76 protein-coding genes are annotated in these 84,073 nt (G+C 51.7%); 48 read left to right on the top strand and 28 right to left on the bottom strand.

What is annotated here, in order from left to right:
- The first annotated feature begins 317 nt into the window (after positions 1–317).
- From EA58_RS17865 to EA58_RS17855, 3 genes are all read left to right on the top strand, one after another.
- Positions 318–638, top strand: coding sequence for a hypothetical protein (locus EA58_RS17865; RefSeq protein WP_036756022.1), 321 nt, complete (start codon positions 318–320; stop codon positions 636–638).
- Between the two features lie 133 nt (positions 639–771).
- Entirely contained in the window at positions 772–1,974 is a 1,203-nt protein-coding gene (locus tag EA58_RS17860; protein WP_036756020.1) for an MFS transporter, read from the top strand.
- Between the two features lie 84 nt (positions 1,975–2,058).
- Positions 2,059–2,385 (top strand): DUF2799 domain-containing protein, encoded by a 327-nt coding sequence (locus tag EA58_RS17855; RefSeq protein ID WP_036756018.1) that lies wholly within the window; start codon positions 2,059–2,061, stop codon positions 2,383–2,385.
- A gap of 77 nt (positions 2,386–2,462) precedes the next feature.
- Here EA58_RS17855 and dapD read toward each other — a convergent pair whose 3' ends face one another.
- Positions 2,463–3,494: a 2,3,4,5-tetrahydropyridine-2,6-dicarboxylate N-succinyltransferase gene (gene dapD, locus EA58_RS17850; RefSeq protein WP_036756016.1), complete on the bottom strand. Its 1,032-nt coding sequence runs from the start codon at positions 3,492–3,494 to the stop codon at positions 2,463–2,465.
- Positions 3,495–3,753: 259 nt separating this feature from the next.
- The gene (locus tag EA58_RS17845) at positions 3,754–4,056 is read right to left on the bottom strand and encodes a YebG family protein (RefSeq protein WP_036756014.1); all 303 of its coding nucleotides are present in this window, start codon (positions 4,054–4,056) and stop codon (positions 3,754–3,756) included.
- Positions 4,057–4,146: 90 nt separating this feature from the next.
- Here EA58_RS17845 and EA58_RS17840 point away from each other — a divergent pair, with 90 nt between their 5' ends.
- Positions 4,147–4,836, top strand: a complete 690-nt coding sequence (locus tag EA58_RS17840) for a DNA-3-methyladenine glycosylase I (protein WP_036756012.1) — start codon at positions 4,147–4,149, stop codon at positions 4,834–4,836.
- On the opposite strand, the gene EA58_RS17835 is transcribed toward EA58_RS17840, so the two are convergent.
- A complete protein-coding gene (locus EA58_RS17835; protein WP_051642185.1) occupies positions 4,783–5,721 on the bottom strand; it encodes a LysR substrate-binding domain-containing protein in 939 nt (312 codons plus the stop codon). The two genes, EA58_RS17840 and EA58_RS17835, sit on opposite strands and share 54 nt — an antisense overlap.
- A gap of 145 nt (positions 5,722–5,866) precedes the next feature.
- On the opposite strand from EA58_RS17835, the gene EA58_RS17830 reads away from it, so the two are divergent.
- The 4 genes from EA58_RS17830 (at position 5,867) to recD (ending at position 16,525) form a co-directional block, all read left to right on the top strand.
- Positions 5,867–6,838 (top strand): TDT family transporter, encoded by a 972-nt coding sequence (locus EA58_RS17830; RefSeq protein WP_036756010.1) that lies wholly within the window; start codon positions 5,867–5,869, stop codon positions 6,836–6,838.
- 105 nt (positions 6,839–6,943) lie between these two features.
- On the top strand, positions 6,944–10,399 hold the full coding sequence (recC, locus tag EA58_RS17825) for an exodeoxyribonuclease V subunit gamma (protein ID WP_036756009.1): 3,456 nt from the start codon (positions 6,944–6,946) through the stop codon (positions 10,397–10,399).
- A 334-nt stretch (positions 10,400–10,733) separates the two neighbouring features.
- Positions 10,734–14,384 (top strand): exodeoxyribonuclease V subunit beta, encoded by a 3,651-nt coding sequence (gene recB / locus EA58_RS17820; RefSeq protein WP_036756053.1) that lies wholly within the window; start codon positions 10,734–10,736, stop codon positions 14,382–14,384.
- Positions 14,385–14,425: 41 nt separating this feature from the next.
- The gene (gene recD / locus EA58_RS17815) at positions 14,426–16,525 is read left to right on the top strand and encodes an exodeoxyribonuclease V subunit alpha (protein ID WP_036756050.1); all 2,100 of its coding nucleotides are present in this window, start codon (positions 14,426–14,428) and stop codon (positions 16,523–16,525) included.
- A 36-nt stretch (positions 16,526–16,561) separates the two neighbouring features.
- On the opposite strand, the gene argA is transcribed toward recD, so the two are convergent.
- A complete protein-coding gene (gene argA / locus EA58_RS17810) occupies positions 16,562–17,887 on the bottom strand; it encodes an amino-acid N-acetyltransferase (protein ID WP_036756007.1) in 1,326 nt (441 codons plus the stop codon).
- A gap of 221 nt (positions 17,888–18,108) precedes the next feature.
- Here argA and EA58_RS17805 point away from each other — a divergent pair, with 221 nt between their 5' ends.
- The gene (locus EA58_RS17805; protein WP_235199644.1) at positions 18,109–18,507 is read left to right on the top strand and encodes a DUF2850 domain-containing protein; all 399 of its coding nucleotides are present in this window, start codon (positions 18,109–18,111) and stop codon (positions 18,505–18,507) included.
- A 109-nt stretch (positions 18,508–18,616) separates the two neighbouring features.
- Here EA58_RS17805 and EA58_RS17800 read toward each other — a convergent pair whose 3' ends face one another.
- Positions 18,617–18,844 carry a hypothetical protein gene (locus tag EA58_RS17800; protein ID WP_036756005.1) on the bottom strand — a complete coding sequence of 76 codons (228 nt, stop codon included), beginning with the start codon at positions 18,842–18,844 and terminating at the stop codon, positions 18,617–18,619.
- Between the two features lie 333 nt (positions 18,845–19,177).
- Between EA58_RS17800 and mltA the strand changes: the two genes are divergently transcribed.
- Both mltA and tcdA read left to right on the top strand, forming a co-directional pair.
- The gene (gene mltA / locus EA58_RS17795; protein WP_081819738.1) at positions 19,178–20,374 is read left to right on the top strand and encodes a murein transglycosylase A; all 1,197 of its coding nucleotides are present in this window, start codon (positions 19,178–19,180) and stop codon (positions 20,372–20,374) included.
- 52 nt (positions 20,375–20,426) lie between these two features.
- Positions 20,427–21,239 (top strand): tRNA cyclic N6-threonylcarbamoyladenosine(37) synthase TcdA, encoded by an 813-nt coding sequence (gene tcdA, locus EA58_RS17790; RefSeq protein ID WP_036756002.1) that lies wholly within the window; start codon positions 20,427–20,429, stop codon positions 21,237–21,239.
- A gap of 11 nt (positions 21,240–21,250) precedes the next feature.
- Here the strand turns inward: tcdA and csdE are convergent, their stop codons facing one another.
- Positions 21,251–21,688: a cysteine desulfurase sulfur acceptor subunit CsdE gene (csdE, locus tag EA58_RS17785; RefSeq protein ID WP_036756000.1), complete on the bottom strand. Its 438-nt coding sequence runs from the start codon at positions 21,686–21,688 to the stop codon at positions 21,251–21,253.
- A gap of 15 nt (positions 21,689–21,703) precedes the next feature.
- Positions 21,704–22,921: a cysteine desulfurase CsdA gene (csdA, locus tag EA58_RS17780; protein ID WP_036755997.1), complete on the bottom strand. Its 1,218-nt coding sequence runs from the start codon at positions 22,919–22,921 to the stop codon at positions 21,704–21,706.
- A gap of 398 nt (positions 22,922–23,319) precedes the next feature.
- Here csdA and EA58_RS17775 point away from each other — a divergent pair, with 398 nt between their 5' ends.
- The 4 genes from EA58_RS17775 to rlmM all read left to right on the top strand — a co-directional run bounded on the left by EA58_RS17775 (position 23,320) and on the right by rlmM (position 26,582).
- On the top strand, positions 23,320–24,261 hold the full coding sequence (locus EA58_RS17775) for a transcriptional regulator GcvA (RefSeq protein ID WP_036755996.1): 942 nt from the start codon (positions 23,320–23,322) through the stop codon (positions 24,259–24,261).
- Positions 24,262–24,427: 166 nt separating this feature from the next.
- Positions 24,428–25,096: an alpha/beta fold hydrolase gene (locus EA58_RS17770; RefSeq protein WP_036755995.1), complete on the top strand. Its 669-nt coding sequence runs from the start codon at positions 24,428–24,430 to the stop codon at positions 25,094–25,096.
- A 19-nt stretch (positions 25,097–25,115) separates the two neighbouring features.
- Complete coding sequence (locus EA58_RS17765; RefSeq protein WP_036755993.1) at positions 25,116–25,490, top strand: DUF423 domain-containing protein; 375 nt, start codon at positions 25,116–25,118, stop codon at positions 25,488–25,490.
- Positions 25,491–25,499: 9 nt separating this feature from the next.
- A complete protein-coding gene (gene rlmM, locus EA58_RS17760; protein ID WP_036756042.1) occupies positions 25,500–26,582 on the top strand; it encodes a 23S rRNA (cytidine(2498)-2'-O)-methyltransferase RlmM in 1,083 nt (360 codons plus the stop codon).
- A gap of 25 nt (positions 26,583–26,607) precedes the next feature.
- Here the strand turns inward: rlmM and xni are convergent, their stop codons facing one another.
- The 5 genes from xni to queF form a co-directional block, all read right to left on the bottom strand.
- Positions 26,608–27,381 (bottom strand): flap endonuclease Xni, encoded by a 774-nt coding sequence (xni, locus tag EA58_RS17755; RefSeq protein ID WP_036755990.1) that lies wholly within the window; start codon positions 27,379–27,381, stop codon positions 26,608–26,610.
- Positions 27,382–27,437: 56 nt separating this feature from the next.
- On the bottom strand, positions 27,438–28,811 hold the full coding sequence (ppnN, locus tag EA58_RS17750; RefSeq protein WP_036755987.1) for a nucleotide 5'-monophosphate nucleosidase PpnN: 1,374 nt from the start codon (positions 28,809–28,811) through the stop codon (positions 27,438–27,440).
- A 278-nt stretch (positions 28,812–29,089) separates the two neighbouring features.
- Entirely contained in the window at positions 29,090–30,646 is a 1,557-nt protein-coding gene (locus EA58_RS17745) for a GGDEF domain-containing protein (RefSeq protein WP_036755985.1), read from the bottom strand.
- Positions 30,647–30,859: 213 nt separating this feature from the next.
- Entirely contained in the window at positions 30,860–33,124 is a 2,265-nt protein-coding gene (locus EA58_RS17740) for a tetratricopeptide repeat-containing diguanylate cyclase (protein WP_036755982.1), read from the bottom strand.
- 108 nt (positions 33,125–33,232) lie between these two features.
- Positions 33,233–34,078 (bottom strand): NADPH-dependent 7-cyano-7-deazaguanine reductase QueF, encoded by an 846-nt coding sequence (gene queF / locus EA58_RS17735; protein WP_036755979.1) that lies wholly within the window; start codon positions 34,076–34,078, stop codon positions 33,233–33,235.
- Between the two features lie 67 nt (positions 34,079–34,145).
- On the opposite strand from queF, the gene syd reads away from it, so the two are divergent.
- Complete coding sequence (syd, locus tag EA58_RS17730; protein WP_036755976.1) at positions 34,146–34,700, top strand: SecY-interacting protein; 555 nt, start codon at positions 34,146–34,148, stop codon at positions 34,698–34,700.
- 3 nt (positions 34,701–34,703) lie between these two features.
- A complete protein-coding gene (locus EA58_RS17725; protein ID WP_036755973.1) occupies positions 34,704–35,474 on the top strand; it encodes a Zn-ribbon-containing protein in 771 nt (256 codons plus the stop codon).
- Positions 35,475–35,532: 58 nt separating this feature from the next.
- Here the strand turns inward: EA58_RS17725 and EA58_RS17720 are convergent, their stop codons facing one another.
- The 4 genes from EA58_RS17720 to EA58_RS17700 form a co-directional block, all read right to left on the bottom strand.
- On the bottom strand, positions 35,533–35,823 hold the full coding sequence (locus EA58_RS17720) for a hypothetical protein (protein WP_200872201.1): 291 nt from the start codon (positions 35,821–35,823) through the stop codon (positions 35,533–35,535).
- Positions 35,824–35,851: 28 nt separating this feature from the next.
- Positions 35,852–36,082: a DUF2789 domain-containing protein gene (locus EA58_RS17715; protein WP_036755970.1), complete on the bottom strand. Its 231-nt coding sequence runs from the start codon at positions 36,080–36,082 to the stop codon at positions 35,852–35,854.
- A gap of 1,411 nt (positions 36,083–37,493) precedes the next feature.
- Positions 37,494–37,796, bottom strand: a complete 303-nt coding sequence (locus EA58_RS17705) for a DUF3301 domain-containing protein (RefSeq protein ID WP_036755964.1) — start codon at positions 37,794–37,796, stop codon at positions 37,494–37,496.
- A gap of 35 nt (positions 37,797–37,831) precedes the next feature.
- Positions 37,832–38,878 carry a DUF3549 family protein gene (locus EA58_RS17700; protein ID WP_081819734.1) on the bottom strand — a complete coding sequence of 349 codons (1,047 nt, stop codon included), beginning with the start codon at positions 38,876–38,878 and terminating at the stop codon, positions 37,832–37,834.
- Positions 38,879–39,010: 132 nt separating this feature from the next.
- Between EA58_RS17700 and EA58_RS17695 the strand changes: the two genes are divergently transcribed.
- The 3 genes from EA58_RS17695 to EA58_RS17685 all read left to right on the top strand — a co-directional run bounded on the left by EA58_RS17695 (position 39,011) and on the right by EA58_RS17685 (position 40,717).
- Complete coding sequence (locus EA58_RS17695) at positions 39,011–39,337, top strand: YqcC family protein (RefSeq protein WP_036755960.1); 327 nt, start codon at positions 39,011–39,013, stop codon at positions 39,335–39,337.
- 44 nt (positions 39,338–39,381) lie between these two features.
- A complete protein-coding gene (truC, locus tag EA58_RS17690; RefSeq protein ID WP_081819735.1) occupies positions 39,382–40,185 on the top strand; it encodes a tRNA pseudouridine(65) synthase TruC in 804 nt (267 codons plus the stop codon).
- A gap of 76 nt (positions 40,186–40,261) precedes the next feature.
- Complete coding sequence (locus tag EA58_RS17685; protein WP_036755958.1) at positions 40,262–40,717, top strand: flavodoxin; 456 nt, start codon at positions 40,262–40,264, stop codon at positions 40,715–40,717.
- A gap of 47 nt (positions 40,718–40,764) precedes the next feature.
- Here the strand turns inward: EA58_RS17685 and EA58_RS17680 are convergent, their stop codons facing one another.
- From EA58_RS17680 to map, 3 genes are all read right to left on the bottom strand, one after another.
- Positions 40,765–41,145, bottom strand: a complete 381-nt coding sequence (locus EA58_RS17680; RefSeq protein ID WP_036755954.1) for a DUF3461 family protein — start codon at positions 41,143–41,145, stop codon at positions 40,765–40,767.
- Between the two features lie 204 nt (positions 41,146–41,349).
- A complete protein-coding gene (gene glnD / locus EA58_RS17675; RefSeq protein WP_036755951.1) occupies positions 41,350–43,974 on the bottom strand; it encodes a bifunctional uridylyltransferase/uridylyl-removing protein GlnD in 2,625 nt (874 codons plus the stop codon).
- Positions 43,975–44,089: 115 nt separating this feature from the next.
- Complete coding sequence (gene map / locus EA58_RS17670) at positions 44,090–44,887, bottom strand: type I methionyl aminopeptidase (protein ID WP_036755948.1); 798 nt, start codon at positions 44,885–44,887, stop codon at positions 44,090–44,092.
- A gap of 336 nt (positions 44,888–45,223) precedes the next feature.
- On the opposite strand from map, the gene rpsB reads away from it, so the two are divergent.
- The 20 genes from rpsB (at position 45,224) to EA58_RS17570 (ending at position 68,205) form a co-directional block, all read left to right on the top strand.
- Positions 45,224–45,952: a 30S ribosomal protein S2 gene (gene rpsB / locus EA58_RS17665; RefSeq protein WP_036755946.1), complete on the top strand. Its 729-nt coding sequence runs from the start codon at positions 45,224–45,226 to the stop codon at positions 45,950–45,952.
- A gap of 114 nt (positions 45,953–46,066) precedes the next feature.
- A complete protein-coding gene (tsf, locus tag EA58_RS17660; RefSeq protein WP_036755942.1) occupies positions 46,067–46,912 on the top strand; it encodes a translation elongation factor Ts in 846 nt (281 codons plus the stop codon).
- Between the two features lie 92 nt (positions 46,913–47,004).
- On the top strand, positions 47,005–47,736 hold the full coding sequence (gene pyrH, locus EA58_RS17655) for a UMP kinase (protein ID WP_036755939.1): 732 nt from the start codon (positions 47,005–47,007) through the stop codon (positions 47,734–47,736).
- A 68-nt stretch (positions 47,737–47,804) separates the two neighbouring features.
- Positions 47,805–48,362: a ribosome recycling factor gene (gene frr, locus EA58_RS17650; RefSeq protein ID WP_036755937.1), complete on the top strand. Its 558-nt coding sequence runs from the start codon at positions 47,805–47,807 to the stop codon at positions 48,360–48,362.
- A gap of 87 nt (positions 48,363–48,449) precedes the next feature.
- A complete protein-coding gene (locus tag EA58_RS17645) occupies positions 48,450–49,217 on the top strand; it encodes an isoprenyl transferase (protein WP_036755934.1) in 768 nt (255 codons plus the stop codon).
- Positions 49,218–49,353: 136 nt separating this feature from the next.
- Positions 49,354–50,202: a phosphatidate cytidylyltransferase gene (locus EA58_RS17640; protein ID WP_036755931.1), complete on the top strand. Its 849-nt coding sequence runs from the start codon at positions 49,354–49,356 to the stop codon at positions 50,200–50,202.
- Between the two features lie 124 nt (positions 50,203–50,326).
- Entirely contained in the window at positions 50,327–51,523 is a 1,197-nt protein-coding gene (gene ispC / locus EA58_RS17635) for a 1-deoxy-D-xylulose-5-phosphate reductoisomerase (protein WP_036755928.1), read from the top strand.
- Positions 51,520–52,875, top strand: a complete 1,356-nt coding sequence (gene rseP / locus EA58_RS17630; protein WP_036755925.1) for a sigma E protease regulator RseP — start codon at positions 51,520–51,522, stop codon at positions 52,873–52,875. Before ispC ends, rseP begins: the two co-directional genes overlap by 4 nt.
- Positions 52,876–52,911: 36 nt before the next feature.
- Entirely contained in the window at positions 52,912–55,329 is a 2,418-nt protein-coding gene (gene bamA / locus EA58_RS17625) for an outer membrane protein assembly factor BamA (RefSeq protein WP_036755921.1), read from the top strand.
- A gap of 19 nt (positions 55,330–55,348) precedes the next feature.
- Positions 55,349–55,858, top strand: a complete 510-nt coding sequence (locus EA58_RS17620) for an OmpH family outer membrane protein (RefSeq protein ID WP_036755918.1) — start codon at positions 55,349–55,351, stop codon at positions 55,856–55,858.
- Positions 55,859–56,072: 214 nt separating this feature from the next.
- Entirely contained in the window at positions 56,073–57,101 is a 1,029-nt protein-coding gene (lpxD, locus tag EA58_RS17615) for a UDP-3-O-(3-hydroxymyristoyl)glucosamine N-acyltransferase (protein ID WP_036755915.1), read from the top strand.
- A 107-nt stretch (positions 57,102–57,208) separates the two neighbouring features.
- Positions 57,209–57,664: a 3-hydroxyacyl-ACP dehydratase FabZ gene (gene fabZ, locus EA58_RS17610; protein WP_036755912.1), complete on the top strand. Its 456-nt coding sequence runs from the start codon at positions 57,209–57,211 to the stop codon at positions 57,662–57,664.
- Positions 57,661–58,449: an acyl-ACP--UDP-N-acetylglucosamine O-acyltransferase gene (lpxA, locus tag EA58_RS17605; protein WP_036755909.1), complete on the top strand. Its 789-nt coding sequence runs from the start codon at positions 57,661–57,663 to the stop codon at positions 58,447–58,449. Before fabZ ends, lpxA begins: the two co-directional genes overlap by 4 nt.
- Before the next feature lies 1 nt (position 58,450).
- Positions 58,451–59,590, top strand: coding sequence for a lipid-A-disaccharide synthase (lpxB, locus tag EA58_RS17600; protein ID WP_036755906.1), 1,140 nt, complete (start codon positions 58,451–58,453; stop codon positions 59,588–59,590).
- A gap of 49 nt (positions 59,591–59,639) precedes the next feature.
- Positions 59,640–60,245, top strand: coding sequence for a ribonuclease HII (gene rnhB / locus EA58_RS17595; protein WP_036755903.1), 606 nt, complete (start codon positions 59,640–59,642; stop codon positions 60,243–60,245).
- Between the two features lie 85 nt (positions 60,246–60,330).
- Positions 60,331–63,810 carry a DNA polymerase III subunit alpha gene (gene dnaE, locus EA58_RS17590; protein ID WP_036755900.1) on the top strand — a complete coding sequence of 1,160 codons (3,480 nt, stop codon included), beginning with the start codon at positions 60,331–60,333 and terminating at the stop codon, positions 63,808–63,810.
- A gap of 57 nt (positions 63,811–63,867) precedes the next feature.
- Positions 63,868–64,827 (top strand): acetyl-CoA carboxylase carboxyl transferase subunit alpha, encoded by a 960-nt coding sequence (accA, locus tag EA58_RS17585; RefSeq protein WP_036755898.1) that lies wholly within the window; start codon positions 63,868–63,870, stop codon positions 64,825–64,827.
- A gap of 153 nt (positions 64,828–64,980) precedes the next feature.
- Entirely contained in the window at positions 64,981–66,309 is a 1,329-nt protein-coding gene (tilS, locus tag EA58_RS17580; protein ID WP_036755896.1) for a tRNA lysidine(34) synthetase TilS, read from the top strand.
- 69 nt (positions 66,310–66,378) lie between these two features.
- Positions 66,379–66,690, top strand: a complete 312-nt coding sequence (locus EA58_RS17575; RefSeq protein ID WP_036755894.1) for a c-type cytochrome — start codon at positions 66,379–66,381, stop codon at positions 66,688–66,690.
- Positions 66,691–66,855: 165 nt separating this feature from the next.
- Positions 66,856–68,205: a sodium-dependent transporter gene (locus EA58_RS17570; RefSeq protein WP_036755892.1), complete on the top strand. Its 1,350-nt coding sequence runs from the start codon at positions 66,856–66,858 to the stop codon at positions 68,203–68,205.
- A 77-nt stretch (positions 68,206–68,282) separates the two neighbouring features.
- Here the strand turns inward: EA58_RS17570 and EA58_RS17565 are convergent, their stop codons facing one another.
- From EA58_RS17565 to tsaA, 6 genes are all read right to left on the bottom strand, one after another.
- Complete coding sequence (locus EA58_RS17565) at positions 68,283–68,471, bottom strand: DUF4250 domain-containing protein (protein ID WP_036755890.1); 189 nt, start codon at positions 68,469–68,471, stop codon at positions 68,283–68,285.
- Positions 68,471–68,677, bottom strand: coding sequence for a YaeP family protein (locus EA58_RS17560; protein WP_036755887.1), 207 nt, complete (start codon positions 68,675–68,677; stop codon positions 68,471–68,473). The genes EA58_RS17565 and EA58_RS17560 overlap by 1 nt, the downstream gene beginning before the upstream one ends.
- A gap of 71 nt (positions 68,678–68,748) precedes the next feature.
- Positions 68,749–69,603 carry a GGDEF domain-containing protein gene (locus EA58_RS17555; protein ID WP_036755885.1) on the bottom strand — a complete coding sequence of 285 codons (855 nt, stop codon included), beginning with the start codon at positions 69,601–69,603 and terminating at the stop codon, positions 68,749–68,751.
- Positions 69,604–69,696: 93 nt separating this feature from the next.
- A complete protein-coding gene (locus EA58_RS17550; protein ID WP_036755883.1) occupies positions 69,697–70,821 on the bottom strand; it encodes a patatin-like phospholipase family protein in 1,125 nt (374 codons plus the stop codon).
- Positions 70,822–70,978: 157 nt separating this feature from the next.
- On the bottom strand, positions 70,979–72,694 hold the full coding sequence (locus EA58_RS17545) for a proline--tRNA ligase (protein ID WP_036755878.1): 1,716 nt from the start codon (positions 72,692–72,694) through the stop codon (positions 70,979–70,981).
- A gap of 141 nt (positions 72,695–72,835) precedes the next feature.
- A complete protein-coding gene (tsaA, locus tag EA58_RS17540; protein WP_036756031.1) occupies positions 72,836–73,540 on the bottom strand; it encodes a tRNA (N6-threonylcarbamoyladenosine(37)-N6)-methyltransferase TrmO in 705 nt (234 codons plus the stop codon).
- Between the two features lie 134 nt (positions 73,541–73,674).
- On the opposite strand from tsaA, the gene EA58_RS17535 reads away from it, so the two are divergent.
- Both EA58_RS17535 and ykgO read left to right on the top strand, forming a co-directional pair.
- Positions 73,675–73,926 carry a type B 50S ribosomal protein L31 gene (locus EA58_RS17535; protein WP_036755875.1) on the top strand — a complete coding sequence of 84 codons (252 nt, stop codon included), beginning with the start codon at positions 73,675–73,677 and terminating at the stop codon, positions 73,924–73,926.
- Between the two features lie 9 nt (positions 73,927–73,935).
- Positions 73,936–74,079, top strand: a complete 144-nt coding sequence (gene ykgO, locus EA58_RS17530) for a type B 50S ribosomal protein L36 (protein ID WP_036755872.1) — start codon at positions 73,936–73,938, stop codon at positions 74,077–74,079.
- A 65-nt stretch (positions 74,080–74,144) separates the two neighbouring features.
- Here ykgO and EA58_RS17525 read toward each other — a convergent pair whose 3' ends face one another.
- From EA58_RS17525 to metN, 3 genes are all read right to left on the bottom strand, one after another.
- On the bottom strand, positions 74,145–74,960 hold the full coding sequence (locus EA58_RS17525; RefSeq protein WP_036755863.1) for a MetQ/NlpA family lipoprotein: 816 nt from the start codon (positions 74,958–74,960) through the stop codon (positions 74,145–74,147).
- A gap of 121 nt (positions 74,961–75,081) precedes the next feature.
- Complete coding sequence (locus EA58_RS17520) at positions 75,082–75,768, bottom strand: methionine ABC transporter permease (protein ID WP_036755861.1); 687 nt, start codon at positions 75,766–75,768, stop codon at positions 75,082–75,084.
- The gene (gene metN / locus EA58_RS17515; protein WP_036755859.1) at positions 75,758–76,792 is read right to left on the bottom strand and encodes a methionine ABC transporter ATP-binding protein MetN; all 1,035 of its coding nucleotides are present in this window, start codon (positions 76,790–76,792) and stop codon (positions 75,758–75,760) included. Before metN ends, EA58_RS17520 begins: the two co-directional genes overlap by 11 nt.
- Before the next feature lie 351 nt (positions 76,793–77,143).
- On the opposite strand from metN, the gene gmhB reads away from it, so the two are divergent.
- From gmhB to EA58_RS17485, 6 genes are all read left to right on the top strand, one after another.
- The gene (gene gmhB / locus EA58_RS17510; protein ID WP_036755858.1) at positions 77,144–77,701 is read left to right on the top strand and encodes a D-glycero-beta-D-manno-heptose 1,7-bisphosphate 7-phosphatase; all 558 of its coding nucleotides are present in this window, start codon (positions 77,144–77,146) and stop codon (positions 77,699–77,701) included.
- A gap of 502 nt (positions 77,702–78,203) precedes the next feature.
- Positions 78,204–79,229 (top strand): ABC transporter permease subunit, encoded by a 1,026-nt coding sequence (locus EA58_RS17505; RefSeq protein WP_036755856.1) that lies wholly within the window; start codon positions 78,204–78,206, stop codon positions 79,227–79,229.
- A 2-nt stretch (positions 79,230–79,231) separates the two neighbouring features.
- A complete protein-coding gene (locus tag EA58_RS17500) occupies positions 79,232–80,275 on the top strand; it encodes an ABC transporter permease (protein WP_036755853.1) in 1,044 nt (347 codons plus the stop codon).
- Between the two features lie 28 nt (positions 80,276–80,303).
- Positions 80,304–82,136, top strand: a complete 1,833-nt coding sequence (locus tag EA58_RS17495) for an extracellular solute-binding protein (RefSeq protein WP_036755852.1) — start codon at positions 80,304–80,306, stop codon at positions 82,134–82,136.
- Positions 82,137–82,157: 21 nt separating this feature from the next.
- On the top strand, positions 82,158–83,024 hold the full coding sequence (locus tag EA58_RS17490) for an ABC transporter ATP-binding protein (RefSeq protein WP_152548101.1): 867 nt from the start codon (positions 82,158–82,160) through the stop codon (positions 83,022–83,024).
- Between the two features lie 39 nt (positions 83,025–83,063).
- Entirely contained in the window at positions 83,064–83,912 is an 849-nt protein-coding gene (locus EA58_RS17485; RefSeq protein WP_081819732.1) for an ABC transporter ATP-binding protein, read from the top strand.
- Positions 83,913–84,073 lie beyond the last annotated feature (161 nt).

The following is an 84,073-nucleotide window of genomic DNA, read 5'->3' as shown; positions in this document are numbered from 1 at the left end:
GACTGGGGCTTTTTTACATTACGGGGTTTGAAATCCGCCCTGCGACCGGACGAGTCCCGGTTGTGTGCGACTCTATCCGTCCACCATTTCTTCAAGAAACCGAGTCAGTCATGGCTGGATTTTGTGTTATCCGGGGGGATATCTGCTACGGATCGAAAGCTTGAGGTTTCTACCGTTCTAAAATTCAGAACCTGAACTTCAACCTGAAACGGTGTTTTCTTACCTGGTTACAATTTCGTGGTGTTTGACCTTGTCTTGTGTTCCGGGCTGTGAGAGGTTTAGCGTCACTTTTTCTGAAATGGTAAAAACAAAACACCATGAGTTTTTTCTACGAGCGGAAAGAAGCCGCAGATGCAGTGACCATTACACTGAAACCGCATTCTCTGTACCTGATGCTGGGGATGCTGGCTGTTTGGCTGGGGAATGATTTGATTTTAAAGTCAGCGCCAATGGCACAAATCGTCATGCCAATCTTTATTGTGTTTATGGTGATTCGATTTTTTGCTTTGGTGCGTATCCAGCGTGAAGTGCTGATAGCAATGAAGCAAGGGCGAGTGGAAACCCAGGGGAGCAAGTTTTCTTTTAAGAACCCCTTCTGTTACAGAATTAACAAAGCGCAGGACTCTGCTGCTTCCTAAGTTTCAATCGAGTAGCCGCGTGGATAAGCGGCTATTCTTTCCTACCAGGACAGAGCTTCTGTAGCCGATGGTGGCTTATTCCCTGCGTGATAACAGGCATAATGATTGTGTTGTTATCGACGATGAGAAACCTATGCCAGCGTTCAATTGGAAACCTCTGTTATTTGCCTGTTTGATTGTCAGTATTGGCCAGTTGGGTCTTGGCCTAGTGTTTCCTTTGCTTCCCTGGATTGGGAATGATCTGGCGTTGACTTCAGATCAGACACAATTGCTCATCGCTGTCTATTTGTTGGGTTTTGGGCCTTCGCAGCTGATTTATGGGCCATTATCGGATGTGCTTGGCCGCCGATTGGTCTTACTGGCTGGTGTATTACTCGCACTATTCGGTGTCGCCGTTGTAATTTTTTTGGCTGACTCGTTCAATGGACTGCTAGCTGGCCGCTTTATTCAAGGATGTGGGGCAGGCAGTGTCTCCGTGCTGGCCAGAGCGATGATCCGTGATAGTTACCAGAAACAGAATCTTGCGAAGGCACTGACTTGGCTGGCGATTGTAGCCGCTTTCACACCGATCATGGCACCTGTGATTGGCGGGATGGTCAATCATTACCTGGGCTGGTTGTCAGCATTCTTCCTGTTATTTGGTTATATCACACTGATCTGGATACTGCTCTTGGTCAGTTTCCGGGAAACATTAAATAGCGCAAGACAGCCACCGTCAGTGAAGCGGTTAGTTGTCAGTTACGTTTCTTTATTTCGTGAACGTCATTTCATCACCTTTGCCGGGATTGGCTGGATCAACTTTGCCGTGGTGATACTGGCAATCTCAATGATGCCTTATATCATGCAGGTTCAGATCGGCATGACTTCGGAACAATACGCCATCTGGGCGATGATTCCTGCTTGTGGTTTTCTTTGTGGCGGTTTGCTGTGTCAGCGTTTACGTCCTTATTTAGGCACGGCACGCATGTTACAGCTGGCACCATTGATGCAGATATTGTCAGCAGCAGTCTATATTTTTGCACCGTTGGATCCGCTCTGGATGTCACTGGCACATTTTCTGCTGGCAGTGACCAATGGTATCGCCTTTCCTTGTGCCCAGTCGATGTTATTGACTCCCTATAGTGACAAATCCGGCACTGTCTCTGCTTTATCGGGGGCTTGCCAAATGATGGTGGCTTCACTGGTCAGTCACGTCTTACTCCAACTGGGAATGAGTCAGTCCTGGTATCTTGGAACCGTGCTATTGGGGGCCTCTTTTTTGGGCATCGTGCTTGTGAATCTGGGCATTCGAAGTGAGTCCGGCCGGCAGGCTTCCGCTGAACTCAGCCAGCCCTAATGGTCATTCTTAATACATGGCCGCCAAATCACAGAGAATCTTCCATACTTAAGACACAGATTTGCAGTTGGCTGAGGAGGTTGTATGCGTCAGCTCATCTGTATGATGGCTGCTTTGATGATCGCCGCGTGTGTCAGTCAGTATGAATCAGAACTGTCCCAACACGGTGAATGGCAGGAACTGGGGGCGTATCATGGCGAATATGGCTATCAGGAATGGGATAAGAAGCGCCTGGATCGCTTAGGCGTGTTGTCAGAATCGGACTATGAAAAATATCGCGCCGGTTATCTGCAAGGCCGATATGAATATTGTACCGGTAAGAAAACAGTGACGACGGCGATCAATCCGGCGTATCCCGATGAGTGTAAGCAGGACGCCAGTCAGTTTGGTCTGGCGGAGCGCGGTTACTGACAGAACCGGAAAGCCGATAAAAAGAAAGGCTGCCATGAGCAGCCTTTTTGATGATTCCCGAAAAGACGCTTCAGCAATCAGTTATTGCTGTGTAGCTCGCTGTTCAGTTCAACCGCAGTCTTGTTGGTCAGACACTCAATGGTGCCCGTTACTGAGTTCCGGCGGAACAGCAGATCAGATTTTCCTGCCAGATCACGTGCTTTCACGGTTTCGACGACATTGCCGCTTGAATCCAGCATCGTGACTTTCGTGCCGGCGGTCACATACAGACCTGATTCGATTGTACAGCGGTCGCCCAGCGGGAAGCCCAGACCTGCGTTTGCACCCAGCAGGCTGTTTTCACCGATAGAAATGACCACTTTACCGCCGCCACTCAGGGTACCCATAATCGAAGCACCGCCACCGATATCTGAGCCGTTGCTAACCACAACACCGGCAGAAATACGGCCTTCGACCATGCTGACACCGGTTGTTCCGGCATTGAAGTTAATGAAACCTTCGTGCATGACCGTGGTGCCTTCACCCACGTGCGCGCCCAGGCGAACACGGGAAGTATCCGCAATACGAACACCGGCAGGCACGATGTAATCGACCATTTTCGGGAATTTGTCGATACAGTCGACACTCAGAACTTGGCCATTCAGACGGGCTTCCATCTGACGCTCTGCCAGCTCAGGCAGATCGATAGGTCCCTGATTGGTCCAGGCAATATTGTGCAGCAGACCAAAAATGCCATCCAGTACCAGACCGTGCGGTTGAACCAGACGGTGAGAAATCAGCTGGAGTTTCAGGAAGCCTTCGGCAACGGAAGTCGGTGCTTCGTCAGTTGCCAGAATCACCAGTACCAGCGGCTGGCTCGATTGCGCTGCTTTTTCAGCAAAACCGGCACTGGCTTGTTCACTGTGAGCTGCAAATGCACCTGCCAGTTCAGCCGCCTGCGCCGGTGTGACTTCAATGGCCTGATTCCCATTTTTGTAATCAGCGATTTGCGCGATGGTATCAACCAGAGCCTGAGCTGGGTTCAGCAGTGGTGTCGGGAAGAAGGCTTCAATGATTTTGCCGTCGCGGTTTTTGGTCGCGGTACCCAGGGCTAAAGAAAATGTGGCCATGGTGAAATGGTCTCCATATCAAAGGGGAAAAGACTGTCAACAGCAGGCAGTCTGTTTGATGATTAAAAATTTCAGATATCCCATCATAAAGAGACTGAACCGGATATTGAAGGGGAAATCTGTCATTCATAGAAAAATGACTGAGAAATGCTGAAAACCTAGGGTTATCCTCATAGAAAGTCAGTCTTTTTGCATAAAAATTTGGCACAAAAAAACCTCCTTCAGGAGGTTTTTCAACTGCGTTTCAGCAGGATGACGATCAGGCCGCTTCGCTTTCTGCGTCGTCTTCTACCGCTTCAGGCTTGGCAGGCTTTTTCTTCGCAGCAGGTTTGGCTTTTTTAGCTCCCAGTGCGACCAGAACTTTCTCGCGTTCCTGAGCCAGGAACAGCGCCAGTTCTTCCTGTTTGGCTTCGTCTTCAAGCAGTTTACTTTCACTCAGAACCGCAAACAGCTCGTCAGCCATATCCAACATTTTATCGTAGGCATCAGCTTCAGATTTAGAGGTAAAAGTCATCTTCTCTTCTCCGTTGCGCTCTACTACATATTTGACGATAACAGCCATGGTCACCCTCTCCCGATATTGATTAACTGGTTTTTTATACAGTAGGATAGAGCCAGAGTCCAGTTCTGATTCCGGAGAGAAGGAGTTCTTGTGAGCGTGAGAGAAAAATTTGATCAAATTTATGCCCGTGCCGTTGACCGTAAAGGGGGTGAGTCGGCATTGGAAAGTCTGCTGAGTCACCCGCTGACCCCGGCAGAACTCAAAGCGATTCCGGACGATCGCTGGCTGGCTGCGTTGACACAGAAAGTATTTCAGTCCGGCATGAGCTGGAAAGTCGTTCGTCAGAAATGGGACGGCTTCGAATCGGTATTCTTCGGGTTTGATATTGAGAAGCTGTTGCTGGTGCCGAATGAGATGTGGGAGCGTAAAGCAACGGATCCGGCCATTATTCGTCATCTCGGAAAAGTCATGACGATCCCTGAGAACACCTACATGATCCACCGGGCAGCCAAAGAACACGGTTCTTTTTCGGCCATGGTCGCGGACTGGCCGTCGGAGGATATCATTGGACTGTGGAAATATCTGAAAACCAAAGGTAAACGTCTTGGCGGGAATACCGGCCCTTATACATTGCGGGTGATGGGAAAAGATACTTTTATTCTCAGTCAGGATGTCGAAGCCTACCTGCGAAATACCGGGGTTATTGACGGTGGCCGGGACACCCAGCGCTCGTTGACTGCTGCACAGGCAGCATTTGATGCCTGGCAGCAGGAATCAGGACGGCCTTTATGTCAGATCAGTCAGATCATTGCTTTCAGTGGCGGGGATAACCGGGTCTGAGCCCGGTTGCCAGCGCTGACAGAAGTCTATAAATGCGGCGAGCAGCGGGCTGTTGTATTTGTCTTGGTGATACAGCAGCCAGTACTGCCGCTCTTTGGGCAGCCTGAAAGGTAGCTCGGCAACCCGATTTTCCTGAACTGCGTGGCAGACGGCGCGCCGGGAGAGGCAGGTGATGCCTAATCCTGCGGCAACGCTGTTGATGATGGACTCAGTGGTATTTAATTCGAACGCCAGTCGCCAGTCTGTGACTTCCGGTGCAATCTGGTTGAGGAAGTAATCGCGTGTCCCGGAACCGGATTCTCTCAACACCCACTCGGTCTGTGTCAGATCGGTAAAAGTCAGTGTCTTGTGTTGCCGCAGCGGATGGGCCGGATGGCAGATTATCACCATCTCATCTTTCAGCCAGGGCTGACTGATCAGTGCCGGTTGATTGACCTGACCTTCCACCAGCCCGATATCCAGTTCAAAGTCGCGTAGTTTCTGGCAGATGCTGGCGGTGTTGCCAATCAGCAGTGATTGATCCTGATGACCGGTCTGTGTTCGGAAATCCCGTAACAGGAATGGGGTTAGCTGGTTACCGACCGTATCACTGGAGCCGATCGCCAGATGTCCGGTCAGCGGACCGTCTTGTTCAAACAACTGCTCAATACTATGGGTGCGATGCAGTAATTCATCGGCAAGTGGCAACAGGCGCTTGCCGTGATAGTTCAACGTCAGCCGGTTGTGGTACCGGTCAAAGAGGGACTGACCCAGTTGTTTCTCCAGTTCCGCAAGCGCCATGCTGACGGCGGGTTTGGTCAGGTAAAGACGTTCAGCCGCAGCCGTGATAGTTTTCTCCTGCGCGACGGCAACAAAGACCCGGAGCTGCTTCAGGGCAATATTCATGGCGGACCATTTCTTGAAGTGACTTGAATAAGTTCAGTTAAATTTAACCTATCTTTCAATTTATTCAATTATTCTAAACCTATGCATCTCAGTACACTGTCTCTATCGATAAAAAGAAAAATAACTGAACAGAGAGAGTAAGCTGATGCGCCGACACTGGAAACACCGAATTGCAGCCATGCCGACCCCTATGGCTGGTCTGGCACTGGCGATTGCCAGCCTCGGCTGGTGCTGGGAGAATGCGCTGCCTTTTCATGGTCTGGCGCAACTGGGCAGTGCCGCGATCGCTGCCCTGATGCTGCTGGGACTGGCGGTTAAATTTGCACTGCATCCGCAATTGCTCTGGCAGGATCTGAAACACCCGGTGGTCGGGAGTGTCGTGCCAACATTTTCTATGGCGGTGATGGTTGTGTCTCATGCACTCGGCCCGTTTGCACCGTCGTTCGGACAGGGACTCTGGCTGGGGGCAGTGGTGATGCACCTGATCTTTCTGGCCTGTTTTGTGTATCACCGTTTTTCCGGTTTTTCGCTGCATCACATGGTGCCCAGCTGGTTTGTACCGCCGGTTGGCATCATTGTGGCCGATGTGACTTTCCCGGGCGGCATGATGGGGCCGCTTGCGCATGGTTTACTGGTCTTTGGTCTGAGTGCCTATGCCCTGATGTTGCCGGTGATGCTGTATCGGCTGATTTTGGGTCATGAAGTGCCGGATGCCGCCAAACCGACCATTGCGATTCTGGCGGCCCCAGCCAGTCTGTCTCTGGCCGGATATCTGACGATGGCGACTCAGCCTTCGGTGCTGATGGTCGCTTTGCTGGCGAGCATTGGTCTGCTGATGACGCTGGTGATTTACCTGGCTTTCTTTCGTTTGTTGCGTCTGCCGTTCAGCCCGGCGTATGCCGCCTTTACGTTCCCGATGGTGATTGGGGCTACAGCACTGTATAAAACTGCGCACTGGATGAGCACTCAGCCGCTGCTGTCAGCTTATACGGAGCAGGTACACATGCTGGCACTGGCTGAGCTTTTTATCGCCACTGTGGTGGTGGGGTATGTGATTGTGCGTTATCTGACGTTTTATTGTACCGCCCGCCGACCACTGAGCCGTCCGGCGATGTAACGGATGAAACCGAAAGGGCGGTGGCTGTCACAGCTGCCGCTGTTTACACCCTGCAAGCCTTGGTAGACAATCGTGATCATTCTTGTCTGATAGCGAGCCTGATGCGTGTTTACTGTCTACCATTCCAACCAACTGGACCTGCTGAAATCGCTGCTGGTTGAGCTGGTCCGCCGTGACCCGCTCTCTGATCCTTTTATTCCTGAGCAGATTCTGGTGCAAAGCCCGGGTATGTCGCAGTGGCTCAAACTGGAGCTGGCGCAGTCGTTGGGTGTCGCGGCGAACATTGCTTTTCCGCTGCCGGCGACCTTTATCTGGGATATGTTCACCAAAGTGCTGCCGGATGTGCCGGCGCGCAGCGCATTCAATAAAGAAGCCATGACCTGGTCGCTGATGAAGGTGCTGCCGGGATTGCTGGAACAACCGGAATTTTCGCCGCTGAAGCGTTATCTCGCCGACGATGACGATCAGCAGCGCCGCTATCAGCTATCGGCCAAAATTGCCGATATTTTTGACCAGTATCTGGTGTACCGCCCGGAATGGATTCAGGCTTGGGAATGCGGCGTGATCGATCCGGAACTCACTGCGGAACATCCCTGGCAGCCAATGCTCTGGCAGGCGCTGTACGCGCATATTTTGTCGCAGGGGCAGTCGAAGTATCACCGGGCTAATCTTTACGAAGATTTTATTGAATCCCTGAATCATGCGGCGCAGTCCGGGACCCCTTTGCCGGACACGCTGCCCAAGCGGTTGTTTGTGTTTGGTATTTCAGCTTTGCCACCGCGCTATATGGATGCTCTGGCCGCGCTGGGTCAGCACATTGATGTGCATCTGATGTTCACCAACCCATGTCGTCATTACTGGGGCGATGTCCGTGACCGCAAATATCTGGCACGCCTTGCAGCCAGGCAGCGCCAGCAGGTGATCTGGCGCGATGAACACAGTGAATCTGTGGGAGATGTGAGTGTGCTGAAAGGCTCGCTGGAACAGAATCTGGTGGACGAAACCCATCAGGAAGCCGCGGTCGGCAACACGCTGCTGGCCTCACTGGGGAAACTGGGGCGCGATAACCTGTACCTGATGTCTGAACTGGAAGCCTTTGAAGTCGATGCCTTTGTGGATATCCCGGCTGACAGCCTGCTGCATGCGATTCAGTCTGATATTCTGCTGCTCGAAGACCGGGTGAATGATCAACTACTGGCCGACAGTCAGCACAAGATGCCGATGAGTGCCGAGGATCGTTCACTGTCTGTTCATGTCTGCCACTCGCCGATGCGGGAGGTGGAAGTGCTGCACGACAATTTGCTGGCGATGCTGGATGCCAACCCTGAACTCTCACCGCGCGACATCGTGGTCATGGTCGCGGATATCAATGCTTACAGCCCTTACGTTCAGGCGGTTTTTGGCAATGCACCGGCAGAGCGATATCTGCCTTTTTCGATTTCAGACCGCAGCGCCGATCAGGAAAATCCGGTGTTGCTGGCGTTCCTGCGACTGCTGGATCTGCCAAACAGCCGCTGCCATGCCTCAGAACTGACGGAAATGCTGGAAGTGCCGGCGATCATGCGCCGATATGGCCTGGATGCGGAACGCTTTCTTCAGGTGAAAGGCTGGATTGAAGAAGCGGGCATTCGCTGGGGGCTGGATGGCGACACCGCTCGTGAGTTCGCACTCCCGGATCAGAAACAGAATACCTGGCTGTTTGGTTTGCAGCGCATGCTACTGGGTTATGCCATGCCACAGCAGGCCGGACTCTATCAGGGAATGCTGGCCTACGATGAAGTGCAGGGCATGGAGGCAGAACTGGCCGGACAGCTCAGTGTTTTTGTCGAGCAACTGATTCATTATCGGAAGGTGCTGAATCAGCCCCACTCAGCCAGCGGCTGGTTTGCGGTACTGAACCAGTTACTGGACGATTTTTTTGTCGTGGATACGGAAGGGGAGCTGGTGCTTCGGCTGATCCGCGAGAAATTGCAACAACTGGAACAGCAGCTCAAAGATGCCGGTTACGGCGACAGCCTGAGTCCGGCCATCATGCGTGACTACCTCAATGACAAACTCAGTGGTGAACGGATCAGTCAGCGCTTTCTGGCCGGACAGATCAACTTTTGTACTCTGATGCCGATGCGTTCCATTCCGTTTCAGGTGGTCTGCCTGCTGGGGATGAACGATGGCGTTTATCCGCGCACGATTGCTCCGGAAGGCTTTGATCTCATGGTTGGCCGCCAGCGTGCGGGTGACCGGTCTCGCCGTGATGACGACAGATATCTGTTCCTCGAAGCCATGCTCTCGGCCCAGCAGCAGCTGTATATCAGTTACGTCGGTCGGTCGATTCAGGATAACAGTGAGCAAATGCCGTCGGTCCTGCTGAGTGAATTACTGGAATACTGCCAGCAGGGATTCTGTCTGGCCGGCGATGAAGCCCTGCCGCCGGACGATTCAGCGGCCCGGTTACTGCAGCAGCTTATCCGTCACCATCCGCTGACGCCTTTCAGCCCGCAGGCATTTTGGGGAACAACGCCAAGTTATGCGGCGGAGTGGCTTTCGGCTGCCCGTCGGGAATCGGTTGCTCAGGAGGATTTTCTGGATCAGCCACTGGCACCGGTTGCGCTGGAGGCGCTGGCGGAGTCATCCGGCACGTCTGCGGTGATGGAGCTGGCGGAACTACAGCGTTTCTGGCGTTTACCGGCTCAGTATTTTTTCAACCGTCGGCTGAAGGTGTACTTTCAGGCAGCCGAAGGTGCCATGGCGGATGATGAGCCCTTCGCGCTGGATGGTTTACAGAGTTACCGGCTGCGCGAAAACCTGCTGATGACACTGCTGGAAGCCAAAGAGCAATCGAAGGATTTGTCTGAGGCACTGGCACAGTTTCAGGCCCGGCAGCAGGCTGCGGGCAGTCTGCCGATAGCAGCCTTTGGTGAACTGACGCTGGCGCAGGAAAAGCAGCAGATTCTGCCCTTGGCTGAGCAGGTCTCAGCCCTGCTGGCCACCCGAATGGAAGACCCGGAAATTGACCTGTCGCTTGAATCATCAGCAGGGAATCTTCGCTTGCAGGGGTGGTTGCGGCACTGTACCGCAGAAGGGTTACTTCATTTCCGGCCGGGCAAAATCCGGGCTCAGGATATACTTCAGGCCTGGATGGAACATCTGGCACTGGCGGTTCAGGGAGCCCCGGTGGCCACTCATCTGCTCGGCATTGAGACTCATCTTCGGATCAAACCCGTTGATGCGGAATATGCCCGTAAGCAGCTGACGGTGTTGATCGACGGCTATCTGGCAGGCCAGTCAGCCCCGCTGCCTTACTTTCCGCGCACGGTGCTGTCAGGGCTGGAAGCGCTTCAGGATAAAAGCGGCAACTGGCTGACGGATGAGGACAGCCTGGCGAAAGCGCAGAAAAAAATGGCGGCCGCGTTCAGCGACAGTTATTTGTTCCGCGGTGAGGGCAGCAATGTTTATATTGCACGTGTCTGGCCGGAATGGCAGGACGATCTGGCGGCTGACGTGATGACATGGGGTGAGCAAGTGCTCAAACCTGTGTTATTGCATCTGGAAGCGGTTGATTAGGGAAGAAGAGCGAGGTGGCCGCCGGCAAAATCATTATGAGGTGTAGGGTGTTCACCGGTCGGCCACAAGGTCCAGAGGTAGACCAAATTTCGTGGCTGCGATACTACAGAAAGCCGGTGGGTGAAAATGTGAAACACTTCTCATAGTGATAGAAACATCAGAATGAAATACGGTAAAAAGTGCTGAACCCGTGAGTGATCACAAAAATATTTGTAAAAAAGAAAGTTTCCCATTTTTTATGCTGCCTGAGTCGAACAGAGTCAAACATGATGCGTCACGGAGATAAGGTGGTGCCACGGCATGCGGGCAGATAATGACAAACCAGGTTGATGAGATGACAGCGACCACAGCAACGGATAATTCAGCGATCAGGCCACAGCCGCTGGACGCAATGACGTTCCCCCTGCATGGAGCCCGGCTGATAGAAGCCTCAGCGGGCACGGGAAAAACCTTCACCATTGCCAGCCTGTATTTGCGTTTACTGTTAGGGCACGGCGAAGCAGGGGCGGCTTTTCCGCACCCGTTGACAGTGGATCAGATCCTGGTGGTGACATTCACGGAAGCGGCAACCGCAGAACTGAGGGATCGGATCCGTCGTCGGATTCATGATGCCCGGATCGCCTTCAGCCGTGGAAGCAGTGAAGATCCGATCCTGGCGAGTCTGCTGGCTGATCTGCCGGATCATGCCCGATCGGCAACCTTGTTGTTGCAGGCAGAACGACAAATAGACGAAGCTGCGATTTTTACCATTCACGGTTTTTGTCAGCGGATGCTGACTCAGAATGCATTTGAATCCGGCAGCTTGTTTACCAATGAATTCATCACGGAAGAAAGTCAGCTCAGGGCGCAGGTCGCCGCCGATTACTGGCGACGTTATTTCTATCCGTTGTCTCGTGAGCTGGCTGGTGAAATCCGTCGATGCTGGCCAGCGCCGGAGATGCTGCTGCAAGCGATTAATCCTTTCTTGTCGGGCGCACCGGTTACGTTGAAAGCGCCGCCGTTCACTGGTGATCTGGCCCAGTTGCACCAGCAGAACCTGCAACGGATAGAAGCGGTCAAGCAGGGCTGGCGTGAGCATGCGGCCGACTTTTTAACGCTGATCAGCGACTCTGGCGTCAATAAGCGCAGCTATACCAAAACCAGTTTGCCCAAAGCGCTGGATGAAGTCGGCCAATGGGCCACTCTGCCGACCACAGATTACAGTTTGCCGAATGCTCTGGAAAAGTTTGATCAGGCGGTGCTGGCAGAGAAAACGACCAAAGGTACGGTGCCGGAGCATCCGGTATTTGCCGCGATCCATGATTTGCTGGCGAACCCGCCCAGCGTGCGGGAGCCGATTCTGGCGCACGCGATCCGGGCTTGCCGGGAACTGCTGGCCGAGGCAAAGCAGCGGAAGGGCTGGTTTTCTTTTGATGATCTGTTAACGCAACTGGCGGCTGCTTTACAGATGGATCGTGACAGCGGAAATGGCGCACTCGCTGCCCGGATCCGTCATCTGTACCCAGTGGCGATGATTGATGAATTTCAGGATACGGATCCGCTCCAGTATCAGATCTTCAGTACGGTTTATCTGCCGGAAGAGTTTGCCGGGGGAGAGTCATCGGCTGACGTATCCGGCCTTTTGATGATCGGCGATCCCAAGCAGGCGATTTATGCTTTCCGGGGGGCGGATATTTTCACTTATATCCGCGCCCGCCGGCAGGTCAGCGCCCATTATACGCTGGGCACCAACTGGCGCTCGACGGCCAGTATGGTGGCAGCAGCCAACCGGGTCTTTGAACTGCCGGACAGCCCGTTTATCTACGATAGCGATATTCAATTTCTGCCCGTTCAGCCCAGCCCGAAAGCGGCCGGACGGCATTGGTTGCTGAACGGCGAACGTCAGCAGGCGCTGTGTTTCTGGCAGATGGACGCCGAGGCGCCGGTCACGAATGGTGATTATCAAACCGTGATGGCGGAAGCCACGGCTGCGCAGATCCAGACGATCCTGACACAGTCTGAACTGGGACAGGCGGCCTTGGTCAACGGTGACGAGCAACATCCGGTGGTGGCCGGTGATATCGCGGTGCTGGTTCGTACCGGCTCAGAGGCGGCTCTGGTCCGTCAGGCGCTGGCCGGGCAGGGGATTGCCAGTGTCTATCTGTCAAATCGTGACAGTGTGTTTGCCTGTCAGGAAGCGGCTGATCTGCTGCGTTTGCTGGTGGCTGTTCAGTATCCGGAACAGGAAACCACGCTGCGAGCAGCACTGGCGACCCCTTTGTTTGCACTCAGTGCCTTTCAGCTGGACCGGCTCAATAATGAGGAAGATGAGTGGGAGCGCTGGATCGCTGAGTTCCGCGATTATCGCAGTTTGTGGCAGCGCCGCGGTGTTCTGCCGATGATCCGTCAGGTCCTGACCCGGCGTCAGATCGCCGAGCGGTTACTGGGAGAAAACGGTGGAGAGCGTCGGCTGACGGATGTGCTCCATCTGGGCGAGTTGTTGCAGCAGGCAAGTCAGACGCTGGACAGCGATCAGGCACTGATTCGCTGGCTGGCGGAGCATATAGAATCGCCGAACGGTAACAGCGACGAGCAGCAATTACGTCTGGAATCTGATCGTAATCTGGTTCAAATCGTGACCATCCATAAATCGAAGGGACTGGAATACGATCTGGTCTTTTTGCCCTTTGTCTGTCGCTATCGCAGTACCGAAACCGCGCTTTATCATGACCAGGACTCCCAGCAGGCAGTCCTGGATGTCCGGGGTGAAGATGCCAGTCTGGCGCTGGCCGAGCAGGAGCGTCTGGCTGAAGATCTGCGTCTGATTTATGTGGCCCTGACCCGCGCCGTATATGGCTGTTATGTCGGTATGGCCCCATTACGTAACGGACGCAGTACCAAAGAGCCAACCGGTTTGCATCTGTCGGCGATTGGCTATCTGGTTCAGAACGGTCAGCCGGGCGGGCTGGCTGAATTGTCTGCGGCACTGGAGACGCTGGCAAAAAGTGAGGATATCTGTATCACGGCACCGCCATCTTTACCGGATCATCTCTGGCAGCCCGCGCCAGTGGAGCAACCTGTGCCGAAAGCGGCCAGCTTCAGCGGTGCTGTCGGCCATCCGTGGTGGATTACCAGTTATTCGTCACTGGTCAAACAGGGGCATGCCACACTGGATGCCACCAGTGAACTGCCCGGCTTTGATACGGATTCATCTCAGGACAGTCTGCTTGAAACCGCAGAAGCTGAGGTGGATATGGCAGCGCCGGAACGATCAATTTTTACGTTTCCGAAAGGTGCGCGTCCGGGCACCTTCCTCCACAGCCTGTTCGAGCAGATTGAGTTCACCGAGGCGCACGACAGCGAAGCGACCACGATCATCATTCGTGAGCTGTTGCGTCAGGAAAACTATGATTCTGACTGGCTGCCGGTGTTGCAACAACTGCTTGAACAGGTGCTTCACTGTACGCTGGATGGTGAGTCGCTGGTGCTCGGGCAATTGTCTCCGCAGCAGCGGTTGGTCGAAATGGAGTTTATGCTGCCGATCCATCTGCTGTCCTCTGCATTGCTGAATAAAGCACTGGCCCGTCATGATGCCTTGTCAGCAACCGCAGGTGAGCTGGGATTTGCCACCGTCAGCGGTATGCTGAAAGGGTTTATCGATCTGGTGTTTGAGCATCAGGGGAAATATTACGTGCTGGACTGGAAATCGAACTGGCTGGGAGACAGCCATGAAGCGTATCGCGGTGAAGCGCTGATCGCGGCGATGAAAGAGCACCGATATGACTTGCAGTATCAGCTGTATGCGCTGGCCCTGCATCGTTTTCTCAAGAGCCGCAAAGCGGATTATGACTATCATCAGCATTTCGGCGGTGTGTACTATCTATTTTTGCGTGGTGTCCGTCGTGAGGATAACAGCGGTATTTTCCATGCCCGGCCAAGCCTTGACTTACTGACTGAACTTGAACACCTGATCGATGGCCAGATGAACCCGGGAGACATCGCCTGATGACGACATCAACTCATACTATGCCAGTCGGGCAATCGGACATGATTGAACCGCTGGACGCGCTGGCGCGTCTGGGCATCCTTCGCTCTCTCGATACACAGTTTGCCAAATTTGTCTGCGATTCGGTCACCGGGCAGGATGATGCGCCGCGCCGGGATTTGCTGGCGCTGGCAGCCGTCTGGGTGAGCCAGGAGCTGGGTCGGGGCCACGTCTGTCTGCCGCTGTCATTTCAGCAGAGTCAGCCGCTGGGGCTACCGAAAGAGATTGCAGACTCTCTGATGGCCTTACTGCCGGATGCATGGCGGTTGCCTGCCGGCTGGCCTGCGATTCTGAGTGGCTCGGCGGCGGTCTCGGATGGCTCACGACCGACACCGCTGGTGCTTTGTGACGATCGCCTGTATCTGCATCGTTACTGGCAGGATGAACAGACGGTTGCCCGTCGCCTGCTGGCTGCGGCTCACCCTGCACAGTCGGAGCAGGCTGTGTTGCAGGCAGGGATGCTGGATACCCTGTTTGCCCGCAACTATCTCTATTTGTTTGATGCACTGTCGGCGCTGCGAAAAGCTGGCGGCGACAGTGCTGAACGTCGCCGTTCAGCGGTTTGCGATCTGCTGGATGTGGTGACGCCGGACGCACTGAACTGGCCGGAGATTGACGTTGTACTGGCACAGGCACAGCGCTTTTCCGACCTGACACCGCTGGACACTCTGATCCCGGTCTCGGCTTGTCTGAACTGGCAGAAGGTCGCGGCGGCGACCGCGCTGAGTCGGCCCTTTGCTGTGATTTCCGGTGGGCCCGGAACCGGGAAAACGACCACGGTGGCAAAACTGCTGGCGGCGCTCGTGATGCAAAACCAGCCTTTAGCGGCGTCTGTCGATGCAAGCAAGGTACCTCATATCGTACTGGTTGCCCCCACTGGCAAGGCTGCGGCCCGGCTGACTGAGTCGATTGGTCAAGCGGTCCAGTCGCTGCCGGTTTCTCCGGCACTCCAGGCTGCCATTCCAACGCAGGCCAGTACACTGCACCGGCTACTGGGGGCGATTCCGGGGCGGGCTGCTTTCCGTCATCATGCCGGAAACCCGTTGCACGCAGATGTCCTGGTGGTTGATGAAGCTTCTATGGTTGATTTGCCCATGATGGCGCGTCTGCTGGAAGCACTGCCGATACATACCAAACTGATTCTGCTGGGGGATAAAGACCAACTGGCTTCGGTAGAAGCCGGAGCGGTGCTGGGAGACATCTGTGCGTTCGCCCGTCAGGGCTACAGTGTGCCGCAGGCCAAACAGTTGAGTGAGATGACCGGCTTTGTGTTGCCCGCCGGACAATCAGCCTCACCCAGTCCGATTGCCGATTGCCTGTGTGTGCTGCAAAAGAGTTACCGTTTCCATGCGCTCTCGGGGATCGGTCAGCTTGCAAGTGCGATCAACAGTGGTCAGCCGGATCGGCTGGCTGCGGTTTGGCAGCAAGGGTACAGTGATATCCGGCAATACCCGCTTGAGGCTGAGTACTACCAGCAGCTGATTCAGGCAATGTCGAACTTTTACAGCCACTATCTGAAAGCCATTGCGGCGGGCAAATCGCCTGCTGAGGTACTGCGGTGTTTTGCCAGTGTCCGGCTGTTGTGTGCACTTCGGGAAGGCGATTTTGGCGTGAAGGGGCTCAATAGCCGGATTGAACGTCAGCTGGCGAAGGAGAAGCGGATCTCACCAGGGGATGAAACCTGGTATGTTGGCCGGCCGGTGATGATCACCCGCAATGATCATGGTCTCGGTTTGTACAACGGTGATATTGGCATTGCAATGCCGGATCCGGACGGGCGGACGGATAGCCGTGGGCGACCGGCGCTGCGGGTGTACTTTGACATGCCGGACGGCAGTATCCGCAGTTTTCTGCCCAGCCGCCTGCCGGAGCATGAGCTGGTATACGCCATGACCATTCATAAATCTCAGGGTTCGGAATTTGCCGATACCCTGATGATTCTGCCGCCGGAATTCAGTCTGATCCTGACCCGGGAACTGGTGTATACGGGCGTGACGCGGGCCAAGGAGCGACTGTATCTGTATGCCAGGCCTGAAGTGCTGCAACGCAGTATCCAGCGTTGTATTCAGCGGGCCAGTGGTCTGGAAGCCAACCTCAGCTGAGCAATTAGATTCTTTCAGTCAGCAGGCGGGCGGGATTTATAACGCCAGCGTCAGGATTTTTGAGCGGCGTTGCAGGTTATAAAGGGCCTGCTTTGCCATTGGCAGATCGGACACATCAATTTCCACGAAACCCTGCTCCCGGAACCAGTGCAGACTGCGGGTGGTCAGGACAAAGAGCTGCTTGAGCCCTTGCGTTCGAGCCTGATGGCGGATACGACTGAGCAGCAGGGCCCCCCGGTCACCATCCCGGTAATCCGGATGAACTGCCACACAGGCCATTTCGCCCATCTGTTCTTCCATGAAGGAATAAAGGGCGGCGCAGCCGATGATCAGACCGTCGCGTTCAATCACAGTGAATTGTTTGATTTCCTGCTCCAGCTGTTCACGGGAACGGCGAACCAGAATGCCTTCCTGCTCCAGCGGCCGGATCAGGGCCAGAATGCCGCCGATATCATCAATGTGGGCGCCGCGTACTTTTTCCGCACTGGCCATAACAATTTGCGTGCCGATCCCGTCGAAAGAGAAGAGTTCCTGAATCAGCGCGCCGTCATCTTTGTAGCTAATGAGGTGACTGCGGGGGACACCTGCCCGGCAGGCGGTCATCGCCCCGCGCAGGAAGCGGGCGGTTCCGGAATCGGATTCTTTCAGCTCGGTCAGTCGTTGCAGGGCTGCTTCTGCTTCTGCCGGCAGCATTTCTGAGACGATCTCGTCATGTTCATCTCTGACCCCCTGATGGGAACAGAAACCAATCAGTTTGTCGGCTTCCAGGCGAATGGCGACCTGTGTGGCGACTTCTTCTGACATCAGGTTGAAGCATTCTCCGGTCACGGAACTGGCAATCGGACCCAATAGCACAATACTGTTCTGATCCAGCTGGCGTTTAATCCCGTCGATATCAATGCGGCGGATCCGGCCACTGTGGCAGTAGTCAATGCCGTCATCAATCCCCAGCGGCTGCGCAATGACAAAGTTTCCACTGACCACGTTGATTTGTGAGCCGGCCATGGGGGTATTGTTCAGACCCATGGAAAAGCGAGCGGTAATATCCAGATGTAACTGTCCGGCCGCCTGTTTGGCAATTTCCAGGGCACGCTCGTCGGTAATCCGAACCCCTTTGTGATATGGGGTCTGATAGCCATGCAGCTTCAGTAAATGCGAAATTTGTGGGCGGGCACCGTAAATCAGGACAATCCGCAGGCCCAGGCAATTGAGCAGGGCGATGTCATTAACAATGTTGCGGAAGTTTTTATCAGCAATGGCCTCACCGCCGAGCATAATGACCAGAGTTTTACCTCGGTGCGCGTTGACATAAGGGGCTGACTGGCGGAAACCTTTGACCAGGGCGGTACTTCTCAATTTCACTGTGTATTCCGTTACAAAAGATGAATCAGGGTCGGCATGCCTGCATGTTGCCTGTTTATCTGCTGTACAGCAAGCAGGAAAAGCGCTCAAAAATTTGACTCAAGCTAGAGTTCAAACTCAAATTCTTGAGTCAAGATCTCGTTCTGACATTCTGCACTTATTCGGCTCATCAGACGGACGCCCGCTAAGCGTATAGTTGTATGACGTAGGGATGATTGGCGATGCTGCTCATGGCATTCAATAAGTACACCAAATGGCAAAGTGCGACCTTGCTGACCATATTGGCGATGGGTTTGGCACTCAGTGGTTTTATTGCGGTTGGAGCGGTCAAGGGAGACCTGTTCACCGTTGCGCCGGAACCCAGTATTTTTGGCATCTGGATTGAACAGGACGTTGCACCTTACGCGGCGGATCAATTTGAGTTGCGTCAGGATGGGGTGTATGTTGCGGGCCGTGTGGTCAGTACCCGTTATGACTGGGATGGTAGCCGGTTAAGCTATCGCATGGGGGGAGAAACTTACCGTTACACCTTCGAGGAAGGAAAGTTTGTTCGCCAGCAACCCGCCCACTATGTTTCTCGTTTTGCGCGTCAGGGAACCCTGAAAAATACCAATTCTTAATTGGTTTGCCTGAATGGCAATTCCTGAATCGCTTTCCTGAATTGTTTCTAAGAATCGTTTCCTTGCTTCGCTGTTTTGATTCGTTTCCCGGTTCAGGCCGGGAAGCGCACTATTCTTCTTCCCTGAGCCTGGCAAATAATTGGTGAACGGGAATTTTATTCAGTGCGACTTTTCGCATGGTATCTGCTGTCTGAGGGCTGCCGCCCAGGCAGCGCTGGATCACCGTATTGATTTGTTGCGTAGAGTTACCGTCACTGTCCAGATTGCGGATCCATTGATATTCTACAGCGTTCGGATCAAGTAAGGTTTCCTTACCGACTTTAAATTGTTTATTCATGCCCGTCCTTCCTGTGACATCAAGTTCCTGTGAGCCCAAAGGTGATCGCATTGCCTGCGGGAGATGAGAAAGTCAGTAAACAACAAGTATAGTCTCCCTGACAAAAAGATGTCGTTTATATGACGTTTTTATTAAAGCCTCTCTATGTGACACTTATATGACAGAGAGTGCTTATTATTCATCTTTCGTGACAATCAAAACAAGACTTTGACATTGGTTATGATAAAAAGTCTTAAGATAACCGTTTTATCAATGGCGCTGTGAATCGGCGTTGTTGTCAATTTTTTAACCTGTCAATTTCATGAAGGCAATGCTGTGTTTCAACAATTATCCCTGTTTCGAAAACTGACCCTTGTATCTTGTGTGCTGGGGCTGGCAGCCTGTGCCAGACCTGTTGACCGTGGCCAGCAGTATCTGGATGGTGAGTTCGAGCATGTCCTGAACCCGGTCGCTCAAGTTGCTTCAGATAAACCGAGGGATTACAGCCGCTTTGAAGCGCAGTCTGAGCAAGTGCTGACCCGGTCACCCTCGATGATGCTGCGTTATCAGAACCTTTACCAGCAGGTGAAAACCTGGGCGGAAGAAAGTGGCGATCCGGCGTTGCTGACCCAGTATGGTTTGACGACGGATCAAATGGGAGGCGGTGACGGCTACGGTAACGTGATGTTTACCGGCTATTTTTCCCCGGTGATTGAATTACGTCATGAAAAAGACGACACCTTTAAATATCCGGTGTATACGATGCCGGTTTGCGATGGGCAGTGTCCAACCCGGGCTGAAATCTATAATGGTGCGCTGGAAGGACAGGAGCTGGAGCTGGGTTATGCCGCTTCAAAGCTGGCTGTTTTCATGATGGAAGTGCAGGGAAGTGGCTTTGTCCACTTCGAGGACAATGACCAGTTGCAGTACTTTGCGTACGGCGGTAAGAACGGCCATCCTTATGTGAGTATTGGTAAAATCCTGATTGAACGCGGGGAAGTGCCGCGAGAGAAAATGTCGCTGAAAGCGATTGCCGAATGGGTAGACCAGCAGGATGATGCCACGGTTCGCGAACTGCTGGAACAAAATCCGTCTTATGTTTTCTTCCGTCCACGCGAAGATCTGGATGTGCTGGGAACCGCCGGGATCCCGTTGTTGCCGATGGCATCCGTGGCTGCCGACCGAGAGTTCCTGCCGATGGGCAGTGTACTGCTTGCAGAAGTGCCTCAACTGGATACGGAAGGGAACTGGAATGGTAAGCATGTACTGACACTCCTGATGGCGCTGGATACCGGGGGTGCGGTGAAGCGCAACCACCTCGATCTCTATCATGGAATGGGCGAGCAGGCCGGGATTGATGCCGGACATTACAAACATTTCGGTCGGGTCTGGAAACTGGGGCTGACGCCTGAGATCGACACAGCGCTGACAGAAGAGCGCGTCAGGGCGACTGAAAAGACGATTGCTCGCCCCGTGGATACCAATCTTACTTTTCTTGAGGAAAGTGTACAGGGTCAGCCGGCGGTCACAGGTTCGGGACTGGACAACTGACAGGAGAGCGCGTATAAAAACGCGCTCATTCTCAACACACTGACAGGCCGTTATGCGACATCTCGACACTCCAGCATCAGACAACTACAACCAGCGTTTTGGCGGCACTCGCCGTCTGTATGGTCATCAGGAAGTTGAGATCCTGAGAGCGGCCCATGTCTGTGTGATCGGTATTGGCGGGGTGGGTTCCTGGGCGGCTGAAGCACTGGCCCGTTCCGGTGTTGGCGAGCTGACGCTGATTGATATGGATGATGTCTGTGTCACCAATATCAATCGTCAGATCCATGCGATGTCCGGCACGGTCGGTCGCAGTAAGATTGAAGTGATGGCTGAACGAATCGCGCTGATCAATCCGGATTGCAAGGTGAATCTGATTGATGACTTTATTACGCCGGAAAATATTCCGGCGTATATTGGTGATCATTTTGATTACGTGCTGGATGCCATTGATAGCGTGAAACCGAAAGCGGCGCTGCTGGCGTACTGTAAGCGCAATAAAATCAAAGTGATTACGACCGGCGGAGCGGGTGGTCAGATGGACCCGACTCAGATTCAGATTGCTGATCTGGCGAAAACCATTCAGGATCCACTGGCGGCGAAAATCCGGAATATGCTGCGCCGTTTTTACAACTTCAGCAAAAACCCGGCACGCAAGTTTGGCATTGATTGTGTTTTCTCCACTGAGCAACTGAAATACCCTCAGGCGGATGGGAGCGTCTGTGAGTCGAAAGCGACGGCGGAAGGGCCAAAACGGATGGATTGCGCAACCGGATTTGGTGCCGCCACCATGGTGACGGCCACCTTTGGATTTGTGGCCGTGTCCCGCATTCTGCAAAAGCTGATTGAAAAACACAGCCAGTCCTGAGCGGACTGACCTCAGCGACTGACGAACGTTCGGATCTCTTCTACAATTGCCTTCAGCCCGTTACTGCGTGACGGGCTTAAATGGGCCAGCAGACCTAACTGCTCAAAATAAGCATCAATATCAAACTGCTGGATTTGTGCTGCGGTTTTCCCTTCATAGGCTGCCAAGACCAGACAGATCAGCCCCTTCACAATGCGTGCATCGGAATCGGCGGCAAAATGGTACTTGCCGTTTTCACAGCACTTCACCAGCCAGACCTGGCTTTCACAGCCACTGACTTTCACCGTGTCGGTTTTGAGCGCATCCGGCAATGTTGGGAGCTGTTTTCCGAACTGGATCACCTGGCGGTATCGGTCTTCCCAGCCATTTGCATTCGTCATGCTGGCCACAATGTCATCGGTTGTGATGGTGACACCAAAGGGATGGGAAGGAAAAGAAACTGTTGTCATGGTTACTCTCTTTACTTACAGCAGGTCACAGGCTTTGTGCAGCGCCGTTACAAAACGGGCAACATCGTCTTCCGTATTATAAAGCGCAAAGGAGACACGTAGTGTCCCTGTCAGTCCCAGAGCATTCAGCATTGGATGGGCGCAATGGTTCCCGGCACGCAGGGTAATATTTTGTTGATCCAGCAGGGTCGCAATGTCCTGATGATGAACGCCATCGACGACAAAAGAAAACAGGCTGGCGTCTGGTTGCAGTCCGATCACCCGTAGCCCTTCAATGTTCTTGATCCCGTCCAGTGCCTGTTGACGGAGGGCGTGAATGTGTTGTTCAGCACCTGCACGGTCAAGACTGTTCAGCCAGTGAATGCTCTCGGCCAGTGCAATCACCCCTGATATATTCGGGGTCCCGGCTTCAAATTTGCCCGGCAGCCCCGTAAACCGGGTGCCGTCGAACGAGACCTTTTCGACCATCTTACCGCCACCATGCCAGGGCGGCATGGCTTCCAGCAGTGCCTGCTTGCCATACAGAACACCAATCCCTGACGGGCCAAAAAGCTTATGGCCGGAAAAAACATAAAAGTCGGCATCCAGCGCCTGAACATCCACTGCTTCATGCACAATGCCCTGTGCACCATCGACCACGACAACAGCACCTTGTGCATGTGCGGCCGCGATCATGGTTTCGATCGGATTGCGGGTGCCGGTCACATTGGTGATATGGGCAACGGCGACAATACGGGTTTTGGCGGACAGCAGGGCATGAAAAGCATCCATATCCAGCGTGCAATCCGGTTTCATCGGAATTTTCACCACAGTGGCCCCGGTTTGTTCGGCGACGATCTGCCAGGGCACAATATTGGCGTGGTGTTCAAGTTCGCTGACCAGAATTTCATCGCCCGGCTGAAGTGTACTGCGCGCCCAGCTCTGGGCGATAAGATTCAGTGCCTCGGTTGCACCGCGTGTCCAGATGATTTCCTTGCGGTCGCCGGCATTCAGAAATGCCTGCACGGTGTCCCGGGCCTGCTCAAAACGTTGTGTCAGGCTGGCGGTCAGCTGGTGGCTGCCCCGATGAACGTTCGCGTTCTGATGACGATAGTAATCATCCAGTGTCTGGATCATCGCCAGGGGTTTCTGCGCGGTTGCGGCACTGTCCAGATAAACAATGGGATGGTCGGAATCTTGGTTCAGTGCCGGGAACTGCGCACGGATAGCCTGAATGTCGAATTGGGCGGTCATGGTGAAACTCGTTGAAAGCTTAGTGCAGGGATCATCCTCATTATTGACCACAGAGGCAAGGGGACGAGAAAAGATTGCATAAAAAAAGGCACCGCGTTGGGGCGCAGTGCCATCAAAAAGTTTTGACAGACAGGTCAAAAAAACAGGAAGTAAATCGGTAGCTCGAAGGCTACCCGCCCGACAGGAACCGGGCAATATGCAAACACAACATGCAATCTCCAGAAAACAGACACTGGGAAACAATTTCGACTCAATCCAAACTTTAGGCTGAATCTAAATTACAGCATTTACTCTTGAGATTGCGGCGCCAATCTTAGGGTTTCTGTGGTATGAGAACAATCGACAATTTATAATGGTCTGGATAAAAAAAACTAATGCAACCAGTATGGCAGGATATTATGTCGAGAAGACTTCCCCCTCTGAATTCGCTCAAGGTATTTGAGGCCGCCGCTCGTCACCTGAGCTTCACCCGCGCTGCGGAAGAATTGTTTGTGACTCAGGCTGCTGTCAGCCATCAAATTAAGGCGCTGGAGGAATTTCTGGGCCTCAAATTGTTTCGCCGCCGTAATCGCTCGTTATTGCTGACGGAGGAGGGGCAGGGGTATTTTCTCGATTTGAAAGATATCTTCAGTGCGATTTCTGATGCGACAGATAAAGTTTTGGAACGCGGTTCAAAAGGTGCGTTGACCATTAGTTTATCTCCCAGTTTTGCGATCCAGTGGCTGGTGCCTCGCTTAAGCGATTTTAACCAGCTGCACCCGGATGTTGATGTTCGAATTAAGGCTGTCGATCTGGACGAAGGTTCGCTGACCGATGATGTGGATGTGGCAATCTATTATGGCCGGGGCAACTGGCCGGGTCTGCGCTGTGACAAACTGTATCAGGAATTTTTGGTGCCAGTGTGCTCCCCTATGCTGCTCAGCGGGCCGAAGGCTCTGAATCGTCTGGCTGATTTACAGCTTCATACCCTGTTGCACGACAGTTCCCGGAAAGAGTGGAAAAACTATGTGCGGGAATTTGAGATTCCGGGCACTAATGTGAATCAGGGGCCGATTTTCAGTCACTCAACCATGGTGCTGCAGGCAGCTATTCACAGTCAGGGGATTGCGCTGGCAAACAATGTTCTGGCGCAGCCAGAGCTGGAAGCCGGACGTTTGGTTTGCCCGTTTGATGAAGCGCTGATGAGCAAGAATGCTTTCTATCTGGTCTGCCAGGAGAAGCAGGCGGAAACCGGACGGATCCAGATTTTCCGCGACTGGGTGCTGGAAAAAGCCCGCAAAGAGCAGGAAGAAGGGCCGTTGCCGCAGCCCGAGACCCACATTGAAGAAGTCATGGCCTGATTTGTCTTTCTACGCCTTAGGGTGCCTCGAGCCGCCAGCCGTTTTTCCCCTTGGCTGGCTGAATGAATTCGGTCAGAGCCTGTAAAGGCCGATTAAAGATTGAAATTCGTCACGGGTCAGTAATACTGACCCGGTCTGACAATCGAAGAAATGAAGGGGTAAATCAGTGTCCTACCTGATCAACACACCGCAAAACGGCTTGTATGAGGCCACCTTTCTGTTTGCCCATGGTGCGGGCGCTGGCATGGATCATGAGTTTATGACGGCGATTGCCGAAGGGCTGGCCGAAAAAGGCATTCGTGTGGTGCGTTTTGATTTTCCCTATATGGTGAAACGCCGTGAAGATGGCAAAAAGCGGCCACCTGACCGGCAGCCCAAGTTGCTGGCGGATTTTCAGCGCCATATTGAGCGCTTTGCTCAGGAAGGGCCGCTGGTAATTGGCGGAAAATCCATGGGGGGCCGGATGGCGAGTCTGATGGTGACCGAAGCCGCTGATGCCGCACCGGATGCGGCGAATTGCCGGGATAAGGTGCTGGGGGTGGCCTGTCTGGGCTTTCCGTTCCATCCGCCGGGCAAACCCGAGAACTTCCGGGGCGATCATCTCCAATCCATTGATGTGCCAACTCTGATCTTACAGGGAGAGCGGGATACTTTCGGGACGCGCAGTGAGGTGGAAAGCTGGACTTATGCTGAAACGGTCACTTTGTCATTCCTGCCAGATGGCGACCATAGCCTGAAGCCACGTAAAGTCTCTGGTTATACAGAAGCCGGGAACCGATTGCTGGCTGTTGAGACGCTGGCAGACTTTATTCGTCAGTGTGTGTCCCGTATTTAAAAACAAAAGGATAGATTGAATGCAAAGCCGCAGCATGATTTTGTTTGCCGCTGTCAGCGGTGCCATCGGCGTTGGACTGGGGGCTTTTGCCGCCCATGGGCTGAAAGGCCAACTGAGCCCGTATTTACTGGATGTTTTTAAAACCGGCGTGGATTATCAGCTCTGGCATAGCCTCGCGCTGTTCGGGTGCGGGATTTGGGCACGCAATTTTTCTGCAAAAGCGCTATCATACGCGGCCCTGTTGTTCGCGGTGGGGATTTGCCTGTTCAGCGGCAGTCTATATCTGCTGGTGCTGACTGGTGCGAAGTGGTTTGGTCCCGTAACACCACTGGGGGGACTGTGTTTTATTCTTGCCTGGCTGTCACTGGCGGTGGCGGCCTGGCGCTCTAAATGAGGACTCGTGGTGAATCAGGTTCTGTTGTACTGCCGTCAGGGCTTTGAAAATGAATGTGCCGGTGAAGTGCAGGATAAAGCCAATGCACTTGAGCTGTTTGGCTTTCCGCGCGCAAAGAAAAATACCGGTTATGTGCTGTTTGAGTTTTATCAGCCAGGGGATGCCGATAAGTTTGTGCAGCTACAGCCGTTTTCACAGCTGATCTTTGCCCGTCAAATGCTGGTCGTGACGGCCAGACTGGAAGATCTACCGGCCGATGATCGGATCAGCCCGATTCTGGCGGTGGCTGAAACCTTGCCACGTTGCGGCGATCTGCGGGTCGAAACACCGGACACCAACGAAGCCAAAGAACTGCTGAAATTCTGCCGTAAGTTCACGGTGCCGCTGCGTCAGGCGTTCCGCAAACAGGGCGCATTGTATGTGAAAGACAACCCGAGAAAACCAGTATTGCACCTGTGCTTTACGGAACCGGGCTGCTGTTTCCTGGGTTACTCGTACAGTAACAACAATTCCCCTTTCTTTATGGGGATCCCACGTCTGAAATTCCCGGCAGATGCCCCCAGCCGCTCAACACTGAAGCTGGAAGAAGCTTTTCATGTCTTTATTCCGCGTGAGGAATGGGATGAGCGTCTGGCTTCAGGCATGTGGGGGGTGGATTTAGGTGCCTGTCCGGGCGGCTGGACTTATCAGCTGGTCAAGCGTTCCATGTTTGTTCACGCGGTGGACAATGGACAGATGGCACAGAGCCTAATGGATACCGGTCAGGTGAAGCATCACATGGCTGATGGATTCAAGTTTGAGCCGCCCCGTAAGAATGTGACCTGGCTGGTATGCGATATGGTTGAGAAACCTGCCCGTGTGGCGCATCTGATGGGGCAGTGGCTGATCAAAGGTTGGGCCAAAGAAACTATTTTCAACCTGAAGTTGCCGATGAAGGGTCGTTATGATGAGGTGTTGCAGGATATTGAAAACCTGAAGGTCTTTCTGATTCAGAATGGTTTGAAATTCCGCCTGCAAGCGAAGCATCTGTATCACGACCGTGAAGAAATTACGGTCCATATTCAGGCGCTGGACAATCGCAGCCCGCACTAAAAGCTGCGTCATGGATGGCGGGCAATTAGCCCGCCGTCTGATAGCGAATATCCTGTAAATTAAAGCCCAGTTGCAAATCGGTTTTCAGCCTTGCCACGGCTTTGCTCGCTCTGGCGCTATCCTGACCGGGTTCAATTTTCTTGCGCCATTTCTCTGGCAGATCCTCGGCGGACAAAATACTTTCCAGATTCGGATACTGTTGTAACAGTTCGCAGGCAGCTTTCGGCCCGATGCCCGGAACGCCCGGGATCTTACTGGAGCTGATCCCAGCCAGTCCCCAATAATCCGGTAGTTGCTCCGGACGCACCCCAAACTCTTTTTCAATGAACGGGCTGTCAAGCCAGCGCTGCTGGAAGTAATCCCGGATCATCACGGTGGGACGCAAGAGCTGGCAGTAGCCTTTGTCGGTAGAGACGATGGTGACCTGACCGCCGTGATCGGCGACTTTCAGTGCCAGTGTTGCGATCAGATCGTCTGCTTCATCACCGTCGGACAGTAATGAGTCGACGCCAAGGGCCATAAAATCATCCTGAATCTGTTCCATGCCGTCCTGAAGTTCAGCCGGCATTGGTTTGCGGCCTTCTTTGTAGCCGGGCAGCAGTTCGGCCCGCCATCCCCGGTCGTCACCATGATGATCAAAGACTGCCACAATATGGGTCGGCTGACTGATCGTGATAATTTTACTGAGTGCCTGGCAGCAGACTTTGCTGGTGCTTGCGATGTCTGGCTCGCCGGGCTGGGCGGCGTGAACACGGCGGATCAGGTTGAGTGCATCAATGACGACAAGATGTATAGACATAATATTCAATTAAAAAACAGGGCCAGCAGGCCCTGTATTCTACGTTGCATGGCAAATTATTTCACCATGTCGGGATGGGTGAGGATACGGTAGCAGGGAACATACTCGCTGCCGGGCAGCTTCATGCGTTGCTGGCTCACGAAGTTTTTCAGCAGTTTGTCCATGCGTTTCATTAACGATGGGTCGCCGTTCATTAAAAACGGTCCTTTGCGCTCAATTTCCCGGATCCCTTCTTCTTTCACATTCCCCGCGACAATGCCGGAGAACGCACGGCGCAGGTTGGCAGCCAGCTGTTCCGGGGGTTGATTGAAGTGCAGATCCAAGCCTCCCATCGCATCATGGGTTGGTTCGAACGGCAGCTGAAATTCCGGCGGAATTTTCAAAGACCAGTTATAGCAGTATGCATCACCGGTTTCCTGCCGGTGTTCCTTGGTTTGTGGCATTGCCGCTTTCATGATGCGGGCCACCTTCGCCGGATCATCAATGATGATCTGGTAACGTTTGGTCGCGGCTTCACCCAGCGTATCTCGGATAAAACTGTCGAGCGTCCGGAAATAGGGTTCACTGCTTTTGGGGCCAGTTAGTACAACGGGCAGAGGTTGATCCTGATTGTCCGGATGCATCAGGATCCCGATGATATAAAGCAGCTCTTCCGCGGTGCCTGCACCACCGGGGAAGATGACGATCCCGTGACCAACCCGAACAAAGGCTTCCAGACGTTTTTCGATATCCGGCATGATCACCAGTTCATTCACAATCGGGTTCGGTGGTTCGGCTGCAATGATCGAAGGTTCCGTCAGGCCGATAAAGCGGCTTTTACCGTAGCGTTGCTGAGCATGGCCGATCGCGGCGCCTTTCATCGGGCCTTCCATCGCTCCGGGGCCACAGCCGGTGCAAATATTCAGCTCACGCAGCCCCAGCTGGTGACCGACATCCCGGGTGTACTGGTACTCTTCCGGATTAATGGAGTGGCCGCCCCAGCAGACGATAATGTTGGGATCTTCACGCGAGCGGACTGTCTGGGCGTTGCGAAGAATGCTGAAAATAAAATTTGTGATGTGAGGCGCACTGGTCAGATTCAGATCATTGCGTTGTTGAACGTGTACGTTGACGTAAATGATATCTCTCATGACGGCAAACAGGTGTTCCTGAATACCGCGAATGATTTTGCCATCGACGAAAGCATGCTCTGGCGGATCTTTCAGTTCGAGTTTGATGCCTCGCTCTCTTCGAAGGACGTTAATGTCGAAGGATTTGTGTCTTTCCAGCAGGGCACTGGAATCATCGCTGTGGCTCCCTGAGTTCAGGACAGCCAGCGAGCAGTTGCGGTACAGGCGATAGAGATCGCTGGCTGCGGTCGCTTTGAGCCTTTCGACTTCCAGTTGCGATAGCAGTGTCATTGCCCCAACCGGACTGATATGTGTAATCATGCTTGCCTCCCTGGAGATAAATACAGGTCAGCAGTTGGCCTGTATGTTATACCAATCAGCACAAACCTCTGGTAAAGGGTTTGCCACATTTGGTATCAGTCTTTCCGAGAGCGGGTGGATGTACATCCGCAGAAGGAAATACCGGACATTTTTCCCTGCCCGTATTATTGAACATACACAGGCATCCTGAGTTTGACTAGAGCAAGGGTGAAAAAAAAGCGTTTGTGTAGCAGTGAGTTAGACAAGAGGTGCTTTGTTATTGAGTGAGAAATCAGCTGTTAAGCAATCCAGAACAGCTGATTTCGGCCGGCATTTTTGGCATTGCTCAGCGCTTTCTGACTACGTTCGAGCACAGTGCCCGGCGTGTCGTTGTCGTCAAACAGAGTGGCACCCAGAGAAGCTGTGACAGAGACATTTTTTTCGCGGAAACGGAAGGGTAACTGGAAGATACTATTGCGAATGTTCGATAAGCGGCGATGTCTTTCTGTTTCCGTCATCTCAGGCAGGATCAGCATGAACTCGTCGTGACTGACCCGGGCGATGAAATCGGTGTCTCTTAACTGCTGGCGCAACGTCCGGGCAATAATTTTGAGGACTTTATCGCCAGCCTGGAAACCATAGTTGTCATTGAGGTCGCTGAAATAGTCAAGATTGACGACAGCCAGGCACAGTGGATGTTGGTAACGAATCCACCGGCGATATTCATGCTCCAAACGATCCTGAAAGGCGGCTCGATTGTAGACCCGGGTGAGCGGGTCCTGGAAGATCCGGCGTTGCAGATCTTCAATCTGGCGGTGCTGATCCTGCGTTTGCTGGTACAGCTGTTCGGCGCGGCTTTGATGATAATGCAGTTGTTCCAGTAATGCTTGCTCACGGCTTTCCAGCGCACGCTGGCGTTCAACCAGATGCCGGAAAGACTGATCTAAATCTTGCGCTGAACTACGCCAGTTTTCCAGATTGTTGTGTTGGGCCAGAGCATGATGGAAGCGATCAGACAGCTGCCCCAATTCCAAAGTCAGCTCGGAGCGATGGCTATACAGTGCCAGACCTTGTTCCACAGCCTGGCGGGTGGTTTGTTCCAGTGCCGCCAGATCGCCGCTGATTACATCCAGGAATTTCTGTGAATGACGTCTTTCACGGACACAACTGTCGAGTGCCAGGCGCAGCACTTCCAGGCAAAGCTCAACCAGAGTGAGCGTTGTCACGCCTTTGAGCAACTGGTGTCGAATGGTCAGTAACTGCTCTCCCGATTCACCTTCCGCATCCAGCTCAGTAATCACCTGTTGCAACTCATGGCAGAGCTTACGGTGTAAGTCACTGTCTTTTGAAATGGATTCTCGCTCAATACCTACCGGAACCGTCAGGAGTTTCAGGGCACGATCGTACAGGCCAAACAGTTGGGTAATTTGCTGGTGGCTGTGGTTCAGTGAAGCCGGTGACTGAGAGAGTAAATCATGAAGGTCGCGTTTGAGCTGAACCGGTAAGGCTGGAATACGTTTCAGGCTCTCGGAGCTTTGTTGTATCAGGCCCGCCAGCCGTTCCATGGTTGTGTGCGTTGGTGTTTGCCGTAGTAACAGCCGTTCAACCTGTGCCAGATGCGGCACAATGTTACTGATGTCTTTGTTCTGCTCCAGATCTCTGCGCAGGGTTTCCAGCCGTTTGTCCAGCTCGACATCCAGTCCGCGACAGGCAACGGCCATACGAGTAATCAGACGCTTTAAAATGACAATTTCACGACGTGACTTTAACGACGCATCGCGATATGACAATTGAGCCTGATCCAAGCGCAGCTTCAATTTACTCACTTCAGAAGCCGCGTCAACATTCGTTGCCACGTTGACCAATGATTACCTTATCTGAACTTCCTTCGCTTAGGGTCAATTGACCCCAGTACAATCCGCAAAGCGATACCGGATGTTAGCAAAAATTTCCTGCCGGGTTGAACATTATTAACGGCTTGTTTTCCCGGACACAAACGCTCGCGTGCTTTTTATACATTTTCGTGATCTTAGTAGACCTAAACCGCAGTAATACCGAATGTTTTTTCTTCAGAGATGCTTACTCCAGTCATATTCCTGATGGGAGGATGTCTGAACTTTGACCAGTCCTTTATCCATCCCCCGAATACAGGCATGACGAATATTGTCTCCGGCGAAGCTGGCGGCAGGTGCTGCATCAATGGCACTCAGGTGCACCCATTGGCTACCAGACTCGGCTTTACTGATTTGCCGGGCGGCCTGTGTGGCCATCAAGAGAATATCGATCAGTTCCTGATCATTGATGGCGGTATAGGCACGGGGCAGAAACGGGTATTCCGCCATCCCAATGCGTACCCGGCTGTCGAGTTGTTTTTCAGCCATGAATTGATCGACCAGCTGCTGAATTGAGTCGGCCAGTTGTTTGGGAGCACTTTCCAGACGCGAGTTGGGTTCGATGTATAAGAACATGGCATCTGAGAAGTGGTATAAGCGTGCAGGCTCACAAACCTGGGCATTCAGGTAGTCGCCAAACTCGCGCTCCAGTGCCAGCCCCTGCTGATAGCCATGCTGCAGGTAAACATGTTTGAGTAAGGGGACTTCAAACAGGGCAAATCGCAACCGGTCACTCAGGGGTTCATTGATGATTTCTCCCAGATGCCATTGCTCAAAATGCGCGCTGCTTTGCTGTAATGAATTCGACAGTCTTGCATTGAGCATGCGCAGATTTCGCAGACCACTGCGCGGGTGCGTATAGAATTCATCACGTAACAGTTTCAGGCGGTGTCGCCACTGGCGAGCAGAACGATTGCGATACCAGAGCAATAGCAGGGAAAGCAGTAAGCCAATCAGTAAGACGGTGGTGATGTTTTTCTGCTGATACAGCGCTTTTTCCTGCGTAAACTGTTGTCGCTCCAGTTCTTCGAGTTTCAGTGAACGTGCCATGATACGTTGCTGCTGGCGAAAAACTTCGACATTACTTTTGATCTGGTTTTCCTGCATTGAGGCATGCAATTGCTCATAGCGACGCTGACTGAGCAGGGCGTTGTAATAATCTTTCTGTTTTTCAAAGGCCGCAGACAGGCTGGCTTCTCCCATCATCTGCAGAGTGGGTTGAGGTTTCTGTAAACGACTGGCAGCAAGCAGAGCCGATTGAATGGTCGAAATTGCCTGCTCTGTTCGCTCTTCTGCCAGTTCAAGCTGGCCTTGTAACAACTGGGACTGAATCAGCGTGATTTCATCATCACTTTCCTGCGCCAGTTGACGTGCATGATGGAGGTATTGTTCGGTTTTCGGGTAGTTATATAGTTTCAGATACACCCGGGCGATACTCAGTCGCAGGCGTGCTGAACGGGGCTGAAGACGCAGCTGTTTCTCTTGATCTAATGCATTGAAATAGTGCACCAGTGCCAGATTATATCGGCCTTGCTGTTCATAGATACTGGCAATCAGCGTCAGGGTTCTGGCCAGTGGCATGGTGCGGTTGAAGTGTTCAAAAAATTCCCCGGCCTGGGTGGCATGTTCCAGCGCTTTGTCGAAGACTTTGCGCTCTTCATACAGGGTGCCCAGTTCCAGGTTGGCAATCGCCATTTTACCGTGGTCTTCCTGCTCCTGCGTCAGCCAGTAGCCACTGAGCAGACGATCCAAAGCCAGGTCATAGTGCTGATGTCTCAGATAATGGCGGCCGTGGCTCAGCAGGAAGTTGATTTCCTCTTTGGGCTCATTCAGCTCAGACAGATCACGTTTGGCCCGGGTGAACATTTTTTCAGCTTTGCGTTCATCACCCAGCGTGGATTCTATGTCTGCACGAAGCATCAACAAATGATACTGAAGCACTTTCACTTGCGCACTGCGCTGGAGCTTTTCATTATTGGCGATTGCCTGGTCTGTTTTGTTGAGCAGGTCGGTGGCTGAGGTCGCATCGCCAATCCCCTGCCAGAGAATCTCGGCGTGGATCAGCTGGGTTTCCAGCAAGGTGTAGCTGAATTCGTTGCTGATCGCCAGCGCTTCGGCTTCTCGGATGATCTGAATGCCTTCGGGGAGCCGGTTCAGCAGCGACAGTGCTCTGGCTTTAATCTGCAATGCATTAATGGTACTGAGCGGTGTGCGGATGGAATGATCGGTCTCTTCGTTCACATGCACGCGGGAACTGTCGACAGGGATGCTCATCTGGCGCTGGCTCAGGTAGCGGTTGGTGATTTCCAGCGCTTTTTCCGGGCTGGTTTCCAGCAGCAGATCAGCATCGGCCAGAATCGGCGTGGCATAGATTTTTGCCTGCACTGGCAGGGCTGTCAGAAAGCAGAGCAGAATGCTGAAGAGCCAGTGACGACAGTTCATAGAGCACTTATCCATCAGGAAACACGGCCCTCATATTACTGGCTCAGGTCGTCAAGTCCAGCAAACTAGAATGATTTGCCGGACTTGTAAGACAAGCTGAACGGAGAATTACTGGCGGGCCAGGCGATCATTGTCGCTCGGTGTTTTCCCCTGATTGGTACGGTAAGGGTTGATATCCAGGCCGCCACGACGGGTATAACGTGCGTAAACGGTGAGTAATTCAGGCTGGCAGAAGTGCAGAAGATCGGTGAAGATCCGCTCAACACATTGCTCATGAAACTCATTGTGATTCCGGAACGACACCAGATAGCGCAGCAGTTTCTCCCGGTTGATTTGTTTCCCTTTGTACGAAATTCGCACGCTGCCCCAGTCTGGCTGACTGGTGATCAGACAGTTGGATTTCAGCAGATGGCTGTGCAGGACTTCTTCGATCACTTCACCTTCAGCAGCATTTTCCAGCAGGCTTGGGTCAAAGTCGAAACTATCAATTTCAATGTCCTGCTCATCAATGCAGGTGCCGCCGAAATCGACAATCGGCTGCGCGGTGAAATCACTCAGCGGCTGGATCGTCACATCAACGTCAGCACCGGCACAGGCAGACAAATCTTTTTGCAGTATATCGGCGACTTCCTGCCAGCTTTCGATACGCGTGTTATTCAGGCTATTGAGATACAGCTTGAAAGATTTAGATTCAATCAGGTTCGGACTGCTGGCCGGCAGACGAACTTCACCGATGGCCACCTGAGGCAGTCCTTTATTGTTCAGCCAGGACAGTTCATACAGGGTCCAGATGTCATACCCGGTAAAGGGCAGTTCATCACCAAGTGCCAGGTCATCGCGGTTCAGTTTGCGTGGCACAGCCTGCAGCAGGGAAGGATCATACTGATCTTTGTATTCACTTTTCTGGCCAAGAGTTAAACCGGCTAGTTCTTTCGCGTCTTTGTATTTGCTCATATTGTCCTGGACACACACACTTGGATTACAATAGGCAAAGTTTACTGAATCTTGCTTGAGGTTGCGAATGAATCATCCGGTTACGGCCGCATTGGCCGATTTTTCCACCCGTTTTATGAAAGTCTGGTCTGATGAGCAGGCTAGCCTGCCGTGCAGCAGCGATTTGGTTGGCCTGACATCCCCCTGTGTGGCGAGTGAAAACCGGGATACGGTCTTTTGGCAGCCGGTGGCACGGGAACCTGTGGGGGAGCTGACCGCAGTAGAGCAGGGCATTGAGCTTCGCCTGCATTCGGATATTCAGGCGTTTTACGGCAGCTTTTTCAGCGGCGACATGGCAGCCCGTTTCCAAACGCTTGAATTGGACTTGCTCCAGGCGTTCAGCGAATCTGATTTTCAGCGTTTGCAGGAAAATATTCTTGGTCATCTGGTGACTCAGCGTCGTTTGAAACTGAAACCGACCGTTTTTATCGGAGTCATGGCCGCTGAAAATCAGGTGATTGCCATCTGCAATCTGACTGGGAATGTGGTTCTGGAGACTTTAGGTCAACCAGAGCGTGAGCTTCTGGCCGAAGATGTGGCAAGTTTTCTTCGTCAGCTGGAACCTGTGGTCAGGGTTAGCTAAAACATGTATGTCATCGAATTGCAGTTTGAATGCTTTGATAATACGACGATTTCTGCCGTCGAACAGGCGATTAATGGGTTGATGGATGCGTTGCGATACAACGGGCAGGTGCTTGGTCGTGAGTTTCCTGTCGTGATGGATGACGCTGTCTTTAAAGTTCGGGCTGTTTGTCCGGAGAAACAGAGTCTGCACAGCCAGTTTCACAGCCCTCAGGTCAAAGCTGCCATGAACCGGCTGTCTCAGGCTGGTTTGCTGGTGCCAAAAATCAAAGTATTGGGGCGGGATATCAATTCTGAAGCGACCGCAGAAGAGACGCCGGGCTGGCAGGTGCTTTATACCACCTATGTGCACACCTGCTCACCTTTACGGAGTGGTGAGACGCTGATGCCGATTCCCTTATACCGGATTCCGGCAACCTTTAACGGCGATCACAAGGCGGTGGTGAAATGGCAGACGGAATGGCAGGCCTGCGATGAAATTCAGATGGCTGGTGGTTGTCAGGCCGAACATGCGGCATTGCATGAGATTCGTGATGCGGACAGTGATTTATTCCGGCGTGGCTGGGATTTACGTGGCCGGATTGAGTATCTGACCAAGGTGCCCACGTACTATTATCAGTACCGAGTTGGCGGGGGCAGTCTGGCAGAGGAAGCGAATCGGCCTTGTCCGAAGTGCGGACAGCCATGGCGACTTGAAGCGCCCATCCACGGTATTTTCCACTTCAAATGCGATCCTTGCCGTCTGGTTTCGAATCTTTCCTGGGATTACCAGTAAGTGTGTCAAACGCCCGTCTTCAGAACAAAGCGGGCGTTTTTCATTTTCACAGAAGAGATTATTTGGCCTGGATGACCTGCTCCAGTGCTGCGAGGCGTGTGGTCAGGGTGGCAACTTGCGCTTCAAGCTGAGCAATCCGTTCGCTGTCGCTGACGGGGGCTGCCTGTGTTTCCGTGATTTTCGGCACTTTGGCGTGCTGTTTCCAGCTCTTGATGGCCTGAATGATGACGGGCATCGGCAGAGGTTCGCGAAGGCGGGCTTTCACCAGCGCCACGGTTGGCTCTTTACCTTCGGTCATCAGGCTTTGAATGGCACGTTCTAATGCTTCGGTTATTGCAGAGGGCATCATTTCTTCCTGAAATTGAGGGATCGTTGCCTTATTTTCGTAGCAACGCATCTAATTGATCAATCACTTCGCACCAATCGGCATCTTCAGCGATCGATTCATTCAGAAACCGCCGCTGGGCGGGCTGCCAGAAATCGGCCTGGGAGATTTTTTCATTCTGCTGTAAATGATGCTCCCGAATAAAGCTTTCAATGGAGTCTTTGGATGAATTTAAGCCTAACTGATTGAACAGGCTTGGTAAATCGTGGCTGAAAGTTTCCATAGTGACATTCCCCTAGTCGTGTTTGCTTAAGTATAGTGGGGAATCATCGGCATTTCGTCTGAGACCTTTGTGAGAGATCGCTTACAAACATGTAGGAGAATTTGAGGTTCTTTTGTCGAGGATGACTCACTCTTGAATGTAAAGTCATTTTATTTCAGTGTCTTATGGTATTTTTTTGTTCTTGATATTTATATCACCTGAAATCATCTCGTCAGACAGGCGCTTGTTCTGAGCCGGATATCGCGTAATCTTAACCCTGTCGGAAGGAACTGACACGGAACAGGAACTGACGCCACGGATTCGGCGGTCTCAGGACGAGACAGGTTTTCAGGAAGAAAACTGACAGGGACGATTCGGAGATTGCAGGACGCGATCAGTGCAAACGGGATGTTTGCCGTCAGGATGACACAAGGATGATGCTTCAGGACTGAAGCGATGGACACCGCCAGGAAGGCTGTTGAGAGTTAACTCAGGATGGGTTAGCGGGTCAGGAGACCAAGGAACAACTTCAGGATGAAGTTCAATAAAGGATGCGCTGAAGGATTCAGCATACAAAGGAATGATGCAGGGAGCACCATCGTAGTAGGATGCTACAGGTAAGACCTAAGGGCGCAGCGTCAGTTGCGCCCATTCTTTTATTGGCGATCTGCCAGCTTCACTGAAACCTGCCATTTTATTTTCTGATTTATCTTTTCAATTGAATCGAATTGCACTGAGTTTCGCGGACGAGTGTCTGTCTGATGAGCAGTCTGTATGCTTGTTTCAGAATATAAACATTGGTGCATGAAAATGTTTCTGATTTTGCCCGCCTTCTTGTAAGAGATCGCTTACAAAATCGTGAGAAATCTGAGTTTGATTGTTTATCGATTTACGCACATTTCTCATGATTTATAAGCCTAAACAATGACTTGTATGGCATTCCTTTGGATGAAGCTGAGAGTGTTGTGTTTAAGCTGTTTCGCCATACTGTGTTCGGCTTCGTTTTGGCGTAGTCTTAGAAGTGTCGAAGGAGTCGACATTTTGGAACAGGATAACGGCCAGGGAGCAGGGTCGGTTAGGGATGATAGTGAGGGCGAGGACAGCTCTTGCGCTAAGGATAGTTCAGGACAAGGCAGGATGCCGGTTGCAGTCACCAGGATGGGGCTGCTCAGGATGAGACAGGACACTTTCAGCAAGAAAGCAGGGACACCGCCAGGAAGGTCGAAGAGAGTTATTTCAGGATGAAGTAACGGATCAGGAGATCAACGGACACGTTCAGGATGAACGCCAGATGGAATATCGCCGACGGATTCCGGCGCATCAACGGATTGAGGCAGGGAGCCACATCGTAGCGGGAATGCTGCAAGTAAGACCTAAGGGCGCAACGCAAGTTGCGCCCGTTTTATTTGGTCGACAGTCAAGAAATTGCACATCAACTCGGCATATGATGCGGCGGAACGTAAAACTGTACAGGTCTCATGCCCCGGAATGTTGCACAGCCCTGATAGGCATCGGCACCATCTGCGGAAAATTCGAACAGATACAACGTCTGCCAGGTCCAGTTGCCATCATCATCTTTCAGGCGATGCGCCCCCCGGGCAACACTCAGGAGCTGTAAGCCGAGCTGCTGGCAGCGCTGGTGAATAAACTGCTGCGCCAGCTCACTTTGCCGGCGTTGCTGCCAGAACAGGTAACCCGCGAAGGCCAGCGCCAGTATCATGAGTAAATTATCCATCCTTGGTTCTCATCCCTTATATTGAAAATGGCTGCTTACTGGCCACGTGCGGCTTGCTGTAAGCGGGTGATTGCTTCAGTCAGTTCCGGGTTTGCCTCTCGGTGCAGAACCTGAAGCATGATGCCCCGCAGGGCTGGTAGCATGACCAGATCGGCAAACAGCTGGTTAAACAGCGTTTGGTCCTGCGTTTGTGCCAGACGCAGCAGGTAAAGCCCGGCAGTCTCGGTATCGATCAATCCTTTCCAGCATCGGCCGGCAATAGCGACCATCATCTCCGGATGGCAAAGCGCAGGCTGGTTCAGCAGTTTTCGGAGCGTGTCATGCAGCACTTCGCTTTCGGCACCGGACAGCGCACGAACCAGCGCCGTCATCAGAAAGATATCGGCTTCATCAGACGTACTTTCCTGCGTCAGGCGTTCAACCAGTCGTTCAGCCAGCGCTGGCGGCAAATCACAGTGCTCCAGACAGCCCAGCAGAGCATACAGCGGTGTCATTGGCAGATGATTGACTGCTTTACGTAACCAGGTGGCATTGTTTTCCTGTTTCATTCGGGCGCAGACATCAGCCAACCCCTGCAAACCAACGCCCTGCCATTGGTTCCAGTCCAGTTTACCACTCAGATAAAGCTGTGCGTGCTCGTAGTATTGGCTGGCAGGCAGGGCCAGTTGCTGACGCAGATGCGCATGAAAGATAGCCAACTTGTCGTCATTGGGTTTAAAGGTGTAAGGATTTGCCGCCAGTTTTTCTAACTCTTCTTCTGTTGGCACAGCATTCAGGGTTGCGCCCATGGCTTCAATCACGTATTTGATGAAGTCCCCGACGGCGGCTTGTTTCAGCAAACCACGCTCATCCAGCGGCAGTTTCAGAAACCAGATCCACGGCGGGTTATCCTGTTGCCAGAAGGAAATCGACAGGTGGGCGTGCTGTTGCATCGGCCAAGGATAGGGCTGACGGTTATCCTCAACGGCTTTGAACGTCTCACGCTCGATCTCACAGACCCGGCGGCCAAGATCAAAAATTTTGTACTGGCAGCCAGCGTTATCCAGCAACTGGGTCAGGGTGTGAAATTTATCCATGGACATGCAACAGGGCTCCTCGTTTTGAACGCATATGGGAGCGCATTATAGGGAGTTGCAGCAGAAGATGGTATCCTTGCGCGCCAGTTGTCCGGCAGAGGTCAATCCCTGTGCCCATCTTGTTTCAGGAGTACTGTTTTGGATCCTTATGAGAATACCGCCCGTTTGCTGATGGCGCTGGAGCAGCAATTGCGTGCGCATGGCCTGTGGCAGGATGAATCCCCTGACGAAGATGCGCTGGCCAGCACGTTACCATTTGCCGTGGATACCCTGAGCTGTGCTGAATGGTTACAGTGGATTTTCCTGCCACGAATGCATCATCTGGTGGCAGAACGCCTGCCGTTGCCGACGCAGTTCAGTATTTATCCTTATGCAGAAGAAGCCGCGAAACTGACCCCGGCGCTGGTCGGTGTATTGCCGGTGATCAGTGACCTGGATCACTGGCTGGGAGGCGCGATTCAATGAGTGAAACCATGTCTGAAGCTCTCTCTGAAACGATGCCTGAATTGATGCCTGAAACAAGGACAGAGCCCCCATTGGAGCTGGAAATCCTGTATCAGGATGAATATCTGGTGGCTGTGAATAAGCCATCCGGCATGCTGGTACACCGCTCCTGGCTGGATCGCCATGAGACTCGCTTTGTGATGCAGACGCTGCGTGATCAGCTGGGCGGGCAGCATGTGTTCCCGTTACATCGCCTTGATCGGCCAACATCCGGCGTGCTGCTGTTTGCGCTGTCGAGTGAAATGGCAGCGCAGATGATGCCGAAATTTGCCGGTCGCGAGGTGAAGAAAACCTATCATGCGGTGGTGCGCGGCTGGGTGAAAGAAGCGGCGGTGCTGGATTACCCGCTCAAAGAGGAGCTGGACAAGCTTGACGATAAACGCGCCCGTCAGGATAAAGCACCACAGGAAGCGGTGACGGCTTATCGGCCGGTTGCGAAAGTGGAAATGCCCATTGCTGTCGGCCGTTATGCGACCAGCCGCTACACCCTGGTGGAAATGAAACCGGAGACTGGGCGTAAGCACCAGTTGCGCCGTCATATGCATCATCTCAGCCATCATATTATTGGAGATGTGAATCACGGTGACGGGCGGCATAACCGAATGTTCCGGGAGCAGTTTGATTGCCACCGCCTGATGTTGCATGCATCGGCGCTGGAATTAATTCACCCGGTGACCGGTCAGACTCTAAAGATTCGTGCGGCCGTTGATGAAACCTGGCAACGGGTGATGCAGGCGTTCGACTGGCCGATATCCAGCCTGGACGCTGATAGCATTTTTGACAACGGGATCGCGCAATTGCAATCGTGACTTGCATCTGGCCGTAACCCACGCCAGAGTAAGCGCAGGTCATTGATTTTAAAACAGGGAGTGAGGCGTGACTTTGATGGCGAATATTGGTGTGTTTGTGGGGTCGGTGTTTGGTGGGGCTGAAGAAGTTGCTGAGGAAGTCGTCAGTGAGCTGAAAGCCAATGGTCATCAGGCCGAAATGTTTGTTGAACCCAGTCTGGAAGATTTCCTCGCTTATCGCGATCAGGTGGCGCTGGTGATTACTTCGACCACAGGACAGGGCGAAATTCCGGAAAATCTGTTGCCGCTGTTTAGCGCGCTCAATGATCAGTTTCCGCTGATGCCGGCACTGAACTATGGTGTGATTGCCATGGGGGATTCCAGCTATGGTGAAGACAGATACTGTGGTGGTGGTCGTCGATTTGATGCGCTGCTACAGGAACTGCAGGCAAAATCTGTGACAGAGCGGCTGGATATTGATGCCTGCGTGCATTTTGACGCGGTCGAGGCGGCGCTTCCCTGGTTGAAAAATTTCATGAAGAAAGTGAAATAAACATGCGATGCCGCTGTTTCCCAGCGGCATCCGTTCTGTTGATGATTTCATTTCAGTTTTGCCAGATCGGCTTCGATCTCGGCAATCTTATGGGTGACAACTTGCTCCAGGTGGCGTAAATCGGTCAGAATTTTTTTCTTGATGTCGACATCGCTATGGCGCTTGTTGGTGATTCGGTCCAGTTCATCGGTGACAAACGTCAGATTACGGTTGATTTCCGAAAACTCTTTTGCTTCCCGGTTGCCACTGTTGACGACTACAGAGCGGGTTTGGCGTGGGAATTTGAACTTCATGCTCTTGGCAAAAAGCTCTCCTTTCTGTTTTGCAAAATAGATCTTCAGAATATCGTTTGCGGCTTCCTGACGCAGGCTATAGCTCTCAATGCGTTCAGGGTGTTCAATGCCCAGGCTGGTAAGGTTCGGATACATGGCGGCCTCTTATGATTCAGTCAAGCTTCGCATCCAATACAACAATATGCGGCAGGTGGCGTAATGAGCAGTATTGATTGATGCAGGATGGAATTACTCTAGCAATTAATTCGGGGCAAATCTTGAACCCAGCGCAGAATCTGTACGAGGAAAATCAAGAGCCCGCCCGCCTGTTCGCAAAACTGGGCGGACGGGCGGGCGAGATCAGGCAGCTTCGTCAATGCGTTCAATCAGTGCTGCTTTCAGCGTCTGTTCCTGTTCGGGCGACAGTTGCTGGCCGGCTTCATTCACCAGAATGAAAAAGTCTTCCGCCCGTTCACCAATGGTGGTGATTTTTGCAGCCTGCAGGCTGACGTTCTGATCAGCAAAGACCGAGCCAATCCGGGCCAGCAGGCCAGGCATGTCCAGCGCGACCAGTTCCATCATTGTTTTCTTGCCGGTTTTGGTCGGCAGAAAGTCAACCTGAGTTTTCACGTGAAAATGTCGCAGTTTACGGGATGGCCGTTTGTGGCGTCGTGTCGTACTCATGGTTTCCAGTGCGTGAATCAGGGCTTCCCGCACCATCGTATGGCGATTCTCTGTCAGCGGGTCACCATTCGGATCCAGCACCATAAAAGTATCCAGGGTATAGCCGTCTCTGCTGGTCATGATCTGGGCGTCATGCACGCTGAGATTCTTTTTATCCAGTTCAGCAACCACAATCGCAAAGAGTTTTGCTTTATCCGGGCTGTACACGAAGACTTCTGTGCCGCCACGGGTTGGTTTCTTACTGATCAGGATCAGCGGTGCATTCGGGTCATCGTGCTTCAGCAGGGCCTCGGCATGCCAGGCGATCTGCTGGTGGGTATGACGCAGGAAGTAGTCGGCCTTAAAGCGTTGCCAGAGTACATCGACTTCACGCTGTGCAAATCCCTGGCTGCGCAGTAAGGCTGAAGCCATCTGCTGATTATGACGAATTCGTTCCCGGACATCCGGCGGATTTTCCAGACCGCGGCGGAGTGCTTTCTGCGTGGAATAGTAAAGCTCTGCCAGCAGAGTCCGTTTCCAGCTGTTCCAAAGTTCCTGATTGGTGGCGCAGATGTCAGCCACAGTCAGACAGATCAGGTAATCCAGCCGTTCTTCATCACGGACGACTTTGGCGAATTCAGTAATGACATCCGGATCATAGATGTCGCGACGCTGGGCCGTGACGGACATCAGCAGATGGTTTTTGACCAGCCAGGTTACCAGATTGGCTTCAGGACGTGACAGGCCATGATTGATGCAGAAAGTATAGGCATCGTCGGCCCCAAGCTCGGAATGGTCGCCACCGCGTCCTTTGGCGATGTCGTGGAAAATCGCAGCCAGGATCAGCAGTTCTTTTTTGATGATCCGCGGATAAACTTCGCAGCAAATCGGGTGTAGTTCCCGGTTGGCAGGATCGCTGAATTTATTCATGTGCTTGAGCAGGCGCACGCTGTGCTCGTCCACGGTATACACGTGGAAGAGATCGAACTGCATCTGACCGACAATCTGGCTCCATTGTGGCAGGTAGGCGGCCAGTACCCCATGGCGGTGCATCAGCCGAAAAGCCTTGTTGAGCGCATTGGGCTGACGGACCAGTTCCATGAACTTCTCGCGCGCAGCCGGGATATCGACCAGAAAACGGTTGAGACGGCGGCGGGCGGTTCGTAGCTGGCGCAGGGTGGGGGCGGAAATACCGTCAATCTCTGAGTTGCGCGCCACATGCAGGAACATATCCAGAATTGTTTCCGGGCGTGCCTGAAATAGGGCGGGTTTGCGCGCTTCAATCAGCGGGCCGACCAGCCGGAAATCGTCATCCAGCTCGACGGTGTTTTGTGCGTTGCCGTTCTTCAGAATGGCCTGATCAAACAGTTGCAGCAGCATTTTGTTAAGTTCGGCGACCCGGCGCAGGGTGCGGTAGAATTCTTTCATCATCATTTCAACGGGTTTATTACCTTCGCCGGTGTAGCCCAGCTTTTGAGCGACTGATGCCTGATGCCCGAACGTGAGCCGGTTATCGTAACGCTTCAGTTCACTGTGCAGGGCAAAACGAATCCGCCACAAAGAAGCCTGACATTCATAGAGTTCGCGGTATTCTGCATCGGTCAGAAAGCCAAACCGGCTCATTTCCAGCAGGTTGGTGGCACCAAAGTGGCGGCGGGCAACCCAGCTCAGGGTATGAATGTCGCGCAGGCCACCGGGGCTGGATTTAATGTCTGGTTCCAGATTGTAAGTGGTGTCGTGGTAGCGGGCATGTCGTACCCGTTGTTCTTCCACTTTGGCACGGTAAAAGGCTTCGCTGGGCCAGAATTTACCTGAGTTGATCTGCTCCTGAAGTTGCTGAAAGCTGTCTTCACTGCCACATAACAGGCGGGCTTCCTGCAGGTTGGTGGCCACTGTCAGATCTTCCAGACCTATATTGATGCATTCTTCAATGGTACGGACGCTGTGGCCGACTTCCAGCTTGAGATCCCACAAGAGCGTCAGAAATTCACTGATTTGTTTCCCGGTATGGGTATCCAGTGGTGAGCTGCTCAGCAGGAGAATATCGACATCGGACAGTGGATGCAGTTCCCCCCGGCCATAGCCGCCCACCGCAACCAGAGACAGGTCATCCCGTTGATCCAGCCCGAAGATCGGCCAGAGATGACGGAGCAGACCGTCAATACATGCTGCACGGGCCTCGACCAGTTCGGTGACCGGCACGTGCTGGGCAAACAGTAATTGCTGTTGCGCGTTGAATTGTTCCAGTTCCTGCTTCAGCGCATCACGTAACGGATGAATGTTGTCCCCGTTGAGCGGGGTATCAGATTGAGTCTGTGTCATTGCGGTCCATGCCCAGTTGTACTTTCCTTTACTCTAGCCTGAAACGGGGGAACAAAAAAGCCAGCAGAATGCTGGCTTTGGTGTCTTTATATCAGTCGATGACGACTGGTTTTTGTCAGGCGTTTTTCATCACACGTGGCAGTGATTCTTCTTTCCGCAGGGTCAGAATTTCACAACCGGTCTCGGTGACCAGCAGGGTGTGCTCCCACTGCGCTGATTTCTTGCCGTCCACGGTGTAAACCGTCCAGCCATCGTCATCATCCAGGATACAACCGAACTTACCGGCGTTGATCATTGGCTCGATGGTGAAACACATGCCGGCTTTCAGGAGGGTGCGGTCGTTGTTCTTGTAATGAACCACTTGTGGTTCTTCGTGGAACTCATCACCAATGCCGTGACCACAGTAGTCGCGAACAATCGTGAAACGGCTGTTACCGTTCTTCACGAATTTCTGAATCGTTGTGCCAATTTCGCCCAGTTTTGTACCGGGCTTCACTTTTTTGATGGCCTGGTACAGGCTTTCCTGTGCAACACGGCACAGGCGCTTGTCTTCCAGTGAGACTTCACCCACTTCAAACATCTTCGAGGTATCGCCGTGGTAACCATCTTTGATCACCGTAATGTCGATGTTGATGATATCACCGTCTTTCAGTACATCCTGCTCACTTGGAATACCATGGCAGACCACGTGGTTGATGGAGGTGCAGATGGATTTCGGGAAACCGTGGTAGTTCAGCGGAGCCGGGACAGCATCCTGGGTTTCCGTGATGTATTGATGGCAAATCCGGTCCAGTTCTTCAGTGGATACGCCAGGTTTGACATACGGCTCAATCATTTCCAGCACGTCTGCAGCCAATTGGCCAGCGATGCGCATCTTTTCGATTTCTTCAGCCGTCTTGATCTTAATGCTCATACGAACTTCTCTACCCTATCAGTCTCTATACTTAATTATGGTATCAGCGCATGCACCAGATGGAAACTGGCTTTGCGGATGCGGGGGAGATTTGGACTGGATTTTCACGGCAAAAATATGGTATAAAGCGCGCCGTAATTTGCCAGATTGTGCGTTGATGAAAATTAACCCGGTAGGTCAGATTACAAAAACATTATTTTATTAATCACTCACACATATCGACACGTGCTCCGGGGTGCCCAAGGTTTATTGCTAAGCGATAAGTCGGCTGATAAGTCAGCCAAGGGTCGGTAGCATGGGATATGTGGACGCCTAACCCCAATTGAGGAATATTCAATGGCAACTGTATCAATGCGCGACATGCTGAAGGCTGGTGTTCACTTTGGTCACCAAACTCGTTACTGGAACCCTAAGATGAAGCCATTCATCTTCGGTGCTCGTAACCGTGTGCACATCATCAACCTTGAGAAAACTGTACCAATGTTCAACGACGCGCTGGCTGAGATCAACAAGATCGCTGCTCGCAAGGGTAAAATCCTGTTCGTTGGTACTAAGCGTGCAGCCAGCGAATCTATCAAAGAAGCTGCAATCAGCTGTGACCAGTACTATGTGAACAACCGTTGGTTGGGCGGTATGCTGACTAACTGGAAAACTGTTCGCCAGTCAATCAAGCGTCTGAAAGACCTGGAGACTCAGTCTACTGACGGTACTTTCGACAAGCTGACTAAGAAAGAAGCGCTGATGCGTACTCGTGAAATGGAAAAACTGGAGAAATCTCTGGGCGGTATCAAGAACATGGGCGGTCTGCCTGACGCAATGTTCGTTATCGATGCTGATCACGAGCACATCGCTATCAAAGAAGCGAACAACCTGGGTATCCCAGTATTCTCTATCGTAGATACGAACTCTAACCCAGACGGCGTAGATTACGTTATCCCAGGTAACGATGACGCAATCCGTGCTATCCAGCTGTACACAGGCGCTGTAGCGACAACCGTTACTGAAGCTCGTAACCAGGACATCGTTGCCCAGGCTGAGCAAGACGGTTTCGTAGAAGCTGAGTAATCAGTCGCTCCTTTGAGCATCTTAAGTTACCTTGTGTAAACTAAGTATGGTTAACAGGGGCCCCTCACAGGCCCCTGATTTTTACACCAAGATTTAAAAACTGAGGATATAACAATGGCAACAGTTACAGCTGCCCTGGTTAAAGAACTGCGTGAGCGTACTGGCGCAGGCATGATGGAATGTAAAAAAGCTCTGGTTGAAGCCAATGCAGACATCGAGCTGGCCATCGAGAACATGCGTAAGAGCGGTGCTGCTAAAGCGGCTAAGAAAGCAGGTAACATCGCTGCTGAAGGTTCTATCATCATCAAGACCGAAGGCGGTGTTGCTGCACTGGTAGAAGTAAACTGCCAGACTGACTTCGTTGCGAAAGACGGCAACTTCCTGGGCTTCGCAAACGAAGTTGCTGAAGCTGCACTGGCAAGCAAAGCTAACGTTGAAGCACTGCAAGCACAATTCGAAGAGAAGCGTGTTGCACTGGTTGCGAAAATCGGCGAGAACATCTCTATCCGCCGTGTTGCTTACATTGAAGGCGAGAAAGTTGCTTCTTACCGTCACGGCGACCGCATCGGTGTTGTTGTTGCAGGTAACGGCGAAGACGAAACGCTGAAGCACATTGCAATGCACGTTGCTGCTTCTCGTCCTGAGTACGTGAACCCAGAAGATGTACCAGCAGACGTTGTTGCAAAAGAGCGTGCAGTTCAGGTTGAAATCGCCATGAACGAAGGCAAGCCTCAAGAAATCGCTGAGAAGATGGTTGAAGGCCGCATGAAGAAGTTCACTGGCGAAGTGTCTCTGACTGGCCAGCCTTTCATCATGGAACCTAAGAAATCTGTTGGTGACGTTCTGAAAGAAAGCGGTGCTTCTGTTTCTAACTTCATCCGCCTGGAAGTTGGTGAAGGTATCGAGAAAGCCGAAGGCCTGAGCTTTGCAGAAGAAGTAGCTCTGGCGCAGAAAGGTTAATCCTTCGCGAATTGCTCATTCGAAGACCGTGGCCAAGGCTACGGTCTTTTTACAACTCCATATCTCTATAGTAAGCCTGGAAGGTACAATAAATGACCACAAATCCTAAACCGACTTATCAACGGATCCTGCTGAAACTGAGCGGTGAAGCGCTGCAGGGCGACGAAGGTTTTGGTATTGATGCACATGTTCTGGACCGTATGGCTCAGGAAATCAAAGAACTGGTAGAACTGGGCGTACAAGTGGGTCTGGTTATCGGTGGTGGTAACCTGTTCCGTGGTGCAGGTCTGGCTGCTGCGGGTATGAACCGAGTTGTGGGCGATCACATGGGTATGCTGGCAACCGTGATGAATGGCCTGGCCATGCGCGACGCACTGCACCGTGCCTATGTGAACGCGAAAGTAATGTCAGCCATTCCGCTGAATGGTGTGTGTGACAGCTATAATTGGGCGGAAGCAATCAGTCAGCTTCGCCAGGGCCGCGTCGTTATTTTCTCTGCCGGTACAGGGAACCCTTTCTTTACAACAGATTCCGCTGCGTGTCTGCGTGGTATTGAAATTGAAGCTGATGTTGTGCTCAAAGCCACAAAAGTCGATGGTGTTTACAGCGAAGATCCAGTTAAAAACCCAGAAGCAGTTCTATATGATAAGCTAGGTTATCAGGACGTTCTGGAAAAAGAACTGAAAGTCATGGATCTCGCAGCATTCACACTGGCACGTGATCACGGTATGCCAATTCGTGTATTTAACATGAATAAGCCGGGAGCGCTGCGCAAAGTGGTGATGGGTGAAGCTGAAGGTACCTTGATCGCCAATGGCGACTAAGGACGCAAGATATTGATAGGGTGAGGGACTGCCTCCCTCACTGAGACCGACTATTCAAGGGTACAAACGTGATTAACGAAATTAAAACTGATGCGCAAACGCGTATGGAAAAAAGTGTTGAAGCACTGAAAACTCAACTGGCAAAAGTGCGTACTGGTCGTGCACACCCAAGTTTGCTGGATGGCATCCAGGTTGAATACTACGGCTCTAATACGCCGTTGCGTCAAGTTGCAAACGTCATCGCTGAAGATGCGCGTACCCTGGCGATTACTGTTTTTGACAAAGAGCTGACGCCTAAAATTGAAAAAGCCATCATGATGTCTGATCTGGGTCTGAACCCGTCATCAGCTGGCACCGTGATTCGTGTACCGCTGCCACCACTGACGGAAGAGCGTCGTAAAGATCTGGTGAAGGTCGTTCGTGCAGAAGCAGAGCAAGGCCGTGTGGCTGTGCGCAATATCCGCCGTGATGCGAATGCAGATGTGAAAGCGCTGCTGAAAGATAAAGAAATCTCTGAAGACGACGATCGTCGTGCTCAGGATGATATCCAGAAGCTGACTGATGCTGCAGTGAAGAAAATCGATGCTATTTTAGAAGCGAAAGAAAAAGAGTTGATGGAAGTTTAAGGGCGACCTGACTTCGGTTCGACTTTAGCTTGATAAGCTCTGAAGCGCTGTGCGTGCAGCACGGCGCTTTTTTGTTGAGGAAAATGTATGGCAGAGCCTACAACCAACACTGAATGGTATGCTCAAAAGCTGCCGAAGCACGTTGCCATCATTATGGATGGGAACGGTCGCTGGGCAAAAGCGAAGGGCAAAGCGCGAGTGTTTGGCCATAAAGCCGGTGTGGAAGCCGTACGAAAAACTGTCTCTGTTGCGAGCCGCCTGGGAATTCAGGTTGTTACATTGTTTGCATTCAGTAGTGAAAACTGGCGTCGCCCGGAAGATGAAGTTTCTCTGCTCATGGAGCTGTTCCTGACCGTCTTAGGTCGTGAAGTGAAACGCCTGCACAAAAATAACATTCGCCTGAAAATTATTGGCGATACCAGCCGTTTCAGTCAGCGTCTGCAAGACAAAATTGCAGCGGCAGAAACACTGACGGCAAGCAATACCGGCATGGTTCTGAACGTGGCTGCGAATTATGGCGGACAATGGGATATCATTCAGGCAACCCAAGCGCTGGCGCGTGAGGTTGCTGAGCAAGGGTTAGCCCCAGAAGATATTACCGAAGCCATGCTGGCGGAGCGATTGACAACCCAGGGTCTCCCGGATGTTGATTTGCTGATCCGCACCAGTGGTGAATGCCGGATTAGCAACTTTATGCTCTGGCAGACAGCCTATGCTGAACTGTACTTCACCCCACAGTTCTGGCCAGATTTTGATGAAGATACTTTCTCCGATGCCATTGCCTGGTTTATGAACCGGGAACGTCGCTTTGGCTGTACGGGTGAACAAATAAAAATGCTACTAGCTACGAAATAACCAGTAGCAACGCCAGTGGCAGTGGAAACTGGAATCCCGCTGCCATTCTGGTAACAAGCACGTGGCTTGTTGCATTGCGACCGAGCAAGATATTGCTAAGAAGCGACAAAGATAAATTATAACGAGAGGAACAAGCTTGCTTAAGCAACGAATTTTGACTGCACTGGTTCTGGCACCTGTTGTGATTGCCGGAATCTTTCTGCTCCCTTTTTCGGGATTCATGTTTGCACTGGCTGGAATTACCCTGGCTGGTTTCTGGGAATGGACCCAGTTTGTAAATACCCGTTCTCGTCTGTTGGCGATGGTGCCGCCTGTGCTGGTACTGCTGTCATCTTTTCTGGTTCTCCCGACGGATGCAATCGCTTTGGGAGAATTGCACACCGCCCATCACACGATGCTGGCTTTGGGTGGCGCCTGGTGGCTGTTCGCCTGCCTGCTGGTGGTCACTTATCCGGATAAATCCGGCTTCTGGACCCGTTCAACTTTGCTGCGATACTGCTTTGGCCTGCTGACGCTCATTCCTTTCTTTTGGGGCGTGGTGATGCTTCGTGCGGTCAATTATGCAGAGTCTCCTTTCTACGGTGCCAAGTTGGTGATGCTGGTTTGTTTGCTGGTCTGGGCTGCTGATAGTGGCGCTTACTTTGCCGGTAAACGTTTTGGTCGTCATAAAATGGCACCGAAGGTCAGTCCTAATAAAACCTTGGAAGGTCTGGCGGGCGGTGTTGCCCTGGCTGTGGTTGTCGCCTGGGGTGCAGCAGCACTCTTTGGTATTCCGTTTAGCCACAGCGGCGCTCTGCTGGCGACTGTGGTGCTCACCGTGATTGCTTCGGTTTTTGGCGATCTGGTCGAAAGTATGCTCAAACGTGTGTCGGGAATTAAAGATAGCGGACAGATCTTACCAGGACATGGTGGTATCCTTGACCGAATAGATAGTCTGACAGCAGCACTGCCTGTGTTTGCATTGCTCTATCTCTGGCTGATTTAATGCCTGATTCGGGGGAAGCGGGTAACCACTTCCCCCGATTTGATTTTAGCGCCAGGAGAAGGGCGTGTGCGTGGGTCGGTGGCATATCGGCTATTGTCGTCTGTATTCATAAAGTAGTGAAGATATGCGTAAGTTAACCATTCTTGGAGCAACCGGTTCGATTGGTACGAGTACTCTGGGCGTCGCGGCTGTGAACCCAGACCTTTTTGACGTGGTTGCATTGGCTGCCGGAACAGACAGCCAAAAAATGTTTGAACTCTGTTGCCAGTGGCGACCGAAGTATGCAGCGATGGCTTGTGAGCAGGCTGCCCAAGACCTGGCCCGGCAACTGTCTGCGCAGGGGCTTCAAACTCAGGTGCTCTCCGGCGAGGCCGGCATGTGTGAAATCGCGGCCTTGGATGAGGTTGATACCGTGATGGCGGCGATTGTTGGTGCGGCTGGTTTGCTGCCAACCATGGCTGCGGTAAAAGCCGGGAAACGCATTCTGCTTGCAAACAAAGAAGCGCTCGTTATGTCCGGGCAGATGTTCATTGATGCGGTCACGAAATACGGCGCAGAATTATTACCCATTGATAGTGAACATAATGCTATTTTTCAGTGTCTACCAGTAGAAGTACAACGGAATCCGGGGCGATGTGATCTTGCTGAATCCGGGATTAGCAAAATTTTGCTGACCGGTTCTGGCGGCCCTTTCCGGTATACGGATGTGAGTGAGCTGGATGCTGTGACGCCAGAAATGGCGATTGCCCATCCGAACTGGTCGATGGGGCCGAAGATTTCTGTGGATTCGGCCACTATGATGAATAAAGGGCTGGAGTATATTGAAGCGCGCTGGTTGTTTAATGCATCAAGAGAACAACTGGAGGTTCTGATCCACCCACAGTCGGTGATCCACTCGATGGTGCAGTACAGAGACGGCTCGGTTCTGGCGCAATTGGGTTTGCCGGACATGCAGACGCCGATTGCATTTGCGATGGCTTATCCGGAAAGGGTTGAAGCTGGGGTGAAGCCTCTCGACTTTACGAAAATCGGCGAGTTTACGTTTATGGCACCAGATATGTCGCGTTACCCTTGTCTGCAACTGGCAATTGATGCGTGTTACAGTGGCCAGGCTGCGACAACCACACTGAACGCCGCCAATGAAGTCGCCGTGGCAGCTTTTCTTGCCGGCGAGATGCGCTTTACAGATATTGCGCGTGTCAATCAGCAAGTTCTGACGCTGGCCGATTTGTCTGAGCCGCGCAGTCTGGACTGTGTTTTAGCTCTGGATGCAACAGCTCGACGACTTGCACAGCAAGTGATTCAGAAGGTGACGAAATGATAGGTATTTTGTGGAACTTGGGCGCTTTCCTCGTTGCGTTAGGCATTCTGATTGCTGTACATGAGTACGGACATTTCTGGGTTGCACGTCGTTGCGGTGTGTACGTTGAACGTTTTTCGATTGGATTCGGTAAGGCGTTATGGCGACGTGTCGATAAGCAGGGCACAGAATTCACACTGGCGATGATTCCGCTTGGGGGCTACGTCAAAATGCTCGACGAGCGGGTTGAAGCTGTTCCTGAAGAGCGTCGTCACCAAGCTTTCAACAATAAAGCGCTCTGGCAGCGCAGTGCCATTGTGGCTGCCGGCCCGCTAGCAAATTTTGTGTTTGCCATTTTTGCTTACTGGGTGGTGTATCTGATCGGTGTGCCAGCCGTGAAGCCCGTGATTGGTGAGGTCGCCCCGCAGTCGATTGCTGCTCAAGCGGGGATCACCGGCGGAATGGAACTTAAGTCTGTTTCCGGTATCCAAACTTCGAACTGGGAATCGGTCAATATGGCAATGATTAGTCATATTGGTGACGATGAGATGACTCTGACTGTCGTCCCAGCAGATGAAAATTATGAAAAAACCCTTCGCTTGGATCTGAGAACCTGGTCTTTTGATCCGGAGAAGGAAATGATCCTGGCAACGCTGGGGATCACACCTTATTCACCACCGATTACACTGGAAATTGGTCAACTGGTTGAGCAAGGTGCGGCGCAGCAAGCTGGTTTTCAGGTTGGTGATGTGATTGTTGCGATCAATCAACAGCCAATAACGGACTGGAATCAAGTCGTTGATGCAATCCGTTCCAACCCGGAAGTGGTCCTGGATGTTCAGCTTCGGCGTGATGGTGCGCTCATTCATGCGCCACTGACGCCGCGGACGAAAGAGCTATCCAGCGGAGAGCTGGTTGGTTATGCCGGTTTTGCACCAGTCGTTGAGGCTTGGCCAGCGGAGCAACGTTTTCAGTTAAAGTATGGACCACTGGATGCGGTCGGTGCGGCAACGGAGAAAACCTGGCAGTTGGTGACGCTCACCTTTGATATGGTCGCGAAACTCGTGACGGGTGACGTTGCACTGAAAAATTTGAGTGGCCCAATTTCTATCGCCAAAGGCGCTGGAGCAACGGCCGACTATGGCATTGTGTACTTTTTAGGGTTTCTGGCCTTAATCAGTGTCAACCTGGGTATTGTGAATCTATTGCCTCTGCCGGTCCTGGATGGCGGTCATCTGCTCTTTTTTGCCATTGAAGCTGTGACGCGGCGCCCGGTTTCAGAGCGTATTCAGGAGATTGGATACCGGCTTGGCTCAGCGATTTTGGTCGTTTTGATGGCTGTGGCGCTCATCAATGACTTTACACGCCTTTAATAAGTGCGTTTTTAGCAAGGAATAATCAGAACAGTAATGGCGATGAAGAAACTGTTAGTCGCGTCCCTCTTGCTTGGAAGCAGTGTGGCACATGCGGAAGAATTTGTGGTGGGCGATATCCGCTTTGAGGGGTTACAGCGCGTGGCTCTGGGGGCTGCGTTGCTGAAGACGCCGGTCAGAGTCGGCGACACGGTAGACGAGCGTGATGTCGCGGATATGATTCAGGCACTTTTTGCCTCGGGTAACTTTGAGGATATCCAGGTCTACCGGGATAACAATGCCTTGGTCGTGAAAGTTGTCGAACGTCCGACCATTGCCAGTATTACATTCTCGGGCAATAAGGCGATCAAGGATGAACAGCTTCAGGAAAACCTGAATGCTTCGAAAATCCGGGTTGGTGAAGCGCTGGATCGGACAACCCTGAGCAAAATTGAAAAGGGGCTGGAAGATTTCTACTACAGCGTAGGGAAATATAATGCCAGCGTGAAAGCGGTCGTAACGCCGTTGCCACGGAACCGTGCCGATCTGAAATTTGTGTTTACTGAAGGTGTTTCTGCCAAAATTCAGCAAATTAACTTCATCGGAAACCGTGTTTTCTCGGACGAAGAACTGCGTGACAAATTTAACCTTCAGGCGGATGTTCCCTGGTGGAACTTTCTGGCGGATGAAAAGTATCAGAAGCAAGTTCTGGCCGGTGATCTGGAGACGCTGCGCTCACAGTACCTGAACAACGGTTATCTGAAATACAAGCTGCAATCGACCCATGTTTCTATTTCGCCGGATAAGAAGGGCGTCTATATCACACTGAATATTGATGAAGGTCAGCAATATAAAGTGAAGGGCGTGAAATTCCGCGGAAATCTGGTTGGCGAACCGGGCGAGTTGGCTGGCTTGGTGACTTTCAAAGACGGTGATATTTATAACGGTGCCAAAGTAACGGCACTGGAAGAATCGATTAAACGCCGTTTGGGTGAATTAGGCTATGCCTATCCACAGGTGAAGACGATTCCTGAATTTGACGATGAAAATCAGCAGGTATCGCTCTTAGTCAATGTTGAGCCTGGCAAACGAATCTATGTTCGCAACATCTCTTTCACCGGCAATACCTCAACCAAAGACGAAGTTCTGCGCCGTGAAATGCGTCAAATGGAAGGCAGTTGGCTGAACTCCAAGTCTGTTGAACGCGGAAAGGAGCGTTTGAGTCGGACGGGTTTCTTTGAAAACGTGGATGTTCAGACGGTGCGGGTTCCAGGCACGGACGATCAGGTTGATGTGAATTACAAAGTGAAAGAAGCCAATGCCGGTAACATCAACTTTGGTATTGGCTATGGTACGGAATCTGGTGTGTCTTTCCAGGCCGGGATCCAGCAGGATAACTTTCTGGGGACGGGAAATCGTTTCGGCATCAGTGCGATGATGAACGACTATCAGAAGAACGTCAGCATGGAGTATCGGGATCCATACTTCACGCTGGATGGGATCAGCCTGGGCGGTAAGATTTATTACAACGAGTTTGAAGCGTCTGATGCCAACATTTCGGACTATACCAACCAAAGTTATGGTGCCAGCCTGACCTGGGGTTTCCCGTATGATGAGCTGAACTTCTTTGAATTTGGCGTTGGCTACGACCATAACAAGATCTCTAATACTGAAGAGTATTATCAGATCGAAAAATTCAAGCGGATTCACGACTTCGATCAAGCCAATACCTCGATTGAGCTGGATGATTTTGACTGGTCTGTTTCCTGGACCCGGAACAACCTCAACCGTGGTTTCTTCCCAACGGCCGGTAACCATCAGCGTGCGACTTTCCGGATGACAGTCCCGGGCTCTGATGCTCAGTATTTCAAGGCGCAGTATGATGTTCGTCAATATTACCCGCTGACTGAGAAACAGGACTTTACCTTGTTGCTTCGCGGCCGCCTGGGCTATGGTAATGGTTACGGCACCACAGAAAATGGCAGCGATCAGTTGCTACCGTTTTATGAAAACTTCTACGCGGGTGGTTTCTCAACCCTGCGTGGTTTCCGCTCCAATACTGTCGGCCCGAAAGCGGTGTATGTAGGCGGTTGTGACACCGGCGGCAGTATCAGCGGAAACAACAACTGTGCGACGGGGTCGGATGATGCCGCAGGTGGTAATGCCGTGGCTCTGGCGAGTGTGGAGCTGATTGTTCCGACACCTTTTGCGTCAGATGAAGTCAGGAATCAGATCCGGACTAGTTTATTCGTGGATGCCGGTAACGTCTGGGACACCGAATATGACTTAACTGGTGAGGATGGAGCTTATCTGTATGACTATTCAGATCCATTCCTGATCCGTGCCTCATATGGCGCAGCACTGCAATGGATGTCGCCGATGGGACCTCTGGTCTTCTCCGTCGCGAGACCAATTAAGAAATACGATGGCGATGATGAGGAATTCTTCACCTTCACCATTGGACGCACATTCTAACCCTTTAAGGAGAGAGCCTTTGAAACAGTGGATTAAAGCAGCCGGACTCAGCCTGGCCGTCTTGTCATCTTCAATGTATGCCCAAGCTGCGGTTGCCGCAGAGAAGGTGGGTTATGTCGCCACGAATCAGGCTATGGCACAACTGGTCCAGCGTTACAACGTGAAAGATAAACTGCGTAACGAATTTCAGGGGCGGGTGACTGAACTGCGCACACTGGAAACCAACATCAAAACCAAGCTGGATAAACTGAAACGTGATGGTCAGTTGATGAGTGCTAATGACAAGTCTAAGCTGCAGACAGAACTGCAATCGCTGGACGGGCAGTTTAAGCAAAAAGCGCGGGCTCTGCAGGAAGATCAGGCGCGTCGTGGTGCTGAAGAACAACAGAAGCTGGCGATGAAGTTGCGTACAGCCATTCAGGAAGTGGCCAAACGTGAAGGATACGACATGGTTGTCGACGGTCAGGCTGTCCTGTTTGCAAACCCGAAAGATGATCTGTCTGCAAAAGTATTGTCGGCGGTGAAATAAGCGATCGTTTCTTCGGTAGTTGTGTATCGGTGCGCCAGCAGGCTCAGGGCTTGCTGGCGCGTTAGCTGGTAGGGTCTGCCGTAACGAAAAATGACAGTATTATGTGAACATTGTTCAAATTGTAGACGTTCCTGCGCTTATCCTTTGCATTGTATTGCCGACCACAGATAATAATGCGCAGTGCTATAAAAACGATGAATTATTAAGGTAACCAATGGCTGCATTGACGCTTGCTGCATTAGCAGAGAAATTAGGTGCGGAGCTGCGTGGTGACGCGGCTGCCGAAGTCACAGCAATCGCAGGACTGGGTCAGGCCGGTCCCGGCCAGATCACTTTCCTTTCCAGCAGTAAATATCGCCAGCATCTGAACGAATGTTCGGCAACTGCAGTTATTTTAAAAGACGTTGACGCTGAATTTTTCAACGGTAACGCCTTGATTGTCAAAGACCCTTATCTGGCGTATGCCAAAGTAGCGCAAATGCTGGACAGCACACCGGCCAGCGCGACTGACATTGCCCCTTCAGCCTATATCGCACCAGATGCCGTGCTGGGTGAAGGCGTTGCTGTCGGTCATAACGCTGTGATTGAATCCGGCGTGGTGCTGGGTGATCACGTTCAGATCGGCCCTGGCTGTTTTGTCGGCAAAAATGCCCGAATTGGTCAGGGGACAAAACTGTGGGCGAACGTCAGCATCTACCATAATGTAGTGATGGGTGACCATTGCCTGGTGCAGTCGGGTGCAGTGATTGGCTCGGATGGCTTTGGCTATGCGAATGATAAAGGCCGCTGGGAAAAAATTCCTCAGTTGGGTTCTGTGCGAATTGGCGACCGGGTTGAGATCGGTGCGTGTACCACGATTGATCGCGGTGCGCTGGAAGATACCCTCATTGCAGATGGTGTGATTATTGATAACCAGTGCCAGATTGCCCATAACGTTTCAATTGGTGAAAATACCGCTGTTGCTGGCGCAACGGTGATGGCAGGCAGCCTGAAAGTGGGTAAACACTGCTTTATTGGTGGTGCCAGCGTATTTAATGGCCACATGGAAATTACCGATGGTGTGACCGTCACAGGCATGGCCATGGTGATGCGACCTATTACTGAGCCAGGTGTTTATTCATCAGGGATTCCGCTTCAGACGAACCGGGAGTGGCGCAAAACTGCGGCACGGGTTCTGAAAATTGAAGAAATGAATAAGCGTCTGAAATCTTTAGAGAAAAAACTCGAAAAAGACGCTCAGTAATTTATTTTTATTTCTGCGCCGTGAGCCAGGCCTGCGTCATTGTGTTACGTAGGCCGTTTTATATTTTATCCGGCGCCTGATTCACTTTTTTAGACAGGAATGCAGTTTTGACTAGCGAGAACAAAACGCTGAATATCACCGAAATCCAAGCACTTCTTCCACACCGTTACCCATTCCTGATGGTTGACAAAGTGGTGAACTATGAAGAAGGCAAGACCCTGACGGCAATTAAAAATGTGTCTGTGAATGAGCCGCAATTTACCGGCCACTTTCCGAAAATGCCGGTATTTCCGGGCGTACTGATTCTGGAAGCGATGGCGCAGGCAACCGGTCTGCTGGCGTTTAAAACGTTCGGTGCACCTGCTGAAAACGAACTGTACTACTTTGCCAGTATCGACAATGCCAAATTCCGTAAACCGGTTGGCCCTGGCGATCAATTGGTCATTGAAGTCGAATTCCTGAAAGAACGCCGTGGCATCGCTATGTTTAATGGTGTGGCGAAAGTAGACGGCGATGTCGTTTGTTCTGCTGAGCTGAAATGCGCAAGACGAGAGTTTTCATGATTCACGAAACAGCACAGATCCATCCATCGGCGGTGATCGAAGATGGTGTGAAAATCGGTGCCAACGTCACCGTAGGCCCATTTACTTACATCGCGAAAGATGTAGAAATCGGCGACGGCAACGAAATTATGTCGCATGTTGTGATTAAAGGCCCGACGACCATCGGCAAGGATAACCGAATTTTTCCTTATGCCATCATTGGTGAAGAGTGTCAGGACAAGAAATACAACGGTGAGCCGACCCGTGTGGAAATCGGCGACCGCAACGTGATTCGCGAAAGTGTGCAAATCCATCGGGGGACGGTGCAGGACAAAGGTGTGACCATTGTCGGCAACGATAACCTGCTGTGTGTGAATGCACATGTTGCACACGACGTCGTGATCGGTGACCACACCCACATTGGCAACAACTCAATTTTGGGTGGTCACGTGACTGTCGGCGATCACGCGGGCGTGATGGCATTGTCGGCCATTCACCCATTCTGTACAGTGGGTGCTTACAGCTATGTCGGTGGCTGTTCTGCCGTGGTGCAGGATGTTCCACCTTACGTGCTGGCGCAGGGGAACCACGCCACGCCGTTTGGCCTGAATATTGTCGGCTTGCAGCGCAATGGTTTTGAAAAGCCGGAACTGCATGCGCTTCGTCGTGCTTATAAAGAGATTTACCGCTCGGGTAAAACTCAGGCTGAAGTGAAACCCGTACTGGAAGAAATGGCGAAAGACTGGCCATCGGTTGGCTTGTTCCTCGACATGCTGAATCACACCACACGCGGAATTATTCGCTGATATGACGAAACCACTTCGCATAGGAATAGTCGCCGGGGAGATCTCCGGCGATATTTTAGGGGCCGGCTTTATCGAGGCGGTCAGAGCGCGCTATCCGGATGCTGAATTTGTCGGTGTCGCGGGGCCGCGTATGCAGGCGTTAGGCTGTGAAGCATTGTTCGACATGGAAGAACTGGCCGTTATGGGGATCGTCGAAGTGATTGGTCGATTACCTCGCCTGTTTCATGTCAAAGCCGAGCTGGTGAAATACTTCACCGACAATCCGCCGGATGTTTTCGTGGGGATTGATGCGCCAGATTTTAACCTGCGTCTTGAAAAAGATCTCAAGCAGCAGGGTATCAAAACGGTCCATTACGTCAGTCCGTCTGTGTGGGCCTGGCGGCAAAAGCGTATTTTTAAGATTGAAGCGGCAACGCACCTGGTGCTGGCTTTTCTGCCGTTTGAAAAAGCGTTTTACGATCAATTTAACGTGCCTTGTGAGTTTATCGGCCATACGATGGCGGATGCGATCCCGCTGGAAACCGACAAAGTTGCTGCACAACAAAAGCTGGGGCTGGACCCTGAAAAACGCTGGTTGGCCGTGTTGCCTGGCAGCCGGGGCGGCGAGATGAGCTTATTGGCTGAGCCTTTTATTCAGACCTGCCAGATTTTAAAGGCGAAGTATCCAGAGCTGGGATTTGTCGTGGCACTGGTCAATCAGAAGCGTCGCGAACAGTTTGAGCAGGCCTGGAAAGCCACGGCACCTGAGCTGGATTTTGTGCTGGTGGATGATACCGCACGGGATGTGATGACCGCTTCGGATACGGTATTGCTGGCTTCGGGCACGGTTGCGCTCGAATGTATGCTGGTGAAGCGTCCAATGGTGGTTGGCTATAAAGTGAAGCCCCTGACGGCCTGGCTTGCTAAGCGGATGCTGAAAACCAAGTATGTTTCTTTACCGAATATTCTGGCGGATCGCGAACTGGTGCCTGAACTCCTGCAGGAAGACTGTGTTCCGGAAAAGCTGGCTGCTGCGGTTGAGCAAAGTCTGGCTTCTGAGAACACCGCGCTGATGGCTGAATTTACCCGTCTGCATCAGTTGATCCGTTGTGACGCCGATAAGCAGGCCGCCAATGCGGTGCTGACGCTAATCGGAAAATAAGTTAAATCACGGCCGGAGTTGTCTGTATTCCGGCCAGAGTGAACCAATCATGCAATACGAACCTTTTGTTTACCCGGATGCTCAATTGATTGCCGGGGTCGATGAAGTCGGCCGAGGCCCATTAGTGGGCGCGGTAGTCACCGCAGCAGTGATTCTGGATCCGGCCAATCCGATTGAAGGATTAACGGATTCTAAGAAGCTCAGCGAGAAAAAGCGCCTGGCTTTGTTTGATGAAATCAAAGAAAAAGCCTTGAGTTGGTCACTGGGCCGCTGCGAGCCGGCTGAAATTGATGAGCTGAATATTTTACAGGCGACTATGGTTGCCATGCAGCGTGCGGTTGCAGGACTCTCCGTTCAGCCCGATTTTGTGTTGATCGATGGCAATCGGGTGCCTCAGTTGCCGATGCCGGCTCAGGCGGTGGTGAAAGGCGATTTGCGAGTGGCCGAAATCAGCGCCGCGTCGATTTTGGCAAAAGTGACCCGAGATCAGGAAATGGTTGAGCTGGATGCCCGTTTTCCTGCTTATGGGTTTGCACAGCATAAAGGCTATCCGACCAAAGCGCATTTTGCAGCACTGGAAGAATTCGGTGCGATTGATGAGCACCGGAAAAGTTTTAAGCCAGTTCGAGAGCGAATTGCACAAAATTTGAAGTAACAGTTTCCCGGTACTTGCGTTGCCGGGAAATCATTTTAGACTCAACCTCTGTTTGTGTCTTAACGGCTGAATTGACGACATCATCATGGCAGAACCACGCTTTATACACCTGCGCATCCACAGTGACTTTTCAATGGTCGATGGCCTGAGTAAGGTCCCGCCACTGGTCAAAAAAGTCGCCGAGTTGGGGATGCCAGCAATGGCCCTGACAGATTTCACGAACCTTTGTGGTCTGGTGAAGTTCTACTTTGCGGCGCACGGTGCCGGAATCAAGCCGATCATCGGTGCTGATTTTAAAGTGCGTTGCGATGAAAATGGCGATGATCTGACGGATCTGACCATTCTTGCTGCTGATAATGATGGGTATAAAAACCTGACCCTGCTGATTTCGAAGGCTTATCAGCGTGGTCATGTTCAGCATATGCCGGTGATTGACCGTGACTGGCTGATTGAGCACAAGCAAGGACTGATCCTGTTGTCTGGTGGGAAGGGCGGTGATCTCGGTCAGGCGTTGCTCAAAGGCAATAAAGCTGCTGTTGAACGCTGTGTCACTTTCTACAAAACCCATTTTCCCGATTGTTATTATCTGGAGCTGGTGCGAACTGGCCGTCCGGATGAGGAAGCTTATCTGCATTTTGCAGTTGAGCTGGCCGCAGAGGCGGAGTTGCCTGTGGTGGCTACCAATGATGTGCGCTTTATCAGTCCGGAGCAGTTTGACGCCCATGAAATCCGGGTCTGTATCCATGACGGTTTTACGCTGGTCGATCCCCGCCGCCCGAAAAACTACAGTGCTCAGCAATATCTGCGCAGTGAAGAAGAGATGTGCGCGCTTTTTGCCGACATCCCGGAAGCACTCGAAAACTCCGTTGAGATTGCCAAGCGCTGTAATGTGACAGTACGTCTCGGTGAATACTTCCTGCCAAACTTCCCGACCGGAGATATGACGACGGAAGACTTCCTGGTTCTGAAATCCAAGGAAGGTTTGGAGCGACGTCTTGAATTTCTGTTCCCGGATGAAGAAGTCCGTCAGCAGCGCCGCCCTGAGTACGACGAGCGTCTGGACATTGAACTGGAAGTGATCAACCAGATGGGGTTCCCCGGTTACTTCCTGATCGTGATGGAATTTATCCAGTGGTCGAAAGAGAACGGCGTGCCGGTGGGGCCGGGACGGGGGTCGGGTGCTGGCTCACTGGTGGCCTATGCACTGGATATCACCGATCTGGACCCGCTGGCATTTGACCTGCTGTTCGAACGATTCCTGAACCCGGAACGGGTGTCCATGCCCGACTTCGATATCGATTTCTGTATGGACAAGCGGGATCAGGTGATTGATCACGTGGCCGAAATGTATGGCCGGGATGCGGTCTCTCAGATCATTACCTTCGGAACCATGGCTGCGAAAGCTGTGATTCGTGACGTGGGCCGGGTGCTGGGTCATCCGTATGGTTTTGTCGACCGGATTTCCAAACTGGTGCCGGCTGAACCGGGTATGACGCTGGCGAAGGCTTTTGATGCCGAACCACAGCTCGGAGAAGTCTATGAGTCGGACGAAGAAGTCAAAGAACTGATTGATATGTGCCGGGTGCTGGAAGGGGTAACCCGAAACGCCGGTAAGCACGCGGGTGGCGTGGTGATTTCACCGACCACGATTACCGACTTTGCACCACTGTATTGTGATTCGGAAGGTCACCATCCGGTGACTCAGTTTGATAAGAACGACGTGGAAACCGCAGGTCTGGTGAAGTTTGACTTCCTGGGGCTGCGGACACTGACCATCATTGACTGGGCGCTGGGGATGATCAACCCGCGTCTGGAAAAGCTGGGCAAACCGCCGGTGAATATCGCAGCGATCCCGATGGACGATGCGAAGTCTTTTGCCATGTTGCAGCGCTCGGAATCGACTGCAGTATTCCAGCTCGAATCCCGCGGGATGAAAGATCTGATCAAACGTCTGCAACCGGACTGTTTCGAGGACATGATTGCACTGGTGGCTCTGTTCCGTCCGGGACCGCTGCAATCGGGCATGGTAGATAACTTCATCGACCGGAAACACGGGCGTGAAGAAATCTCTTACCCGGATGCAACCTATCAGCATGAATCGCTGAAGGAGATTCTGGAACCGACCTACGGCATCATCCTGTATCAGGAACAGGTCATGCAGATTGCGCAGGTGCTGGCAGGTTACAGCCTGGGTGGTGCTGACCTGTTGCGACGGGCGATGGGTAAGAAAAAGCCTGAGGAGATGGCCAAACAGCGGGCCACGTTTGAAGAAGGCTCGGTGAACAACGGCGTCGACGGCGAACTGGCGATGAAGATCTTCGATCTGGTGGAAAAATTCGCCGGATATGGCTTCAATAAATCGCACTCAGCCGCCTATGCCTTGGTTTCGTACCAGACCCTGTGGCTGAAAGCGCACTTTCCGGCAGAGTTCATGGCGGCGGTGATGACCGCCGATATGGACAATACCGACAAAGTGGTTGGACTGGTTGAAGAATGCCAGCGTATGAACCTGAAGATGTTGCCTCCGGATGTGAATAAAGGGCTGTACCGATTCACAGTGGATGAAGAAGGAGCCATCGTTTATGGCATCGGTGCCATCAAGGGCGTAGGTGAAGGCCCGATTGAAAACATCATTGCAGCGCGTGAAAAAGACGGACATTTTAAAGATCTGTTTGATTTCTGTGCCCGAATCGACACCAAAAAGGTGAACAAACGGGTACTGGAGCGGTTGATCAAAGCCGGTGCGATGGATCGTTTGGGGCCGAACCGTGCGGCCATGATGGCCACGCTGGATGATGCCCTGAAAGCGGCAGGTCAGCACCATCAGGCGGAAGCTTTTGGTCAGGCCGACATGTTTGGCGTTCTGACGGCCGCACCGGAAGAAGTTGAAAAAGCCTATGCCAATATTCCTGAATGGCCAGAGAAAATCTGGCTGGAAGGAGAGCGGGATACGCTGGGACTGTATCTGACGGGGCACCCGATTAACAGCTATGTTCGTGAACTGAAGCATTATGTGACCTGGCGGCTGAAAGATGCCCATCCGACGGGGCGGGATAAAGTGGTGACAGTCGCCGGGCTGGTGATTGCGGCCCGGGTGATGACAACCAAACGTGGCACACGCATTGGCGTACTGACACTGGATGACCGATCGGGCCGGATGGAGGTCATGCTGTTCTCCGAGGCTTTGGATCGATATCTCGATTTGATTGAAAAAGACCGTATTCTGGTCGTTTCCGGACAGGTCAGCTTTGATGATTTTAATGGCGGCCTTAAAATGTCCGCACGTGAAGTCCTTGATATCTCAGAAGCTCGAGAAAAGCATCTGCGAGGTCTTGCCATCTCGCTGACAGAAAGGCAAATTGATCACACATTTTTTGAGCGTTTCAGCAAAGCGCTGGAACCACACCGGGCAGGTACTGTTCCGGTGAATATTTATTATCAGCGTTCGAATGCGCGCGCTAAACTTACCCTGGGCACGGAGTGGCGGATTACGCCGAATGATGAGCTCATCACTGATCTCAAAGTGCTATTGGGCGAGCAGCAAGTCGAATTTGAGTTTAATTAATGCGTCCGGCACCTGTGTTGGCAGGTCGCTTAACATGGACAAAGGATTACAAGTCGTATGAGCCTGAACTTCCTGGATTTTGAACAACCGATTGCCGAATTAGAAGCAAAAATTGAAGCATTGCGTGACGTGTCGCATCGCGACAAGTCAGCTTCGGTCGATCTGGACAAAGAAATTTCCCAGCTTGAACAAAAAAGCCTGGAACTGACCAAGAAAATTTTTGGTGATTTGGGTGCGTGGCAAGTTGCCCAATTGGCACGCCATCCACAGCGTCCGTACACGCTGGATTATGTCGAACATATTTTTACGGAGTTTGATCCGCTGGCGGGTGACCGTGCTTTTGCTGACGATAAAGCGCTGGTGGGTGGTATTGCCCGTCTGGATGGTCGCCCGGTGATGGTGATTGGCCATCAGAAAGGCCGCGAAACCCGTGAAAAAGTACTGCGTAACTTTGGGATGCCAAAACCGGAAGGTTACCGTAAAGCCCTGCGCCTGATGCGTATGGCTGAGCGTTTCCGTATGCCAATCATCACTTTCATTGATACTGCGGGTGCCTATCCGGGTGTTGGTGCGGAAGAACGTGGTCAGTCTGAAGCGATTGCGATGAACCTGAAAGTCATGGCGGGTCTGACCGTGCCAGTGATTTGTAATGTGGTCGGTGAAGGGGGTTCCGGCGGCGCGCTGGCTATTGGTGTGGGTGACTGTGTCAACATGCTGCAGTACTCGACCTATTCGGTTATTTCGCCAGAAGGCTGTGCATCAATTCTGTGGCGTGACTCAGATAAAGCCCCTCAGGCTGCGGAAGCGATGGGGATGACAGCAGACCGTCTGAAAGAACTGGGTCTGATTGATAACATTATTGGTGAACCTCTGGGTGGCGCACACCGTGATGTTACGACTATGGCTGCCAACATCAAACAGCAGTTGCTGAAAACGCTGGACGAGCTGGAAGCGATGGACGAAGAAAGTCTGCTGGAGCGTCGTTATCAGCGTCTGCTGAGCTACGGCTACTGCTGATTATTCATCGAACAGAATATCGGAAAAACGGGTCGCCTTGTGCGACCCGTTTTGTTTTCTGGCTTCACGGTCGATGACTCGGGTTAACATCTCGGGTTGCCCTGCGATAAGATAAGGGCGTTGACCCTCTCCAGTACAGTTTACGGAACCCCCATGCTGTTGAACCAATTTGCCGACACACTACGACGCTTATGCCCAGAGCCTGCACCGCTTGTGCTGGCGTTCAGCGGTGGTCTCGACTCCCGGGTGCTCCTGCATCTACTGAGCCGTTTTGTCCGTGACTATCCGGATTATCCGGTGACAGCGGTGCATGTTCATCATGGTCTCAGCCCAAATGCTGACCGTTGGATGATGCAATGTGAAGTTTGGGCAAAGCAGGATGCTGTTCCTTTTTTTGCTGAGAAAGTGACGGTGCGTACGGGCAGCCGGATCAGTCTTGAGCAGGCGGCCAGAGATGCCCGTTATCAGGCGCTGGCGAAATACGTGACGGATGGGGCGAATTTACTGACGGCTCAGCATGCAGACGATCAACTGGAAACCCTGTTGCTGGCGCTGAAGCGTGGCAGCGGACCTGCCGGACTCGCTGCGATGCCGGTGCGTAAAGTGTTTGCCGGAGGCGCTCATCTGCGGCCATTGCTGGAGTTCAGCCGGGCTGTGCTGGAGGAATATGCGCGGGCGCACAACTTGTGCTGGGTTGAGGATGAAAGTAATTCTGATACACGCTTTGATCGGAATTTCCTGCGACAGGATATTCTCCCTTTGCTGACTTCACGCTGGCCGGGGCTCCGTCATTCTGCGACGCGCAGTGCGGCGCTGTGCGGAGAGCAGCAGATGCTATTGGAAGGGCTGCTGGCGGATAAGCTCAGTCAGCACCGTTTGTCTGACGGCAGTCTGAATCTGGCCGGGCTTCAGGACGAAGTTCAGGGCCGGGCACTGATTCGTCTCTGGTTACAGCAACAAGGGCTGCCTCTGCCATCGAAAGCGCAACTGGAGCAGGTCTGGCATAGTGTCTGTCTGTCCCGTGAAGATGCAAATCCTTGTGTATCGCTGAACGGCTATGAGATTCGCCGATATCAGCAGCAGCTCTATGCGATTGAGCCGATGCCGGACATCAGCCAGTGGCGGGCAGAGATGTTGCTGAATCAGCCTTGTCAGTTACCGTCGGCATTGGGAAGCCTGACACTGTCAGAGTGTCCGACGTTCGGACAACCATGGGTGGAAGCCCTGCGAGCCCCCAAGCCGGATGAACCGATCTGGGTTGGCTTTGATCCCAGCGGTTTGAGCGCGCATCCCGTCGGCCGGGCCGGCAGCCGTAAATTGAAGAAACTGTTTCAGGAATATGGCGTGCCAAGCTGGCGACGCCGACAGACGCCATTGTTGTTCTACGGTGAGCAGCTGGCTGCTGTCGCGGGTTTGTTTGTGGTGAAAGGCTTTGAAGGCGATGCGTGTCGGTTGGTCTGGAAGTGTGATCCCCTACACTGACATCAGAGGCAGGAATGTAGATAGTCGTCAGTGTTTCAATGTCGATAAAACTAGAAAAATGAGGATCCTATGAAAAAAACACTGACGCTGACACTGATCGCGACGCTATTTTCCCTGCCAGCACTGGCAGCGGGTGATGCCCAGGCCGGAAAATCCAAAGCTGCAATTTGCGCGGCTTGTCATGGCGCGAATGGGATCGCGGTGATTCCCGGCTATCCGAACCTGAAAGGGCAGAATGCGCAGTATATTGTTAACGCTCTGAAATCGTATAAGAGCAAAGAACGTACTGGTGGGAATGCCTTAGTGATGCAGCCACAGGCCGCGATGCTGAGCGACACAGATATGGAGAATGTCGCAGCATATTTCTCCCAAATGAAATAAGTTGGATGGATATCCGCCTCAGGGCGGATATTTTTTTATCTGAGCGGATTTCGAATGAATATCTCTCTGGATGATTAATATTTGTCCAGTCGGTTAGACTGTCATTGATAATGACCTTAATTAAATATATTGTACTAGTCCACTGATACATTGAGGTTGTGAATCATGGCAGGAACACGAGAACATTTTGGCTCACGGATGGGCTTTATTCTGGCTGCGGCAGGGGCTGCGGTTGGATTAGGGAATATCTGGGGGTTCCCGACCCAGGCCGCCAGCAATGGTGGTGGTGCTTTCCTGCTGGTTTATTTGCTGATGATCCTGGTGGTCGCCTTCCCGATGCTGATCGTGGAAATGGCCATTGGTCGTCATGGACAGGCCAACCCGGTCGATAGTATGCGTCGCCTGAGTGACAATCCGGTCGCGAAACGCACCGGTGCCTTGGTGGGTTGGATTGGTTTGATGGTGCCTTGTCTGGTGCTGGCTTTTTACAGCATTGTGGCTGGCTGGTTAGTGACGTTCCTGATGGCAGCAGTCACAGACATTCTGGGCCTGACGGATCTGACGGCTTGGTTAAAAGGCTTTTCGGTTTCTCGTAACCTGTTCGGTGCGGCAATCTTTTATCTGCTGACCATTCTGATCGTACAGAGCGGGGTGAAAGAGGGGATCGAGAAGTGGTCGACCCGGCTGATGCCTGCGCTCTTTGTTCTTTTCTTGCTGTTGTTTGCCTATATCATGACGCAAGATGGCGCAATAGATGGTTTGAAGCATTATCTGATTCCGGATTTCAGTAAGGTACTGGAACCTAAGCTGTTGCTGGCTGCGATGGGACAGGGTTTCTTCTCTCTGACGATTGGTGGCTGTTCAATGCTGATATACGGCTCTTATCTGAGCAAGAAAGAGAACCTGCCTAAAATGGCGCTGAGTGTGACCCTGGTTGATACTGCGGTGGCCTTTATCGCCGGTCTGGTGGTTCTGCCTGCGATGTTTGTCGCGATGCAGAAAGGGGTTGCTATCTATGCGGATGACGGCTCACTACTCAGCTCAGATACCCTGGTCTTTACTGTACTGCCGATGCTGTTCGATAGTCTGGGCTTTGCCGGTCAGCTCATTGCATTGGTGTTTTTCGTGCTGATGACGATTGCGGCTCTGACTTCATCAATCTCTATGCTGGAATGTCCGGTTGCGCTGGTGAGTGAGCGCTTCGATACCAGTCGTAAATCGACCAGCTGGGTGTTGGGTGGGGTAATTGCTGTCTTCAGTGCCGTGATTATTTTTAACTTTGGTGCGCTGTTTGGACTGGTCGCGACCATTGCAACGCAGTATTTCCAGCCGGTTGCGGCACTGCTGTTCACCTTGTTTGGCGGTTGGGTATGGTCTCGGCACAGTAAACTGAAAGAGCTGAGTGAAGGAAACCCAGAGTTGGAGCAATCTCTGTTCTGGAAGGTTTGGCCGCTCTATGTGAAGTTTGTCTGTCCGGTGTTGGTTGCAACGGTGCTGGTTTCTTCCTTCAGCTAAGCGGGCATGAGCGCAGCAGATGATTTTAAAAAACGGAAAGCCAGTGTGCTTTCCGTTTTTGGTTTGAACGATCAGGTTCAGCGGAATTGCTTGGCTTCCGGCAGATAATCGAAACCGGCCGCTGCCAGTTTGGCGATCAGTACAGCCTGGTCGATTTCGTAAAAGCGTACTAAAGCTTCTAAATCCCCGAATTCATCACGAATCTTCATATTCACGATGCTCATCAGCATCACGGGATCCATGGTTTCAAACTTTTTGAGATCCATCAGTTGTCCTCGTGATCACTGATCAGCAAGTTGGCCGCAGCAAAAGCTGCTTGCTCTCGTACTGTGGTTGGCAGTTCCGGGTTGGCGGCGATGTCATTTAAAGCACGCACTGCACAGGCAATCGCAGCGGGAATATAACCTTGATCTCCGCTACCGATTTGGCTGTAACTTTGACGGACAAGTTCGCAACAGTCGGCGACTTTCATGGGCTCTCCTGATAGACAACAAAAGAATAGGAGTTTTGAGCTTACCGTGAACGGTTTGGGAGGTCGAGAGGCTATTTGGAACGTTTGTGTTGATAAAGCTGTTTGTCTGCACGTTCCAGCAGGCTGATGGGAGAGTCACCACGGCGATATTGGCTTGTGCCGATGGAGGTGCCGATATCGAGACTGCGCAGTGTGTGGTCTCGTGTCATCCGGGTCATTACCCGCTGAATGACTTTCTGCGCCGACTGCTCCGAAGCGGGTTGCAGTAGCAGGACAAATTCATCCCCCCCCATCCGGTAACAGCGATCGGAGGTGCGGACGGATTGTTTCAAAATGGAAGCAAAACGTCGGATGACGTTATCACCATCTAAATGACCGTATTTATCGTTGACCTGCTTGAAATTGTCCAAATCAAACAGGAGCAAGACGAGGCCGACCTGACGGCGTTCACTCATGGCAATGGCGTGGAGGATATCCTGATCCAGACAACTGCGGTTTCGCAGGCCGGACAGGTGATCCCGCATCGCCATTTCTTTCACCCGACGATATTCCATCGCACTGAACAGCGGGCCAGCCAGCAGTCTGTGGTAGGTGTGGAGCAGATTGACTTCATCCTGATCCAACGCATAAGGGGTATCGTACTGGAGTTCGCCTAGCGGTTGATCTGCGTACCGAAGGACAAAGCACTGTCGGTTGTCGGTTGACGGGCCATGGCGAACGAGGGTGGTGGTGGCGTCCTGACGCCAAAGCATCCGATTGACGTCAATTTGCTTTTCCACCTCCATGGCAAAGACTTCCAGCAATAACGTCAATTCTGGTTTCCCCTGCAATTTTTGCAGGATCAGCAAGCGCTGATCAGCACCCAGCGGTTTTGCTCGGGTTGGTGAAGAATCAGCCAGCGATTTTTGCCAGAGAATCGGATCCATGATTAATGTTATTGAATAGTAAGGGTTTTAATATAGGAGATTTTGGAACCAGATCAATAGAAAATGGAACAAAATGAAAATCTCTCATTGTTTTTATTCTAAAAACGATCGTAGCTCACCTTCACGTTCTTGCGCATCAACATACCCTAAATGAATCAGAGCATGAATATAATTCGGCTCGAAAAGGATGTAACTGGTCAGCGCGGAATCATCTTTGGGACTAATCCCTAAGAGTCGCATCAGGCTCCGGGTGGCCAGTGGCATATGATGGTAGAACGCCTGAGCCAGCGGCTCAAAAGACTGGCTGGGAAACAAATGCAGGGTTTCGACTGCTTTGGTGGCCATCGTTTCACGTTCCGCTTCAGGCAGTTTGTGGAGCAGGTTATTGGTATATTCCAAATGCTCCAGCTCAGCAGCCATGGTGTCACTGAATATTGTGTCCATCAGGTGGCCGGTCAGCATCCCCAAACCGGGTGCCTGTGTCGGATCTCTGGGTTTGAGCCGCTGATTGATCAAATCAATGATCAGTATTTTGTCCGCGCCCATTTTCATGGACGGGCGCAGCGGTGTCAGTTGATGAATCGAACCATCCCCATAATACGCCTGACCAATCCGGCTGGCCGGAAATACAAAGGGGATCGCGGAAGAGGCCAGTAGGTGTTCTGTGTTGATCAGCGACCGGCGTCCTTTCGAGGTTGAATGCGTCCAGGGTTCAATACTTTGTTGACCCTGAAAAAAGCTAATCGTTTTCCCGCTTTTGTAACTTGATGTTGTGACGGATATTCCATGCAGATTTCCCGCCAGGATCTGATGCTCCAGGCGAGCATAATTGTTTGCCTGATTCAGCAGTTGTCGCAATGGTCGGTTATCCAGCAGGCCAAAGGGTGGTCTGGGATGATAAGGTGCCTGCAGTCGGGCAAGCAGCTGGTGTAATAAGTGCTGTGTGATTCCGAAAGTACTGGATCGGAATACGCGACGACTGTGGAGTCTTGCCCAAATCCATTCGAGTTTTTTCACTCCCAGGCGGAAACAGGAAGCATAGCAGGCAATGGCGGTTGCGTTGATCGCCCCTGCAGATGTACCGCAATAGATGTCAAACGGGCTGTGGTGGTTTCGTGGATACCACTCGGAAATCGCTTTCAGTACACCCACCTGATAGGCAGCTCGGGCACCGCCGCCAGAGAGCAGGAGACTGATTTTTGGCTTTTCCTTGCCCATACGGCACTTTCACTCCAATGGTAAAAACAAATATCGCAGACTTTGGGGGCGTCTAGTTCGATGATAAGACTCAGTTTATGCCTATCTTAGACTGAATTTCTGTGGCACAGATACGAAAAAGCCTCCCGAAGGAGGCTTTGGTCAATTGTTCTGGCTGTTATGCCAGCTTTTGCTTGATGAAATCAGCAATGCTGTCCGCGGCAACCGGCTCTTTGTTACCGGTACGGCGGTCTTTGTATTCCACTTCGCCATTTTTCAGGCTGCGGTCGCCAATCACCACAGTGTGTGGCACACCGATCAGCTCCATATCGGCGAACATGACACCCGGACGCTCTTTACGGTCATCAAACAGCACTTCGATGCCAGCAGCCGTCAGGTCTGCATACAGCTTTTCTGCAGCCTGCTGAACTTCTTCAGACTTGTGCATGTTCATCGGAACGATGGCAACCTGGAATGGTGCAATGGCGTCCGGCCAGATAATGCCGTTTTCATCGTTATTCTGCTCAATGGCAGCCGCGACGACACGGGTACAGCCGATGCCGTAACAACCCATTTCCATGACGGCTTGCTTGCCGTTGGCATCCAGAACGGTCGCGCCCATAGAAGCAGAGTAGTTGGTGCCGAGCTGGAAGATGTGGCCGACTTCGATACCACGTTTAAGCATGATGGTGCCTTTACCACATGGGCTTGGGTCGCCTTCATTAACGTTACGCAGATCTTCAACACGACCCAGCTCAACGTCACGGCCCCAGTTGATTCCAAAGTAGTGTTTGTCATCAACGTTCGCGCCGGCACCGAAGTCGCTCATGACGGCAACGCTGCGGTCAACGATGAACGGGATGCTCAGGCCGACAGGACCCAGAGAGCCAGGGCCAGCGTTTACAATCGCACGGATTTCTTCTTCGCTTGCGAATTCCAGCGGCTTGGCAACACAATCCAGATTCTCGGCTTTGACTTCGTTCAGTTCGTGGTCGCCACGGACGATCAGGGCGATCAGTTCAGCTTCAGATTCTTCAGAAGCTTTCACGAACAGAGTTTTTACGGTTTTCTCAATCGGCAGACCGAATTGCTCAACCAGCTCAGCGATGGTTTTTGCATTTGGCGTATCAACCAGCTTCATGTCTTCCGTTGGTGCGGCACGCTCGACGGCTGGTGCCAGCGCTTCGGCTTTTTCGATGTTGGCTGCGTATTCTGATTCGGTTGAGAAAGCAATCAGGTCTTCACCGCTTTCCGCCAGCACGTGGAATTCGTGTGAACCGCTTCCCCCGATGGAACCTGTGTCTGCCAGAACTGCGCGGAAGTCCAGGCCCATACGGCTGAAGACATTGCTGTATGCCTGGTACATGTCCTGGTAGGTTTCCTGCAGGCTTTCTTTGTCCAGGTGGAAAGAGTAAGCATCTTTCATGATGAATTCACGGGAACGCATCACACCAAAGCGTGGACGAACTTCATCACGGAATTTGGTCTGAATCTGATACAGGCTCAGCGGCAGCTGTTTGTAAGATTTGACCTCGTTGCGCACCATGTCGGTGATGACTTCTTCATGGGTCGGACCCAGTACAAACGGTCGGTCGTGACGGTCAGCGATGCGCAGCAGCTCAGGACCAAATTTGTCCCAACGGCCTGTTTCCTGCCACAGTTCAGACGGCTGAACCACAGGCATCAGCGTTTCGACTGAACCGGCTTTGTTCATTTCTTCACGAACAATAGTTTCGACCTTACGCAGGACGCGCAGACCAGTAGGCAGCCAGGTGTACAAACCTGAGGCCAGCTTACGGATCATACCTGCACGTAGCATCAGCTGGTGGCTGATCACTTCTGCGTCGTTTGGAGTCTCCTTCAAGGTAGAAAGAAGATATTTACTGGTACGCATTGATGGTATCCGTTGGTAATTATGAGGTTGATTTGGAAAGACGTATATTAGCAGCGTATCGGCCTTTCGCCAAAGGGAACCCGATGCTGATTGGTTTTCCGATGACGTGAATCATCGGAAAATAGGGTAAGTATGGTGTGATTATTCAGGTGATGCCAAATCTTCGACCCGGACTTTGTTGTCTCCATAGCGGAACTGGACGTTGTAGTCGAACAGCAGCACGCCATAAAGTTTGTCGTCGTTTTTGCCTTTTTTGTAGGCCGGGCGAGGGTCCTGGGCTAGCACTTCTTCAATCACAGCCCGATGATAGGTTGCATCTTTTCCGTTGAGTTTTGCCAGTGCCTGTGGGGTGAATTCCACCGGCAACAGGGCGGGCGTTTCTGCGGCAAAACCGCCGTGGGCTTCGGGCAGACTGTCTGAGTAGGGAATATAAGGTTTGATATCAATGACAGGCGTGCCATCGACCAGGTCAACACCGGCCAGATCCAGAAAGACCTGTCCATTGACCTGACGAACCTCCAAGAGCTGAATGGCGGACATCCCAATTCCATTCGGGCGGAAGGTCGCTCGGCTGGCAAATACCCCGATCCGCTCATTGCCGCCAAGACGTGGAGGTCTGACCGTCGGGCGCCATCCGGCAGAGAGATTCTGATCAAACAGAAACAATAACCACAGGTGACTGAACTGTTCTATGCCCCGGACAGATTCAGGGCTATTGGCATCACCGCAGAGGGCCAGTGTCGCCCTGGCACTGGGGACCAGACCGGGTTGACGCGGAACAGCGAATTTTTCTTTGTAGGGCGAATGAATGATGCCAACGGGCTTGAGCTGAAATGTCTCTGTCATGGTGTTTTTGGGTTGAGAAAAAGTTTTCGCAGACCATATCACAAGAGCCAGCGGCAAGGCCCGAAGAAAAATCACTTGTTGATAATGACCATCAAGTGTTATGTTATATTATAACAATTAATGATGGGGGCGTTATGAAGGCAGGCATTCATCCTGAATACCGAAAAGTGGTGTTTCACGACACCAGCGTGGACAAATATTTCGTTGTTGGCTCAACACTGAAAACAGACAAGACGATCATGTGGGAAGATGGAAAAGAATATCCGTATTTTTTACTGGATATCTCTTCTGAATCGCATCCGTTTTACACCGGGAAGCAGCGGATCATTCAATCCGAAGGTCGGATGGCAAACTTTAAGCGCCGTTTTGCGGCATTTAGCAAATAAGGAACTTTCATGCAGGTTTTAAGTTCATTGAAAAGTGCGAAGCAGCGTCATCGTGATTGTCAGGTGGTGAAGCGCCGTGGCCGGATCTATGTGATCTGTAAATCGAATCCGCGTCTGAAAGCGGTGCAGGGGAAAGTGAAAAAGAAAAAGTAAGCGACAAAAAGAAAGCCCCGTTAAGGGGCTTTCAGATGTTTGACGGGTGTACAGTGTCTGGCGGATTACCAGCCTTTCACCACGCCACCTTTAAAGATTGTCATCGCAGCATCGTTCACTGCATCAGACTGGTAAGCTTTCACGAACGTTTTCACGTTTTCAGCATTCACGTTGTCTTCACGCGCGACAATCAGGTTCACATAAGGTGATTCTTTATCTTCCACGAAGATGCCGTCATGTTCTGGCGTCAGATCAATGGTGCTGGCATAGGTGTTGTTGATAATGGCCAGTTTCACATCATCCAGTGAACGTGGCAGTTGAGGGGCTTCCAGCTCCACAATTTGCAGGTTCTTCGGATTTTCAACGATATCCAGCACGGTTGCTGTCAGACCCACACCTTCTTTTAGCTTGAGCAGACCTTGTTGTTGCAGCAGCAGCAGAGAGCGCCCCAGGTTGGTTGGATCGTTTGGCACTGCGATTTGGTCGCCGTCTTGCAGTTCATCAATGGAGGCGATTTTGCTTGAGTAAGCCGCGATTGGGTAAACAAAAGTGTTTCCGGCAATGGCGAACTTGTAGCCGCGGTCTTTGACTTGCTGATCCAGATAAGGCTTATGCTGGAATGCATTCACATCAATGGAACCTTCTTCCAGTGCTGCGTTTGGTGAAACATAGTCAGTGAAGGTGATCAGTTCAACATCCAGACCATACTTGTCTTTGGCTTCTTTCGCGGCGACTTCTGCAACCTGAGCTTCAGAACCTGCCATGACACCAACTTTGATTTTACTGTTGTCAACTGCGGCTTCTTTTTCACCACAACCGGTCAGAGCCAGCGCTGAAGCAAGTCCTGCCACTGCGAAGAAGTGTTTTATATTTAGTGCCATTGTACATCTCCTATGTTCAGGGTATCCCTGTACTTTGTTGTCGTTGTATTTCACTAACTTATCGGTATCGCCTGAATATGATGTCCGGCGAATGTGAGTTTTTTGTCTTGTTCCCGTTAACTTATCTGTGGTCGACATGGCGAACCAGGTGATCGCCGGCTGACTGAATCAGCTGAACCAGAATCACCAGCATGACCACGGTAATCATCATTACTGTGCCGTCAAAGCGCTGATAACCGTAACGGATACCGACATCGCCCAGACCGCCACCACCAACGGTTCCTGCCATCGCGGAATAACTGACCAGTGTGACCAGAGTAATGGTGGCCGCATTGATAATGCCTGGCAGTGCTTCCGGCAGCAGTACCTTACGGATGATCTGAGTTGGGGTTGCTCCCATGGCCTGTGCGGCTTCAACCAGACCGTTCGGAACTTCCAGCAACGCGCCTTCAACCAGACGGGCAATAAAAGGAATCGCGCCGACGGTCAGGGGGACGATTGCCGCAGCGGTACCGATTGAGCTGCCGACCACAAAGCGGGTAAATGGAATAATAGCAACCAGCAGAATAATAAACGGGATTGAGCGGCCAATATTGACGACAGTGCCCAAGGTTTTGTTCAGACCCGGATTGGCTATCAGGCCTTTGGGTTTGGTCAGATGAAGGGCAACGCCTAATGGAATACCAATGGCGAAGCCAATGACACCAGAAGCAAAGACCATCATCAGGGTTTCACCCAGTGCTTCTGTTAAAAGACCAATCAGACGTTCGTTGGTTTGCCACCAGGTGGCGATTGAATCAAGCAACATAACCCAGCACCTCTACATTAACTTTGTGTTCGCGAAGGAAAGCGATGGCTTGTTGGGTCGCTTCTTCTGTTCCGAAAAACTCTGCCAGCATCAGGCCAAATTTGACGCCGCCGGCGTAGTCCATATCAGCGCTCAGAATATTGGCATCAATGCCAAACTGACGTGAGACCTGGCTGAGCAGCGGGGCATCGACAGAGGCTCCGGTAAATTCAAGACGAATCAGCGGATAGTTGCTGTCTGTGCGGGTGGCTTCCAGCCGTGCCTGATAATCTTCCGGAATAGAAAGATCCAGGGTTGCGCGAATGAATTCACGTGCCAGTTCCGTTTTGGGGTGAGCGAAAATATCGCCGACCGGGCCTTTTTCGACCAGCTCGCCATGACCGATGATGGCGACTTCGGAGCAAATACTTTTCACCACATCCATTTCATGGGTGATCAGCAGAATTGTCAGGTTCAGCTTGCTGTTGATTTCTTTGAGTAACGCCAGAATTGACTGAGTAGTTGCCGGATCCAGGGCGCTGGTCGCTTCATCGCACAGCAGAACTTTTGGATCTGAAGCCAGCGCGCGAGCAATGGCGACACGTTGTTTCTGGCCGCCACTCAGGTTCGATGGGAAAGCAAGGTGCTTATCGGCCAGACCGACCAGTTGCAGCAGTTCGGTGACTTTTCGTTTGATCTCATTTTTTTCTGTGCCGGCCAGTTCGAGAGGCAGTGCCACGTTGTCAAATACAGTCCGGGAAGACAGCAAGTTGAAATGCTGGAAAATCATGCCGATTTTACGGCGGGCCAGGGTCAGCTCCTGACTGGATAGCTGTGTCAGATCGACGCCGTCAACAATCACATGTCCGGAAGTTGGTTTTTCCAGCAGATTGACGCATCGGATCAGGGTACTTTTACCAGCGCCGGACGCACCGATCACGCCAAAAATGCTGCCTTCCTCGATGCTGAGGTTGATATCGCGCAGGGCGTGGATGTCTTTATCCCCGACCTTGAAAACTTTATTGACCCTGTTGATTTCTATCATTCTGTGTCCTGCTACTACTTTGAACTTGCCGGAAAATGTGTATCCAGCATAGTGTCGCGGTCATTGTTTCGCCTGTTTTAATGATTTTGTATGCTGAGTGGGCGCATGACCTTGTTATTTGTTTGTGTTTGCGGAATTTTTCCGTGTCATCTGTTGCCTGATGCTAGGGTGTCTAGATGGCTAAGTCAATAGGTATTTTTACGTCTAGACGTCTAAATGGTGGTTTTCAGAGATTGTGCTGAAATCTGTTGTGAGCACGGCTTTGTGCCCTGAAGCGGATTAAAGAGGTGAATCCACCAGACAGCCATGCCATAATTTAGTCAATTTTGATTTCGAGATTTAGGTGATCGCTTGGCTAAGCCTGCTGTGTTTATCGACCGTGATGGCGTGATTAACGTTGATCATGGTTATGTCCATACCGTGGATGATTTTGAATATATTGAAGGTGTGTTTGACGCCTGTAAGCAGCTCAAGGAGATGGGATATCTTCTGGTACTGGTGACAAATCAGGCCGGTATTGCCAAAGGGATGTACACGGAAGATGAGTTCCTGAGCCTGACCGAGTGGATGGACTGGAATTTTGTCGATAATGGCGTGGAGTTTGATGGGATTTATTATTGCCCGCATCATCCGACTGAGGGGCAGGGTGAATATCTTCAGGACTGCAAATGCCGTAAACCTAAACCGGGTATGTTTATTTCTGCCCGCGATTTTCTGAAGATCGATATGGCGCGTTCAATCATGATTGGTGATAAAACCGATGATATGAAAGCGGCTGAGGCAGCAGAAGTCGGCACGAAGATTCTGGTTCGCACGGGTAAACCAGTGACAGAGGCCGGTGAAGCTTTGGCGACGGTGGTGCTGGATAGTGTTGCTGATGTGCCAAAATGGTTGGCCGCTGTAAAATAGGTTGGCCGCTTTCAATCATCAAATGCGTCATACTTTTTTTGCTTAAGCAGGCCAGTGGCCTGCTTTTTATAGGCTTCACCAGCAGGCAAGTTATAGGTTTCGCCAGCAGACCAGAGATATTCAACGCAAAGCGTTCTTTATTTTTTGGAATGAGCTTCATCTCTGGTCTGATATTGCATCCAGCCAGTCATACGCTTTATTTATCAATTTTTTTCATCTCGCAATTCACCTCGAAATATTGAATCTTATTTCAGGATGATGTTTGTTGTTCCGCATTTATTTCTCTTCTCTTTTTATTTTTGTTTTGTTTATGAAATAAGACGGTGAAGCATACTCAGCAACGAAAGAGTTGAGTTATTGAAAATAAGAATGTGATTCATACCCATTTGATCGCTTTGTTTCCGTGACGACAGGATGTCTTGGCTGACGGATGGCAAGTTTGGGCAAGTGCTATACTGCGATTGAAAGGAATTGTGTTCATGACAGGGAGTCTCGATCGCGGATGTTGTCGTATTTTTTGCGTCGATTGGTGTTAGTGGTCCCCACGTTTATTGGGATCACTGTGCTGATCTTTGTCCTGACCCGGTTTGTGCCGGGCGGGCCTGTTGAGCGGATGCTGGCAAATATTCAGGCGCAGCAGGGCATGTCTGCCTCGCCGTCCATGGCTGGGGAGAGTAACGCGCTTTCTGAAGAGCAACTGGCAGAACTGAATGCCTTTTATGGGTTGGATAAGCCCGTTTTTGAAGCTTACAGCGAGTGGTTGACGAAATTGGTGCAGCTGGATTTCGGTTTATCAACCCGTTACTACGAACCGGTGTGGGACATGATTATGGAGCGCCTGCCCGTTTCTTTGTTTTATGGTGGCGTCACTTTCTTTCTCAGTTATTTTATCTCAATTCCTTTGGGCTACTACAAAGCCTTGAAACACGGCAGTCATTTTGACTCGGCTTCTTCGATTCTGATTTTTGTTGGTTATGCGCTTCCGGGGTATGTGATTGGTGTCTTGCTGATCACATTTTTTAGTTATCAGCTGGAATGGTTCCCGATGGGGGGCTTTGTCAGTGATGATTTTGAAGACTATGAAAGTCTCTGGCGGCAAGTGAAAGATATTTTCTGGCATGCGTGTTTGCCATTAATTTGTTACCTGATTGGCGATTTTGCCACCCTCACGATGACCATGAAAAATAATATGATGGAAACGCTGTCGGCGGATTATATCCGGACCGCCATCGCAAAAGGGCTCCCTTTTTCTCAGGCGGTCCGCCGCCATGCCTTGAGAAATAGCCTGATCCCCATCGCGAGTCATTTTGGGAACTCCCTGCTGTTTTTTATGACGGGATCGTTTCTCATTGAGGTGATTTTTAATATCGATGGGGTTGGCTTATTAGGGTATGAATCGATTATGGAGCGGGATTATCCGGTTGTGATGGGGATTGTGGCGATCAATGCCGTTTTATTAATGCTGGGCAATATTATTTCCGATATTTGTGTTGCTCTGGTGGATCCTCGTGTGAGATTCGGAGCCTGAATATGCTGCAACTGAGTCCATTAACCCAGAAAAAAATCAAACGGTTTAAAGCAATCCGGCGTGGATACTGGTCTTTGGTGATTCTCATTACTTTACTGGTGTTGTCATTATTTGCTGAGTTTCTGATTAACAGTAAAGCCTTGGTTGTGAAATATCAGGGCGACTACTTTTTTCCTGTGTTGAGTGATGTGCTGCCTGGGACAGCCTTTGGCGAAGATTATCAGAGTGAAGCGAGGTATCGTGAACTAAAACAACGATTTACTGAGGCGGGGCAAGGCGACTACGTCATGATGCCACTGGTGCCCTGGAACCCGCTGGAACAGGATTTCAGTGGTGATTTCCCTCCGACAGCACCAGATGCTGAATCTCATCATTATTTAGGCACAGATATTATCGGGCGGGATATTCTGGCCCGGCTGGTATATGGCTTTCGCATTGCGATGGGATTTGCCTTGCTGACGATGGCGATTTCTTATGCCATCGGCACTATGGTTGGTTGTGCAATGGGATTTTGGGGTGGAAAGTTTGATTTGCTGGTGCAGCGGTTTATTGAAGTTTGGTCCATGGTGCCGTTTTTGTACGTCATTATGATTTTGGTCTCGATTACTCAGCCGTCTTTTACCTTATTTGTCGCCATCAATGTGCTGTTTAGCTGGATGGGAATGACCTGGTACATGCGCACCATGACTTACAAGGAAGTCGCCAGAGATTACGTGATGGCTGCCAGAGCGATAGGGGCATCAAACTGGCGTATCCTTTATGCACATATATTGCCGAATGTGATGGTGATGATTGTGACGCTGGCGCCTTTTACCATCGCGGCCAATATTACGGCGCTGACAGCACTGGACTATCTTGGTCTGGGACTGATGCCGCCAACCCCAAGCTGGGGAGATTTATTGCAACAGGGGAAATCGAATTTAGATGCGCCCTGGATCGTGACGACGGTTGTCACGGCCATTGTGGCCGTACTGGTGATGGTCACTTTCATTGGCGAAAGTGTCCGTGCTGCTTTCGACCCTAAGAAATTTACCCGTTATAGTTAACAGAGTAGCCATACAACAAGGACGTATGATGAAAAAGACGCTGAGCATACCTGTATTTCTGGTCATGGCCCTTGGCAGCCCACAACTGGCGGCTGCCGAGTTACCTGCGGGACTGAAATGGCAATCGAACCTGCATGAACCGCGTTTTGCTTCTCCGCAGGCCAAGTTTGGCGGTACGTTTCATACCTATATTGAAAGTTTTCCGCAAACTTTCCGAACTGTCGGTCCGGATTCTAACGGACGATTTCGGTCATGGCTGTTAGACAGTCGCCCGGCAGCGGTGTCTCGTCATCCAAACACCCAAGCCTGGATTCCGGATATTGCGTCTGAATGGGCTTACGGAAATGATGACAAGACTGTGTATTTTCGGATCAACCCTCGGGCGAAATGGTCTGACGGGAAACCGATTACTGCCGATGACTTTACCTTTGTCCTGACCTTTATGCGCTCTAAAGACATTGTTGCCCCTTGGTACAATACCTTTTACACCCAGCAGATTCAGGACGTGATTAAATATGATGATCTGACGTTTGCCGTGGTGTCTGCTGAGAAACGGAATGCTGAAGAACTGATGCTTTATGCCAACCTGAGGCCCATCCCAGCGCATTTTTATCGGCCTAAATCCGACAAAAATAACGACGGCATTCAGGACAATTTTGTTCGTTATTACAATTTCAAACCGGAGCCATCTGCCGGACCTTATTATGTTGATGAGGTAAAAAAAGGAAAATCCATCTCTTTTAAGCACGTTGGTCAGGACTGGTGGGGGTATAGCAACCCTTATTACCAGCATCGCTACAATGTGGCAAAAATCCGGATTAAAGTGATTCGCGACAAAGACATCGCTCGCCAACATTTCGAGAAAGGAAACCTGGACTCTTTCTGGCTGGATACGCCGGAACTCTGGCGAGAAAAAACCGAAACTCCGAATTATGAGTATGGTTATATTCACAAGTTCTGGGGATACAACCAGATCCCGATGGGCGCAGGGGGAATCTGGATCAATACAGCCAAACCACTCCTGGATAAACTCGATATTCGTCAAGGGATTGCGTTGGCGAGCGATTTTGATGGCCTGATAAATAAAGTGCTGCGGGGAGATGTGATTCGTAAGCCCAATCCGATGGGGGTTGGGCATGGTGATTACACCAATGCCGGCATTCAGGCCCCGCCGTTCAGTCCCGAGCGTGCAATTCAGCATTTTGAAAAAGCGGGATTTCGTCAGGTCGGCCCGGATGGGATTCGGGTGAATGAGAAGGGGCAACGGTTGTCTTTTGCTATCACCTATAGCTATGGCTATCTCACCCCTCAGATAGCTTACCTGAAAGAACAGGCAAAGTTGGCGGGTCTGGAGTTCACCCTGAATTTGATTGACGGTTCATCTGCTTTTAAATATATCCTGGAGAAGAAGCATGAATTGTCTTTCCATAGTATGAGTACCAGTGAAATCCCCCAGTATTGGGAATACTTCTATTCGGGCAATGCCAACAAACCGCAGAATAATAATTTCACAAACTACAGTACGCCAGAGCTTGATCGGCTGATCATGGCGTATCGCTCCGAGTTTGACCTGGCGAAGAAAAAAGCATACGCCAGGCAGATCCAGTCTTTGATTGCGGATGCCAGCGTGATTGTTCCAGGGTACATGCGTCCTTATGCCCGGGAGGCGTACTGGCGTTGGTTGCAGATTCCAAAACCAGCGATGACGAAATCGACAGAGTTTTTGTTTCCATCTGGTACATCCCGCGATTTTGGTACTTATTGGATTGATGAATCCTTGAAGAAAGAAACCAAAGCGGCCATGAAGTCGGGGCGGTATTTTGAGCCGGTGACCATTGTTGAAGAGGCATATAAGCTTTGAATTGAGCTGGAGTGTTGCATGGTGAATCAAGAGGTGATCCTGCGTGTTCAGGATCTGGAGACTGAGTTCAGTACCGATGATGGTATTGTGCAAGTGCTGCACGGTGTCTCGTTTGACGTGAAAAAGGGCCGCACTCTTGGTTTGGTGGGGGAGTCTGGTTCAGGCAAGAGTGTGACAGCGATGTCGATCATGGGGCTGCTTCCGCAGCCCTATGGGCGAGTGACTCGAGGGAAGGTACTTTACCGGGAGAAAGATTTACTCCAGCTTTCAGCCAAAGAAATGTATGCGATGCGGGGCGATCGCATCTCAATGATTTTTCAGGATCCGATGACCGCACTGAACCCGGTCTACACCATTGGCAAACAACTCAATGAAGTTCTGGAACTGCATCGCCCGGAACTCAACAAAAAGCAGCGAAGCCTTTACTCGTTGGAAATGTTGAAAAAGGTTCGCATCCCGATGGCAGAAAAGCGGCTTGATGAGTATCCGCATCATCTGTCCGGGGGGATGCGGCAACGCGTGATGATAGCAATGGCTTTGGCCTGTAAGCCGGATATTCTGATTTGTGATGAGCCAACCACGGCGCTGGATGTCACCATTCAGGCCGAAATTCTGAGGCTCATGAAAGCACTACAGGAAGAAACGGGGATGGCGATGATCTTCATTACCCATGACTTAGGTGTTGTGGCGGAGATTTGTGACGATGTCGCTGTGATGTATGGAGGCAAAGTGCTGGAAACCGCCGACGTTTTTGAGCTGTTTGATTATCCTCAGCACCCTTATACCAAACGGCTGCTGGGGCTCATGCCTGATTTAGACAGGCCCGGCAAGCAGATGATCCCGTTTGAGCCCATCGATCCGACCTTGTTTCCTGAGTTCAGGAAATAACGGTCGGTCGCAATCGTTGTCAACATCAGGTGTAGTTCAATGGATGAAATTCTACGAATCGACAATCTGAAACAACATTTTGTCTCAGGTAAGGGCATCTTCAAGAAAGGGTACTCAATAAAGGCCGTTGATGGTGTGTCTTTTTCATTAGTCAGAGGAGAAACGCTTGGGCTGGTGGGGGAGTCAGGCTGCGGCAAGAGTACGTTAGGTCGCAGTATTCTTAAGCTGTTTGAGCCTACAGACGGCAGCATCATTTTTGAAGGACAAGATATTACAGGCTTTTCCCCGCGCCAGATGCGGCCGCTCCGCAAAGATATGCAAATTGTGTTTCAGGATCCGCTCGAATCCCTGAATCAGCGACACACCGTTGGTATGATCCTTGAAGAGCCATTCATCATTCATAAGATTGGTCATGCGGCTGAGCGTAAAAAGTGGGTGCTGGAATTGCTGGAGAAAGTGGATCTGCCTGCTGCTGCCGTGAATCGGTATCCGCATGAGTTTTCTGGGGGGCAGCGGCAGCGAATTGGAATTGCTCGGGCCATCGCATTAAAACCCAAGCTGCTTATTTGTGATGAACCCGTTTCTGCTTTGGATGTTTCAGTTCAGGCACAAATCCTCAACCTGTTACTGTCCTTGCAACAGGAAATGGCGCTTTCCGTGATTTTTATCTCGCACGATTTATCTGTGGTGAAACACGTTTCCGATCGGGTCGCGGTAATGTATTACGGAAAGATTGTCGAAATTGGCACAGCAGAACAGATCTATTTATCGCCTCAAGCGCAATATACCCAAACATTATTATCCGCGATTCCGATTACGCATCCGAGACAACGATGTGAAATCATCTCGGCGGCCTCGAAAACACCTTCAAATTCGGTCTCAAAATAAGCGTTCTGGGAGAAGTTAGCTCGCCATGGCTAAAAAATGCGCTATCAAAATAAAAATCAAAAAAAACTATTGCGCTCTCAGGCAAGCTCTCTATAATGCGCCTCCGTTGTCACGATAAACCAAACGGTTCAGCGAGATAACAAGTTCTTTAACAATTTGAC

The organism is Photobacterium galatheae, assembly GCF_000695255.1.
In the GTDB taxonomy this organism is placed as follows: domain Bacteria; phylum Pseudomonadota; class Gammaproteobacteria; order Enterobacterales; family Vibrionaceae; genus Photobacterium; species Photobacterium galatheae.
Note: the sequence above shows the minus strand (reverse complement) of the source record. Positions and strands in the feature narration are given on the sequence as shown.

What these genes read in the sequence shown, in the direction of transcription:
- EA58_RS17865 (WP_036756022.1), top strand. Translation starts at nt 318, where the DNA reads ATGAGTTTTTTCTACGAGCGGAAAGAAGCCGCAGATGCAGTGACCATT.
- EA58_RS17765 (WP_036755993.1), top strand. Translation starts at nt 25,116, where the DNA reads ATGCAAAGCCGCAGCATGATTTTGTTTGCCGCTGTCAGCGGTGCCATC.
- EA58_RS17680 (WP_036755954.1), bottom strand. Translation starts at nt 41,145, where the DNA reads ATGTATCCGAACCTTACCAGCCTGGGCATTGAACACCCTGAACGCATT.
- EA58_RS17720 (WP_200872201.1), bottom strand. Translation starts at nt 35,823, where the DNA reads ATGATGCCCTCTGCAATAACCGAAGCATTAGAACGTGCCATTCAAAGC.
- syd (WP_036755976.1), top strand. Translation starts at nt 34,146, where the DNA reads ATGAATCATCCGGTTACGGCCGCATTGGCCGATTTTTCCACCCGTTTT.
- ykgO (WP_036755872.1), top strand. Translation starts at nt 73,936, where the DNA reads ATGCAGGTTTTAAGTTCATTGAAAAGTGCGAAGCAGCGTCATCGTGAT.
- lpxB (WP_036755906.1), top strand. Translation starts at nt 58,451, where the DNA reads ATGACGAAACCACTTCGCATAGGAATAGTCGCCGGGGAGATCTCCGGC.
- accA (WP_036755898.1), top strand. Translation starts at nt 63,868, where the DNA reads ATGAGCCTGAACTTCCTGGATTTTGAACAACCGATTGCCGAATTAGAA.
- tsf (WP_036755942.1), top strand. Translation starts at nt 46,067, where the DNA reads ATGGCAACAGTTACAGCTGCCCTGGTTAAAGAACTGCGTGAGCGTACT.
- ispC (WP_036755928.1), top strand. Translation starts at nt 50,327, where the DNA reads ATGCGTAAGTTAACCATTCTTGGAGCAACCGGTTCGATTGGTACGAGT.
- EA58_RS17505 (WP_036755856.1), top strand. Translation starts at nt 78,204, where the DNA reads ATGTTGTCGTATTTTTTGCGTCGATTGGTGTTAGTGGTCCCCACGTTT.
- EA58_RS17555 (WP_036755885.1), bottom strand. Translation starts at nt 69,603, where the DNA reads ATGGATCCGATTCTCTGGCAAAAATCGCTGGCTGATTCTTCACCAACC.
- EA58_RS17855 (WP_036756018.1), top strand. Translation starts at nt 2,059, where the DNA reads ATGCGTCAGCTCATCTGTATGATGGCTGCTTTGATGATCGCCGCGTGT.
- EA58_RS17685 (WP_036755958.1), top strand. Translation starts at nt 40,262, where the DNA reads ATGGCGAATATTGGTGTGTTTGTGGGGTCGGTGTTTGGTGGGGCTGAA.
- tcdA (WP_036756002.1), top strand. Translation starts at nt 20,427, where the DNA reads ATGCGACATCTCGACACTCCAGCATCAGACAACTACAACCAGCGTTTT.
- EA58_RS17860 (WP_036756020.1), top strand. Translation starts at nt 772, where the DNA reads ATGCCAGCGTTCAATTGGAAACCTCTGTTATTTGCCTGTTTGATTGTC.
- EA58_RS17830 (WP_036756010.1), top strand. Translation starts at nt 5,867, where the DNA reads ATGCGCCGACACTGGAAACACCGAATTGCAGCCATGCCGACCCCTATG.
- lpxA (WP_036755909.1), top strand. Translation starts at nt 57,661, where the DNA reads ATGATTCACGAAACAGCACAGATCCATCCATCGGCGGTGATCGAAGAT.
- recB (WP_036756053.1), top strand. Translation starts at nt 10,734, where the DNA reads ATGACAGCGACCACAGCAACGGATAATTCAGCGATCAGGCCACAGCCG.
- EA58_RS17560 (WP_036755887.1), bottom strand. Translation starts at nt 68,677, where the DNA reads ATGAAAGTCGCCGACTGTTGCGAACTTGTCCGTCAAAGTTACAGCCAA.
- glnD (WP_036755951.1), bottom strand. Translation starts at nt 43,974, where the DNA reads ATGACACAGACTCAATCTGATACCCCGCTCAACGGGGACAACATTCAT.
- EA58_RS17550 (WP_036755883.1), bottom strand. Translation starts at nt 70,821, where the DNA reads ATGGGCAAGGAAAAGCCAAAAATCAGTCTCCTGCTCTCTGGCGGCGGT.
- EA58_RS17800 (WP_036756005.1), bottom strand. Translation starts at nt 18,844, where the DNA reads ATGAATAAACAATTTAAAGTCGGTAAGGAAACCTTACTTGATCCGAAC.
- metN (WP_036755859.1), bottom strand. Translation starts at nt 76,792, where the DNA reads ATGATAGAAATCAACAGGGTCAATAAAGTTTTCAAGGTCGGGGATAAA.
- dnaE (WP_036755900.1), top strand. Translation starts at nt 60,331, where the DNA reads ATGGCAGAACCACGCTTTATACACCTGCGCATCCACAGTGACTTTTCA.
- csdA (WP_036755997.1), bottom strand. Translation starts at nt 22,921, where the DNA reads ATGACCGCCCAATTCGACATTCAGGCTATCCGTGCGCAGTTCCCGGCA.
- bamA (WP_036755921.1), top strand. Translation starts at nt 52,912, where the DNA reads ATGGCGATGAAGAAACTGTTAGTCGCGTCCCTCTTGCTTGGAAGCAGT.
- EA58_RS17525 (WP_036755863.1), bottom strand. Translation starts at nt 74,960, where the DNA reads ATGGCACTAAATATAAAACACTTCTTCGCAGTGGCAGGACTTGCTTCA.
- EA58_RS17500 (WP_036755853.1), top strand. Translation starts at nt 79,232, where the DNA reads ATGCTGCAACTGAGTCCATTAACCCAGAAAAAAATCAAACGGTTTAAA.
- EA58_RS17845 (WP_036756014.1), bottom strand. Translation starts at nt 4,056, where the DNA reads ATGGCTGTTATCGTCAAATATGTAGTAGAGCGCAACGGAGAAGAGAAG.
- EA58_RS17705 (WP_036755964.1), bottom strand. Translation starts at nt 37,796, where the DNA reads ATGGATAATTTACTCATGATACTGGCGCTGGCCTTCGCGGGTTACCTG.
- ppnN (WP_036755987.1), bottom strand. Translation starts at nt 28,811, where the DNA reads ATGATTACACATATCAGTCCGGTTGGGGCAATGACACTGCTATCGCAA.
- EA58_RS17485 (WP_081819732.1), top strand. Translation starts at nt 83,064, where the DNA reads ATGGATGAAATTCTACGAATCGACAATCTGAAACAACATTTTGTCTCA.
- recD (WP_036756050.1), top strand. Translation starts at nt 14,426, where the DNA reads ATGATTGAACCGCTGGACGCGCTGGCGCGTCTGGGCATCCTTCGCTCT.
- queF (WP_036755979.1), bottom strand. Translation starts at nt 34,078, where the DNA reads ATGAGCAAATACAAAGACGCGAAAGAACTAGCCGGTTTAACTCTTGGC.
- EA58_RS17700 (WP_081819734.1), bottom strand. Translation starts at nt 38,878, where the DNA reads ATGTCCATGGATAAATTTCACACCCTGACCCAGTTGCTGGATAACGCT.
- EA58_RS17775 (WP_036755996.1), top strand. Translation starts at nt 23,320, where the DNA reads ATGTCGAGAAGACTTCCCCCTCTGAATTCGCTCAAGGTATTTGAGGCC.
- EA58_RS17565 (WP_036755890.1), bottom strand. Translation starts at nt 68,471, where the DNA reads ATGGATCTCAAAAAGTTTGAAACCATGGATCCCGTGATGCTGATGAGC.
- EA58_RS17545 (WP_036755878.1), bottom strand. Translation starts at nt 72,694, where the DNA reads ATGCGTACCAGTAAATATCTTCTTTCTACCTTGAAGGAGACTCCAAAC.
- truC (WP_081819735.1), top strand. Translation starts at nt 39,382, where the DNA reads ATGCCTGAAACAAGGACAGAGCCCCCATTGGAGCTGGAAATCCTGTAT.
- EA58_RS17520 (WP_036755861.1), bottom strand. Translation starts at nt 75,768, where the DNA reads ATGTTGCTTGATTCAATCGCCACCTGGTGGCAAACCAACGAACGTCTG.
- map (WP_036755948.1), bottom strand. Translation starts at nt 44,887, where the DNA reads ATGAGCATTAAGATCAAGACGGCTGAAGAAATCGAAAAGATGCGCATC.
- lpxD (WP_036755915.1), top strand. Translation starts at nt 56,073, where the DNA reads ATGGCTGCATTGACGCTTGCTGCATTAGCAGAGAAATTAGGTGCGGAG.
- pyrH (WP_036755939.1), top strand. Translation starts at nt 47,005, where the DNA reads ATGACCACAAATCCTAAACCGACTTATCAACGGATCCTGCTGAAACTG.
- EA58_RS17575 (WP_036755894.1), top strand. Translation starts at nt 66,379, where the DNA reads ATGAAAAAAACACTGACGCTGACACTGATCGCGACGCTATTTTCCCTG.
- EA58_RS17535 (WP_036755875.1), top strand. Translation starts at nt 73,675, where the DNA reads ATGAAGGCAGGCATTCATCCTGAATACCGAAAAGTGGTGTTTCACGAC.
- EA58_RS17835 (WP_051642185.1), bottom strand. Translation starts at nt 5,721, where the DNA reads ATGAATATTGCCCTGAAGCAGCTCCGGGTCTTTGTTGCCGTCGCGCAG.
- EA58_RS17805 (WP_235199644.1), top strand. Translation starts at nt 18,109, where the DNA reads ATGCTGCTCATGGCATTCAATAAGTACACCAAATGGCAAAGTGCGACC.
- rpsB (WP_036755946.1), top strand. Translation starts at nt 45,224, where the DNA reads ATGGCAACTGTATCAATGCGCGACATGCTGAAGGCTGGTGTTCACTTT.
- EA58_RS17645 (WP_036755934.1), top strand. Translation starts at nt 48,450, where the DNA reads ATGGCAGAGCCTACAACCAACACTGAATGGTATGCTCAAAAGCTGCCG.
- EA58_RS17715 (WP_036755970.1), bottom strand. Translation starts at nt 36,082, where the DNA reads ATGGAAACTTTCAGCCACGATTTACCAAGCCTGTTCAATCAGTTAGGC.
- tilS (WP_036755896.1), top strand. Translation starts at nt 64,981, where the DNA reads ATGCTGTTGAACCAATTTGCCGACACACTACGACGCTTATGCCCAGAG.
- rseP (WP_036755925.1), top strand. Translation starts at nt 51,520, where the DNA reads ATGATAGGTATTTTGTGGAACTTGGGCGCTTTCCTCGTTGCGTTAGGC.
- rnhB (WP_036755903.1), top strand. Translation starts at nt 59,640, where the DNA reads ATGCAATACGAACCTTTTGTTTACCCGGATGCTCAATTGATTGCCGGG.
- EA58_RS17725 (WP_036755973.1), top strand. Translation starts at nt 34,704, where the DNA reads ATGTATGTCATCGAATTGCAGTTTGAATGCTTTGATAATACGACGATT.
- tsaA (WP_036756031.1), bottom strand. Translation starts at nt 73,540, where the DNA reads ATGACAGAGACATTTCAGCTCAAGCCCGTTGGCATCATTCATTCGCCC.
- xni (WP_036755990.1), bottom strand. Translation starts at nt 27,381, where the DNA reads ATGTCTATACATCTTGTCGTCATTGATGCACTCAACCTGATCCGCCGT.
- EA58_RS17740 (WP_036755982.1), bottom strand. Translation starts at nt 33,124, where the DNA reads ATGAACTGTCGTCACTGGCTCTTCAGCATTCTGCTCTGCTTTCTGACA.
- dapD (WP_036756016.1), bottom strand. Translation starts at nt 3,494, where the DNA reads ATGGCCACATTTTCTTTAGCCCTGGGTACCGCGACCAAAAACCGCGAC.
- EA58_RS17570 (WP_036755892.1), top strand. Translation starts at nt 66,856, where the DNA reads ATGGCAGGAACACGAGAACATTTTGGCTCACGGATGGGCTTTATTCTG.
- EA58_RS17495 (WP_036755852.1), top strand. Translation starts at nt 80,304, where the DNA reads ATGAAAAAGACGCTGAGCATACCTGTATTTCTGGTCATGGCCCTTGGC.
- csdE (WP_036756000.1), bottom strand. Translation starts at nt 21,688, where the DNA reads ATGACAACAGTTTCTTTTCCTTCCCATCCCTTTGGTGTCACCATCACA.